105 protein-coding genes (1 of these 105 only partly in view) are annotated in these 115,343 nt (G+C 37.7%); 10 read left to right on the forward strand and 95 right to left on the reverse strand.

Annotation, left to right across the window (positions count from 1 at the left end; genetic code table 11):
- The 7 genes from ACIQX2_RS03320 to ACIQX2_RS03350 all read right to left on the reverse strand — a co-directional run.
- Window positions 1-2,167: S8 family serine peptidase (locus ACIQX2_RS03320; protein ID WP_402846934.1), on the reverse strand; the 2,167-nt coding region annotated here is incomplete at its 3' end.
- A 560-nt stretch (window positions 2,168-2,727) separates the two neighbouring features.
- Window positions 2,728-2,988, reverse strand: coding sequence for a hypothetical protein (locus ACIQX2_RS03325; RefSeq protein WP_402846936.1), 261 nt, complete (start codon window positions 2,986-2,988; stop codon window positions 2,728-2,730).
- 413 nt (window positions 2,989-3,401) lie between these two features.
- Window positions 3,402-4,313, reverse strand: a complete 912-nt coding sequence (locus ACIQX2_RS03330) for an endonuclease NucS domain-containing protein (protein ID WP_402846938.1) — start codon at window positions 4,311-4,313, stop codon at window positions 3,402-3,404.
- Window positions 4,314-4,467: 154 nt separating this feature from the next.
- Window positions 4,468-5,064, reverse strand: a complete 597-nt coding sequence (locus ACIQX2_RS03335; RefSeq protein ID WP_402846940.1) for a hypothetical protein — start codon at window positions 5,062-5,064, stop codon at window positions 4,468-4,470.
- 1,865 nt (window positions 5,065-6,929) lie between these two features.
- Window positions 6,930-9,599 carry an S-layer homology domain-containing protein gene (locus ACIQX2_RS03340; protein ID WP_402846942.1) on the reverse strand — a complete coding sequence of 890 codons (2,670 nt, stop codon included), beginning with the start codon at window positions 9,597-9,599 and terminating at the stop codon, window positions 6,930-6,932.
- A 250-nt stretch (window positions 9,600-9,849) separates the two neighbouring features.
- Window positions 9,850-11,124, reverse strand: coding sequence for a nucleotide sugar dehydrogenase (locus ACIQX2_RS03345; RefSeq protein WP_402846944.1), 1,275 nt, complete (start codon window positions 11,122-11,124; stop codon window positions 9,850-9,852).
- A gap of 33 nt (window positions 11,125-11,157) precedes the next feature.
- On the reverse strand, window positions 11,158-11,880 hold the full coding sequence (locus tag ACIQX2_RS03350; RefSeq protein WP_402846946.1) for a WecB/TagA/CpsF family glycosyltransferase: 723 nt from the start codon (window positions 11,878-11,880) through the stop codon (window positions 11,158-11,160).
- Between the two features lie 152 nt (window positions 11,881-12,032).
- Here ACIQX2_RS03350 and csaB point away from each other — a divergent pair, with 152 nt between their 5' ends.
- The 3 genes from csaB to murJ are packed head-to-tail and all read left to right on the forward strand — an operon-like array spanning window position 12,033 to window position 15,895.
- Window positions 12,033-13,151 (forward strand): polysaccharide pyruvyl transferase CsaB, encoded by a 1,119-nt coding sequence (csaB, locus tag ACIQX2_RS03355; protein ID WP_402846948.1) that lies wholly within the window; start codon window positions 12,033-12,035, stop codon window positions 13,149-13,151.
- Window positions 13,151-14,323, forward strand: a complete 1,173-nt coding sequence (locus tag ACIQX2_RS03360) for a glycosyltransferase family 4 protein (RefSeq protein WP_402846950.1) — start codon at window positions 13,151-13,153, stop codon at window positions 14,321-14,323. Before csaB ends, ACIQX2_RS03360 begins: the two co-directional genes overlap by 1 nt.
- Window positions 14,324-14,380: 57 nt before the next feature.
- Entirely contained in the window at window positions 14,381-15,895 is a 1,515-nt protein-coding gene (gene murJ / locus ACIQX2_RS03365) for a murein biosynthesis integral membrane protein MurJ (protein WP_402846952.1), read from the forward strand.
- Window positions 15,896-16,129: 234 nt separating this feature from the next.
- On the opposite strand, the gene ACIQX2_RS03370 is transcribed toward murJ, so the two are convergent.
- The 7 genes from ACIQX2_RS03370 to ACIQX2_RS03400 form a co-directional block, all read right to left on the reverse strand.
- Entirely contained in the window at window positions 16,130-18,154 is a 2,025-nt protein-coding gene (locus ACIQX2_RS03370) for an S-layer homology domain-containing protein (protein ID WP_402846954.1), read from the reverse strand.
- Between the two features lie 66 nt (window positions 18,155-18,220).
- Complete coding sequence (locus ACIQX2_RS03375; RefSeq protein ID WP_402846956.1) at window positions 18,221-20,116, reverse strand: S8 family peptidase; 1,896 nt, start codon at window positions 20,114-20,116, stop codon at window positions 18,221-18,223.
- 66 nt (window positions 20,117-20,182) lie between these two features.
- Entirely contained in the window at window positions 20,183-21,640 is a 1,458-nt protein-coding gene (locus tag ACIQX2_RS03380; RefSeq protein ID WP_402846958.1) for an N-acetylmuramoyl-L-alanine amidase, read from the reverse strand.
- Window positions 21,641-21,875: 235 nt separating this feature from the next.
- Window positions 21,876-24,017: a 5'-nucleotidase C-terminal domain-containing protein gene (locus ACIQX2_RS03385; RefSeq protein WP_402846960.1), complete on the reverse strand. Its 2,142-nt coding sequence runs from the start codon at window positions 24,015-24,017 to the stop codon at window positions 21,876-21,878.
- Between the two features lie 147 nt (window positions 24,018-24,164).
- Entirely contained in the window at window positions 24,165-24,893 is a 729-nt protein-coding gene (locus tag ACIQX2_RS03390; RefSeq protein WP_402846962.1) for an amino acid ABC transporter ATP-binding protein, read from the reverse strand.
- A gap of 21 nt (window positions 24,894-24,914) precedes the next feature.
- Window positions 24,915-25,571, reverse strand: coding sequence for an amino acid ABC transporter permease (locus ACIQX2_RS03395; protein WP_402846964.1), 657 nt, complete (start codon window positions 25,569-25,571; stop codon window positions 24,915-24,917).
- 31 nt (window positions 25,572-25,602) lie between these two features.
- Complete coding sequence (locus ACIQX2_RS03400) at window positions 25,603-26,424, reverse strand: transporter substrate-binding domain-containing protein (RefSeq protein WP_402846966.1); 822 nt, start codon at window positions 26,422-26,424, stop codon at window positions 25,603-25,605.
- Window positions 26,425-26,687: 263 nt separating this feature from the next.
- Between ACIQX2_RS03400 and ACIQX2_RS03405 the strand changes: the two genes are divergently transcribed.
- On the forward strand, window positions 26,688-27,251 hold the full coding sequence (locus tag ACIQX2_RS03405; protein WP_402846968.1) for a helix-turn-helix domain-containing protein: 564 nt from the start codon (window positions 26,688-26,690) through the stop codon (window positions 27,249-27,251).
- A 402-nt stretch (window positions 27,252-27,653) separates the two neighbouring features.
- Here ACIQX2_RS03405 and ACIQX2_RS03410 read toward each other — a convergent pair whose 3' ends face one another.
- From ACIQX2_RS03410 to ACIQX2_RS03550, 29 genes are all read right to left on the reverse strand, one after another.
- Window positions 27,654-27,935 (reverse strand): hypothetical protein, encoded by a 282-nt coding sequence (locus ACIQX2_RS03410; protein ID WP_402846970.1) that lies wholly within the window; start codon window positions 27,933-27,935, stop codon window positions 27,654-27,656.
- Entirely contained in the window at window positions 27,896-28,111 is a 216-nt protein-coding gene (locus ACIQX2_RS03415; protein WP_402846972.1) for a hypothetical protein, read from the reverse strand. The genes ACIQX2_RS03410 and ACIQX2_RS03415 overlap by 40 nt, the downstream gene beginning before the upstream one ends.
- A gap of 127 nt (window positions 28,112-28,238) precedes the next feature.
- Complete coding sequence (locus ACIQX2_RS03420) at window positions 28,239-28,454, reverse strand: hypothetical protein (RefSeq protein ID WP_402847485.1); 216 nt, start codon at window positions 28,452-28,454, stop codon at window positions 28,239-28,241.
- A gap of 146 nt (window positions 28,455-28,600) precedes the next feature.
- Window positions 28,601-28,975, reverse strand: coding sequence for an immunity 22 family protein (locus ACIQX2_RS03425; protein ID WP_402847486.1), 375 nt, complete (start codon window positions 28,973-28,975; stop codon window positions 28,601-28,603).
- A 269-nt stretch (window positions 28,976-29,244) separates the two neighbouring features.
- Window positions 29,245-29,940 carry an SMI1/KNR4 family protein gene (locus ACIQX2_RS03430; RefSeq protein ID WP_402847488.1) on the reverse strand — a complete coding sequence of 232 codons (696 nt, stop codon included), beginning with the start codon at window positions 29,938-29,940 and terminating at the stop codon, window positions 29,245-29,247.
- A 25-nt stretch (window positions 29,941-29,965) separates the two neighbouring features.
- Window positions 29,966-31,588, reverse strand: coding sequence for a T7SS effector LXG polymorphic toxin (locus ACIQX2_RS03435; RefSeq protein WP_402846974.1), 1,623 nt, complete (start codon window positions 31,586-31,588; stop codon window positions 29,966-29,968).
- A 430-nt stretch (window positions 31,589-32,018) separates the two neighbouring features.
- Window positions 32,019-32,972 (reverse strand): nuclease-related domain-containing protein, encoded by a 954-nt coding sequence (locus ACIQX2_RS03440; protein WP_402846976.1) that lies wholly within the window; start codon window positions 32,970-32,972, stop codon window positions 32,019-32,021.
- A 977-nt stretch (window positions 32,973-33,949) separates the two neighbouring features.
- Window positions 33,950-35,077, reverse strand: a complete 1,128-nt coding sequence (locus ACIQX2_RS03445; protein ID WP_402846978.1) for an acetylornithine transaminase — start codon at window positions 35,075-35,077, stop codon at window positions 33,950-33,952.
- Complete coding sequence (gene argB / locus ACIQX2_RS03450; protein WP_402846979.1) at window positions 35,074-35,853, reverse strand: acetylglutamate kinase; 780 nt, start codon at window positions 35,851-35,853, stop codon at window positions 35,074-35,076. Before argB ends, ACIQX2_RS03445 begins: the two co-directional genes overlap by 4 nt.
- Window positions 35,816-37,042 carry a bifunctional ornithine acetyltransferase/N-acetylglutamate synthase gene (argJ, locus tag ACIQX2_RS03455; RefSeq protein WP_402846981.1) on the reverse strand — a complete coding sequence of 409 codons (1,227 nt, stop codon included), beginning with the start codon at window positions 37,040-37,042 and terminating at the stop codon, window positions 35,816-35,818. Before argJ ends, argB begins: the two co-directional genes overlap by 38 nt.
- A gap of 18 nt (window positions 37,043-37,060) precedes the next feature.
- On the reverse strand, window positions 37,061-38,095 hold the full coding sequence (gene argC / locus ACIQX2_RS03460; RefSeq protein ID WP_402846983.1) for an N-acetyl-gamma-glutamyl-phosphate reductase: 1,035 nt from the start codon (window positions 38,093-38,095) through the stop codon (window positions 37,061-37,063).
- A gap of 134 nt (window positions 38,096-38,229) precedes the next feature.
- Entirely contained in the window at window positions 38,230-38,910 is a 681-nt protein-coding gene (locus ACIQX2_RS03465) for a DUF4956 domain-containing protein (protein WP_402846985.1), read from the reverse strand.
- 19 nt (window positions 38,911-38,929) lie between these two features.
- The gene (locus ACIQX2_RS03470; RefSeq protein ID WP_402846987.1) at window positions 38,930-39,640 is read right to left on the reverse strand and encodes a polyphosphate polymerase domain-containing protein; all 711 of its coding nucleotides are present in this window, start codon (window positions 39,638-39,640) and stop codon (window positions 38,930-38,932) included.
- 1 nt (window position 39,641) lies between these two features.
- A complete protein-coding gene (gene pelG / locus ACIQX2_RS03475) occupies window positions 39,642-42,731 on the reverse strand; it encodes an exopolysaccharide Pel transporter PelG (RefSeq protein ID WP_402846989.1) in 3,090 nt (1,029 codons plus the stop codon).
- On the reverse strand, window positions 42,703-44,148 hold the full coding sequence (gene pelF, locus ACIQX2_RS03480) for a GT4 family glycosyltransferase PelF (RefSeq protein ID WP_402846991.1): 1,446 nt from the start codon (window positions 44,146-44,148) through the stop codon (window positions 42,703-42,705). Before pelF ends, pelG begins: the two co-directional genes overlap by 29 nt.
- A 5-nt stretch (window positions 44,149-44,153) precedes the next feature.
- On the reverse strand, window positions 44,154-45,983 hold the full coding sequence (locus ACIQX2_RS03485; protein WP_402846994.1) for a DUF2194 domain-containing protein: 1,830 nt from the start codon (window positions 45,981-45,983) through the stop codon (window positions 44,154-44,156).
- Window positions 45,958-46,875: a hypothetical protein gene (locus ACIQX2_RS03490; RefSeq protein WP_402846997.1), complete on the reverse strand. Its 918-nt coding sequence runs from the start codon at window positions 46,873-46,875 to the stop codon at window positions 45,958-45,960. Before ACIQX2_RS03490 ends, ACIQX2_RS03485 begins: the two co-directional genes overlap by 26 nt.
- Window positions 46,872-49,055: an NAD-dependent epimerase/dehydratase family protein gene (locus ACIQX2_RS03495; protein WP_402847000.1), complete on the reverse strand. Its 2,184-nt coding sequence runs from the start codon at window positions 49,053-49,055 to the stop codon at window positions 46,872-46,874. Before ACIQX2_RS03495 ends, ACIQX2_RS03490 begins: the two co-directional genes overlap by 4 nt.
- Before the next feature lie 39 nt (window positions 49,056-49,094).
- On the reverse strand, window positions 49,095-50,318 hold the full coding sequence (locus ACIQX2_RS03500) for a right-handed parallel beta-helix repeat-containing protein (RefSeq protein ID WP_402847004.1): 1,224 nt from the start codon (window positions 50,316-50,318) through the stop codon (window positions 49,095-49,097).
- 296 nt (window positions 50,319-50,614) lie between these two features.
- On the reverse strand, window positions 50,615-51,517 hold the full coding sequence (locus tag ACIQX2_RS03505) for an anti-sigma factor domain-containing protein (RefSeq protein ID WP_402847007.1): 903 nt from the start codon (window positions 51,515-51,517) through the stop codon (window positions 50,615-50,617).
- Complete coding sequence (gene sigI / locus ACIQX2_RS03510; protein WP_402847010.1) at window positions 51,517-52,266, reverse strand: RNA polymerase sigma-I factor; 750 nt, start codon at window positions 52,264-52,266, stop codon at window positions 51,517-51,519. The genes ACIQX2_RS03505 and sigI overlap by 1 nt, the downstream gene beginning before the upstream one ends.
- A gap of 172 nt (window positions 52,267-52,438) precedes the next feature.
- On the reverse strand, window positions 52,439-53,116 hold the full coding sequence (locus ACIQX2_RS03515) for a hypothetical protein (protein ID WP_402847012.1): 678 nt from the start codon (window positions 53,114-53,116) through the stop codon (window positions 52,439-52,441).
- Window positions 53,117-53,332: 216 nt separating this feature from the next.
- Window positions 53,333-54,253, reverse strand: a complete 921-nt coding sequence (locus ACIQX2_RS03520; protein WP_402847014.1) for a DMT family transporter — start codon at window positions 54,251-54,253, stop codon at window positions 53,333-53,335.
- Between the two features lie 15 nt (window positions 54,254-54,268).
- Window positions 54,269-55,717: a sodium/pantothenate symporter gene (gene panF, locus ACIQX2_RS03525; protein ID WP_402847016.1), complete on the reverse strand. Its 1,449-nt coding sequence runs from the start codon at window positions 55,715-55,717 to the stop codon at window positions 54,269-54,271.
- Window positions 55,714-55,974, reverse strand: a complete 261-nt coding sequence (locus tag ACIQX2_RS03530; protein WP_402847018.1) for a YhdT family protein — start codon at window positions 55,972-55,974, stop codon at window positions 55,714-55,716. The genes panF and ACIQX2_RS03530 overlap by 4 nt, the downstream gene beginning before the upstream one ends.
- 317 nt (window positions 55,975-56,291) lie before the next feature.
- Window positions 56,292-57,551 (reverse strand): efflux RND transporter periplasmic adaptor subunit, encoded by a 1,260-nt coding sequence (locus tag ACIQX2_RS03535; RefSeq protein ID WP_402847020.1) that lies wholly within the window; start codon window positions 57,549-57,551, stop codon window positions 56,292-56,294.
- Entirely contained in the window at window positions 57,544-58,227 is a 684-nt protein-coding gene (locus ACIQX2_RS03540; RefSeq protein WP_402847021.1) for a hypothetical protein, read from the reverse strand. Before ACIQX2_RS03540 ends, ACIQX2_RS03535 begins: the two co-directional genes overlap by 8 nt.
- A 654-nt stretch (window positions 58,228-58,881) precedes the next feature.
- On the reverse strand, window positions 58,882-59,322 hold the full coding sequence (locus ACIQX2_RS03545; protein ID WP_402847024.1) for a transcriptional regulator: 441 nt from the start codon (window positions 59,320-59,322) through the stop codon (window positions 58,882-58,884).
- A gap of 157 nt (window positions 59,323-59,479) precedes the next feature.
- Window positions 59,480-59,755: a hypothetical protein gene (locus tag ACIQX2_RS03550; protein WP_402847026.1), complete on the reverse strand. Its 276-nt coding sequence runs from the start codon at window positions 59,753-59,755 to the stop codon at window positions 59,480-59,482.
- 262 nt (window positions 59,756-60,017) lie between these two features.
- Here ACIQX2_RS03550 and ACIQX2_RS03555 point away from each other — a divergent pair, with 262 nt between their 5' ends.
- The 3 genes from ACIQX2_RS03555 to ACIQX2_RS03565 all read left to right on the forward strand — a co-directional run bounded on the left by ACIQX2_RS03555 (window position 60,018) and on the right by ACIQX2_RS03565 (window position 64,844).
- Window positions 60,018-60,416, forward strand: a complete 399-nt coding sequence (locus tag ACIQX2_RS03555; RefSeq protein ID WP_402847028.1) for a helix-turn-helix domain-containing protein — start codon at window positions 60,018-60,020, stop codon at window positions 60,414-60,416.
- 139 nt (window positions 60,417-60,555) lie between these two features.
- Window positions 60,556-62,136: a hypothetical protein gene (locus tag ACIQX2_RS03560; protein WP_402847030.1), complete on the forward strand. Its 1,581-nt coding sequence runs from the start codon at window positions 60,556-60,558 to the stop codon at window positions 62,134-62,136.
- Window positions 62,133-64,844, forward strand: coding sequence for a DEAD/DEAH box helicase (locus tag ACIQX2_RS03565; RefSeq protein WP_402847032.1), 2,712 nt, complete (start codon window positions 62,133-62,135; stop codon window positions 64,842-64,844). The genes ACIQX2_RS03560 and ACIQX2_RS03565 overlap by 4 nt, the downstream gene beginning before the upstream one ends.
- 91 nt (window positions 64,845-64,935) lie before the next feature.
- On the opposite strand, the gene ACIQX2_RS03570 is transcribed toward ACIQX2_RS03565, so the two are convergent.
- On the reverse strand, window positions 64,936-65,331 hold the full coding sequence (locus tag ACIQX2_RS03570) for a single-stranded DNA-binding protein (RefSeq protein WP_402847034.1): 396 nt from the start codon (window positions 65,329-65,331) through the stop codon (window positions 64,936-64,938).
- 257 nt (window positions 65,332-65,588) lie between these two features.
- Here ACIQX2_RS03570 and ACIQX2_RS03575 point away from each other — a divergent pair, with 257 nt between their 5' ends.
- Window positions 65,589-66,017, forward strand: coding sequence for a YwpF family protein (locus ACIQX2_RS03575; protein ID WP_402847036.1), 429 nt, complete (start codon window positions 65,589-65,591; stop codon window positions 66,015-66,017).
- A 270-nt stretch (window positions 66,018-66,287) separates the two neighbouring features.
- On the opposite strand, the gene ACIQX2_RS03580 is transcribed toward ACIQX2_RS03575, so the two are convergent.
- The 41 genes from ACIQX2_RS03580 to ACIQX2_RS03780 all read right to left on the reverse strand — a co-directional run bounded on the left by ACIQX2_RS03580 (window position 66,288) and on the right by ACIQX2_RS03780 (window position 101,518).
- Window positions 66,288-66,638 carry a hypothetical protein gene (locus ACIQX2_RS03580; protein WP_402847038.1) on the reverse strand — a complete coding sequence of 117 codons (351 nt, stop codon included), beginning with the start codon at window positions 66,636-66,638 and terminating at the stop codon, window positions 66,288-66,290.
- Between the two features lie 88 nt (window positions 66,639-66,726).
- Window positions 66,727-67,116 carry a hypothetical protein gene (locus tag ACIQX2_RS03585; RefSeq protein WP_402847040.1) on the reverse strand — a complete coding sequence of 130 codons (390 nt, stop codon included), beginning with the start codon at window positions 67,114-67,116 and terminating at the stop codon, window positions 66,727-66,729.
- An 87-nt stretch (window positions 67,117-67,203) separates the two neighbouring features.
- Window positions 67,204-67,644 (reverse strand): 3-hydroxyacyl-ACP dehydratase FabZ, encoded by a 441-nt coding sequence (gene fabZ / locus ACIQX2_RS03590; protein WP_402847041.1) that lies wholly within the window; start codon window positions 67,642-67,644, stop codon window positions 67,204-67,206.
- A gap of 24 nt (window positions 67,645-67,668) precedes the next feature.
- Complete coding sequence (locus ACIQX2_RS03595; protein WP_402847043.1) at window positions 67,669-67,947, reverse strand: DNA-directed RNA polymerase subunit beta; 279 nt, start codon at window positions 67,945-67,947, stop codon at window positions 67,669-67,671.
- 24 nt (window positions 67,948-67,971) lie between these two features.
- Window positions 67,972-68,811, reverse strand: coding sequence for a flagellar hook-basal body protein (locus ACIQX2_RS03600; protein ID WP_402847045.1), 840 nt, complete (start codon window positions 68,809-68,811; stop codon window positions 67,972-67,974).
- Between the two features lie 44 nt (window positions 68,812-68,855).
- The gene (locus tag ACIQX2_RS03605; protein ID WP_402847047.1) at window positions 68,856-69,695 is read right to left on the reverse strand and encodes a flagellar hook-basal body protein; all 840 of its coding nucleotides are present in this window, start codon (window positions 69,693-69,695) and stop codon (window positions 68,856-68,858) included.
- Between the two features lie 64 nt (window positions 69,696-69,759).
- Window positions 69,760-70,752 carry a rod shape-determining protein gene (gene mreB / locus ACIQX2_RS03610; protein WP_402847049.1) on the reverse strand — a complete coding sequence of 331 codons (993 nt, stop codon included), beginning with the start codon at window positions 70,750-70,752 and terminating at the stop codon, window positions 69,760-69,762.
- 211 nt (window positions 70,753-70,963) lie between these two features.
- Complete coding sequence (locus tag ACIQX2_RS03615) at window positions 70,964-71,239, reverse strand: sporulation transcriptional regulator SpoIIID (RefSeq protein WP_402847052.1); 276 nt, start codon at window positions 71,237-71,239, stop codon at window positions 70,964-70,966.
- Between the two features lie 68 nt (window positions 71,240-71,307).
- A complete protein-coding gene (locus tag ACIQX2_RS03620) occupies window positions 71,308-71,970 on the reverse strand; it encodes a peptidoglycan DD-metalloendopeptidase family protein (RefSeq protein WP_402847055.1) in 663 nt (220 codons plus the stop codon).
- Window positions 71,971-72,001: 31 nt separating this feature from the next.
- Window positions 72,002-72,943: a stage II sporulation protein D gene (spoIID, locus tag ACIQX2_RS03625; RefSeq protein ID WP_402847057.1), complete on the reverse strand. Its 942-nt coding sequence runs from the start codon at window positions 72,941-72,943 to the stop codon at window positions 72,002-72,004.
- A gap of 203 nt (window positions 72,944-73,146) precedes the next feature.
- Complete coding sequence (gene murA / locus ACIQX2_RS03630; protein WP_402847059.1) at window positions 73,147-74,442, reverse strand: UDP-N-acetylglucosamine 1-carboxyvinyltransferase; 1,296 nt, start codon at window positions 74,440-74,442, stop codon at window positions 73,147-73,149.
- A gap of 322 nt (window positions 74,443-74,764) precedes the next feature.
- Complete coding sequence (locus ACIQX2_RS03635; protein ID WP_402847061.1) at window positions 74,765-75,001, reverse strand: DUF1146 family protein; 237 nt, start codon at window positions 74,999-75,001, stop codon at window positions 74,765-74,767.
- A gap of 221 nt (window positions 75,002-75,222) precedes the next feature.
- Window positions 75,223-75,627: a F0F1 ATP synthase subunit epsilon gene (locus tag ACIQX2_RS03640; protein ID WP_402847063.1), complete on the reverse strand. Its 405-nt coding sequence runs from the start codon at window positions 75,625-75,627 to the stop codon at window positions 75,223-75,225.
- 24 nt (window positions 75,628-75,651) lie between these two features.
- Window positions 75,652-77,067 (reverse strand): F0F1 ATP synthase subunit beta, encoded by a 1,416-nt coding sequence (atpD, locus tag ACIQX2_RS03645; RefSeq protein ID WP_402847066.1) that lies wholly within the window; start codon window positions 77,065-77,067, stop codon window positions 75,652-75,654.
- A gap of 34 nt (window positions 77,068-77,101) precedes the next feature.
- Entirely contained in the window at window positions 77,102-77,962 is an 861-nt protein-coding gene (locus tag ACIQX2_RS03650) for a F0F1 ATP synthase subunit gamma (protein WP_402847070.1), read from the reverse strand.
- A gap of 44 nt (window positions 77,963-78,006) precedes the next feature.
- Window positions 78,007-79,515, reverse strand: a complete 1,509-nt coding sequence (gene atpA, locus ACIQX2_RS03655) for a F0F1 ATP synthase subunit alpha (RefSeq protein ID WP_402847075.1) — start codon at window positions 79,513-79,515, stop codon at window positions 78,007-78,009.
- A 27-nt stretch (window positions 79,516-79,542) separates the two neighbouring features.
- A complete protein-coding gene (locus ACIQX2_RS03660) occupies window positions 79,543-80,079 on the reverse strand; it encodes a F0F1 ATP synthase subunit delta (protein ID WP_402847078.1) in 537 nt (178 codons plus the stop codon).
- Window positions 80,076-80,600 carry a F0F1 ATP synthase subunit B gene (gene atpF / locus ACIQX2_RS03665; protein ID WP_402847083.1) on the reverse strand — a complete coding sequence of 175 codons (525 nt, stop codon included), beginning with the start codon at window positions 80,598-80,600 and terminating at the stop codon, window positions 80,076-80,078. The genes ACIQX2_RS03660 and atpF overlap by 4 nt, the downstream gene beginning before the upstream one ends.
- Before the next feature lie 143 nt (window positions 80,601-80,743).
- Window positions 80,744-80,968, reverse strand: a complete 225-nt coding sequence (gene atpE, locus ACIQX2_RS03670; protein WP_053590520.1) for a F0F1 ATP synthase subunit C — start codon at window positions 80,966-80,968, stop codon at window positions 80,744-80,746.
- Between the two features lie 63 nt (window positions 80,969-81,031).
- Window positions 81,032-81,745 (reverse strand): F0F1 ATP synthase subunit A, encoded by a 714-nt coding sequence (gene atpB / locus ACIQX2_RS03675; protein WP_402847087.1) that lies wholly within the window; start codon window positions 81,743-81,745, stop codon window positions 81,032-81,034.
- A gap of 26 nt (window positions 81,746-81,771) precedes the next feature.
- Entirely contained in the window at window positions 81,772-82,146 is a 375-nt protein-coding gene (locus ACIQX2_RS03680; RefSeq protein ID WP_402847089.1) for an ATP synthase subunit I, read from the reverse strand.
- Window positions 82,147-82,553: 407 nt separating this feature from the next.
- Window positions 82,554-83,675: a non-hydrolyzing UDP-N-acetylglucosamine 2-epimerase gene (wecB, locus tag ACIQX2_RS03685; protein ID WP_402847092.1), complete on the reverse strand. Its 1,122-nt coding sequence runs from the start codon at window positions 83,673-83,675 to the stop codon at window positions 82,554-82,556.
- 18 nt (window positions 83,676-83,693) lie between these two features.
- Window positions 83,694-84,323 (reverse strand): uracil phosphoribosyltransferase, encoded by a 630-nt coding sequence (gene upp, locus ACIQX2_RS03690; RefSeq protein WP_402847096.1) that lies wholly within the window; start codon window positions 84,321-84,323, stop codon window positions 83,694-83,696.
- Between the two features lie 532 nt (window positions 84,324-84,855).
- Window positions 84,856-86,091 carry a serine hydroxymethyltransferase gene (glyA, locus tag ACIQX2_RS03695; protein WP_402847099.1) on the reverse strand — a complete coding sequence of 412 codons (1,236 nt, stop codon included), beginning with the start codon at window positions 86,089-86,091 and terminating at the stop codon, window positions 84,856-84,858.
- 19 nt (window positions 86,092-86,110) lie between these two features.
- Window positions 86,111-86,656 carry a TIGR01440 family protein gene (locus ACIQX2_RS03700; RefSeq protein WP_402847101.1) on the reverse strand — a complete coding sequence of 182 codons (546 nt, stop codon included), beginning with the start codon at window positions 86,654-86,656 and terminating at the stop codon, window positions 86,111-86,113.
- Window positions 86,657-86,671: 15 nt separating this feature from the next.
- Window positions 86,672-87,112, reverse strand: a complete 441-nt coding sequence (rpiB, locus tag ACIQX2_RS03705) for a ribose 5-phosphate isomerase B (RefSeq protein ID WP_093061318.1) — start codon at window positions 87,110-87,112, stop codon at window positions 86,672-86,674.
- Between the two features lie 181 nt (window positions 87,113-87,293).
- Complete coding sequence (locus tag ACIQX2_RS03710; RefSeq protein ID WP_402847104.1) at window positions 87,294-88,607, reverse strand: methyl-accepting chemotaxis protein; 1,314 nt, start codon at window positions 88,605-88,607, stop codon at window positions 87,294-87,296.
- Complete coding sequence (locus ACIQX2_RS03715) at window positions 88,604-89,050, reverse strand: low molecular weight protein arginine phosphatase (RefSeq protein ID WP_402847106.1); 447 nt, start codon at window positions 89,048-89,050, stop codon at window positions 88,604-88,606. Before ACIQX2_RS03715 ends, ACIQX2_RS03710 begins: the two co-directional genes overlap by 4 nt.
- Before the next feature lie 59 nt (window positions 89,051-89,109).
- Complete coding sequence (locus ACIQX2_RS03720) at window positions 89,110-89,613, reverse strand: manganese efflux pump (protein ID WP_402847109.1); 504 nt, start codon at window positions 89,611-89,613, stop codon at window positions 89,110-89,112.
- A 63-nt stretch (window positions 89,614-89,676) separates the two neighbouring features.
- The gene (locus tag ACIQX2_RS03725) at window positions 89,677-90,705 is read right to left on the reverse strand and encodes an L-threonylcarbamoyladenylate synthase (protein WP_402847111.1); all 1,029 of its coding nucleotides are present in this window, start codon (window positions 90,703-90,705) and stop codon (window positions 89,677-89,679) included.
- 68 nt (window positions 90,706-90,773) lie between these two features.
- Window positions 90,774-91,304, reverse strand: coding sequence for a stage II sporulation protein R (locus ACIQX2_RS03730; protein ID WP_402847114.1), 531 nt, complete (start codon window positions 91,302-91,304; stop codon window positions 90,774-90,776).
- A gap of 44 nt (window positions 91,305-91,348) precedes the next feature.
- Complete coding sequence (prmC, locus tag ACIQX2_RS03735) at window positions 91,349-92,215, reverse strand: peptide chain release factor N(5)-glutamine methyltransferase (RefSeq protein WP_402847116.1); 867 nt, start codon at window positions 92,213-92,215, stop codon at window positions 91,349-91,351.
- Window positions 92,199-93,278, reverse strand: a complete 1,080-nt coding sequence (gene prfA, locus ACIQX2_RS03740) for a peptide chain release factor 1 (RefSeq protein WP_402847118.1) — start codon at window positions 93,276-93,278, stop codon at window positions 92,199-92,201. The genes prmC and prfA overlap by 17 nt, the downstream gene beginning before the upstream one ends.
- Window positions 93,279-94,116: 838 nt before the next feature.
- On the reverse strand, window positions 94,117-94,689 hold the full coding sequence (locus ACIQX2_RS03745; protein WP_402847120.1) for a thymidine kinase: 573 nt from the start codon (window positions 94,687-94,689) through the stop codon (window positions 94,117-94,119).
- 128 nt (window positions 94,690-94,817) lie between these two features.
- Window positions 94,818-95,036 carry a 50S ribosomal protein L31 gene (gene rpmE, locus ACIQX2_RS03750; RefSeq protein WP_402847122.1) on the reverse strand — a complete coding sequence of 73 codons (219 nt, stop codon included), beginning with the start codon at window positions 95,034-95,036 and terminating at the stop codon, window positions 94,818-94,820.
- Window positions 95,037-95,474: 438 nt separating this feature from the next.
- Window positions 95,475-96,758 carry a transcription termination factor Rho gene (rho, locus tag ACIQX2_RS03755; RefSeq protein WP_402847124.1) on the reverse strand — a complete coding sequence of 428 codons (1,284 nt, stop codon included), beginning with the start codon at window positions 96,756-96,758 and terminating at the stop codon, window positions 95,475-95,477.
- 284 nt (window positions 96,759-97,042) lie between these two features.
- Complete coding sequence (gene glpX, locus ACIQX2_RS03760) at window positions 97,043-98,005, reverse strand: class II fructose-bisphosphatase (RefSeq protein WP_093061329.1); 963 nt, start codon at window positions 98,003-98,005, stop codon at window positions 97,043-97,045.
- Window positions 98,006-98,144: 139 nt separating this feature from the next.
- Window positions 98,145-99,422 (reverse strand): UDP-N-acetylglucosamine 1-carboxyvinyltransferase, encoded by a 1,278-nt coding sequence (locus ACIQX2_RS03765; RefSeq protein WP_402847128.1) that lies wholly within the window; start codon window positions 99,420-99,422, stop codon window positions 98,145-98,147.
- Between the two features lie 19 nt (window positions 99,423-99,441).
- Window positions 99,442-100,089, reverse strand: coding sequence for a fructose-6-phosphate aldolase (gene fsa, locus ACIQX2_RS03770; protein ID WP_093061331.1), 648 nt, complete (start codon window positions 100,087-100,089; stop codon window positions 99,442-99,444).
- Between the two features lie 85 nt (window positions 100,090-100,174).
- A complete protein-coding gene (locus ACIQX2_RS03775) occupies window positions 100,175-101,032 on the reverse strand; it encodes a class II fructose-bisphosphate aldolase (RefSeq protein ID WP_402847132.1) in 858 nt (285 codons plus the stop codon).
- Between the two features lie 129 nt (window positions 101,033-101,161).
- The gene (locus ACIQX2_RS03780) at window positions 101,162-101,518 is read right to left on the reverse strand and encodes a response regulator (protein WP_402847134.1); all 357 of its coding nucleotides are present in this window, start codon (window positions 101,516-101,518) and stop codon (window positions 101,162-101,164) included.
- A gap of 168 nt (window positions 101,519-101,686) precedes the next feature.
- Between ACIQX2_RS03780 and ACIQX2_RS03785 the strand changes: the two genes are divergently transcribed.
- Together ACIQX2_RS03785 and ACIQX2_RS03790 are read left to right on the forward strand one after the other, a co-directional pair.
- A complete protein-coding gene (locus tag ACIQX2_RS03785) occupies window positions 101,687-102,202 on the forward strand; it encodes a DUF2529 family protein (protein ID WP_402847137.1) in 516 nt (171 codons plus the stop codon).
- Between the two features lie 515 nt (window positions 102,203-102,717).
- Window positions 102,718-102,945, forward strand: a complete 228-nt coding sequence (locus tag ACIQX2_RS03790) for a hypothetical protein (protein ID WP_402847140.1) — start codon at window positions 102,718-102,720, stop codon at window positions 102,943-102,945.
- A 265-nt stretch (window positions 102,946-103,210) separates the two neighbouring features.
- Here ACIQX2_RS03790 and ACIQX2_RS03795 read toward each other — a convergent pair whose 3' ends face one another.
- The 10 genes from ACIQX2_RS03795 to ACIQX2_RS03840 form a co-directional block, all read right to left on the reverse strand.
- Window positions 103,211-104,809 carry a CTP synthase gene (locus ACIQX2_RS03795; RefSeq protein ID WP_402847144.1) on the reverse strand — a complete coding sequence of 533 codons (1,599 nt, stop codon included), beginning with the start codon at window positions 104,807-104,809 and terminating at the stop codon, window positions 103,211-103,213.
- 225 nt (window positions 104,810-105,034) lie between these two features.
- Window positions 105,035-105,568, reverse strand: coding sequence for a DNA-directed RNA polymerase subunit delta (gene rpoE, locus ACIQX2_RS03800; protein ID WP_175454021.1), 534 nt, complete (start codon window positions 105,566-105,568; stop codon window positions 105,035-105,037).
- Window positions 105,569-105,640: 72 nt separating this feature from the next.
- Window positions 105,641-105,799 (reverse strand): hypothetical protein, encoded by a 159-nt coding sequence (locus ACIQX2_RS03805; RefSeq protein ID WP_175454022.1) that lies wholly within the window; start codon window positions 105,797-105,799, stop codon window positions 105,641-105,643.
- Between the two features lie 107 nt (window positions 105,800-105,906).
- Window positions 105,907-109,164 carry a fused isobutyryl-CoA mutase/GTPase IcmF gene (gene icmF / locus ACIQX2_RS03810; protein WP_402847151.1) on the reverse strand — a complete coding sequence of 1,086 codons (3,258 nt, stop codon included), beginning with the start codon at window positions 109,162-109,164 and terminating at the stop codon, window positions 105,907-105,909.
- A gap of 39 nt (window positions 109,165-109,203) precedes the next feature.
- Window positions 109,204-109,821, reverse strand: coding sequence for a TetR/AcrR family transcriptional regulator (locus tag ACIQX2_RS03815; RefSeq protein ID WP_402847489.1), 618 nt, complete (start codon window positions 109,819-109,821; stop codon window positions 109,204-109,206).
- A 9-nt stretch (window positions 109,822-109,830) separates the two neighbouring features.
- Window positions 109,831-110,970 carry an acyl-CoA dehydrogenase gene (locus ACIQX2_RS03820; RefSeq protein WP_402847153.1) on the reverse strand — a complete coding sequence of 380 codons (1,140 nt, stop codon included), beginning with the start codon at window positions 110,968-110,970 and terminating at the stop codon, window positions 109,831-109,833.
- Between the two features lie 69 nt (window positions 110,971-111,039).
- On the reverse strand, window positions 111,040-112,176 hold the full coding sequence (locus tag ACIQX2_RS03825) for an acyl-CoA dehydrogenase (protein ID WP_402847155.1): 1,137 nt from the start codon (window positions 112,174-112,176) through the stop codon (window positions 111,040-111,042).
- A 14-nt stretch (window positions 112,177-112,190) separates the two neighbouring features.
- On the reverse strand, window positions 112,191-113,042 hold the full coding sequence (locus tag ACIQX2_RS03830) for a 3-hydroxybutyryl-CoA dehydrogenase (protein ID WP_402847156.1): 852 nt from the start codon (window positions 113,040-113,042) through the stop codon (window positions 112,191-112,193).
- Window positions 113,039-114,247, reverse strand: coding sequence for an acetyl-CoA C-acetyltransferase (locus ACIQX2_RS03835; RefSeq protein WP_402847158.1), 1,209 nt, complete (start codon window positions 114,245-114,247; stop codon window positions 113,039-113,041). Before ACIQX2_RS03835 ends, ACIQX2_RS03830 begins: the two co-directional genes overlap by 4 nt.
- Window positions 114,248-114,404: 157 nt before the next feature.
- On the reverse strand, window positions 114,405-115,343 hold the 3' portion of the coding sequence (locus tag ACIQX2_RS03840) for a (Fe-S)-binding protein (protein ID WP_402847161.1). The gene runs 1,218 nt beyond the window's last position; only the last 939 of its 2,157 coding nucleotides appear in the window; the start codon falls outside the window, past its right edge; the stop codon is at window positions 114,405-114,407.

A 115,343-nucleotide genomic window follows, 5' to 3' on the forward strand; every position in this document is an offset into this window, starting at 1 on the left:
GAGTATAATTCCCTTTTGTAGCAGTTGTTAATGCTCGTAGAGTACCGCCACTTGCAGTAATTCCTTTTACAACATTCCCTTCATTATCAACAATGATTGCTGTTGCTAATGTTGTAATGTTTTTTGTACTACCATCTTCATACAATACCGTTACCGTGTAACGTGATGTTTTCCCAATTTCTACTGATAATGAATTCTCTTGGATTTCAACGCCTGTTACCACTTTTTCCACTGTAACTGGAATGCTTAGTGTTTTGGTGCCGTATTTCACTGTAATAACTACGGATCCTGTTTTCGTCTTATCCAATACTGTAATTTTTCCTGTTTCATCTACAGTTGCTAGTTTTGCATTACTACTTGTATAGGTTGCTGCCTGTGTTACATCTTCGCTACTATTGTCATTGTAGTGAGCAGTAATTGCTAGCTGTGTGGGACTTGCTGTTGTCATAATAAAAGACGATTGGTTTGCTTCAATTTTTTCTAAAACAGGAACAACTGTTAAATCTACAGATATTTCTTTTTCGTTATAAAAAAAGTTAATAGTATAATTACCTTTAGCTGCAGTTATAGCTTTTAAATATCCCTTAGTAAATGTAAATTGACCTGTTACTAATTTATCCTGAGCATCAAGAATTTCGTAATTTGCTAAATTCGTAATATCTTTACTAGTACCATCAGTATATTTAGCGAATACTTTAAGTAAGGAAGTTTTTCCGAGTTCTAAAACGAACGGATTTTGATTAGTTTCTACTTCTATAGAAGTAAAGATTTTTGTAAATTCTCCTATTCTTTTCAAGTCAATTCTTGGTTTAACAATATTATTCTTAAAATCTTTTACTGGTTTACCAGTATTTCGAAGGAAAGTTAAAATTTCGTTTACTGATGCATTTGGTTTCATTTCTTTTAATACTGCCCAAGCTCCTGCAACGTGTGGAGTTGCCATGGATGTACCAGCCCAAGTATCATAACTTCCACCTGGAACAGAAGAAGTAATAGTATTCCCAGGTGCTAATAAATCAACCATATTAGCACTATTAGAAAAGTAAGTTACCGTATCTGAATCTGTGGTAGCTCCCACTGTAACAGCAGATTCAATACAAGCTGGAGCAGAAACACTATTATTGTAACCTTCATTTCCTGATGCAACTACAATAGCAATACCAGAAGCTGTCAAATTGTTAAAAATTGTACTTCTTATATCCATAGTACAATAATTATTATATTGTCCCCCACCTAAACTCATATTGATGGAAGAAATATTATATTTATCTTTTATACTATAAATATATTCAAGTGCTTTTAACTGGTCTGTGTTATAGGATGCTATATAATACTCATCATACCGATAATCATATAGTTTAGTAAAAACTTGTATTGAAATAAGATTTGCTTCTTTGGCAACACCGGATAATATTTTCCCATTAACCGCTACTTCCTTACCTGCCACTGTTCCAGCAACGTGTGTTCCATGATCACATCCAAGTGCTATATCACTACAATGAATACCTGATCCTGTTGCGTGAGACTCTGCAACTTTGTTTGGACAAAGAGATTGCGCATCGTAAAACTCATTTTGTGTAGAATAACATGCTTCTTCTATAACTTTTCCTTCTAAAAACGGATGATTTTTATCTACACCCGTATCTAAAATAACAACGTTTTGTCCTTTACCTGTGAACCCTAAATCCCATGTAGTATTTGTACCAATAATTTCATGGCTCTCTGCCATTGTCATTCGGGCAGGAATATCTTCTTCAATACTTGCAACATTAGAGTTTTGTAACAAATGTTCAAAAGTTTCTATTGTAACAAAAACTGATACGTATGGCATCGTATCAAAATTAACAATTTCGTCTTTAGATAAATTGTTTACAGAACTTATATCATTGTAAAAATTGTTTTGTAAACGCTCTATCGTTTGGGGACTTGAAATCTCATTAGGTAACAGAATACCATTCTTAAGACCTACTATGACTCTTACAGTTTCTTTTATTTCTAATTTCTTTCTAATTTTTTCAATTGCATCATTAGTGCTTGTCGAATACTCAGTAATAACTGATTTATCAACAACAACTTCAGAATTTGCGAATGCTGACAGAAATCCAGATGAGTAATACATACTAAAAATACCTACAATAAATACCATTACTAATAATCTTTTTAACACAGATTAGCCTCCTTTTAGTTTTAGTGCCATAATGTTGAATGGTACTTAAATCCCTCTCTATTTAAAGAAAATAGGAATATTTTAATAATTTATAACAATGCCATTCTTACTACTAATTTTACAGTATTATATATTTTTAAACAATAATATTTTTGGATATTTTTGGTGAATATATTACTCTATTAATAATACATTCTATTACTTATAGAAATACAATTTTGATTCATTGAGGAATGAAACAACAATTTCTTTCTTAGAATTGATTCGATACTCAAAATATATATAAGAAGTTTCAGGAATTTAAACAAGAATCACTGAATGAATTTTTGTTAAGGAAGGTTTAGCAAAATTAGTAAAGTGATTGAATAAAAAAATATAAAAGTTTTTTAGATATGACTTTTTTTGAGATTTTACTTTTTGAAGGGGACAGTAGTAGAAACAAAAGAAAAGCCCTTCAACCGATTGCTCGGTCGAAGGGCTATATTCTTAGGTGTTGTACTCAGTTATCAGAATTGTATCTGAATTGCATGAGTGACTGGCACCGGTAAATTATTCAGATATTACTTAACTTTAACATTTAATACAGTTGAAGAAACTGTATTTAGATTTACATAAGCACCAGCTGCATTCGGAGCAATAACTCGGAATAAGATAGAACCAGCATCTGTTAAAGCAGTTGTATAAGTACCAGGAGCAATATCAAGTGATCCAACAGTCATAGTACCTTTAGCACCTGAAAGAACTTCAGCAGTTACAGCACCTAAGATAATGTCATTAGCGTCTAGTCCACCAACCGTTGTATTATCAACATCAATATACAAGACAGGTGCATCAGCATTAGCTACATCTAAATAAACTTTAGCAACTGTATCAACATTATGTTCAATACCGTAGACAATGCTATCAGCTGTACCAATTGCTGGGCGAACATCTAGTACGTCAGTGATATCAATTGACTCTCCTTGATAATCAATTACTTTACCAGTGTTTTTGAAGTTATCCTTTGTAATAACAGTTTCTGGGGTATAAAGAATAAATAAAAGTACATATTCTACATAAGGGAAAAGTAATCACCAAGCTACCTATAGGCTTAAAGATTTCTTTTCCCTTTCTGCATACTTTCTCAAGATATAAAATTGCTTAACTCAAATTAAAAATATTAACTAAAATGCTCTTGAAAAAGCTCATACGAATGAATACCAGATATAAGAGGCCAAACTGTGTAAATATATATTTAATCCTTACTCTCAAGTTCCTTTAACGAAAACTTCCAAGCAAAAGTAAAAATCTTAATCCTTTCATTTGTAATCATAATTTTTTCTATTTCTTCAACAAAGTAAGGCAATATTCCTTTGCAGACTAATACTCCATTGATACCTTTGTCACCTGTAAATGAACCCAGTTCTTTCATGTATCCTTTGAGTTGCTCTACGTCTTTCCTGCCAATATCTCCTTGTTTAATTTCAACAACACTCTTTACTCCATTAATGTTATTTTGTAATAAGATATCAATCCGTTTTCCACTCGGGAGATGATATTCGGGTTTGATTAAGTCCAGTTCATTGCCTAGTTTTTTGGGGTGCTGTACAAGAAACTTTTGAATATCAGATTCTTTAATATGTTGCACTTCTTCTGTTAAAAGGAGCGTATCTGTTAATTTACTTAAGGATTGACAATTAATCACTTCCTTTTTCAACATTTCCACATCCGTTATATTTAATGCTTTCATAGTCCTTAGAGCGGATGTCATAGCATCTTGATATTCTTGCTTATTATTCAAATTCGGTTTGTTAGATAGTTTATTCAGTAAATCATGTGTAAGTTCAAGGGGATTATCAAGAACTTTAGAAAATACAGTATTACCAAAGACAATTGCTTCATTAGGTTCACTACTATCTGTTAATAAATGAGGATTATTATAAAATCCTTTGATAATAGAATCATTTTTTGCATCATTAGCTTTTAATACCATATCAACAACATAAAAAGCAGTTATAAAACGCTTTTTATATATTTTTGTATGAAAAAATAATACGTCGCCCTTTGTTAAAGTGAGCAGGCGTTTTCCTTCATGACGACTCCCATAAGAAAACTCCATAAAGTTCGGGTCATCACTATCTTTGTAACTAATTAAAAATCCTGCCATAAATATCTCCTCCTTGTACAGTGTTTATCAATATTTATACTAAATAGTAATTGAAACTGGATTGTTAACAGTAAAACATCGCAATGAACGAAATCGTACATCGCTTATTTGCTCACTTAAAAATGACATGTAACGACGATTCCTTTCAATCCCACTATTTTTTATCCCTGCTGAATATTGGTTTGCCAAATACATCATCAAATGCTTCCTCTGCCATTTCACGAATCGTTCTATTACTTTTCCGCATTCCGTGATATGCAACATACCAACTCGCCTCAGTAACTCTGCTTGGAGAATCTAAATTTACATTTTCATTTTCCGAAAGCTTTATACAAACTTTATAATTGTCATTTCTATTTACAGCAGATTTTAAATTACGATGGTATGTATCGTTAAAAAGATGACTTTCTAATCTAGTACGTGCATTGTACGATTCTCCACGATAGATGACTCTTGCATTAGGATTATTATTTAATATTGCTGTGCAACTATTTATATCTTTAAAGCCATTCTTATAGTCTGTAAAAATTAAGTAAAACCCCGGTTGATTTGGAATTTTATTTAAATCTACAATTGTATGAATTTGTTTCACAATAATAGTTGGTTTGGAACTCTTAGCTAAATCGATTGAATATTGTCCTTTCAAACTATTAAAGAGTGGAAAGAAGTGTTTATTTTTAATTTTTTCATGCATCACATCCGTTTCTTTCTTGATTTGTTCTACTGAAATTGAAACAATCTCATTTTTCATTGTTATACACTCTTTTCATTATTACTGGAATTCATTCTCTTTACATATAATCATATAATTCTTATATCCCTTTCATTATATATGAAAATTTGACTACATACATAATTAGTCATATATATCCATGAACTAATAAACAATTAATAAGCTGATGAATTATATTTTGACAGTTAACTTTCATTCTAAAATAGTAGTGAATTAAACCAAGATTATTAGAAGAAAAATTATTCGAAATCATGATGAAGAACTTTGGAAGTTATTTATTTCAAGCTCGTATACTGAAAAACTGAGAAGTTAGATAAGTAGCCACCGGGACTTTGTAGACAGTTAATCAAGAGATGAGAAAAAGAAGAGTTCACAACGAAACTAGTATGTCATTGTACGAACTCTCTTATTAATTATTTTTTAATTAGTAATAAGCAACCTCACTCACTTTTCCACGTTTGGTCGTATCACAATTTAGAGAGCGATAGCCTTAAATAGGATTCATTTGGTGGAAATCCCCATAAAAATAACCACCATATGCTCTAGGCATGAAAGGTAGTTATTTTTATACACTCATCAACTTGGTCAACCATTTTAGCAAATATTGCGTAAAGACTAGGTGTTAGCGCACCTACTCTACGTATATTTTAAGATAACAAAATGAAAATTACAAGTAATCAAACAATTCATTTTCACCTATCTTGTAACTACTTATTTATTAACTAAAGAATGTATATTAGATGAGATATTTAATAGGTTTTGAAAGAAAGGTAGATTGGGTCGGAGGGAACGGAGAAGCTATTCTGCCCTGCAAAGAGGACAAGGAATAGTTTGATATGCATGATATGTACATCTTGGTTCTTTCGGTCACGTATGAATAATAATAGTTTGCTGGAATCATAGACGTATCTATTTTTCCATTTGCCCAAGTCCAGCTTTAACAATAACTCCACCACGGAGTAACACTCTATCCTGCCTAGCTTTCGATACTGGGACGGTAACATCTGGGAATGTTTAACAACACCCTTCTGACGTGCTACACAAATGTCGGTAAGACATAGCCGGAGCAGACGAGATACTCAGCGGGATTTTTTTCGTCGTTTTACAACCATGCATGTGCCTTTCAAATACATGGAGGAGCGCTTCGCTACATGTTCACTTATTCGTTCTATTTAGTTTCTAATTGTTTCTGTGTAATCCTGGTTCAATCTTAAAAAAGTTTTTCCATTCGCTCAATTTTTATTTTGAAGGTTAGAGCATGTATAACCATTGTCATTTCATGTATATACAATAATTAAAATTCTTAACGATGAACATATGGATTAAACTTTGAAACTATCTAGTAAGTTTGAAAGAACAACGTTATTAAAGGGACAGTTAATTATTTTCTGCCTTCACGCAATTGATTGTTCATCATAAAGGAGCGCTAACCATACATCTCTGCCATTTAGTCTAATACATACATTTCTCCTAAATTAGAAATAGCACTAACTCTACAAAGGAATTAGTGCTTTAATTAGTAATTCAGGATTATAATATCTATTTGAAAAAGTAGTTGAAACAGAATAATGAATCGTTTTAAATGGTTAATTAAACTGTCTAACTTAGGATATTCTGAAAAATAAATATCTGAGTATTTTTTTTATTAATTCGAGATAACTCAAATACTTCATCAACCTTTCATTATCTAACAATTGATGTAATATGCGTTTACTACCATTGTGAAAGGTTATAATAAGAGTATCTAAGGGAATATATATCTTTAGAAAAAAAAAGAATACCATGCAGAGATTATTCTCCACATGGTATTTCTATTACTCTTCAACTAAAATCAAATCAAATATCTATTGAAGTTTGAATTTTGTTAAGCTAAAAACTTAAAATTACTTAACGTCAACAGATACTGAAGTAGCAGCGATTGAAGTAGTTACATCTACACCAGATACATCAGTTAATACTTTGAACAATAATGTTCCTTTTTCTCCAGCAGCAACTGTTGTATAACCTGCAACAGAATCTGTAGTAATAGGAGCAAAAGTACTTGATGCTGTTGCAGTTAATGTCAGAAGACCTAAATCAGTATCAGTTCCACTAGTATAAGTACCATCTGCATCTACGTCTAAGTAAAGAACTCCTTCAGTACCAGCAGTTTCAGAAATACGTACTTTGTGAAGAGAATTTTGAGTTAAAGCAACTCCATTCACGATATCATCTGCATTACTTGAAGTAATATTTAACACATCTTCATAGTTAGTTAATGCGCCAACATAGTTAACAGTTGGAGTAGCAAGGAAGTTAACAGATTTAATTTCAATAGGGTTATTTACCACTGTAATTGTAAATTTATCAACTTTACCACTTGCAGTGTCTTTCAATAGAATATCAGTTTTACCTGCTTTTAGACCTTTAATATCAATACTTACATCACCAGCAGTACCTGAAGCAGTTTCATTTTTAGCAAGACCAGCTGTTGCGTTACCAGTTCCACCAACAAATGTAGCTGTTGCAACAGTTCCATCAACAACCTCAACTGTGTATGTTGCTAAATCAACTGCTTCAACGTAAGTACCTTGTGTATTATATCTTGCTAGCTCATAAGAAACTGTATCATCAGCTAAAATATCTAAAGTATTGTCAGTAGAGTCAGGAGCAGCTGAAATAATCTCTAATTTTTTACTACCTGTATTATCAACAGCAGAAACATCAAGTATGAATGAACCAATAACAGTTCCAGCAGGGTTCTTGAAGGATACAGTACCTTTACCAGCAACTGCGCCAGTAAGAGTAATAGTTTGAGAACCAATTGAACCAGGAGCATCAGTTACCACTTCAAAATCCGATACGATTTCAACTCCACCAACTTTAGGAATTACTTCTTCGATATAAACGCCTGGAGTAGCATCTCCTGTAACAACTGCAAATGGGTCACCATATTGGTCTAAAGTTTTAACGCCAATAGTAGTATTGTAACCAACCACTGCTTTTACAGATGAAGTAGCAGGTGTAACTTTAGTAAGTTTACGAGTTGTATTAGTTACAGTAAAGTTCACTGTTTTAGTCACATTGCCAACTTTTAAAGTAATTGTTGCAGTACCAGCTGATTCTGCAGTTAAGACACCGTTTGCATCAACGGATACAACGGCTTCGTTTGAAGACTTAACATCTACATTAGTTTCAGGTAAAGTTACTTTTTCGCCAGCAACAGTTCCAGTAACTTTAAGAAGTTTAGCTTTTTCACCAGCAACTAAAGTTGTGCTGTTCATTTTATAGTCGTCTCCAAGTAATGCTGCATCATATGCTGCTGATGAATCATCTGTAGCAGTATCAGCAAAGTTATAGAAAGATACTGTATCTAATGCAGTTGTTTCAGCATCAATATTTACAATCTTAACAGCAGCAGAATCTGTTACAAGAGCTTCACCAGATTTTGTTACTTGGACTTCGACTGTGTATGAACCTTTAGCTAGAGCAGGATTAGAAATAATTCCAGTTGAAGAAGTATTAACTCCTACAGCATTATCAAAGAATCCGTTTGCAGCTGCTCCAGTACTTGTTTTAGCTACATATGTTACTGTATATCCAGCAAGTGCCAAATAATCTACATCAGCTGGCTGTCCATTAACACTGAAAGAAACTTTTTGTCCAGCACGCTCATCGTCAAATTGTTGAGCAGCAATATCAACTGAAGTTACTTTAAATTCAAATTTAGCAGTGAAATCTTTTTTAACATCATCAACTGTTACAGAAAGTGCAACCTCTGAGTTAGGGGCTAATTTCCCTTCTAAAGTTAATGTTGCAGTTTTGCCATCTTTAGATGCAGTTAATGCAGTAACTTTATTTCCAACCACAGATACTTGTTCTGCTTTAAGATTTTGAAGACCTTCACCAGTTAAAGTTAAAGTTGACGGGTTAGTCGCACTTACTGATACAACTGAAGGAGTTGCAGGGACAATGTGCTCAGCACGGTGGATGAATAAAGCGAATTCTCCACGTTTTACTGTGTCAGTTGCAGCGAAAGTTTTTTCAGTTTTACCTAAAGTTACTCCGTTTTCAACTAAAGCATCTACGTATGCATCCCAGTTTGAGTTTACATCTGTAAATGAGTTTTTAGTATCCCCTGCTTCTAATTTATAAGCATTTACAAGGATTTTAGCCATTTCTTGACGAGTAATGTAGTCGTCTGGAGCAAATTTGCTTTCTGTTTTACCAGAAGCAATTTTAGCGTTAACGATTGCATTAACTGCACCTTCAACACGGCTGTTTACATCTGTGAAATCTTGGTCTGGAGCGCTTTTAGTATCAAGACCTAGAGCTTTTGCGATAAAGATCGCTGCGTCTCCACGTTTGATAGGAGCATCCGTACCGAATTTAGTATCGCTGATACCTTCAGTGATGTTTTTAGAGATTAAGTAATCAACAGCTGTTTTGTATGTGCTGCTAACGTCCTCAAATTTTACTGCTGCAGAAGCACCAGGTACTACTGCTGTAGCTACTAAAGTAGCAGTCGCTGCTGTTGCAACGAACTTTTTGTACGACTTTGGTTGGTAAGCCATGTGTAGAATTCCTCCTTGATTTGTCAATCATTTATAATTCTATGAGATATTTCATAGATACAGTTTAAATTATATCAGTTAAAACTTAGTTGCGCTACTAAATTTATGAAATTTAATTAAATGTTACTAATTTCATAGTTTATTTTAGCGAAAATTGGGTTCAACTAATATTTTTATATAAACTCTCTACCTATTTTACCAAAAGTATCCTATATTTCAACTACTTTCTGAAAATTAGTTGAAATTTTTTTTAATTCTTTGAATCTCCTAGGACAAAGACCTCGTATCCAGCTTTTTCCCATGTTCTTCTATTAATACAGTTTTTAGTATCTATAATGATTGAATGGTTCATTTGGTCCTTTAAAATTGTTGGATCTAAGTCTTTAAATGCTTGGTGATCCGTTAAGATTAATATGGCATCCGCCTTATCTAGTGCAACTTCAAGTTGTTGTGTTTGTTTTTCTAAATTGTTTTCTTTAATATGTGGGTCAAATGCAATATAATCGATATTTCTTTCATGCAATTGCTCGATTACTTCTATTGAAGGACTTTCTCGCATGTCGTCGATATTTCCTTTGAAGGCAAGACCTAGCACTGCAATTTTCGGTTGATCGATTCCTTTTGCTTTCAGAATATCTTTGGTCAACTGAGCAGTATATGCTGGCATGCCATCATTTGTGCTTCTCGCTAAGTGAATAATTTGCGAATTTTTTTGGTCAAGCTCTACTAGGAACCATGGATCTACAGCGATACAATGTCCCCCAACACCTGGTCCTGGTGTGTGGATATTCACACGTGGGTGATAGTTCGCCAGTTTGATGGCCTCCCAAATGTTCACACCGATTGTTCCTGCAATTTTTGCAAGTTCGTTTGCGAAAGCAATATTAACGTCACGGTATGTGTTTTCCATTACTTTTACAAGCTCTGCAGTTGTTGCATCAGTTTCATGCATCTTCCCTTTTACAAAAGAGCTATAAAGTTCTGTCGTCATTGTTGCTGATTTTGGGTTGATTCCTCCGATAATACGGTCGTTTGAAACTAGTTCCTCAAAAACACGGCCTGGTATTACTCGTTCTGGAGAATGAGATACAAATAGTTCATCTCCGATTGCTAGTCCCGATTTTACTAATTCAGGTAGCATTACATGTTCAACTGTTTTTGGTGGCACTGTAGATTCTAAAATTACTAGGTTGCCAGCTTCCACAAATGGAACGATAGAAGCTGTTGCCGTACGAACGTATTCTAGATCAGCTGTTTTGTCCTGTTTAATAGGGGATGGTACTGCAATGATAAATACATCTGCTTTTTGAGGTGTTGTAGATACAGTAAGATTTCCGGAGTCAATCGCTTTGTTTAAACGTTCTTGTAATCCTTCCTCTTCTATATGTAATTGCTTGTTTTGTAATTTTTCTACAGCTTTAGCATTTACATCGACACCATGTACTATATGCCCATGATTAGAAAACATGACTGCGGTCGGTAAACCAATATACCCTAATCCCACTACACAAATTGTTTTTTTCATTATTTATTCAATCTCCTTCTATTTAAATACTAGTTATTTGGTCTTCTTTTCCTTTAATACTCTAAATAAAAAAATCGGCAAGTTTAGCTGCCTTTTTAATCTTGATGGACTAGCTATTAAGCGGTACAGCCATTCTAGTCCAAGTTTACGGAAAATAGCTGGTGCTCTTTTTACTGTTCCAGAGAACACGTCGAAACTGCCCCCTACTCCTTGAAATACTTTGACGTTTGAAAGCTTGGCCATGTTTCGTTCAATCCACAATTCTTGTTTTGGACTTCCTAAGGCAACAAATAATATTTTAGCTCCACTAGCTTGAATTTTTTCTACAAGTGTTGCTTCATCTTTATCATACCCATTTGTATATCCAGCTACTTGTATGGATGGATGCTCTTGTTGGATATTGTTAATTGCGAGCTTTACTGTTTCTTCTTTCGCTCCGTAAAAGTACACGGAATGCTGTTTGTTAGCTGCGAATGCTAGTAGAGTTGCCATCATGTCTACTCCAGTGACGCGACTTTTTAAGTTTCCGCCTTTTAGTTTAGATGCCAAAAGAACTCCAACACCATCCGCTATTTGATAGGTTGCGTTATTTATAAGTTTTTTAACCGTCGCGTCTTTTTGCGCTGTAATAATTTTTTCTGGGTTTACAGCGATGATTGTCGACTGTTCTTCCCTTTGTATTCTATTTTCAAGATCATTTATGATTCCTTCATATGTAAGTAGAGATACATCTACTCCTAAGTAGGTTTCTTTCATGTGTATGTCCTCAATTCTTTTTCACTTTGAACTTAATAATTATAGCAGATTCTTTGTATAGTTGCATAACTTCCATCACAAGTGATAGAATTTGGTCATATCATGCTTTCACAGCCTCGTGAAAGCTTTTGTTATGAGGAGGATTAATTATTTTGAAAATTGTACTTTCCGGCTTTTATGGATTAGGAAATACTGGCGATGAGGCCATTTTAAAAGCAATCGTTGATAACTTACGGAGTGAATTAGATAACCCAGATATAACGGTTTTCTCTCTATCACCCGAGAAAACGTCCAAAGAACATCAAGTTAAATCGGTATATCGTGGATGGAGACATGAAAACAAACAAAAAGTGAAGGCTCTTCGTGAAGCAGATTTGCTAATCTCTGGTGGAGGTGGCTTACTACAGGATACGTATCCTACTAAGTTCTTGTTCGGGCCGCTCCCTTATTATTTGTTAATTGTATTTTTAGCTAAGCTATGTGGGGCGAAGGTTATGTTCTTCTCACAAGGTATCGGTCCTGTTACTTCTACGTGGGGTAAAATTCTTATGAAATTTTTTGCTAATATGGCAAATTTCGTAACAGTTCGCGATCAGTATTCAAAGGACTATCTTCATTCATTAGGCGTTAAGAGACCTGAAACGGTTGTTACTGCTGATATTGTTTTTGCGTTCCAAGGAACCGAGGATAATTCTGCTTATGATTCACTAGGCTTAGATGGTTCTGAGAGAATCGTTGCTGTTGCACCTAGACCATGGTTTGAACAGGAAGAAGAGTATATAGAAAAACTAGCATGGACACTAGATAGATTAATCGAACAGCGTAGCGTTACGCCAGTGTTCGTACCAATGGAGCCTCCGTATGATACGAACGTTTCTAAACGCATAATAGAAAAGATGGAACATGGGGACAAAACGAAATTACTAGGTGATCATTTTACTCCTAACCAATTCTATCAATTTATCGGTAAAGCAGATGTAACAATCGCACTTCGTTTGCATGCGCTAATTTTCTCCGCACTAAGCAATGTACCGCATATTGGGCTTAGTTATGATCGCAAGGTGGAAAGCTTCTTAAAACGTTCGGGTATGTGGAAGCATTCATTCACATTGGAAGAGTTTAATAGAGAAGAGTTACTTGGGTCAGCTCTTTATTCATTAGATAATTCTGTTGAAGTGAAGCAGATGATGGAACCTAATGTAGAGGCACTTCGTCAAGAAGCAAAGCGAAACGTTTATTTATTAAAAGAGAAATTTGGAGGACTTAAATAATGAAAATACTACTAGCTACATCCTATGACTACCCTCATTTAGGCGGACTTTCTACACATATGGCTACTCTTCAAAAGGGTTTGGAGGAACGTGGTCACACAGTAGATATCATATCGTTTAGTGATACTCCTAAATGGAAGCGCGATTTCATCGCTCGTGGTCCTTCCTTTTTATTGAATAAAGTGAAAAAAGGCTCTGGATACGTATGGACATTAAAACGCAGAAAAGATTTTTTAGAACAGCTTGTAAAAGAACGTATTTCCAAAAATTACGATATTATTAATGCACAAGATGTGTTTGCGACCGAAGCAGCTCTAACTTCTAATATTCCTACTGTTAGTACTGTTCACGGTTATTTAACATTTGAAAGTATTTCGAAGGGCTCTGTCGATAAGGATTCCACTCAGGCAGAAGCACTAATGACTGCTGAACGTGAAATGTATAAAGCAACTCGTGCTATTATTACGGTAGATACTCGTATTAAGGATTATGTGAAAAAAGAAACTGGTGTTGAAGGTACAATGATCAAAAACTTCATCGACGTGGAATCCTTCAAGCCTGAGGTAGAACGTCGAGCAGAGTTCCGTACAAAGCATAATTTAAGTCAGGACGAGCTATTATTCTTTGTTCCAAGACGTTTAACGAAAAAAAATGGCGTGATTTACCCTGTTCTATCTTTCCCACCAGTATTAGAGAAGTTTCCTAATGCACGTATTGTTTTTGCAGGTACTGGAGAGATGTTCGAGGAAATCAAATCGAAGGCAAAAGAATTAGGCGTTGAAAATAACATCACTATGCTAGGTGCTATTGACCATAAAGAAATGATTGAGTATTATGCATTAAGTGACGTTGTTCTAGTCCCTTCTATTTATAGTGCTGGTGTGGAGGAAGCAACTTCTATTTCCGCATTAGAGGCTATGGGTTCAGGAGTTCCTCTGATCGCATGTGCAGTCGGCGGCTTGAAAGAAATCGTTGACCATGAAAAGGACGGGCTATTAGTTGCAGAACGAAATGTGGAAGAATTATCGGATGCAATGATTTACTTACTAGAAAATAAAGAGGTAGGTCAAAAGCTTGCAGATGCTGCTCGCAATAAAATTATCGGAGAGTACTCTCACTACGCAGCTGCCGAGAAATATGAAGCTGTTTATAAACAAGCGTTAAATAAATAATGTAAGAGCTCCTTGCAGACTATGTAGGGAGCTTTTCTAGATATAGGAGATAAAGGTATGAGCAGTTTAAAAAAGGCAGCGATTTGGACTACCGCAATCGCATTGCTTCTGAAGGTTTCGGGGTTTATAAGAGAAGCGATTGTCGCGAAGGAATTTGGTGTATCAAATGAAACAGATGGCTACTTTTTAGCATTTAGTTTCATCACGCTTGTAATTGCGATGATATCCACTGGTTTTAATAATGTATTTTTGCCGATGTATATTAAACGGAAAAAAGCTGGGACGGATACTAGTGATGGTAATGCAAATGCATTGCTGAACTGGACTATGGTTGGGTTTGGTGTTGTCAGTATTTTAGGATGGTTTTTCTCCCCTAAGTTTGTTCCGTTTATTTATTTTAATATGAAGCCAGAAATTGAGCCATTTGCTGTTGAGATGACACAAATATTCTTTGCTTTTATGACGATTATTGCTTTAAGTGGACTATTGGATTCTTATTTACAATCTCGTCGTATTTTCGTGCCTTCACAGCTGGCGAAGTTATTAGGTACATTGATGGCTGCGATATTTGCGATTTTATTCAGCTCTAGTATGGGTATCTACTCGTTAGTGTATGGATTTATAGCTGGTACGGGCCTTGGTGTTGTGATACAAATCTATTATTTAGGTAGATCTGATTATAAATGGCGACCAAACTTCTCGATGGAAAAGGATTTTAAGAAAGCTTTTGCTATTTTAATCGTGCCATCGCTATTGAACTCGGTTGTCGGACAGGTGAATTTATTCGTCAATAAGGCATTTGCATCTGGTGAAGGATTAGAAACAGGTGCAGTTACGTATTTGAATAATGCATCGTTATTAGTTAGTATCCCGAATGCTATCTATGCTACGACACTTGCTGCCATTATTTTTACAATAATGAGCGAGCAAATTGACGACGTGGCGAAATTTAAGCAGACTTTTTTCAAGGGAATGGAAATTTCTTTGATCACATTGTTGCCAATTTCTATCGGATTATTGGTCGTCGGGGAAGCGGCTTTGTCGTTTATTTATGAGCGCGGAAAGTTCACTTCTGTGGATACACATAATACGTATTTAGCGTTGTTATATTATTTACCCATTATTGTGTTCCAGGGCATGCAGCTGATTTTGAGTAAATCGATGTATGCGCGAGGTAAAACGGCGGTCGTATTCCGAATAAGTGTGACGACGATTGCGGTGAACTTTTTGTTGAACTGGTTACTTGTTGATAAGTATGGATATCCAGCGCTTGCGATTGCCGCGTCTGTAGTTAGTGTATATTATTTCACTGCTTCTATGATTGTTGTCTTTCGTGATTTAGGAATGGATGAGTTTAAACGTTTTGCGCGGATGTCCATTCGAGTTGTGGTTCCATCTGTTTTGATGGGGGTTATCGTATGGGGAGTTAAGATGTTGATCCCTATGGAGGATTGGTATTCTCTTATTCAGTTAGCTATTTTGGTCCCTGTTGGGATTGTTGCTTATGCGGTTTTGCTGCGAGTGACGTATCGCAGTGGGTTTACGAGATTGCTACAGATGGTGAAGAGATAGTATTTGGTTAGAAGAGTTTGTTAACTAGATTGGGTTTACTCGCGGGCGATGGTTGTTTACTCGCTTTGGCTGACTGGTTACTCTCGGTTGTCTTGGAATTACTTGCCAAGGATTTTTATTTAATATCGGACGAGCGGGAAATACTCTCGGAACGGGATATTTCCAAAACTACACTATATTAAAAAAACGCAAGGATGCTGTCAGATGACAGTGTCCTTGCGTTTTTGTTTAGTATTATTCTATTATTCTTAGTAAATCTCCACGAATCCAGCCATATTCTGGTGATGGAGATGGAGTATCAGTTAATACTTTGTACCAGTAGTAACCATCCGCACCTATTTCTTTGCTAATTATTACCACCGGATAACCAAATATATTATTAACCCCTAATTCTTTTCTCTTATATGTGTATAAAAGATTACTAGAATTAACTTCTGGAGTAGAGCGAACATTCAAAGTGCTGTTAGGTGTTGTTATCCCTAGTTTTGCTTGCCCAAAATCACGCCCTCCGAGTGCCGAGTCTATTCGATACATATGTCCAGCTATTTTAGAGCCCCACTGTGGATCCGATGCGTACTTCACATTAAATCCAGTGGTTTTGTTACCAGGAACTGCTCCGTTTGCATATGAACCTGTTGGAAGACCATAGGTTCCATTAATATATCTAGTTACAAACGCATACACGCTGTTTTCTGGTTTGGCATATACTTTCGCATTCGGGTCAGAGTCATAAACACCAATACCAAATAAATTATTAATAGTTTGTGCATAACTACTTAATCCAAAATCACTTTCATGCATTGCGGCTGCAAGTATAAACATTGCGTTTACTTCATAAGTGGATTCTACTTCTTTTAAATACGTTCCTAAATTTACAAGTTTAGATTTTTGTACTGCATTAGCATATCGTGCAATTTTAGTAGCTTCTTTTTCCGTTAATACCGTTAATATATATTGGTCTAGCTCTTCTGCTGTGTAATTTGTCGGTTGTCTTACTGATTGGAATTGGAAGTAAGGAAAGAAAGTTCCTTTAAGGGTTCCTTTATTATCGTAAAATTGTACACCGTCATAGCTATAGTATTTATCTGATGTATTCATAAAATCCGGAGCAGGACCCACTTGATAAAAGCTTTCAAGTTTTTTGGTTACATGGTTATATAGGTAATGGTTTAACATTCCTGAACCATTTTTGGAATAGTAATCTTGTCCAATTACCACCTTAGAAGGAATAAGATCTACTTCGGAATGCTTCGCATATCCTATAGTCCCACCGGCTTGAACAATTACATAATCTGGACCACTTCCAATGTATTTCATCTCACGGCCTTTTTGAATATAAGTAATTTCTGTTTTCAAACTTGTATCGCTATAAATCGATGCATAGTTTTTAGGATTAGTAGTTGAATAAGCAAGTCCAGATTTGATCTTAATCATATCATCACCTTTTAAAATCGCATCGACTGATGAAGACGAGAAAGCTTTAGAAGCTTCTTCAAATGTTTTATATGAAGTTGTAGATTTTACAATCTCTCCATCCTTAACAGAAGCAACATAGAATGTGTTTACTTCAACAGGGGGTGGAGTTGGAACTGGTTCTGGTGTTGGAATCGGCTCAGGCATTGGCTCCGGTGTTTCTACTGTTTTCATCAGTTCGATGAAACGGTAGATTACCGCGGACACTTGGTCACGTTTAGAAAGATCTTTTGGCTTGAACAGTACTGCTGATGAAGTTTTATCTTCTGTAGCGAATCCATTAATAATTTTCGCGGCAATAGTTTTTTTAGCAGCTATTATACTATCTGATGACCCGAATTTATTTTGGTCAGCCACTATAATACTATCTACGGAAACAGTGATATTTTTTTGATCCAATACACGTGCCATAGTAATTGCCATTTCTTCACGCGTTATTTTTTTCGTAGGATTGAACTTATTATCTAATGTGCCTTTCATAATGCCCGTACTTTGCAGAGCACCTATTGCAGAGGCCAGTGCAGAGGATGGATTTACATCTGTGTAGTTCGGAGCTGCTGCTGGTAATTTTAATGCACGTACAATAAATGCAGCGAATTGCTCTCTTGTCACGTCATCCTTTGGTCTTACTGTTCCATCGTTATAGCCCTGAATTATCCCTAGTTCGATCATTGCTCGCATTTCTTTTTCTAGTGTTAACCCTGTTAATTCATCTGCAGCTTGCACAGGAATATATGCAGTAATGACTAAGGAAAGTGCAATGATTATTGCTACTAATTTTTTCATGTTAAACTCCTTCCAAATCTAGCTTTTACTTTATTAATCTATCATTTTTCTTCTTTATTTTCATAACTATTTTTGTATTCTCGCAAGAAATGCTGCGAATTCTGAACGTGTTATTTTATTGTACGGCTTGAAAGTGTTATCTCCATAGCCTACCGTTACTTTTGCATCAATAATTGGCAATATATAAGGATACGCAGCCATTGATGGGGAAATATCTACAAATTTGCTCTTATTGGAGGTCGTTGGTGAAAGTTTAAAGGCTTTAGCCAATAATATTGCCATCTCGCCTCTTGTCACTTTATCATCCGGCTTGAAAGTACCGTCTTTGTAACCAGAAATTATTCCAGCGTCCAAAGCACTTTGAATATAACCTGCTGCGAACGACTTTTCGGAAACATCTGAGAAGGTCGTTTTTCTTAATGCACCGTCTAATGATTTGGCTCTCCCGATTAATACTGCCGCTTCCGCTCTAGTAATCTCTTGATAAGGTTTAAAGCTACCGTCGTCATAGCCATTTATTTGCTCTTTATTTGCTAAATTGCCTATGTGCTCACTAAACCACTGCGTTCGTTTAACGTCTGAGTAAATTGGATTTGTTATTTGTAGATTCAATCGCTCTTTCATTTTGATGCCTTTTGCTGTTTGGTACGATACTTCTATCGGATAATCTCCTTGAACCCCATAGATTGTCCATTTATTGTTTTGCTTGTTTAGAATTTTATTGTTTAGAGTTAGTTGAAGCCCTGTAACTGAATTTGCTAATGAAATTTCTACCTTACCTTTTTCCACTTTTGTTTCTAACTGCGGCGAACCTTCTATATCTTTTTCGTATTGGACTAATCCAAATCCAAAGCTAGAATCTCTCCCAGGGGTTCCAAGGTCCTTTGCTAAGGATGTTAATAAAGCACGTAATTGTACATTTGTCATGCTTGGAAACCTTTCACGATATAGCGCTAAAACTCCTGTTACATGAGGTGCTGCCATAGAAGTTCCCGATAAATGTGTATAGCCATCCTGTTTGCCGTCTGAAAAATCCCATTCGTTTGGATATGTGCTAAATATTGCATATCCCGGCGCTGCAATTTCAAGTTCTGCGCCAATAGATGATTCTGGTAACTTTGCAAGTTCATCTGTAACTGCTCCAACTGCTATCACACTACTAAACTTTGCAGGATATGTTACGGAGTTACCTTTAGGCTGTACAAGAGCTTCATTACCAGCAGCTCCGACTAATAGCATTCCTTTTTCATACGCAACTTTCAAGGTATTTTCCATTACAGCGTCGTATGTTGTTGATGTAATACTTAAATTTAGGATATCTAGGTCATTTTCGATCGCCCATTCGATACCGCGAATGATGCTGCCAGTTGTTCCCTTGCCAAATTCATTTAACACTTTAATACTGTAGATTTGTGCGTTTGGAGCAATTCCAACTGTTCCTGTATCGTTTGCTTTAGCAGCTATTACTCCTGCGACATGTGTGCCATGCCCATGATTATCATCGTACGGAATACCAGTTGCGCATTGATTGGAAAGTGCACAATAGCCGCCTGCTACTTTAAGATCTCGATGTTCTGTATCTATTCCCGAATCCAGTATACCTATTTTCACATTTTTACCGGTATAAGGTGTTGTATTGGATGGGGCTGCTTTAACAGTTGTAATGGAAGGAATGACTTTGTCGCTCGTTATGTTGTAATTACGTTCTTTTTGGAGCACTGCAGTTGAATCGAACTGTTTAATAGCTTTTATTTCATCCTCATTCAAGGTAACCTCGAATGTAGAAAAACGACCGAAGTAATCATTTACTTGTATGTCTTGTTCTTGCATAAATTTATTTAATTCGTCTGCATTTTCTGAGATTATGTAGTAATTCATGTCGCTTTCTGCGTTTGTTTGTAGTGGCAGCAGAAGGAGTGTTAAGAAAAGAGATGATATGATGAATATTTGATTTGCTTTCATAGGTAATCCCTCACTTTCTATGTATGAAAAAGCAGTCCTAATGAAAATTCATCAGGACTGTATGGATTAATAATGTTTTTTTGATGGTGTTGCACTGAATTTAGAATAGTAGCCTGCTGCTTCCGAAAAATTTTCATAGTGATAATAGTAATCTAGTGTTCCTAAGAAAATTGCTCGAGCCATTTGCTCTCTTCTTGTAGATGAAGCAATGTACGCATTATCTGTTTTGTTATCTATAAACCCAATTTCCGCTAATGCTGCGGGAACCGAATTTTCTCTTAAAACCGCATAGTTTCCAGGTTTTACACCTCGATTTTTTAGGCCCCATGCTTCTTGCATACGTTTATGAATGTAAGTTGCAAGTGCTTTAGATTGATCGACGTTTTTATTTGTAGATGCATAATAGAATGTCTCTTGTCCTAGAGCTGAACCGTTAAGTGCATTGGCATGTACGCTCACAAATGAATCTGCATTATTTTTATAGGCAAACTGTGCACGCTGTGAAAGCGTCGGGAATGTATCTGTCTCACGAGTTAGCATTGGTTTTATAGGTGTTTGTAGAAAATACTTTTTCATACGTAGACTTATATCTAATACAACATCTTTTTCCTTCAGACCGAATCCAGTAGCTCCTGGATCCTGCTTACCATGTCCTGGATCAATTACTACAACTAAATCATTAAATGATTTTTTAGTGTCTACTGGAATTGGTTCAATTGGTAAAGAACCGGTTGACGGAGCATCTGTTGTTAAATAGGCTGTCGAGAAAAATCCTGTTTTACTACCTGATTTTGCATAAACCCAATTTCCAACTTGGTAATAAACATTAACTGGATAGCCTTCTGAGAACTTATAGGTTGTCCCATATCCAACTCCAGGGCCACTTCGGAAGTTCAGCGTTTCTCCTTGTACATCGACGTACATTTTAGTTGGTGTGTCTGTTAAAGTTTTTGTTCTGAAATCTGCATTGATCGCTCTTGTTAAAAATACTGCGAAGTCTCCGCGTTTCATCGTACGAGTAGTACCAAAGTTTCCTTTGCCAATGCCTGCTGCGATTCCTTTGTTCATTAATTCATTTGCAGCATCATTGGTTGTTGAAGACTGATAACCAAATGCACGAGCTATTAATAAGGCCATTTCGCCACGTTTTAAGGTTTGGTTCGGTAAGAATGTCCCATTGTTATATCCCTTAATAATTCCGCGGCTAGCCATATCGTTAATATAACCGATGGCAAAATTTGAACTAGGAACATCTGAGAACTTTTGGTTTTTGTCGGTTCCTGAAATTTGCAATGCTTTTCCTATCATGACAGCAGCATGTGCTCTCGTCATTGGTGCATCAGGTGAAAATAAAGTAGAACTATCTGAAGAAAGAATATCCCCCTTGTTTAGATACATAATTTCTTCATATGCACTTATTGTGTTTTTTACATCTTTATAATTTGTTGCAGCAAGTGTCGGAGAGGCGGATAGTGTCAAGATAGCAATGAAACTAGCAATTAATGTGAGATAAATTTTTTTCACAGATTAATAACTCCTTTTCTTTTTCTACATGCATCTTAACATATTTTTTTCTACTAAAATATCAGACATTGGGGCTAAATTTGGTTTAATTGGAAACTTTTTTGGGTATATAGGTTTCTGTTTGTCAGATATTGTATTTATATGTATTTCGGTACCAATAAAATTAGCCATACGAGATTTTCCCGTATGGCTATATTTAAGAGCTTCTATTGATAGACGGAGATTAAACTTGTATTTATTTTTTTGAAATATCTACAATTCGACCTTCTACTTTTGGCTCAACTTTTTCTAACGTTTTAATATAGTCGATAAACATTAAGTAATCTACAAACCCTGGCTCCGATACTCTACCTTCTGCATATACTTTTTTCAATACCTCGTAGTTATCTCCACCACCGGCAGTGAACGTATTTGAAGTTGCTTTGTATAATTTCGTAGGATCGATTGGGACATAGGTATCTCCTTGTTTTACTTCTACTTTCCCTACACGACTACCTGCTGGTTTGGTGCTATCAAATTCAAATTTAAGTCCGGAAATGTGAAGGAATGCACCACTTTGCTCTGGAAGTGTGTCTACTGACCGCTCTAACATTTCATTTATTTCCGAGCCTTTGAGTGTTATTAGTGCTAAAGAGTTACCATACGGCATTACTCCAAGAACATCCCCCACTGTTATATCACCAGCATCAATAGAAGCACGTATTCCACCAGCATTAGTGAATGCAAAAACAGTTTCCGGATCTAGTTCCTTTGCTTTTGCAAGCATGCCATCTGCGATTAAGTTACCTAAGTTTGTTTCTTTCGTACGAACGTCTGCACGTTCCCCATCTAATTTAATTGCAGCATCTACACCAACAGATTCCTTTTTAATAACGTCTATTTTATCTTTATATGGTGCCAAAATTGATGCAATTGTTTCATTTGCAGCGTACTTATCTTTGTTTGTAGGTAAAAGTTCTGCTTTTTGTACAATCACTTCACCCTTAACATTGAATGTTACATCTAACGTCCCAAGATTCGCTCCATTTGAACCAGTCTGTACAATTAGTGTAGGCTCTCCAAAATGATTCTTTACAACTGCTTCTTTTAATTCGGTATGTGTATGTCCACCTACTATGATATCAATACCTTTAACTTGTTTTGCAAGTTCTAAATCATTGTCAAAAGTAACATTATCATTATATCCTAGATGCGAAAGTGCAATAATTTTTGTGATTCCCTTGTCTTCAAATGCCTTCACAGCAGCTTTAGCACTGGCTATGTAATCATTGAAAATTACAGCGCCTGTACTTGAAATAGTAGGAGTTTCTTCAGTCGTTAATCCAAATACGCCGACTTGATGACCATTTACATTTAATATAGTACCATTTTGGATATGGCTATCTTTTGGTGTAATTGTATAAGATTTAGTTTGCAATCCTTTGAAATTCAAATCTTTCGAGAAATCTATGTTAGCTGATAGCAGTGGAAAGTTTGCAGCTTTTACAAATTCCGAAAGCTTTTTGTGACCTTCTGCTGAACTACCTAAGTCAAATTCATGGTTTCCAAAAGTCATTGCATCATAATTTAAGGAATTCATAATTTTAACGTCAGCTTCACCTTTAAATTCAGTGGAGTATAAATCACCAGAGAATACATCTCCTGCATCTAGAAGTAAGTTGTTCTTATTTGCCACTCTCAATCCTTCAATTGCAGTTGCACGATAAAGTGTATTATCTAAATAGGCATGTGTATCATTAGTATGCATAACGAATAGATCAAACTGACTTACCTCTTTTTCTCCTCTGTGTAGGAACAAAGCTAATTCCCCACGTTTTACTGCATCTGTTGCACCGAATGCTGTTGCAGTTTTCCCTTGAGTGATTTTAGATTTTACTAATGCGTCTACATATCTGGCGAAAGCACTGTTTACATCTTTAAATTCTATTTTACTTACAGAGTTATTAACGTCTAGTTGTCCAGCATTCGCTAAAAGTTTAGCAGTTTCATTTCTATTTAATATATCTTCAGATCCAAATGATGTTTTTGTTTTCCCATTCACTACTTTTGCTTCTACTAGTGCATTTACCGCCCATTTAGCACGAGAAGGCACGTCCTTAAATCCTGCATCAGCGTAATTACCTTTTTCACTAAAGCCCATTGCTTTAGCAACTAAGACAGCTGCATCCGCACGTTTAATATTCGAGTCTGTCCCGAATTGAGTAGCTGAAAAACCTTTTGTAAATCCATTACTCACTAGGTAATCAACCGCAGTTTTGTACTGTGGAGCTACGTCTTTGAAGCTTGTTGCATCTTCTGCAGAAACTACTGATCCCATCGATATTGCCACTGCAGCAGCTGTAATACTAGAAGCTAGAAATTTTCTATTCTTGAACATGTTTTTCCTCCTCGTATAGCGAGATTCAATTTGGAATCTCATATAGTTCAACTTTATCAAACTACTATTCAATTGAAAAGATTATTTACAAAATTATTAATATATTTACAATCTCATAATTCCCAAAATAAAAACCACTAGATTGCTCTAGTGGTTTAGTACTTTCGATAGGAAGTCTTGGGCACGCTGGGTATCTGGCGCAGAGAAGAATTTGGTTGGCGCAGCGCGTTCGACTATTTTGCCTTCTGCCATGAAGACGATTTCGTCACAGATTTCTTTGGCAAAGCCCATTTCATGTGTTACGACAACCATAGTCATGCCGTCTTTTGCTAGTTTGCGAATGGCATCGAGCACTTCAGTTACCATTTCTGGATCTAGTGCAGATGTTGGTTCGTCAAATAGCATTACTTGTGGGTCCATCGCAAGTGCTCGTGCAATGGCTACACGTTGTTGTTGACCTCCGGAAAGTCTGTTTGGGTAGGCATCGAATTTGTCGCCAAGTCCAAGAGAAGATAGTAGTTCTTTCCCTCTTTTTTCAGCTGCCTCTTTGCTTAGTCCTTTTACTTTCATCGGTGCCATTGTTACGTTTTCTAGTGCTGTGAGGAACGGAAATAGATTGAAGCTTTGGAATACGAAGCCTATGTTCGTGCGGGCTACGTTGATGTCCGTTTTTTTGTCATGAATGGAAATGCCGTCCACTATTATTTCTCCGTTGTCTATCGGTTCTAATGCGTTGATCGCTCGAATTAGGGTGGATTTCCCTGCTCCACTTGGGCCGATCAATGCGATAACATTCGATTTTGGTACTTCGAGCGAAACGTCGGTTAGGACGTGGTGGTCTCCGAAGCTTTTATTGACATTTTTGATAGTAATCATTTGGGTACACCCTCCTTAACGTTATGTCTCGCTTTTCAGTAATCGTTTTTCGAAATATCGAATGATTAGCGATAGGCTGAATGTCATGATGAAATAAATTAGTGCAACGAATGTCCACACTTCAATCGAGCGGAATGATGTTGCTACTAGGTTTTTGGCGTTTAGCGTTAACTCGGTCGCTGCAATGACTGATACAAGTGATGAGTCTTTTATTAGCATAATAAATTGAGATGCAAGTGGTGGTAAAACTCGTCTAAATGCTTGTGGCAAAATAATATGAGTCATTGCCTTTGCATGAGACATTCCAAGTGATCGCGCAGCTTCCATCTGTCCTTTTGGTACAGCTTGAATACCTGCACGAACGATCTCGGCAATGAATGCACCTGCAAATATCGCCAAGCCCCAAATCGCCCCCCAATAGGAACCGAGCTTTAAGAATTGTCCAAGTACAAAGTAAATCCAAATAAGTAAAACTAGCAGTGGAACACCACGAATGATTTCTACATAGATGGAAGATATCAATCTGAAAAACTTGTTTTTTGAAATACGTCCCATCCCAAATATAATACCTATTGGGATAGCAATCAGAATAGCTAATAAAGAAATTTCTAATGTTTTTAAGGCCCCGTCAATAAAGATGTCCATATTACGGGGGATTACACTCCAGTCGTATATCATTGTTGTACCTCCTCTAGATTGCCAGAGTGTTCTACTCTTCTACTACGTCACCTAACCAGTCAGAAGTTTCAAACCATTTTTCGCGTGATGCAAGTTCTGCTGGACTTCCTAGGTAGCTGTTTAAGAATGAGTTTACCCATTGGATTGTTTCGAAGTCATTTTTCTTCAGTGCGATTCCTAGGTTTTCAGTAGAGATTAACCCTTCTAATTGTCTTACTTTGTCTCCATTTTGTAATTTCCAAACCGCGATTGCCGGCTCATCATATACGATCCCATCCGCTTTTCCTGCCGCTAAAGCTGCTGCTGCATCTGGGAAGTTTTCGAAGTCCATTACTTCTGCATTTTTAAATACATCTTTCGCAAGTAAGGCACCAGTAGTTCCGATACCTACCGCAATTTTCTTGCCTGCTACATCTAGGTCTTGCCATGTTTTTGTAGCTGTATCTGATCCAGGAAGCATAACTGCTTGACCAGTTTGGAAGTATGGGTTAGCAAAGCTTACTGCTAGTGCGCGGTCTCCACGAATTGTCATACCAGCGAATACCATGTCAACTTCCCCTGTTTGTAGCGCTGGAATAAGTCCGTCAAACGTGAATTGTTTGTATTCAATTTCTACCCCTAGTGCCTCTGCAAGTGCTTCTGCAGTATCTGCATCATATCCAACGAAGTCACCGTTAGGATTTTTCATATCAAATGGGAAATACCCTGTTGACATCCCAATAACTAATTTCTTTTCTTTTAATGCTTTTTGAATTGTGGAGTTTTCTGTCGATACTCCCCCACCTGAATCATTGCTACAACCAGCGATGATTAATACGGTAATCATCAGTACTGCCGCTAACCATTTTTTCATTTCTAAATCCCCCATTTTTTTATATTATTCAGTTCCCCTTATGAAACTAGTGAATTATTAGTAGTATAAATTATTATTATTCACCTGTCTACATAAAAAATAATTAGTTATAATATTTTTATTATTGATTCTATTTGCAAAAAGGTGCAAAATAGATTGTAGATAGTTGTATTGTATGATTATTAATATGAATTTATTAATTTTGTATTTTATTGTTTTTCTATGTTTTATTATTCTGTCTAATGAATTATTATGCATAAGGGGTGTTTGTATTGGTATTTCCTAAAAGTGAGGTAGGTAATAGAATTAGGTATTTACGTAGGTCTCAAGGATTGACGTCAGATGAGCTGGCCAAAAAAACGAATGTGAGTCAGAGTATGATTTCGCAAATTGAGCGCGGACAGGTATCTCCTTCTTTGGAAACGTTATGGAAGTTAAGCCATAGCTTGAAGGTTCCAGTTTTTTCGTTCTTCGAGGCGGAAGAAAGTAATGCAGTCACGCTAACACGCAAGGGTGAGGGCAATATGATAAAACGAGTGCGTCCGAATGTGGAATACGAGCTTTTGTCGCCAAGTTCAGGCAAGCAGATGAGTTTTTTTAAAATGATTGTGTCACCGGGAGAGGGTTCCGATGATCCGCTTATGTTCCACGGTGGTGAAGAGTGCGGGCTGATGCTGGTTGGTAGTTTGCGTCTCGAGATAGAGGGCGAGGTTTATGTGATCGACGAAGGGGATAGCATTTACTTTGATAGCTCGTTGCCGCACCGGTTTATGAATGACGGAGATGCGGATGCGGTGGCTGTTTGGACGATGACGCATAGTTTTTAGGTGGTGGGGGTCTTTCGCGTGGGCGGAAGGCTTTTTTTGTTGGGGTTTGGGTGGAGTGCGTTTGGGTTTAGGGGTTACTCTCGGACGGGGTGGGTTTACTTGCGGACGAGGTGGATTTACTCTCGGAACTTGGTTGGGTACTCTCGCTCGTTTACTGGTTACTTTCGTTCGGAGATGATTTACTCTCGGAACGGGATTTGATGGTAGCTTTAATGCAGTTCGGCTTTTCGCAACTCGGAAGCTAGGTAGGTACTCTCGCTCGGTCAATGGTTACTCTCTTTCGGAGGTTGTTTACTCTCGGAACGGGATAACTTGGAAGTTTGCACTTTGGCTTTTCACATTGGCGAAAAGCTTCCTTTTTGGATTTTACTATCGGAGCGGTTGGGGTTAGAGGCAGCTAACCTAATACTTATATATCTCATATAAATCTAAAAGTTGTTTACCAAGTTCGCTACTATACTCCCAAGTATCAACAATAGCTCTTGGATAGGAAGGAATATAATCTAGCGATTCAACCATCAGTTCTATCTCTTTATAGATAACTTCAAGTTGGTTAATCGTCCCATCCCTTCCTTTTCCTGATTTATGGGCATTGATTTCAGTTTCTAGTTTAATTTTGATGTTTTCAGCTTCTGCTTCAAATTTTACGGTTTTATTAAGTCGTCTAGATTCGTTATATACCATTGCTCTACGCCTCCAATATATTGATCACCAATTTGATACTGTGGTCCTGCTTTTCCTTTAATTATAATTGTGTCAGGTTTAACTTGCCATTGTTGAATACCTTTCATTCTGTTTGCATTATCTGCCGGATATGTTTTTATTACAGACCAGTCAGTTACATTTAACTCCCCTATCACTGACCTCTGACCCTTAGTTGTCCCCCTGCACCTCACTAACTTTATATACCATACCGCGAAACAATGTTTGCTAAGTGGTACACAATAAAAGAACCTTTAAAGGTTGTAGCCAATCAAGGTTGTAATTTTACTTTAAGTATTCCAATATTATATTTACACTTTTTTCAAATTTACTTGGATTCTTTTCTTTAATAAAAATTAATTGAGAAATAATGTATTGCTGAACATCTTTATTTAAGATAGGTATAATTTCCTTATAAATATTCAACGATGGCTCATGATTTAAAATCCTCTTGTGTAGTATCTTTAACCATTCCTTAGAATGAGGAAGCATTTTAGGAATAGAGTTCGCTAAAACCTATAGAGATGCTTCAGAATTAACAATCTTATCATAAGATTCAACGGCTTGAATCAATCCAAACATTACTTCATCGTTTTCAGTGTCTAGACCAATTTTTGATGTTCTCTCTTTTTACTTATAATTGTTCTCTACTCATATTTTGTAGAAGTAATAAAATCAAAAGCATCAGTTGAAGTAATTTCATTGGTATACTCAAAGTTATATATCAAAATCACTGCATTATATGATTCTTTTAAGTCTATACGTTTATTAATTTTGGTGATGATAATTTCTTCATACGAACACCCATCTAATAATGCGGAAATATCACTACTACTATTCTTTAAGACCGCTTTTTCAATAGTATCCTCATCTGTTTCATCCATATCAATATTAAAATCGATAAAAAATTTGGAAGGTACAGACTCGCCCTCCTTATCATAGGTTAAATCTACATACTCTTCTATAGAGTCCTCTTCACTAATATTTCCTAACCAAATAGAAACCCATCCTTGTTTTTCCATCATATTATCGTCCTACTTTAATCTAAGACCACCTGGTAAAGATGAATCCCCACCCTCTAGTCTATAATTTGGCCAATCTGCACACCAATATCATCTAAATAGGGAAGTTCTACAATATAACTCACTTGATCCTGTTTCAAATGAAACTAAACAGCCAATCGTCAGTTCGATACCGGCGATTGGCTGCATAATTAGGTGCATTTACTGTCTCAAAAACGTTAGTCAGTGCCTAACGCCTGTCAAGTTGCTATTAATCTCAAGTTTGACCTTTATTCAAATCCTATAACGATCCATTCATCTACTACATCCCAAAAATCAGCATTATATTTGGGTTGTTCATCACTAAACCACATAGTAGCTTTGTCATTGTTACAATTATTATAATCTATCGCTACATAGCCACCCATGCCACTATTAAAAAAACTAAAAGTACTTTTTAAGTTAATTTGTAAGGGTTCTTTTAACTCCTCTATAATGCTCCATTCATCATCATCGAAAAAAGTTACATTTTCTAGTGGAACTAATCCCATAGCTCTACTTGCAAAATAGTAAAATCCATTATGAAGGTTTTCATAAAAGTTTTTTATAGAAGACGGGATTTTAGACCATACTGCTATTAATTCTGGATTGTTAAAATTATGATTGGGTATTCCTCCCTCATAATAGTCAACTTCACCATCTCCTACCCTTACACTATACAAAATTGAATAGTTTCCATTATCTTTTATCAAATCAATATCTAGCAGATTTTCTTCCAGGTAAGATATTGTATTTCTTAAATCAATAGAAACAAATTCCTTCCATATTTCTAACGTTTTTTCTACTTTTGTTCTACTATCTTTTTCTTTTATTACATTCAACCAATTAATTGTTACTTCATCTGTAGTTAAATCGTTTATTTCTTCTGCATAAACTAACTCCACATGTTTTCTATATTTTTCTAAAAACTGAAGTTTATCTTCCATCATGGCTAAATGGCCTCCCCTTAACTTATTCAAATCCATCAATTTGTTTTTGTATATCAATCTCCAATTGTTTTTCCTTTTCAATCATTTTTATTCTAAAAACAGAATCAACCTCTATATTCTCTTTTTTATAGGTAGTCCACTCAGAATAAGATTTTGAACCCTTGGATTTATTTGCAGCTTCACTAAGTCCAACAAAATTATCTTTATAATTCAAAACTTCAATTTGCCGTTCTTTTGTTAATGTATTAAACCCTTCCATTCTCGTTATTTTATCCATTGGAACTATATGATCTGCTTGTAAAGTTCCCGTTATAGTTTTACCGGGTAAAGCTGGGTCAGCTGTACCAATAATCTCGTCGATATTCTCATTCACTTGTTTTTGTATTTTTCTAGAAGGTGTTTTACGTCTCAATATATTATAATCGGCATCTGAAATCCTTCTATCACCATATCTAGCTCCACTTTTGACATTATCCCCAGCTTTACTAGCATCCTGGGCATTTTCAATTACCTTACTTCCTTTAACCGCAAGCTTCCCACCCGTACTTGCCATTCCTACAACGGGAATCATCGCAGAAAAAGAAAGTCCCGCATTTAACATATCTCCTCTTGCCGTATAGATCAGACCATTTGCCCCATCTGCCAATTCACCAACACCAGGTATAAGTCCTACTATATCTAATCCAAGCTGTAAAGAATCTAGGAATTTGTTTTCTTTCGGTTTGTCTACGGTAACGGCTTCTTCTTTGTATTCAACTTTGGAAACAACTTCATAGAAAACAGTTTGATTGAACACATACTCTTTAATGAGTAAACCATTATCATACTGATGATATTTGATATTTTCCGTTACGTTTTCTTCAATAGTTGTAACTTTTTTTGATTCCAACGTTTGAAAAGTAGCTGCAGTAATCATCGTGCCGATCAGTTGTTTTTGTTCCTGTATCCATACGTCATTTGGATTTAAGTATACTTTTGGAAATAGTGCTGTTTTGATGTCACTTCTGTGCGTTAGGACATCCCACTGCCTAGTTGAGAAATTTATATCCTTGACTCCTGCTTGGAACAAGCCTTCCATATCAGTCAGCCACTTGTCCATCGTATGCAAAGCTTGTTCAATTGGATTCAGTGCGTATGTTAGGGTAGCATCGAATTCATAAAGCTGGTTTAAAGTATCATCACGTTTTCTCTTAGAACTGATGACTCCCTCTTGTACTCCGCTATCATCTAAATTAGGCAAGGCTACAATATCACTCACTTGATCCATGATACTGTTTGCTTCATCCGTTAAACTCGCAGTGAGTTCACCAATAAGCATAAGTCCCTGTTCTAACTCTCCATCAAGGAATGTTTCGAGTATGTAACCGGAGGAATCTGGTTCGAGTGAATGAAGTGCTGCCTCCATCTGGTTAAGTACTCGTTTGAACTGTTCGGAAAATAACTGGAAAAAGTGAAGAAACGGTAAATGACATTCCTGGTAAAAGGAACGGATGGCATTACCCCCCGTTCCCTTTAATTGGTCCTCCATCTGAACTAGACCCTCCACTGCTTGGTGGATTGCTTTCATTTCACTGCCTAGCCTGTCTAACATAGTAATGTTGCGCTGCAGTCCTTCTTGAAATAAATCTACATCCAATATTTTCATAGGCTTTGCCTCATCGAACGTTTAGAAATTACTACTTCACAATATTCTTTATTATACAATAATACCTCACAGCTGAACATTCTTCTCCCCCTCTAGCAAACTACCAATAGTTATAATATTCCATTTTTGCACAAGAAGGTAAAGGGAGAGGTTATAACATTCCCAAAAATAAACATTATGTATTAATTTTCAAGAAATTGTTCATGACTCTTTCACTACTACATAAGGGAAATAGTGGTAACATAGTTCGAGTTCCTGTTTTATGTTTACTCTCGGAGAGGTTGGGCTTACTCTCGGGTGAGACGGATTTACTCTCGGATTCTGGGTGGTTACTCTCGTTCGGTCACCGGTTACTGTCGATCGGAGATGGTTTACTCTCGGAACGGAATTTTATTACATATGAAAAGACCTTCTACTTAATAGAAGGTCTTTAGTGTGTAAAGTGCATTTTATAACTGGCATCTTTGTATTTGCCAGTTTTGATAAGGTTTGCGTTTTTAAGGATTCTAGTTGCTTCGTGTATATTGTTTAGCTTTAGAAAGTGTCTACATTCTTTATTGGAAATAGAATTCTTATAAACAAGGAAGTAATCTTTTATTGTTTGGTCATGGGCGTCGTTGCTTACATTTTTGCAGCGAGGACATATCCAGTGGCGGGCGACTTTTTTCATTCCCGCAAAGTTACAAGATGTACATTCAACTCCTATGATTATGTCGTTAGGATGAATTAAATAACGTTGTGTAAGTGGAAATGGGTTGTAAATAATCGTTTTGTTTAGAATAAAATTTTTGAGGTTGTTCAGGTCTTCTAAGGAAAGTGGAGGATTTTGCGTTCCTAGGTTTCTTAAATAGAATCTGATTTCATTGCGAAATAGAATGGTTGTTTTGCCTGGAGGAGTTTTCATATAGCTGCTAGTAAAGGGAAACACAACTGCACCGTATATTGGTATAGAAATTCCAGTTTCTTTAAATATTCCATTTAGCTGATATATATACTCTTGTAGTTGAATCTCGGGACTTTCAAAAGAGTGTCGTTCTCCGGTAGCTAATGTTCTGCTGAGCTGAAATGGATGGGACTTAAATTCGATTTCTCCTTGGATGTTTTTAACTTCCAGAATCACTGCGTAATATTGCGAAATTAAAAGGATATCCATTTGAATTAGGGATTCACCGTAAAGGGAAATGTTGTGGAAGGCATAGAATTTGTATGGAAGATTAACTTTTTCAAGAAAGTTCATAACAGCTTCTTCCCCTATGTTTCCTGCGATATTACGATGCAGTTCTTCTCGCAGAGAGAGATATTTGGGATGGCTTTTGTGCAGGCGCTTGTTCAACGAGATAAGAGCTTCCATATAGAGAGTTTGTGTGTATGGTTTTACAATCATTTTATCACCTCGATGATAGCTTAACATAGTTGGTTACTGTGAAATAGAGCTACTCTTGAAATTGCATTTTGTAGGGTTTTTGGGAGTAAGAATTGCATTTTGGTTATGAATACGAAGTGAGAATTGAATTTTTTCAGATTTCAGATAATATTATTCGGATATTTCGATGGTTTTTTTGTATTATTTTGATGCTATATTTGGATTTGGACATTTCCGCTTTGTTTACTCTCGGAGTGGTTGAGGTTACTCTCGGACGAGGTGGATTTACTCTCGGACGCAGGATGGATAATCTCGCTCGATCATTAGTTACTATCGGTTGGAGGCGCTTAACTCCCGGAACGGCATTTTTTGAATTATTTGATGCACTTTAGCTATTCGCACAAGCGAAAAGCTTCCTTTTTTTATTTTTACCATCGGAGTGGTTGGGGTTACTTGCGGACGAGGTCAATCTACTCTCGGACGCGGATGGGTACTCTCGCTAGGTCATCGGTTACTCTCGTTCGGTGGTGGTTTACTCTCGCAACGAAATTTGTTGGTTATTTAATGAACTTTAGCTTTTCCCGCAGGCGAAAAGCTCCCTTTTTTGATTTTACTCTCGGAGTGGTTGGGGTTACTTGCGGCCGAGGTGGATTTACTCTCGGACGCGGGGTGGGTATTCTCGCTCGGTCATCGGTTACTATCGATTGGACGCGTTTTACTCTCGGAATTGTATTTATTGGAAAATTAAATGCACTTTGGCTTTTCGCACAGGCGAAAAGCTTCCTTTTTTGGTTTTACTCTCGGACGTGGGGTGAGAACTCTCGATCGGCAATCATGTACTCTCGTTCGGAGTCGGTTTACTCTCGAAAGGAGATTTTTTGGAAGGCAATACTATCGACAATACAATAAAGGACCCACCGAAAACGGAGGGTCCTTGGTTTGTGAATAGCGGTTCGCTGAGCGCTTTAATTCAAAGGTGATACTTATTGATAAAGTGTTTATTTACTTAAGATTGATTGTAAGATGTCGACGGCTTGGTCGATTTCTTCGGTTGTTACGGTAAGTGGTGGCAATAGTCGAATGACGTTTGGTCCTGCTGAAACTAATAAAAGACCGGCTTCGTCGGCGGCAGTTATGTATGCTACGACCTCTTCTTTGCAGACGATGCCGAGTAGTAAACCAGAGCCAACAACATTATAAGTTGGTAAAACTTCATTTAATTTTTCAATAAAGTAAGCCGATTTTTTATTTACCTCACCTATAAATTCCGGTGCAAATACGTTATCCAATACAGTCTGTGCGACAGCGACTGCTAGAGGATTCCCTCCGAAGGTCGTGCCGTGTGTGCCTGGACCTAATGAATCGTGTAGAGCTGCTGTTCCGAGCATTGCTCCGATTGGGAAGCCTCCACCTAGACCTTTTGCTAACGTCAAGATGTCAGGTTTCAATACGGTTTGCTCGTAGGCGTAGCGGGTACCTGTGCGACTAATGCCTGTTTGAACTTCGTCTACGATAAGTAAAATTTCTTTGGCATCGCAAATGTCCGAGATGGCTTGAGCGAATTCCGGCGTTACTTGGTTGACGCCGCCTTCTCCTTGGATTACTTCGAGCATGATTGCCCCGACTTCATCGTCGATAACTGCTTCGAGGGCTGCGAGGTCGTTGAATGGGACGGTTTTGAACGTCTCGAGCAATGGACCGAAGCCGTTTCGTATTTTGTCTTGTCCAGTAGCAGACATTGCGCCGAATGTGCGACCGTGAAATGATTTTTCAAAGGTGATGATCGTGTGCTTTCCGGCATGCTTGCGTGCTAGCTTGATAGCTGCTTCGTTTGCCTCTGCTCCACTGTTACAGAAAAAGGCATGAGAGAAGTGTGTATCCTTTACAAGAGTTTCAGCAAGTTTTTCTTGTTCTGGATTTTCGAATAAATTCGAGATATGCCAGAGTTTTTCACTTTGCTCTTGAATCGCTTGGACTATCGCAGGATGCGTGTGTCCCAGACTGAGCACGGCTATACCGCTTGTGAAATCGAGATAGTCTTTTCCCTTGTCGTCTGTGACGATAGTACCCTTCCCTTTGACAAGGTGAATAGGTCGGCGAGTATAGTTTTGGAATAAAGAGCTCATGAGTATACCTCCTGCTGCAAAATGGTTGTGCCGGAAAGCTGATCACCGACGATTTCGACGGATGGAATGCCCGCCGAAAGACAGTCAAGAGCGGCTGTTACTTTTGGTATCATTCCTCCGTAAATATCACCAGACGTGATCCACTCTGTAATTTTTTCAGAAGTAGCGATTTCTTGTACTTCTCCATCTATTTTTACACCTGGTGTGTCGGTAACGAGTTGCAGACTATCTGCTTTAATCGCTAATGCGACTTCGCTAGCTACTGTGTCGGCATTGATGTTCAGTGGATCTCCATCTGCTGTGCAACCAATGCTAGAAATGACAGGAGTAATACCTTTCTTCAGTAATGTTTCAATAAATGAGGTATTCACCTGTTGGATTTCTCCAACAAAACCGTACGTTGCTTCATCTAATATTGTGCACTGCAACAGCTGACTATCGTATCCACTAAGACCGACTGCCTGAATTCCGCTTTTATTCAGCTGATGAACTAGTGCTGGATTTACTTGACCGACTAGTGTTGACTGAACGATTCCGATTGCTTCCGCGGATGTTACTCGTATTCCGTTGATAGAAGTAGTCGAAATTTTATTATTAGCAAGGGCTTTATTGATAGCTGGTCCTCCACCATGAACGATAACGAATTCATTGCCTTCTAACTGAAGTTTTTTGAAATTGATGAAGAAGTTATCGTTTAATCCCTCGAGCATACTACCGCCAAGTTTGATGACGATGCGTTTAGGAGCGGTAAGTTGCGTTGATTTGGACGTAGTCATATGTCAAATCGCACCCCCATGCAGTTCCTTGACCATTACCTTGATGAATATCGACAAAAATTTTCACTTCTGGCTGCTTCAAATAAACAATTAAATCCTCTTCTGAGAAAGGAACTGGCTCGCCGTTTTCTACTACTTTTGTTGTACCGAGAAGAATCGTAATCGCGTTTGGATGGATCGTTGCTCCACTATAGCCTACTGCAGCAATGATTCTTCCCCAGTTCGCATCGTTTCCGAAGATAGCGGTTTTAACGAGTGGTGAACCGACTACGGTTTTGGCAATTTTACGAGCTTCTGAATCCGTGATGGCACCTTTTACTTCCACTTCGATTAACTTTGTTGCGCCTTCTCCGTCTTTAGCAATCATCTTCGCTAAGTCCTGTGACACGGTGTGCAAGGTTTGCACGAAATTTTCCCAATCTGGATGGTCTGGGGTTAATGAATTATTTTGTGCCATTCCATTTGCCATCACGATGACCATATCATTTGTCGATGTGTCACCGTCTACAGTAATTGCATTAAAAGTCACATCGGTGATCGCTTTTAGTGCGTCCTGCAGATGGTTGGATTCGATATTTGCATCCGTAGTAATAAAACCAAGCATCGTCGCCATATTTGGTTCAATCATGCCAGAACCTTTTGCAGTTCCTGCGATAATTACCTCTTTACCGTCAATGATTGTGGAATAAGTTGTGTTTTTCGTAACTGTATCTGTTGTCATGATCGCTAATGAAAAGTCGATTGCACCTTCCAGTTCATCTACTGGCTCTAATGATTGTATTCCTGTTGTTACTGGCTCCATTTTCATAAGCTCACCGATTACTCCAGTGGATGCAACGCCAATTAGGGATGGATCTACTCCTAGTTTTTCCGCTGTTAGTTTTTGCATTGTGTAGGCGTCTGCCATTCCTTGTTTTCCAGTGCAAGCATTGGCATTCCCAGCGTTGACGATGATTGCTTGCATTTTTCCTGTTTCATATACCACATCTTTTGTGATGAGTAATGGTGCCGCTTTGATAGCATTTGTTGTGAAAACTCCCGCTACACTTGCAGGTACGTCGCTAACAAGTAGAGCGAGATCCTTTTTCTTATGCTTTAAACCGCAATGGATTCCAGTTGCTTGGAAGCCCTTTGGGGAAGCGATGTTTTTATAAGAGATACTTTTCATCGCCATTGTTTTTGTCGTCATCGGTTATTCCTCCTTTTTCTAAATGAATAGTGGGACTTGCTGAAGACCAGTCGTTTGGTCGAGATTGAATTGTACATTCATATTTTGAATTGCCTGGCCAGCTGCTCCTTTTACGAGATTGTCGATGACCGAAACGATTGTTGCACGGTTTGTGCGTGGGTCGACTTTTACGTGAATATCACAGAAATTAGAACCGTATACTTGATTGGTACCGAATTTGTTCGTTTCGTCAATGATTCGGACGAAGGGATCATATGCATATGTTTCTTTCAATGCATTTATCAATTGTTGTTCAGTTACGTTCGATTCAAGCGGAGCGTAGCTTGTTGCTAGAATTCCTCTCGTCATTGGTACGAGATGGGTCGTAAAAGTGATCGGTGTTGACTCTCCCGCAAACATTTTAATCGCTTGTTCAATTTCGGGTATATGCTGGTGTTGATGAATTTTATAAATAGCCGTGTTTTCGTTTGTTTCGCTGAAGTGCGTCATTTGAGAAGGTTTGTTACCTGCTCCTGACACACCACTTTTTGCATCTATGATTAAATTTGTTGTGTCTATTAAGTTATCTTTTAAGAGTGGCAATAAAGAAAGCAATACCGCTGTTGGATAGCATCCTGGGTTTGCGATTAGATCGGCTTGCATAATCGCAGCTTCGTTCCACTCTGTTAAACCATACACGCTTTTTTCAATTGCGTCTGATGGGGCGGGTGTTTTTTTATACCATTGCTCGTAATCGATTGGGTTTTTCAAACGGAAGTCACCCGACAAATCAATAAGTTTTGGACCACTTCCTATTAAAGAAGGTAAAATCCCGGTAGATACCCCTGAGGGAGTACTCGTAAAAATGACGTCATATTCTGTTAGTCTATTATGTTCAATCGCTAGAAGCGCTTGATTGTAAATATTCATTAAATGTGTATATTTATTCGAAAATTGCATTCCTTCATCAGAAGAAGTGAATAAATCAATACGCTCGGCTTCGGGATGATTATGCAATAGCCTTATTAACTCCAGACCACCATAACCTGTAGCTCCTATAATTCCTATTTTCATCCTCATCACTCCAAACGTAAGATAATGATTAGTATAATACTGCATAATTATAAAGTCAATTGTATTTTTAATAATTGTTGAATATATTAGCAACCAAAAACCCTTCGATATGAACGAAGGGCTTAAAATTACTACTATTGAGCATAATCTCCCGTATAATTTACAAGAGAACAGGATTCTACTCCATCTGTTTGATCCATTATACGCATGAAGGAGGTATTATCATCCTTTAAGTTTACTTCGACTGTTTGTTCGGTGTAGCCATTACGGATAGTTTTAGATTTTAATGTCGTGTTTAGTTTTCTAAGTTGAACTCTAATTTCATCCGTCGCTTCGTCTGTATGTCGAATAATCAGCAAGTACGTTTGCTGTTTTATTTTCTTTCTAGATAACCATGCCAGTGTGATACCAAATGCTAATGAGCCTATTAGTGCTAACGGGTACATTTTAGCTCCTGTAGCGATGCCAGCTGCAATTGCCCAAAACATATATACAATGTCTAGCGGGTCTTTAACCGCTGTTCGGAAACGCACAATACTCAGTGCTCCTACCATCCCAAGTGATAGAATGATATTCGTACTTATTGTCATGATGATTAATGTTGTAATCATCGTCATTAACACAAATGAAGCATTATAATTATAGCTATATACTACTCCACGAAAGAATTTTTTATACACATAAAATATGATCATTCCAATTGCAAACGAGCAGATAAGTCCTAAAAATATATCAATATATGAAACTGCTCGAAATGCCTCCAGATGCAGCACACTCTTTTTAAATACATCTTGAAAATTTACTGTTTCATCCAAATTGAACTCCCCCAAAGTATTATTGTTTAAAATGCCTGATATTATTCTCTCTACAAATCACGTATTTAGAAATTGCAGAACGAACAAACTGATCTGGGTGGACAATTTGCCTAACGTTGTCTGGTAGGAACTGATCGAATTTCACTTCTAATATCGTTTGTTCTGGAAGTAAAATTTCCTCGTACACTAACTCTTTATTAAACAAGTCTACTCCGTTGATCCCTGCAGCTAATTTTTTATCAAATGTTACACGCACATTGCCAAGTTCATAAATATAGGCCTCTCTCATATAGTCCACAATAACTCTAGGTTGAAATCCGCGGTATTTCAATGCAGCATAGAAATCCTTTAATAAATGATGTTCTTTTTTTACAAGAACGTCAGCATCTCCCTGTAAAATTGCTTCATATTCTGAAAGTGATAGAGGCGCAGATTCTTTACTAATAAAATCTCCGTATTTACTTTTCCGCTCGAGACTAATTTTTTTATCACTCCCGTTATAAATGCGAATACGGTATTTCTCCCTACTAAATACACCGTTATTTTTATCATTAAGTGCATGATCATGGATTCCATCGAAATACAAACTCCGTATGTTGTAGCCTTCCTCATTCTTTGAGTTTATATCTAAAGTAAGGAGAGATGCGACTTTTTGGCGAAGTGCAAAATAGTCTTTTATATTTAAGTAATATTTCATTTCGTTCCGAAATTTTCTTCCTTTAATCGTCATTTCACTCCACCTCAAATTCTCTTATGCCATAGAAATTATTGCCTTCCTCGTCCATGTATATATCAAAGGATGACTGTTCATTTCCTTTGCTATCTGTTACTGTCACTTTCCAAAAGTATTTTCCTGGAGGTAGTTTTCCTATAGTGAAGTAATTCTCTTTAAGTCCCTTTTTCTCAACGACGATATCCGTAAACAATGGATCAGTTGCAACCGACACATTATATAGTAGATTGTCCATTTGAAGATCATAGGATATAACCCATGACAACATAATTTCTTCCTTGTTTACAACGATGTCGTCCATATAGAACGGCTTTGGCTTCTGTAAATCCTCATAAAATCGTTGCTTTGCACGATCAGGTGTATTCCTAATAAGCTGCAAATCATTTTCAAAATTTGTATTTACTCCAGGTAAGTAGTTGCTATCTGGTTGGCGAAACAGAAATGGCTTAACCACTTCTTCATAAGATGCTAGCTGCTTATCAATCGTCTCTCGGTTAATAACTTCTGAGAGTTCCTCCACCTTATCAATTAGATTATGAACATTTTTTTCACTGCGGAAATAACGATTAAATAGTTCATTTCCCCATAAGTTACTAATCCCTGCTTGATAAGGTCTAATCGATTCACTTTTTCTTTGAAGTTCCCATCCACCATCATAATCCCAAGGTAGAATGAACCATTTCTCTGAGTTCAAAGGGGAATATAGATAAAAATTATTTGCGTCTGTATCCATATTATCCATGAGAATATTAATCGCAGCCCACGTCATTAAATTATCAAGATCAAAATGTTTTTCTATTACATCTTCAATTGGTATAGCCTTATTATTCACGTCATCAAGCATAGCGATCAGCTTGTCATGCTCTTCTCGTCCCTTTACCTCGAGAATCGTTTCGAATTGTTTTTTATCATACGTTGGATCTGTATGAGATTTTATGAACTCCGGGTAACGATAAAATTCAAAAAACGATACTTTATATAAGTAGCCGTTTGGGTCTAGCCAATGATTTTTTAAAAACATTTCGTTAGGTTGCTCGATTTGTGTATACAAACCGTAATCTTCATATGTTCCATTATTATTTGTTGTCATATCTTTTACATAAAGATGTATAAATTGCGTCCGAAGACTAGTGATATTCGGTATGTTCTCCATTAAATCAAAGCTTAGTTTGTTTCGAACTCTACTCAAATCAGAAATATGCTTGTTTAAATTTATCGTGCGTTGATCTCGCCAGAGACCTGCACTATCAAATAGCTTGAGCTTGTAAGATTTTTGAGCAGCATAGCGAGCGGTATTTCCTCTTATACTAATTTTAGCGTTAGCCTCCACTGCTCCGTGTCCAAACATTCCTTCAATTGACCCTTTTCCATCATCTAGACCTTCTGACATAATAATATCAAGGGACTCTTCACTATAGCGATCGGTGATTCTATTTAATGCATACCAATCTACATCCTGCTTTTTCTCCGATTTTTTTGGCAATATCGTTATATAAAGTGTTTTTATCGACCCATCCTCGTCTCGTTCATAGAGCCTTTTGTCGTCGAGCAACTTGTCGTCTCCACCAATTTCTATTTGTTCTTCTGCAATTTCCTGTGTTTGCAACGAACTACCTGATTCTTTATCTGAACATCCTACTAAGAAAAGAAAAGAAGATAGCACTATTCCAAAAAGAGAGAGTACTTTCTTTTTCTTCATTGTCTTCATAGATACAGGCTGAGATAGAAACGTATAATAATCGATACGGGAAAGTACATATAATAAACGAGCAATCGTACAAACTAGCATTAAAAAGGAAGAAACAAACATTCCTAACCCGTCAATTCCCATTTGAATCGTTGCGATTGTAAGAAACCCATTTAGAACAAAATATAGCGCACTTATCGCCAGCACACCTTTCCGATCATCAAAATACATAAGTGCATGAATCATTACGAATGCAATAATAAAGAAGAAGTAGCCTAGGCATAATAAGATATATAAATCTAATTGGTTCATCGAAAATCCGATCTTAGGCAGATAAATAATACCAAAAGCAATTGCCAATGCAGTAAATAATAACTGTGCTTCTACTAAGAAACCGACTCGATGTAATAATACACTTTGCATTTTCGTTTTAGCGTTATTCATACTTTTATATGTACCGCCATTTAATACATTCTTATAGTAATTTACGAAGCTTTCATAAAAGTCAGTTTCCACTACTATTACAAACAGTACAAGCGATGGTACTACGGATAAATAAGCATAAAATACCGGTAAATCATAAAATGGTGCTAGTAAGTACCTCTCGGCGACCAACATGCTTTGCCCTGAGAATAGCCAATACATAAAATTATGTACATACACGCTACTATAGAGAAAGAAACCACTAAATAGGATAATCGGATATTTTCTAAATGTAGAGAAGAACGCAAAATAGTTCTTCTTTTTATCTCTTGGAAAGACCTGTTCAAAATGGTACATTCCCATTGCAACAATAACTAAAAATCCAACATCCATCCCTATTATTGCACTAATAACTGGACTCACTAATGCAAGTCTGAATACTAAAAAACTAACAATAAGCGAGATGAAAACTCCGATTGTGAACGCTCTTACAATTCGTTTGTAATCCTTTAGGGCAGACATATATACGTTTTGAATCCAAATTATTATCAATTCGATAAAAAATATATATGCAGTACTTTTGTATCCCAAACTTTCGTCTACACCATATAAAAATACAGCAGTAGTAATACCCGCTACCGGTAAAACTACTATTAATGCACCGTAAAATGAGGATATAATCTGGTCATAATTTTTTTGATACAGCATATCCGCCACATGTCGTGTCAACACCATATTAATCCCACCCGTAAACATGATGGAAAATATAAAGCTGTAGGTCATTGTAGATATGAATAATTGTCTGTCAAAAAAACTCCCCGCATTTGCACTCATCAATTGCTGTTGAACTATTACTAAAAAAATACAAAGAATCATTGGTCCAATAGTGGTCATAGATGAATAAGCATAGGCCTTTAGATTTCCGACAATTCCTTCTTCCTGGTACAACTTACGAAGTTCGAAGCCTATACCCGCCATTCTCTTCCCCCCCTAATGAATGATAGATTTCACGATAGTTTGCGATAAATTCACTTCGTTTGTATTCATTTTTCACACGTTCAAAACCATTTTTTCCATATGTTTCTCTGAGTTTTCTATCCTGGCATAATTTAATAACGTAGCCAGCAATTTCTTCATAGTTCATAACGGATGCTACAAATCCAGCTGCCCCGTAAGTGTCATCTGGTCCTCCATATATCAATTCCTTACACCCTCCTACGTTTGTACAGACAAATGGCTTGGCACTTGCTAATCCCTCTAAGATCGCTAAGGGCTGCCCTTCACTTATACTAGTAAGAATCATTACATCCATTTCCACAATATAGTCCTTGACTTGTACCATACCTGTGAAAATAACATCCTCTACTCCAAGGGATTTGACCATTTGCTTACATTCTTCATCATAAATCTTGTCTTCCTCTGAAGGACCCATAATATATAGCACAGAATTAGGTACTTGTTGTTTCACTAAAGCAAAACTTTGAATCATAGTTTTGATATCCTTGATAGGAACCACTCGTATTACTGCTCCAATTCGAATGATTTCATCGTCTTTTTCAGCAACTACATTGTTAAAACTTTCTATATCCACACCATTAGGGATGATACGTATCTTCTCTGCTTTACAGCCTAGTTCGATCTCTATTTCCTTGTTTCTATTGAAAAGTGTAATGACTTGGTCGGCCGATTCGTAAATTGAACTTGAAAGCGTGTAAAAGTAGTTAATCCATAAGTCTTTAAAATAACCTTTGAGCCAATCCGCTTTAATAATTTCTTCCTCCCGCTCCCGCGAATAAATACCATGTTCTGTTAGTATTACTGGCTTGTTGTATAAATGCTTCGCTAAACTTGCAATAACTCCAGCGTAACCAGTAGAAACGGAATGATAAACATCTGCTTCGGGAATATTATGTCTTATCGTTAAGAAAAGGGGTAAGATCATTGAACTAAGCGTCCAAAATAACTCTGTAAAAGGAACTTCGGAATATGTATTCTTCCCTAGCTCCTCTACCAAGTCAAAATAATCAGTACTAGTTAGAAAATCTCCTACATTCCTAAACTTTTCACTGCGAATCAAGTCAAATAGCGCTCCCCAGTTTAAGGTTTTCTGTCCATTAATCAATGCAGCTAGACAGCCTTTTTCAGCTGCACTAAGGTTATAACGCTTCCCCCATCTTTTGTCCTCATACATATATTCATCTAAGAAAACTTCCTTCACTTCTATTAAGTTAGGGGGAAGTTCATAACGAAATTGTCCCCTTTTTTTTGTATCTGCTCCGATGGCAAAAATGACGAATTCATGCTCCTTCATTTCATTAATAATTGAGTGAATCCAGCTAGAAACACCGCCAGATACATACGGATAGGATCCTTCCACTATTAAACAAATTCTCAAGCTTTTCACTCCAACTCTATTTTAAATTCTGAGTTTTTTGCACTTACTAAATAAACGTCTTCATCAATTTCCATAACCTCGCAATTATGAAGTCTTTTAATTTTTTTATCTGTTCTAAAAATGTATGAAGTCTCTGTTTTATAATTTACGATGGAAGCAGAAACACTATCTTCCTCCATTTTCCAACTAATTTGTGTTTGAAGTGTATTTCCCATATTTAATGCTGCCTCTGTTGCTGTCATAGGTCGTACCCAAGGATATGTTTCATGTACTCTGTCCATATACTGATTAAATTGGAGATATAGATCTTCCCAACCCATATCATTTCCTCTGTCATTACTAATCACATCGTCTGGGTGAACAAAGTGAGAAAATACACCAACACCCGTCATCGTATTAGTTTCAGCCCAATGATTATATATATCATCATAGTAACCAGAAGTAATCCGTGGCATTTCAAGAATGTTATCCTTTGCTATTTCGAATTCCTGAATATATGATATGTTTTCTGCATCCTCTCCATAAAGAGAAGAAATAACTGTTACATCTGGCCAACCTTTTTTTAAAGCTTCTCTACCTTCTGGAGAGAGTACATTTGAAGGAGGGACGTATGCAGTAACGGTATAGGATGGGAATGCAGACTTTGTATACTCCACTAACTCTTCTATGGCTTCCGTCATATCTTCTTCGTTTTTCCACGCTTTGTATCCGAACTTATTAGATACTGCAGGGTTTAAAACTAATGACTGATGATTGTATCCATGAAATGCTAGTTCTCCTCCACTTTTAATAATTTCCCGACCATAGGATATTAGGTTACTACCTTCGATATCATTTGAATTGTTGAATGGGGGACTAATCCGATCATTGTAAGATTCTATCAATGCACCTGTGTATTTCATATTATATTTTCTAGAAACCATTAGCATATTGGGCCACCAAACCTCCCTAAAAAAGGCTGGAGTTCCCAGTTTGTATTCATCATAGATTATGTCATTTTTTCCTTGTGCAATTGGTGCCGGAAAATCATCTATAAAAAATACTTTCGAGTTAAAAATTGTATAAATAAAGTTTGGCTCCAGCAGACTTAAGGCACCTGTGAAAAATCCTCGATTAATCTTCTCCGATAACAACGTACCGTTAAATGACATAAATGCTCCCTGTCCATATTCACTTCTCCAAAGCAAAGGAACTTTCTTATCGCTTTCAGCCAATAATTCTGCTTTTTCATCCAAATCCACCATTACGGATATATTGCTCATAAAATCTTCTTCGATTAAGAGATCCTTTTCTCCAATAAGTACATTGGAAGTTAAATATATTCCTTTAGTTTCTATTGAATTCCCAAAAGAAGTTACGCCGAATAATCTATACAGCATTTGATATTCCGCATCTATTTCCAAATAAGACATGAAAAAAATATAGCCCCCGTTATATACAAATTGTTCAATCTCCTCGGAAGTTCCTATATTTACAATTTCATTGGTAGCCAGAATAACAACGTCACATTTCTCTAGTTCTGGCAGTTCGACATTGATATCTATACTTATCGTTTTTTTCTGCATATAGTCCAAAGACTTTATAGCATTTGCTGAAAGCTTGCTGCTATATTCCTCTTGTTCATTGGAAATAACACAATAATTATTTCCTTCTAATTCAGTTAGCTCTGCTGTCGGTAATGCGGTAAATGCCTGCGCCGTTTGCTGTGCTAAGCTTTCATTTTTTTGAAATTTCAATACAAATTGGGAGCGGGAGAGTTGGAGCATTATACCGATCAGCAAAACTAGAGCAATAATTATATATAACTTTTTAGAGAAATTGTTTTGTACTTCCATAGTCCAATCCCCCTGACCAATAACGGACAATTGTTAACGCGCGATTAGAAAGCCTTACGCGTGATTTCATTAAGTCCTCTAAAACCTCTAACATATTTGTTGTAGCTCGAGTTGTATAATAGAGATTTAACAAATTTAAGTATGGATTTTCTTCATTAGGATATTTATTCAAATACTGTCGACAGGTTTGCTCCGCTTTAATATATTCTTTCATTTCCATTTCGGTTTTAAATTTTTCTTCAAATATATCCATATCTTCTCCGCCATTGACAATAATTTGAGTAAGGATATGAATATACGTATATTTATATTTTCTAAGTGTTTGATTGTCCAAGAATCCGCTCAATAAATATTTATTTATTACTTGTGCATAGGCCTTTGCTACTTGTGTATCTTCTTTATGTTGTTCAAATTTTACGGATAGCTCTTGAAGTGAAATAGATAGTTTCCTTTTTACCTCCATAACCGCTGAAACGGCATAGTGAGAAGTTTCTGTATCCTCGTTTAGCACCGCCATTTTGATCACATCAATATATTGAATCGCGTCTTCCTTTAATACATCAATCATTACTTTTCTTCTCGTCATGTAATTATTAACTAAAAGAGCATCCTCGATTGGTATAACACTGAGTTCTTTTTCTTTATTCATCTTTGAATGTGTTACATGTACCTCTATATCTATATTTTCTTCCTGCTGCTTCATGTACTCACTAAATAATTGTCCTTTGTTCGTAATCCATGCTTTCGGCCATACAACTGGAAATAACCATCCGACAACAGGAAGAAATGATACGATTGTCATCCTCAACAACCATTCCTTCCAACTTTTTTTAGATGAAAATACTATGATAATTGCACTTACGACTAAGTAGAAAAGGTAATAGAGAATCATACTGCCCCCTCCTCTATCCAGTTTAGTCGAATTCCATGTTGTTCAAATCTGTTGAGAACAGCTTCTCCATCCACATAATCGGTATTGGATAACAGGACAAAAAAGTTGTCGTCCTCCAGTTGGCCAATATAATCTGTTTCTCTCAGTAGACCAGATAGTTGGTTCGCATAATCCGATAACGGTTTTTCATTTAAGAGACCTTGTAAAAGTAGGAATGGCGTTTTGTATTTTAACTGCGCCTCTTTCTTATTTTCCAATATTTCAAAGAACACATTTTTTGTTAAAATACGTGTATTCGGTATATAGCGACTCATTTCTGTTGCTTCAATATACGCAAAAGCTTTAGCTAGTGCAGACTCTACAAGTTGGGTCGTTACCATAAAGAGATTTTCGTAATGCAGTGAAAATCTATCAAATTTCAAATCATTTATCGTTATAATGGCAGATAATTTACCTTCAAAGTAAAGTGGAGTGGCCATTAATGGCAATGTAACGTCTAGCTCTTTATTAACAAATACGTTGCCCTTTCTCATCAGGTACTGAACGTATTCAGACTTCTCCACATCCAGTGATTTAACCACTGACATTTTATCGTCATTGGAGTGTGCGACTAATCTTAAGAATGATTGCTCTTTATTCATCACATAAATTGATACGTTTTGGACATTCATAATCATTTGTATAACGTGAATCGTGCGGTTTAAAACTTTTTCTGGCTCTAGCCATTCTAGTTCTTTAATAATCGAATAAACTTTACCAAAGCTATCTCCACTATTGAGCACCCGTAATTGAAGTTCATCCTTCACTTCTTTCATCTCGGAGTAAATGTCATAAAGGAAGGTGTAACGTTCTTCTGTCTCCAATAATTTTTCTTTTTGTTCTTTTAACTTGTTATTTTTACTTTGTGTTGTGTACCCAACTACTAAGCCAATAAATAAAAATAAGGACGTTTGGAAAAAGAAGGATGTATCATAGAGCAGCGATATAATTTCTCTACCAGTTTGAAGTTTTTCCATTGTTAGTAGAAGAACTGATAAAGCTACTGCGATAAAGGATTGACGATTTCCATACACAATGCCAATTAAAACAATGTAGAAAATGCTTACATTAACAGCACTAAGCATACTAAACTGCTCAGTCAGAACGAACAGGCAAACAATTGCATATAAAAACGCATTCTCTAGGTAAGGCTGAATTGGCTTATAAAGCTTGGATGGTTCATATTTAGACTTTGGTTTCTGATGTGCTCTTTTCCTTTGACTAAGCTTTTCCTCCAGTGCCCAGTCATATGTCTGCTTTAATCCTTGCCGTAGACTATACATCGGACTCCAATCCAAGGCATCTTTCACTTTGTCATTACTTAAAACCGAATTGTAAATATCTCCGTTTCTGGATGCTGTGTAACTAAATTCTAAATCTCTATGAAACTCTTCTAGATGAAGAACTAGGTCATTAACACTTTCTTGTGTGTTCGTTGACAAATTATAAACACCTTCTAACAGGTCTGTGTTAGAAGCTCTATACAATGCATCAGCTACATCTTTTACAAATATAAAATCTCTCGTTTGTTTTCCATCTCCATGGATTTCTATTGGTTTTTCGTCTAAGACTTTTCTCAAAAAAGTGGATACTACTCCACCTTCACCTTCACTACTTTGCCTTGGTCCATATACATTAGAAAAACGAAAACATATGCTAGTAAAACCATATAATTCGTCCCATTTCTTACAGTAAGTCTCGCCCATCCATTTACTAATGCCGTAAGGTGATATGGGATTGAGATAAGCATCTTCTTTAATCGGCAACTCCTCGGTAGCTCCATATACAGCGGCAGACGAAGCAAATAGAAATTTTTTCACACCATACTTATTTGATAAATTGAGCATATTCACTAAACCTACAAGATTAATATCCATATCCTCTATTGGATTTTGAATAGATTTTTGTACACTTACCTGTGCAGCAAGATGAATAACTACATCAAATCGGTAGGATTTAAATATTTCTTCACACTTTGGATCTTGCACCGAAAGATGATAATTTTTGTTTTTAATCGTTACATTTTCTTTTTTCCCTGAAGATAGATTATCTATAATGAATACATCATATCCTTCTTTGAAATATCTTTCTGCCACATGAGAACCTATAAAGCCAAAACCACCAGTTATTAATACTCTCATTTGCCTGTCCCCCATTTTTACTCTGGTAATTCATAAAAGTTATTTCTCTATATCTTTAACTAACTTATTTATACGGTTTTCAATACTATTCGGAGTTCTTGTTTGCTTGTTAATCTGGTAAACACGATTGTTTTTGAATACATTATTTATCCCGTTGTGACCTTGCTGAATTGCTATTTGTCCTGGTGAGATGTAAATATAATTGTTTGTAAACTCATTGTTAGAAACATTATTTTGTACAGTGATTTCTCCATAGCCTTCTCTTCTAATGTCATTATGCTTAAAAATATTGTTGAAAATGAAATTTTTATATGCTCCCCCGTTTACTTTGGTAGAACCTCCCATAATTAGTCCTGCGCCGTTATTGTTAACAATCACATTGTTTTTCACAATTATGAACGAAGTGTTTTTAAGAAAATTTTCACTTGCTAACTCGATTCCAAAATCATTTTCGTAAACTAAATTATTTTCGATTGTTATATTAGTTGACCCATCCGCATAAATTCCCCCCGCAGCAAAACTGCCTTCGTAGGCTGGGTTATTTCCAGAACTATTTTGGTATACTCGATTGTGTGCAATAAAACCTTTCCTTGCCTGATCACTACATTTATCCTCGCATGCGTTATAGTAACCAGCGACATCTATTCCAATATTGTTATTGTGGTGAATATCATTTTGTGTAATTGTAAATCCTTCAATATTTCCTGATAGGGTAAGTGCCTCACTCCAACCAAGCGTCAAGTGGTGAATATTATTTTGGTTAATAACTATATTCGCTATTCCCTTTTGATCGTTACCATAGAATAAAATTCCATGAGCATTCCCTTTCTTTGCCCTATTTTCAATATGATGAATATTATTACCCACTAGATGAATATTACTTCCTGTCCCACTGACAAGAATTCCAGCTGGATACTTTTCACTGCTATTAACAATTAAATTTCGTAGCTCAAATCCTATAATTTTTAAGTACTCTATATTTTCCAAATGGAACATCGCCTTATTTCCACTTTTGAAGGATATGCTTTCTCCGTCCAATATAACTTTTTCTTGTGGAAATGCTTGGAAGATGATATATCCTTTTTCTTTGGATCCTGAGTTAGTAATTTTAATTGTCTCTGAGTAAATACCACCTCGAACAAACACTGTTTCACCAGCTTCTAACTCATTTGCAGCCTTCTGAATCGTTCTCCAAGGAGCTCCAATTGATCCATCATTTCCGTCATTTCCGGTTAGCGATACAAAATAAATATCTTTTTCCAAGTTACTAGCAAACACCTCCAATGGAGAACTTAAATATATTGAATAGATAGAAACTACCATAAATAAACTTAAATAAAGTTTATTACAGGTATTATTACTCCTGAAAAAACCCATTTTTTTAAGACACCTCCCAAACAACAGGTTCTTTTTTACTAATTTTCAGTTAGTATAACAGGGTAATTTAAATTAATCTATATTATATTTGACTATTCTGACTATTTACGATAAGATTCGCCCTTTTATTACAAACAAATATAAAAAAAGAGCGTTTCTTGCACGCTCTTTTTTATATTTATTTAATTTTTATTGCTATTATTGGATTTATTTTCTTTGTTAGGATTGTCTTTATTGTTGGAGTCATTGTTTTTATTCGGATTATTTCCATTGTTCGATTTTTCTTGGCCTTTTTTCTTTTCTTGACCAGGAATGTTGTTGGAATTATTGGATGGTTTGTTTTCTTTTGGCTGCTGTTCTTTTTTGACTTTTGGTTCGTTATCTTTTACTGGTGTGTCTTTTTTGGATTTTGGTTCATTTTTACTTTCTTTATTATCAAACTGTTTTTGCGTATTTTTTTGTTCTTTATTTGGCTTTTGTACCTTTTCCTCTTTCTTAATTTGTCCAGGGGGTATAGCTTCAGACTTTGGATTTTTCGGTTTTGGCTCCACTGAATTTTTTTCGGAAGAAGGTTTTCCTTTTTGTACTTTTTGGACTGCTTTTTCAATTTGTTTATTTAACTTTGGTTTATCTTCTTTTTCATAAACGGTTGTGACAGCTAGCTTCTTCTCTTCGGCTCCAACTTGATCGACTGCTTTTGTAAGTACGAGGTCGAGTGACTGACCTTCCCAATCTTTTAGCGAACCTTCAGTTGAGTGAAGGGAAATCACTTTTCCATCCTCATCGATCCCGATTTCAATCTTTGAGTCACCTTCTACATTAATGTAGGCATAGGCTGGAGTTGTTTGGGGAAACCATGATGAGACTAAAATTATGAGAAGCATTGCAGCTATTAAGGCTGGAGCTATGAAAATTGGTTTCATCCGTTTTGGAGCTGTGACGTTAGCAATTAAATAAAATTCCACTTCTTCCCCTATTTGAACAGCTCTATTAAGTGGGGTTCCACGAAGAAACTCGCCATCTTCTGTAAGGAAAACAGAGTAGGACTCTTTCTTTTCGCAAACAATGCCCTTATATTTGCGCATCATATGATTTCTCCTTTCACATAGTCTTTTATATAAACAAAGTCACTGTTTAGTAGAAGTACGACAGCAATTATGTATTTCCGTTGCCGTTCCAAAGTCTTTCTCGATACTTCCACCAGTGCTTCTATTTCTTTCAAAGGTAGTTTTTTGTTTTCTATAAATAGTTCATACAGTTCTTCTGAATGTGCAATAATTTGTGCAGTTTGAAAAGCTGTTTTTCTTGCGTCTTTATGCTTCGGTGCTGCTTTTGTGAGCTCGTCGAAAGATAGGTTGAAGCTCGATAATAATTTGCTATATTTTATTAGTTCTTCTCGTCTTGTTTCATTAACTTGTTCTTCTGAATATGTAGTTACTGCCTGCTCTTTTACTAAAAAATGATCGTCCTCTGACTCATTTTCACCTCTATCAAAGAGAAGTTCCTTTTTGTGTCGAACTGTTTCTTTTCGAATAAAGTCAATGAGGCGCCTTTTAATAATTAAGTGGGCAAAAGTTTGAAAGGAAGTATTTTCGGTTGCGTTGTATGCATGAATTGCTTCATGACATCCATTTAAGGCGATGCTGTATTCTTCGTCCTGTTCATCTATAGGACGTTTGCAGATGAAACTAGCTGTTTTTTTTGAAAATTGGGTATGGGCAAGAAGGAGGTCATTTAAGACCTCCTTATCACCTGCTTGCGCTTTTGTTATAAGCTCTTGCGTATTTTGTTTTGGTTTTGTTTTGAATAGACCTTGCATCATTGACAAGAGCATACATACCCTCCGTTCCCATGTTCGCTTAGCCTATAATTATACGTTAGCTGAGCGAAGAATGAAAAGCGGTTCTATTTTTGTTTGATTATTTTGCTAAATTACTAGACGAAATTAAAAGTATCTACACGATTTATCTCATCTTAATAAAATAGTGTTTTATTTTGTTATGGATTTATTTTTGGTCTTTGTTCTTTTTGTTTTGTTGTTTTTCAGCTTTGTGTTCTTCTTTTAAAGCTTTCTTTTCAGCTTTGTGTTCTTCTTGTAGTGCTTTACGTTCTTCTTTTTGTTCTTGTTGTAGAGCTTTTCTTTCCTCTTTTTCAGCATGTTTTGTTTCTTTTACTGGTTGTTTAACTACAGGAGTTTCTTCTTTTGGTGTCTCTTCTTTTGGTGTCTCTGCAACTGGTTCTTCTACTACAGGAGTTTCTGTAACTGGCTCTTCAGCTTTTGGTTCTTCTTGTTCTGGTGTTTCAGGAACCTCAGCTTGTTCAGCTTCGAATTTTGCGATTGCGCGTTCTGCATTACGTTTGATCGCTGCTTTAGCTGTTTCATTTCCAGCATTTTCATACGCTTTGGAAAGTGCTGCTAAGTTTCCAGCAGTATATCCTTCAGGAATTTCAATGTCCCACGTCACTTTTTCCTCTGTTGCGGGAGGTGTTGTAGTTTCCGGTGTTGTAGTTTCTGGTGTTGTAGTTTTCGGTGCTTCAACAGTTTCAGTTTCTTTTTGATTAAGTACTTTGCTTAAATCTACCGTATCAAACAGATTTTCGTTTGCCCAAGCATAACTTGCTCCCGTTACCGTCATTGTTGCTACTAATAGAGCTGCTCCAGTTTTCTTAAATTTCATCTGCATTGTTTTATCACCTCGTGTTGTATTTGCCCATTTTGTTCGGACACTTAGTTATTCGAAGGGCTTGTCTTTTTTGTGGGGGTCGGATGAAAATATTTTTTTACTAGCGGATTATTGGTGGATACTTGCGGTTGTGAGGAGGTTACTTGCTCTGGGGAAGTTCTTACTCTCGGAGCGAATATTCAAAGACTTCACCCCATAAAAAAGAACGCACAATACTTATGCGTTCGATTTCTGACGTATTTGCTGGCGTTTTTTCCATAGATCTTCGGCTGCCCCTGAGCCTAGCATAACGCCTGCGATGATTAAGATAAGTCCAAGGAAATGGTTGAGGTGCAACACCTCTCCTAAAAATAGAGCAGAAATGATTAATGAAAATACTGGGTTTAAGTTCATGAATATTGCTGCTTTCGTTGCACCAGCTTGGCCCACTGCGTAATTGTACATAAGGTGTCCAACTGCGGTACAGACGATTGCAGACGCTAAAAATATTATCCAAAAGTTTGAAGTTGTCGACGAAAATTGTTTGATGGCACCGGGCTCTTGAATGAGACTGATAACAATTAGAATGATTGCACCAATTATTAGCATATAGGCTGTAAGTAAACGCGGATCCAATGTTTTTGCGGCCTTGCTCACGACCATAAAGCTTAATACCTGTACAAGTATCGATAGGAATACATAGAAATCCCCTAGATTTGCACCCATCGTCTCACTACCTACTAGGATGGATACCGCAACCCCCGCTAGACCAAGTACTACTCCTAGCCACTGCACTTTTGAAGGGAAATATTTCAATATAATCGCTGCTGAAATTGCCGTTAGCATTGGTCCAGTTCCTAGTATTAATCCCCCGTGAGTTGCACTTGTGATGGACAATCCCATGTTTAGAAAGTAGTGATGGATCACTACGTTGGTCAGCGTTCCGAGTAAAATGTACTTCCATTCACTGGGCGTTGGTTTACGCAGTAGCTTCATTTTCCATAAAATTAATACTACGACTAAGCCTGCTACAAGTATTCGAAATGCGGTAAGTGTTACGGGCGCGACTTCCTCGACCATATATTTGAGTAGTGATACGTTAGCTCCCCAAGCGAACATGACAAATACGAGCATCGCATATATTTTCCATTGATTCATCTGAGGATCTCCTTATTAAAATATATATTTTGTTTTATTTATTAATAAACTGAATGACACGTAGGCAATTAACGATAGGATAACAGGGATTACCACCGTATGTATATCAAATAGATTGCCGTATGCTTCGTTATAAAAATGTAGTGCTATATATGAAACAATTCCTGTGATCATGGAAGCTATCGCCCCATATTTGTTGCCATACGACCAGTATAAGCCTAGCACTATTGGCCATATAAAGGCTGCTTCGAGTCCTCCAAACGCAAATAAGTTTAAGAAGATGAGTAGTTCTGGCGGATTCAATGCTAATAAAAAGACGATCGTTCCTAAAAGGGTTGTTACCCCAAAACTCAAGTTTTTTACTCTCTTCTCCGTGGCATTTGGGTTTATATAGTTAATATAAACATCTTTAACAATAGAAGAACTCACTAAAATAAGTAGAGAATCTACTGTTGACATAATTGCTGCAAGTGGCGCAGCAAGTACGATCCCTGCAAGCCATGCAGGGAGAATCTTCAGTGCAACAAGTGGAATTACTGTATCTGCCACTTCAATTCCTGGCATTACTGGTCGAGCAAATATGCCGATAAGATGCATATTCAGCATAATAAAACCTGTTACAAGCGTTCCAATTACTAGTGCACGATGCATGGAGCGTGTGTTTTTGTAGGACATTGCACGCACTGCCATTTGTGGAAGCCCAACAACTCCTACACCTACAAGTATCCAAAAAGATGATACATAGGCGGCAGAAAGATTGCCTTCATTGCCATATGGAGTTACCAGTTTTGGATTTTCGTTCAAAAGGTCCTGCATAATATTTGGCACACCACCACCAGCGATGATAACTGCGATTAGTAACACGAGCGTACCAATTACCATGACACCGCCTTGTACGGCATCTGTCACCGCCACTGCTCTGAAGCCTCCAATGACTACGTATACAAGAACCGATACAGCGAAAATAAATAATGCTGTCGTATATTGCAAGCCGGTGAGCGACTCGATTAAACGACTGCCACCAACCCACTGCGCTGTCATTGCGGAAAACAAAAAGATTATAATACTGGCTGCTGCAAGTAGTACAACTACTTTACTATTGCCATAACGGACTTTTAGAAAATCTATTAGCGTGATTGCGTTATATTTTCGAGCTAATATTGCAAACTTTTTTCCAAGAACAAGCAGAACAAAATAGCCTGTCACTACTTGTGTCATCGCAAGCAATACCCAACCAAAGCCCATCGTGTATGCAGTTCCAGGACCGCCTAGGAAACTCGAGGCACTACCATACGTAGCAACCATCGTCATTGCCAAAACAAATCCTCCAAGCTCACGTCCACCTAAAAAGTACTCCTGTAAAAAACCGCCTGTCGAGGATTCTAATTTCTTACTAGACCAAAAACCAATGAAAAATATAATGGCAAGAAAAACAATCATCGGGATGATTACTTGTATATTCACTGTTCATCCCCCTCTTCCTCTAACGAAACATCCTTTAAGACGTATTTTGCAAGAATAATAACTGTAATTGCCACAAGGACAAAACCGATAATGCAGCTATAAAAAAACCAATCCGGAAATCCGAGAATATAGGAATACTCCTCTACCGGCTTTGAACCAAGCCCATATGCAAATCCAAACCACCATATAAAATGCACGATCGCGAGCACTACACCAATTAATGCCTCCCGATGTGCAATCTTAAATCTAGGATCCATCTAATCCACCCCTACCGTTCATAATGTTTCACTTTAGTATAACGAAGTTGAATGCAGTTGTTAATAGTTGGCTGTGAAAAAGGTTTTGAAGAGGAGATTATGTTGGAGGCGGGGCTTACGTATAAAGTTAATTTACTCTCGCTCTTGACCTACTTACTCTCGCTTAACTTTTTTTACTCTCGTTTCTGGCCGATTACTCTCGTTCGCCACCTTTTTACTCTTACATGGATGCAATTTACTCTCGTACAGCGTTTTTCTCCATATTTCCTACATAACAAAACCGAAAAGCTGGATGCTTTCCGGTTTGTAATCTGTATTTATTTGTAGGTTAAGTATTTTACGTAGTCTTTCCAGTGGACAGATTTGATGCTATTCCAAGTTGGAAGGTCTAGCGGGAATGGCAAGAATGCTTCAGCGCCGTCTGTTTTTAGGTCTGCGTTGAGGACGACGTTACCAGTACTTAGTCCTTCTGAAATAATCGCATACTGCTTCAAATCGAATGGTACGGTAACAGGTGTACGAGCAATTCTGCCGTCACTTGTGAGTGTGTATACCTCCGCAGTATTTGCGGAGCGGTTTAGTAGCCATTTCGAATTTATTTGTACAGCGTTTTCTGCTTGGTTTGTAATGATTACTGAGTTTATATTTGCCGCAAAAGGCAAGGCTTCTAGTTGTTCAGCTAATTGAATCCGTATTTCATAGACAGGTTCGTCCATTTTATGTTCAAATTGTTCATATGCTGTTAGCCATTTAGATGCATTCGCAGGCACTTGAGTTTTGGTAGAAATGCTTCCTTCTACTACTCCTTCACGGTGGGTTGAGTAATTTTTCACGAATTGTCCTTCTGCGATATCGTGCCATTCAGACTCTTTAGCGTAAGTGATGACAAATTTTTCATCTGCAAATAAGTGTATGAAATACTTTCCATTCCGTTCTTCGATAGTCGAAACCGTACCATTTATGGGGCTCAATAAAGAAAGTTCTCCTGAATTTTGTGCAAGCTGCGCATCGACTATTTGAAGTTTACGATCTACCTCTGCTAGTTTTTGCTTCGCTTCCGCTATTCCTTGGGCAAAATTTCCATCTTGGGATACATTGACATCGACTTGAACATTTACATCCACAATCTCATCAGTCGTTCCACCAGTTGCCTGGCCATTGCTTGATGAACTCGAATCTGCTCCATAACGGTCGGATTCAAGATCACTAATAATGTCTTCTAACTCTGACTGCTCCTGTATATAAGCTTGTTGCTCTGTTTCCCATAATAATCGCTGATCTTCTGCAGAATCGGTTTTGAGTGTTGCAAGGTCCACACCTTCATTCACATAATCTCCCTCTGAGACTACGATATCATTAACAGCTTCTACATCCATCGCAACGGTCGTCTCATTTGCAGGAACTACGATAGACTCTTTTTCCAGTTCTTCGGCATATGTATTTTCAGACACACGTTCATATTCACTTAGGTAAAATGTTCGGCTAATTTGACTTTTATCCGAATAGATGAGGATTGCATTCGCCCCGATAAAAGTAGCGACAACTATGGATATCCCAATAGTTAACCATTTATTCATTTGGTTTGCCCCCTTCGACCCATGATTGAATTGGGAGTACTTCAAAGCCTGCTGTGATCAAGGCTAATATTAGTTGAATTGCTAGTAATAGTAGGAAAAGATTTCGAACTGAAATCGTTGTAAAAGCTCGTAGAAAATGTAACTGAATTGCGATTATCAATCCGCTAATTAGAGATAATTCATTAAAGAAATAGTTTACATATGAATGCTCGATAAATGTTGCCGCTAGTGGACCAAATGAGAGAACTGAATAATCCGTTGCGTAGCCAACTACTGCATATAAGAAATAGTTAAATGCTTTTTCCATTAATAAAAGAGCTACGACGAATAATTGTAGTATCGCTACTTTAGATAAATCTACTTTCGTAATTTTATGTAAGATAAACCCAATGACAAAGAAATGAAAACCCATATATAATAAGGACCAAAAAATTGTTCCTATTAAAGATACGATTCTAGCAATCGTAAAAGTATCCTCGAAGCCGTTGACAAAAATAGCGGTTAGTTCTTCCGTATGTAATCCCCAAATATCTCTCAGGGCGTATAGTAGGACTCCTAATATTGCAACGAACCAGACGCGACTTTGAAAGTCTCGCATCGTTGCATCATTCTTTAACGATGCAATGAGATCATTTCTATTGAAAAGATATTTCCAAAATCGAAATTCAAAAAACATTCAAGTGTTCCCCCTCTTATGGTTGAACAGTTACTTCCACAAAATAGTGGTGCTGTTGGTGTTACAACGAACTGTTTCGATGATTTTAGTTCAGCTGTTGCTGGAACTATAAACCCCTTCAACTCATTTCCCTCTTTTTAATATCTATAAACCTATCATAACTGAAATTTAATGGAACTGCAGAGATTTCTATACTTTTTGTCATTAAAAATAAAACAATCGTCAGAAATAGCGGTTGACTTATTTGACGATTGGAAAGATGGCCAGAAAACCTTTCAACTTACAAGCAGCATTCCTTTTACGATTATATCAAAGCAGTTGCAACTTGTTTCAACCTTTAATTATTTTAATGATTAATTCCTGTCGATTTAGGAGATTCTATATGTAACCTTTCAGATTAATAAACGACAAATTGAATAATCGAGTTATTTCCCGGGAAATTGACAGCAAAGGAGTTTATGTAAATGAAAATCGACAAGTTTGGATTTAATTGGAGGGATATTTTGTTTGGAGTAATCGGATCAAGCGGATTTGTGTTATTCCTATACTTTTTTACATCCAATTAAATAGCTAACACATAAAAACACCTATCGAAATATTCTACTCGGTAGGTGTTTTTTTATTTTATATAATTATTCAATGTTAATGCCTCCGTCAAATTTCTTTATATTGAAGTAGGGTATTGAATAAGGACTCATCCTTTGTTATCAATGCAAAGTCGATCATGCGTTCCAGGTTTTGTTGTTCAAGTAATTTGATGACTTCATCCGTCCCTTCAATAGAGACTCCTTGCTTATCCACTTGGTTTGCTTCTTCTAAAATAGACTGTAAATGTACGTGAATATCTGACACAAGCAATAATTGATAGAGCGGCAGTCGAATAAACCTATTCCCTTTTTGAAAAACAAATACTTCTGATAAATTTTCTACCTGTAATGTCTTCGCATTTAGAATAATTTCTTTTCCCTCTACTGGTATAAAATGAAATAACTCATCATCTTTCCTTATAGAGAAATACTGATAGGCAAACACCATCTTAATACTTTCACCCTCATATTTTGTATAGAACGGTTTCATTAATTGTACAAGTATCATATTTTCAGCTCCTTTCTTTTAATAGAATTTTCTGATTACTGTTAGTTTATCATATTTTAAATATTTCGTGTAGTTAATGTTATCCACACTTAGCTTATAATTCTCTAAAAAACAAAAAAAAAGCGAATGCACGATGCATCTGCTCTAAACTAAAACCTTATTTTCTACTGGTGCTTGGTCTATTTCTACCTTTTACCATCGTTAAATATCCGAATGATTGAGGATTGTATTCAACAATAAACGTTTCGAATACCTTTTCCAAGATTTTCATTTGGTTAAGCTCCACTTCATGCTCCAAATAAAATGATATTAGATTATCTTTATAATTTAGTTTTAAATCATAGATGGTGAAATCCTCAGCAACAATTTGATTAATATGAGTCTTCTCTTTTTCACGACTTCCGCTAAAATACACTATAGACTTTTTCTTCACACCAACCACCTTTATTTCATCTTCACTCTTTAAAGGACTACCATCGAACTCAAATAAGGAGGGTATGAAAAACTGTATTCTTTTAATAGCTATCACTTCCTTTTTTGTTGTATTTATTCCTATATTTCACATTCCTGTTAGGTGATGTATATTCCTTATACTATATTTATTCATCTTCTATTCGAATATCGCCAATTTAGCGATTTTTGTTCATTATTATCCTTATTTCGCTATTGTTGCATTGTATACGGGAGGGATGAATATGGCCATTGGGGATCATTTGCGTGAGTATCGTGAAAAATTAGACATTACACAAATAGAAGCTGCTAAACTTTTAGGTATTGATCATTCCGCTTTATCAAAATATGAAAAAGGCGACCTTGGAATTTCCATAGAGCTACTTTTGAAAATAAAAGAAAAATATAAGATTCCAGATGACCAATTTTTATTTATGCTTCAGGATAAGCGCTACAAAAGTGAAGATCCAATAATAGAGGCAAGGGAAAGCAAAGCAAGATACATAGAAACCTTTCAGGATGAATACGTGAACGAGGTTATCCATTTGAAAGAATATCGAGATTTTACGATGGATATCGTTAATTTTGCAAAGACTGACAAAGAACGAAGAAAATATATAATAAATCGTTTGAAAACAGACTAAAGCCTTTACTTACATTGATAAGTAAGGCTTTTTCTGTTGTAACTAAGCCTTTTAGTCAATTTGTTTTAGGTTCGGCTTTTAATAAGCAGTTTTTATAAGTATAATGGAAGGAAAGCCTTTTTTCTTAGGAGAGATCCGTTTGAACCTTACTTCTTATCAAAAACTCGCAACCCATTACAATAAACATATTCACCAATCTATGGATACGATTGCTAAAAAGCTACATCCTGCTTTACTGGAGGACGAGGAGCTTGTTCGTCGTGCCACTTTTTTTGTGCGTAACGGTGCAGTTTCTATTACGAATTATTACCCTCAGGAGCATCGAGTCGATTTTACGATTCGCGATGTGACGAATATTGAAGTGAACTATCACATTACAAAAGATAATTTCCACTGCCCTTGTCCAATTCATAAGCCATGCAGACATATTGTGGCTGCTGTTTTTTATTTGTACCAACAAAATGAGTCCTTGTCTTCGTGGATCTCTGAATGGCGCTCACAAGCTGACCAGATCCAGCTAACTTTGTTAAAAGATGAACGTAGTCCGAGAAGCTGGGATATTTTAGTCGAAAATTTTTTCCGTAAATTTATTGCTAATTACCCACCTACCAGTTTTTATTTACTTGAATTTGCTATTCACGATTTGAAATCGCAAATTCGAAAGTCTCGTCCTTTTGAACGCGAGTGGCAGCCTATTTTTGATGTGTATGTGGAGCTTTCTATACTGATCAAGTCTTGGCCATATATTGAACCGCTAGCCCAGTCAAATATGCAAAATCGTGTGCTTCATTTTTTAAATGATTACCTTGATGAGCTAAATGACCATTTAAACCAGTTATCCTCGAAACCGCGTATGTTTGCAGCTGATCCATTTTACGATGAAATAATGGAGCGCATTCACCATTTTTACTTTGATATGGAAAACCTAGTACATTATCGAAAGCAAGTATATCTGTCCTTTTGGGATGCACTCGTAACAGATAAAAATAAAAGAATGCAGGAAGTAAAATTTTTAGAGTCACTGGATACTGTAGAAGACGAAGTACCATTAAACATGGTGCTGCCATACTTTTACCTGACATTGTCTATGACCGATGAATTACTTTTAGCGGCCGAACAAATGGAGGGAAACCAGTTACTTGCATGGATCGAAGTGTGTGAAAAGGCGCTTCAGACTGGCAAAAAAGAATTAGGTTCAAACTTGGCTCGAAAGCTACTACCTCATGTTTCCTATTACTTAAATGAAGTAGTACAGAATCCATCTCGCGTTATACTTATCCGAAGATTAGAGCTTTTGTTTGAAACTGTTCAGCTGCATCCTACGGAGTTAGAAAATGTATATCAATCCTTTGGACTGTATGGCTTACAGTCATATTCGAACTTACTGATTAAGGAAAAGCGTTACTATGATTGGATGGCTCTCCATCAATCAGCTAACTCCTCCTTGGAGTATGCAGAGGCATGTGGACTTTCGGTTGTAAAGGAAGAAGCACCAGAAATTTTACTTCCACTTTATCATCACTATGCAATGCGTTTCATCCAAGAGAAAAATCGCTATAGTTATAAGCAGGCTGTTCGAATTTGGAAAAAAATGAAACAGGTTGCTAAAAAATCAAACGACACTGATTACTGGAATGCTTACGTAGAAAATGTTCGTGAAAAGTATCGCCGCCTTCGTGCACTGCAACAAGAAATAGAGAAAGGAAACCTACCACTATGACTCAACCTTTATCTATTACGAAAGAATTTTCTTTAAACATTCAACCTTTAGAAAACGGTCAGTTCCGCTTAGTTTCGATAAATATACCTGCTGAAAAGTGGGTACCATCTCTATATTTGAATCATCGAGAAAGCTTTTTTGGCCTCAATGCTCAAGTTGAAGACAATGCACTAACTGCCACTCCCGTTGAATTAGTTGAACTTTTTTCTAGAAAAATGAATCCCTTCACCCTGTTTAACGGTGTCAATGAAGACTCTAATAAATGGTTAGATACATTTAAGGAGACAGCTAAAGTTTGGTCAACTCCCGACTTATGGAATTTGATAATTGTAGAAGGAAATGAACTTAAAGTTACTGCTCCAATAGAGGAAAGTGGTCAAATACTCCTTGTGAATGCTGTTAAACAAAAGCTATTCCAAGCAGGGCTATCGATGGAAGACATAGAACCTCTTATACCATTTTTCCAACAAGGTGGCTGGCCAATTAAGTCTCAAGCAGCTCATCCAAGCTTATTGGTTGCACTAAGATTGTCAGAACCAGAGGCAATGGAGGATACATGGCAGCTTGAAACAGTGGTACGTGGGAAGAAAAGCAGTGTTTATTGGACACCTGCATTCCGCAAGAAATCGTTGCCCATCAGTCAAGCATTACCTGATAAGTGGGTTGAATTTAGTGATTTTATAAAGGAAACACAGTCGAAAATGTTTTCACTTATTTCCTCCATCGATCAAACAAATAATGAAGCATTCTATTCTTCTACATTAACTGATGAAGAAGTTCGGATGTTTCTTCGTGATGATTTAGTCAAACTACAAGCACTCGGCTTTGAGATTGTACTACCAGCATGGCTAAAGGCAGTAAAAGACACAAAAATGCGTGTTAAAACAATCGCGAAGACTGCCAATTCATATAAAACTGCTGCCGGTCTAAATGAAATATTGCAATTTAACTGGAGTTTTTCCTTGAACGGCCAAGAAATTTCAGCCGATGAGTTTCAACAGATGGTAAATGAAAATCGTTCCTTTATACAAGCTGGTAATGAATGGTTCCGAATCGACTCAGCTTGGATGCATGAAGTTCGTGAGCTTATAAGAAAATCAGAGGATGAGAATTGGACTGTGAAAGAGTTGCTGTTCCGTGAAATTCCTGAAGAGCTTGCATTAGCACTAGACGACGAAGAGGAAGACGATGTGGATCCATTATTTGAATTTGAGATGCAAAAATCATTGCAAACTCTTATGACACAGCTGTCTGAGAAAAAAGGGTTCCCTTCCGTGGAAGTTTCACCTAATTTATTGACGACTTTACGCCCTTATCAGCAACAAGGACTAGAATGGCTTGTCTTTATGCGTAATGAAAAATTTGGTGCCTGCCTCGCAGATGATATGGGTCTCGGAAAAACGGTTCAATTAATATCATACTTACTGCATGTACATGAAAATACTGAGCAACCAACACCTTCGCTCATTATTTGCCCTACTTCCGTGTTAGGAAACTGGCAAAAAGAAATTGCGAAGTTTGCTCCTTCTCTTAAAGTGCAGACACATTATGGATCATCTCGTACAAAAGAAATTGATATGACAAGTGATGTCGTCCTCACTACATTTGGAACTGCAATGCAGGATATTGATTCGCTTTCTGAAATTATGTGGACCAGCATTACTTTGGATGAGGCACAGAACATTAAAAATATGCATACTAAGCAATCACGTGCTATACGTAAGTTAACTGGTGGTCATCACATTGCGCTTACTGGTACACCTGTGGAAAATAGATTATCGGAGCTATGGTCTATTTTTGACTTTATCCATAAAGGTTATTTAGGTTCGTTCCGTAAATTCCAAGAAAACTATATAGCACTGATTGAACGAGATAATTCCGAAGCAACTAAACATAAATTACGAGTGAAAATTCAACCTTTCCTATTAAGAAGAACGAAACAGGATCCCGAACTTCAGCTTAACTTGCCAGAAAAGTTGGAGCAACGAGAGTACTGTGCACTTACTACAGAGCAGGCAGCTTTATATGAATCACTAATACAAGAAACCGTTAGTAAGCTCGATACACTTACAGGTTTTGAGAAAAAAGGTCTCATTCTCAAAATGTTAAGCAAGCTTAAACAGCTTTGTAATCACCCTGCACTCTATTTAAAAGAGCCCTTTGATGATGCTGAGGATATGCTAGAGCGTTCAGAGAAGCTCGCTCAAATTGTTTCGCTTGCTGGTGAAATTGCAGCTCGCGGTGAGCAATGTCTCATCTTCACTCAATATATTGGGATGGGTCATTTACTGCAGCATTGTTTAACAGAGCTTTATGAAATTGATGCGCCATTTTTGACTGGAAGTATGCCTAAAAATCAGCGTGATCATTTGGTGGAAGCTTTCCAAGCAAAAGAATTTCCTGTATTCCTCTTGTCGCTAAAAGCTGGTGGTACTGGATTAAACTTAACGGCAGCAAGCCATGTGCTTCACGCCGATCGTTGGTGGAATCCTGCTGTTGAGAACCAAGCAACTGATCGTGCATATCGTATCGGACAGACTAACTTTGTTCATGTCCATAAGTTCATCACAATTGGAACGATTGAAGAAAAAATTGATAAGCTCCTAGTTGAAAAACAGTCGCTATCTGAGGAATTGATCCATTCAAGTCAGTGGATCACAGAAATGTCGGATAATGACATAAAAGATTTACTAACACTTTCTATTTAATAATGTTTTTTTTAAACCCTGACCAAGAAAATTTTTGGTCAGGGTTTTCTCTTTTGATAATCATTGAAGAAGATTGCGGTCTTTTCAATCATTAAACTGGTAGTTGGTTTGATGGTATTACTGGAAATTCAAAATCACTCTCATTATTTTTATTTTGCTGTTGTTCCGCTTCCTCGCCTCGCTTCTTTGTTGCTAAAAATCGTATGTCCTCCACAACTATTTCCGTCACGAAAACCCTCGCTCCTGCTTCTTTTTCATACGATCTTGTATTAAGTCTACCTGTTATCCCGACAAGAGACCCTTTACCACAATATTTGACGGTTGTTTCAGCGAGCTTCCCCCAAATGGTGCATAACACAAAGTCCGCTTCGTCATTTTTATAGCTTTTATTCACCGCGACTACGAAATTCGTTTGCATTCTCCCCTCAGAAAAATGCTTTAATTGTGGAGATTTCGTCATACGTCCAATTATCGAAACAGTGTTCAATCTGTCACCTCCTTTAGGTTCATTAGCCCTATCATACTGATGGAACAAATTGTTGGCAAAAGCTCACAATTCTATTTCGAAGTCATTTTCCCACACAAAATTAAATTTCTGAAACCCAATTTCTTTTAACCTCCCTCTATTACAGCCTTTTAAATTTTCAATAATGCTATTTTTGTAGTTTGTACTAATATTTTTTCCACTGTACTTGCTATGCTATAATGGATACTAATTAATGCTTTTCCAAAGGGGATTTGTGCATGAAAACGTTCAAAATGATTTCAGTTAGTATTGTTTCGGACCAAGAAGAAATGCCAATTAACATTGAAGATGGTATTGTAATTAACCAAGAAAATTCAAGTCGTTCTTGGATTTTAGAACTTTTTACCGATCAAAAATACGAAACTTATTTTAATGAATTAAAGAAATCCAATGATGTATATGATGTAAAAGTTATTATCTCTTACCCAGAAAACGAGCCCGCTCATTTTGAAGTGGTAACCTATTCGGTGAAACAAATTGGCGACCATCTTTCCGTCCTGCTCAAGGGTACATTGAAGCGAGCAAGAAGAAAATATGCAGAGTCCTTGCTTGCAGAGTTGATCGAGGATGGTTTAACTGGCGAGGAATTGCTTGCTAAATTTGAAAGTGATATGAAAATACGCCCTGCTTTGCGGAAGGATCAATAGTTATTTGGCTGAAAATCCCTGTAATTTATTTAACAGGGATTTTTTTGTTGAGGGTATCATTCTATACAAGTCGAAAACTGATTAACAGCGGTAGTATGACGGTTACTCTCGTTCAGGAATAGATTACTCGCTCTACTCCAGTCGTTACGCTTGCTCCACCGATATTTACTTGCTTTCAAGAGCCTTTTACTCGTGAAGAACCAGGATTTTTATCAATAAAAAAATGCTGACCCTAAATTTTAGGAGTCAGCATTTTCTTTTGTTCAACAATTATTTAATATTGTTTTTATTATTTATTAATTCGTCATTGTTATTAGTAACTCCTGGTTCTTTAATCCATTTACCGTCATTTGGTACGTTGCCATTGCCATTATTAATGGTTCCGTTATCGTTAATTCCATTGTTCAATGTTCCATCGTTGATTGTTCCATCGTTTAATGTTCCATTGCCATGGCCGTTGTCATTCATCCCGTTGTTTGTATTCGGGGATGGTGTGTTTATATCGTTACGTACATCCTCCATCGGGGTCTCATTGTTGTTAGGAATCGCATTGTCACGATTATTACACCCTACCAATAATAACGAACTTAGAGCTACAGCGGGAATGACTTTTTTCCACATAAAATAATTCCTCCTTTCTTGATATCGTCGTCACTTTTTTGTGACTTACGATAGGTTATCCAAGAAAAAAGGAACTATCCTATGGCAACTATGCCTGTTTTTGCATTTCTTTTAGAAGCGATTCAACGTATAATGCTTCTGCTTTACAGCCATATTTATATTGGGTACCTAATTTGTCTTGCATTATTTCAATTGATGCAATCAAGTCTTCGTTCACGGGCTCTGATAAAATCTTCTCGATGGAAGCGTTTATTTTTAGCGCTATTTCTTCATGGAACTCTGGACTTTCTTTTATCACTTTTGGTACTTTTTCAAACCAAGTGGCAGATTCGACAATATATAATTGCCAACTCTTTACAAAGTCTTCAATATTAAAAAGTTCTTCATCCCAACTAATATTTGTCATATATATTTCAAATGCCTTAGTTATGGATCTGGTAATACTACTTTTAATACCTGACGATAACTCATTATACATGAAGTATAAAACCTCCTACATTAATACAACGCCTAACTATTTCTAAATAATTAACTTATTTTATAAGATATAACTACATATTGCAAATTATTGCTTTTCCACAACAGGTCCAAGTGCAAACAGTATATCTGCTTCACATACTAATTCTCCATCTACTGTTGCTATTCCGTGACCTTTTCCCATTGCTCCACGAAGCTTTGTCAATTCAACCTCTAGTTTCAATTGGTCTCCTGGCTTCACTTGTCGTTTAAATCGACAATTATCAATTCCAGTAAAGAATGCGAGTCTTCCTTTGTTTTCTGGAATTTGAAGAACAGCGACAGCTCCGATTTGAGCAAGAGCCTCTACGATAAGTACGCCGGGCATTACTGGATATCCTGGAAAATGACCATTGAAGAATTCTTCGTTAATCGTTACATTTTTTAATCCTACCGCACGCTTTCCTTCTTCAACTTCTAGAATTTTATCTATCATAAGAAACGGATAACGATGCGGTAAAATTGCTTGAATTTGCTCTGTTGTTAACATGGAATCATCCTCCAAAAATCTTTATTACTTGCCATCTTTAATATCAATTATATGCTGGTATGTATCCCATTTTAAGGCGTCCTTTGGTTCACCATCACCAAGTACGCCATAACCAAACATTAGTCCTGTTATTGCTGCTCCAGCTAAGATTAGAATTACGAGTAGTATGCGCAACCATATAGGAAACATGCGGATTTGAACCCACTTTGTTGTTCCAGTCTGTTGCGCTTGTTCGTGTGCCTTTTCTTGTTCTTTTTCTAATCTTCGCTGTTGTCTAGCAGAAATTTTACTTTCTTCTGTCATAAACACAACTCCTTACACGCATAATTATCGAATGCCATTAATAAGTCCCAGCATTTGGTCCGCAATAGTGATGGAACGAGCATTGAACTGATAAGAACGTTGCGCTGTCATAAGATCAGTCATTTCTTTCGATGTATCTACGTTAGATAACTCTAACATACCATTTGCTATTGCTATTTCACCACGGTCTGCACCTTGTAAATCTGTCATAATATCCTCTGCGTTTAAACCTAACTGTTCTAGGTTATTTGGCATTGCAATATAAGTTGCAGATAAATGAACCATCGCATTCGGCTTTTGTAGCACTGAAACCGCTAATTCACGTTGCTGTGTAGTACCGTTTGGATATGTAGCCGTTAAAATCCCTGTTTCATTTACACTAAAGTCCGTAACACCATCAGGGATAGTAATTGCTAGTCCATCAGCATCAGCCACAGGATAACCATCCCCATTCACTAGCATAAGCTGGCCATTTTCCATCGGAGAAACATAAAAGGCTCCTTGACGGGTATATGCTGTTTGCTGTCCATCTTCACCATTTGGCATAAGCACATTAAAATATTGCTTTGGCTCTTGAAAAGCAAAGTCTAAATTACGATCTGTCGATTGGAGACTACCTTGCTTCCAGTTCATTTGCGTTTGTGCAAGTGCTGCACCAACGCCATAGCGAATCCCAGTAGGAGAATCTCGTTCTACACGATCTAATTTATCGTTATTATATTGTTGATATAATAATTCTTGGAATTTTGCATCCTTCGCTTTGTAGCCATGGGTACTTGTATTTGAAAGGTTGTTTCCAATAATATCTATTTGACTTTGCAGTTGCGACATCGTATTCGTCGCTGTAATCATCGTGCGTAGCATTTCAGCCTACCTCTTTTCGTTGTTAAAGCTTTTTTAAAGCTCTTTTAATTCACACGGCCTACTTCGTTAACAGCTTTGTCCATACTTCTATCGTATGCTTGAAGTACCTTTTGGTTTGCTTCAAATGCGCGATAAGCAGTTAACATATCTGTCATTGTTCTAGCTGTGTCCACATTTGAACCTTCCATATACCCCTGTTGCATCGAGAAAGAAATATTATCTATATTATAGGCTGATGGTAGTTCAGTTCCGTCGACTGTTCTGTATAAACCGTTATCCTGCTTGATAAGAGTGTTAGGCTGTGCAGAGAATGATACACCAATTCGTGCTACTGCCGCATCGTCTACTAAGATCTGACCACTTGAATCTACTTTAAAATCATCATTTTGTAGCTGAATCGGTTGCCCTTCCGAATCGAGTACATATAAACCTTGTGGGTTTGTTAAAAATCCGGAACCATCTAATGTAAAATTCGAATTTCGAGTGTAAGCTTCTCCTTCAGTTGGATGCTGTAAACGATAGAATACTGCTCCCGTTTGTCCTGTTTCTTCATCAACTGGAAGTGAGCCATCGATTAATGCTATATCTGTATTTAAATCTGTTTGGATGATTTGTCCCTGTGTCATTAATGCCATTGTTTCTTGCATGTAAACACCTGTACTAATTGCTCCAACTTCAGAAGTATACTTGCCGCTAATCGGATCCTTTGTAGGAATTTGAGTAGGTCCTAGTCTAGACATTAGCATGTCTGGAAAAGAACGAATCGTCGATTGATCTGCTTTGAATCCAGGTGTATTGGCATTGGCCATATTATTTGTTAGTAGTTCTGTTCTACGCTGTTGTGCAATCATTCCGGATGCAACTGTAGTAAATCCGCGAAACATAAGAAAGCCTCCACTCTGCAAACGAAGTATACGAGCAATTTAGTGCTCCGCAGCCAGTTTGCATTTATCTTCGTGATATTTTGTCAATATTGTCTAACATTATCCCTGTTCCAATTGCGACACAATTCATCGGGTGTTCAGCTACTAATACCGGAACTTTTAACTCTTCCATTAACAAATGGTCCATTCCGTGTAAAAGTGCTCCGCCTCCTGTTATAATAACTCCGCGATCAATAATATCTGCAGATAACTCAGGTGGTGTTTTTTCTAACACATTCTTTGCAGCTTGTACAATACCCAAAACGGATTCTTTCAATGCTTTTTCTATTTCTTCCGATTTAATCGTTATTGTTCTAGGAAGTCCTGTGACCATGTCCCGCCCACGAATATCCATCTCCTCGTGACGACTATCTGGAAAAACAGTACCAACAGATATTTTGATATTTTCAGCAGTACGTTCACCGATTAGAAGTTTGTACTCTTTTTTAATGTACTGAAGAATGTCATTGTCAAATACATCTCCTGCAATTTTAATCGATTCACTCGTTACTATATCGCCCATGGAAAGTACTGCAACATCTGTTGTACCTCCACCTATATCTACAACCATGTTACCACTCGGTTGGAAAATATCCATTCCTGCGCCGATTGCTGCTACTTTTGGCTCTTCCTCCAAATAAACCTTCTTCCCGCCAGACTTCTCCGCAGCTTCGCGTATTGCCTTTTGTTCAACACTAGTAATATTTGTAGGACAGCAGATTAAGATACGTGGCTTTGATAGAAATCCTTTGACATTTAATTTATTGATAAAATGTCTCAGCATTGCTTCTGTCACATCAAAATCAGCAATTACGCCATCTTTAAGTGGGCGAATCGCTATAATATTCCCTGGAGTTCTACCGACCATTTGTCTTGCTTCTTCTCCAACAGCCAGTACTTTTTTTGTGTTTCTATCTATAGCAACGACAGAGGGTTCGTTTAAAACAATCCCTTTTCCTTTTACATGTATTAATACATTGGCTGTACCTAAATCAATTCCAATATCCTTTGCAAACATTACTAATGTTTCTCCTTCCCAACTAAACCCATTATGTATATTAATCAATACGTCTCTAACTTTAAATTTTATCATAGTTTTACTAGAATTACACTTTATTTAACAATATTATTTGTGAAAAAATGGCATAATATTCACGTCTAAATAACTACCAGTTGAAATGGGGGATAAGACTTTGGGTCATTTAACCATAAGAAAAAGCCGTGATCAATTACTCATCACGACCTCTTCTATCTTCTTTTTTCGTTTTCCACTTTCTTTTTGTCGCTTCTCCACCTCGTAAATGCCTGACCGATTTATGATACGCTAAAATTTCTTTTACCTCTTTTGCCAGCTGTGGATCTACTAAGTGGAGTCTTTCCGTCAAATCCTTATGCACAGTGCTTTTGGAATGACCGGTTGTGCTTGCGATCGCACGGACAGTTTTTTTGGTCTCAATGACCATTTCACCTAAACGTATGCATCTATGACGAATCGTTTCGTGCACTAACTCTTCCTTTCGTTAGTAAAGGAACACTTTCCATCAATTTATGCATACGTCTTAGCTATTATGAATTAAAATGCTAGTAAAGTCTCTGGATTTACTAAAACACCATCTTGCAGTACTTCAAACTGAAGATGTACACCCGCTGTTGGGTTCCATTCATTTTCAGCTGCTGTAGCAAGTGAATCCCCTTGTTCTACAACGTCTCCAGCTTTTACTAGAATACCAGTGACAGAGCGATATTTGGTTACCATACCATTTGCATGTGACAAGACGATTTCATCTCCAACAAATGGGTCTAAATTGACTTCTTCTACTTTTCCACTCATTGCTGCAACTACTTCAAACGGCTCACTCTTCATAGATAGAGATACTCCTGTATTCATCACATAAGTTTGATTGAATACTACTAACGACTGTTCACGAGTCGCCTCAGGTGCTTCCATATCGTAATAGTGCTGTACGATTTCCACGCTGTCTAGCAGAGTCTCTTTAAAAGGATATTTCATCGATTCTGCTTGTGCATTTGTTTCAATCGTTACTGAGTCGGGATCTTTGTTTGCATCTGTCCATTCTGAATCCTTTACAGAATCATCCGTGACATACACATTGTACCCCCAAATCATTCCTACAAAAGCTACCGAAAAACCTGCATAAACTAGTGGCCAAAACCACGGCTTTTTCGGGTTATTTTTCTTCTTCTGAGAAGTATTGTTCTTTTGTTCTTCTCTCATTTTCATCACCTCTAATTGCATTGTTTGCAAATCAAGGAGATTTTAAACATGGTGAAAATTTTTTTATTTCAGTACCCTTATAGTAGTGGAGTAAAATGTCTTGCGCCAATACAGAATCGTTGGCGAGTACCTCTGCGCCGTACTGACTCATTCCTACTCCGTGTCCGTATCCAACAGTATCTACTACTACTTTATCAGATTGAAACGTTATGGTGAAATCAGTAGACGGTAGACCTAATAGTGTTCGAACTTCCCGGCCTGTCCACGACTTTCCATTCATATGGATCGATTCAACTCGGTCCGTATCAGTCTTTGTTACTTGAAAAGTTTTAGGTATGTTTGCAGTCCATTTCATTTTAAAAGCTTTTGACCATTCTTCGTGTGTGAATTCAAACTGTTTGGTCCTATTAGGAGCATACAGTTCCTCTGATTCACTTGGAACAGATACTAAATAGGGAATAACATTTCCACTATAATTTTCTGCACTTTCTGTCTGACCGTTACTGGAGGAAAAGAACATCGCTGTGATTAGTTGATCTTTGTAGACAATAATATTTCCTTCTGTCTCATCGATGATCTTTTTCAGCTTGTCTTCATATTGAAGAAAGGAAGCCCCCCATTTTTTCTTCCGATCTTCTTCACTCGCATACACCTGTTTCAATACAGTAGGATCAATTGGTTTTTGTCCATAATTCGTATCTCTAAGCACATATGTCCTGGACGCTATGGATTGCGCTTTTAATGCCTCTTCATGAAACGTAGCTGGCATTTCTGCTGCCACAACTCCAAGTATATAGCTTTCTAGCGGAATTTTTTCCTTAACCCCTTTCACTTCAATAAGTATTGGACATGCAATTTCGAGTTCGGAAGTTGGTGGTAGTACTGTTTTTTCATGCGATTTTTCTTTTATTAATAAAAAGGGCAAAAACAATAGGGCTAGGCATAAGATTATAAAGAGTATGTTTTGTTTCATAGAAATACTATATGCTCGTTTTTAGAGAGTGATGATTCTATTTTAATATATTTGAACTTTGATAAATTACAAATAATTAGAGACTCAAATATTAAAACAGTGCAGCTTTACGTTCTATTCGAGAGAGATTGTTGGTTCAATCTATTAAATATACACAAAAAAGCACTACACGATCATACATGTGTAGTGCTTTACATATGGTATTATACCAATTGAATTTCTTTTTCAGCTGATTCGCTACCGATACGTTCGATATCTGCGCCAAGTGCTGCAAGTTTTTTGTCGAAATCAACATATCCTCTATCCAAGTGATAGAGCTCTGTAACGCGTGTGATCCCTTCTGCGACTAATCCTGCGATGATAAGTGCCGCCGCCGCTCTTAGGTCAGTTGCTGCAACTTCTGCACCTTGTAGGTCAGATGGTGACTCCATAATAACAGATCGGCCTTCGATTTTCATGTTACCATTCATTCTGCGGAATTCTTCCACGTGCATGAAACGATTTTCGAATACTGTTTCTGTTATGATGCCAGTTCCGTGAGCAGTCATCATTAATGCCATCATTTGAGATTGCATATCTGTTGGGAAACCTGGGTGTGGCATCGTTTTGATATCGATAGATTTTAAATTACCTTCAGAGCGTACACGAAGACCCTGTTCTTCTTCGGTAATTTCAATGCCCATTTCTTGCATTTTAGATATAAGTGCTGTCATATGTTCAGGTACTGCATTTTCAATTAGGACATTGCCTTTTGTAATTGCTGCAGCTACCATGAATGTTCCAGCTTCAATACGATCTGGTATGATATGGTGTTCAGTGCCGTGTAATTCTTCTACACCTTCAATGCGAATAGTGTCGGTTCCTGCACCTTTGACTTTACCACCCATTTCGTTGATGAAGTTAGCTAAATCGACAATTTCTGGTTCTTTCGCAGCATTTTCGATAATAGTTGTACCTTCCGCCAATGCAGCAGCTGTCATAATATTTTCAGTTGCTCCTACGCTTGGAACATCCAAATAAATTTTAGCACCTTTTAGACGACCATTTGTCTTTGCTTCAACAAATCCATGTCCAAAGGAAATTTCTGCACCCATTGCTTCAAAACCTTTTAAATGCTGATCGATAGGACGTGATCCTATTGCACAGCCTCCTGGTAGAGCTACGCGAGCAAAACCATTACGCGCTAAGATTGGACCCATAACAAGAATTGATGCACGCATTTTACGCACATACTCGAATTGAGCTTCGCTAGATAATTTTTTTTGCGAATCAATGATTACTTCATTCTCTTTTGGGCTATAACTAACTTCTGTATTTAAACTTTTCAATACTTCATTTATTGTCAAAACATCTGCAAGTGTCGGTACATCTTTGATAACGTTTTTGCCTTTAGTCGCAAGTAGAGCTGCAGCTAATACTGGTAATACCGCATTTTTTGCACCTTCTACTCGTACTGTCCCGTTTAACGTTTGGCCACCTTTAACAACTATTTTGTCCACTACTTTCCCTCCGCGTTCATTATCCATTTGCTTTATATAAAAGAATACGTATGATGTCAATTTTAGGTATTCAAAACAATATTCATCATACAACGTAATTCGACTATATACAAGCATCTAAAACACTATTTTTGAAGACTTTTCATAAAATTTTCTTGTTTCTATTATACGTATTACCTAGTCTTTTCGTGTAGATAATTTTAAAATACCCACAGTACAATTAGGTAAACCTCTTTAGCAAAAAATTTCCCAGGAAATACGTGAAGATTCTACATGCTCATACAAACTTTTCTATAATTTGCATGAGCATATAGGATCCTATTTACTCGAATAAAAAAGGAAGCTGGTTTGACCAACTTGTTAAATTCAAGAAAAAATTTGCGACTATGGAGCCTATCATAATACTCGTTAAAATATAAAATAGTTGAGCTTGAAATACACGATTTTTCTTTATTATTTTATCCAACATTAATGACTGTAACGCATAGAAAGAAATACCGATAAAAAAGATATTTGCAAGTATTGCTATTAGTGCTTGTTCACTACTTAATAATCCCATTTATAGTCCTCCTATTCGAGACAATAATAAAAAGCAGACAGAATTTATCCTGCCCGCTTCAATTAAATTAACTTCGCCTAGGCATTAAGCTCAAAATTATGTAGGTAGGTTAACCTATTAAATTTTCAATTTGATAGGCAACTTTCTTCATCAAGCCATTACTAAGCATGATAAAATACCTTACATAATTTCTTGCTTCACCAGAGGCTTTAAGTATAAGCTTAAATATTACCCTCATGAACGTTGATACGATTCATCGCACGTTTCAATGCAAGTTCAGCACGATTAAAATCAACCGAGTCTTGTTTACTTTGAATACGTTCTTCTGCACGTTTCATCGCTTCTTTAGCACGAGCTAAATCGATACCGGAAGCAACTTCAGCTGATGTTGCAAGAATCGATACCTTTTCAGGTCGAACTTCCACAAATCCACTGCTTACTGCTACGTACTCTGTTTTTGCCTCTTTTTTCAATTTTATTGCACCTGTTACAAGTGGCGCAACCATTGGAATATGGCCAGGTAAAATACCGATTTCACCAGATGCTGTTTTTGCGATAATCATGTCTACTTCAGAATCGTATACCGGGCCGTCGGGAGTGACAATATTGACTGTAAGTGTCTTCATATTTTTACCTCCTGGTCCGATTTATTATACTTCTACGCCCATGCTTTTCGCTTTTTCTACAACTTCTTCAATGCGTCCAACTAAACGGAATGCATCTTCTGGTAAATGGTCATATTTTCCTTCAAGAATTTGTTTGAATCCTTCAACAGTTTCTTTAACTGGAACGTATGAACCTTTTTGACCTGTAAATTGTTCTGCAACATGGAAGTTTTGAGATAGGTAGAACTGAATACGACGAGCACGGTTAACCGTCAGCTTGTCTTCGTCTCCTAATTCGTCCATACCTAAGATTGCGATAATATCTTGAAGCTCTCTGTAACGTTGTAAAGTATATTGCACTTGACGTGCTACTTCATAATGCTCCGGACCTACGATTTCAGGAGAAAGCGCACGTGAAGAAGAAGCTAAAGGATCAACCGCTGGGTAAATACCCATCTCAGATAATTTACGTTCTAAGTTTGTAGTCGCATCTAAGTGAGCGAAAGTTGTTGCAGGAGCTGGATCCGTATAGTCATCGGCTGGTACATAAATCGCTTGGATAGATGTAACTGAACCAGTGTTTGTTGACGTGATACGCTCTTGTAATTGACCCATTTCAGTTGCAAGTGTTGGTTGGTAACCAGCTGCAGAAGGCATACGACCTAATAGTGCTGAAACCTCAGAACCTGCTTGCGTGAAACGGAAGATATTATCGATGAATAGAAGTACGTCTGCACCTTGTTCATCACGGAAATATTCTGCCATTGTAAGACCAGTTAAAGCAACACGCATACGTGCGCCAGGTGGCTCATTCATTTGACCAAATACCATTGCTGTTTTCTTAATAACGCCTGAATCGCTCATCTCGTGGAATAAGTCATTTCCTTCACGCGTACGCTCACCAACACCAGCGAATACAGAGATACCGCCGTGCTCTTGAGCAATGTTATTGATAAGTTCTTGGATTAGAACTGTTTTCCCTACTCCGGCACCACCGAATAGACCAATTTTACCACCTTTAATATAAGGTGCTAATAGATCTACTACTTTGATACCTGTTTCAAGAATTTCAACTTCTGTTGAAAGGTTTTCAAATGTTGGAGCTTGACGGTGGATTGGATCACGACGATCTGCCACTGAAATTTCTTCTCCTAAGTCAATAACCTCACCAAGTACGTTGAATACACGTCCTAATGTTACATCACCAACTGGAACAGAAATTGCTGCACCAGCATCGATTACCTCTGTACCACGCTTAAGGCCGTCCGTAGATGACATTGCAATAGTACGAACAGAGTCATCTCCTAAGTGTAAAGCTACTTCTAACGTTAACGTTGTCGGTGCTTCGTTTGGACGTTCAATCGCTACAGTTAGTGCATTATAGATAGCTGGTAAATGGCCGTTGTCAAACTTTACGTCTACAACTGGACCCATTACTTGTAGTACTTGTCCTTTGTTCACTACTGTTCCCTCCTGTCTTACTTTCTATCTTAAACTATTCTAAAGCCGCTGCACCGCCGACGATTTCCGTAATTTCTTGCGTAATCGCTGCTTGACGTGCTCGGTTGTATACTAATGTTAAATTGCTGATCATATCAGCTGCATTGTCTGTTGCGGATTTCATCGCAGACATACGAGAAGCATGCTCACTGGCTTTACCATCGAGTAGTGCACCGAAAATCAGGCTTTCCGCATATTGTGGAAGTAATACTTCTAGAATTGCTTCAGGTGAAGGCTCAAATTCATAGGAAGCAGCTGTGCCTGTTTCTACTGCAATATCCGTAAGTGGCAGTACCTTTTTCTCCGTTACTTCACTAGAGATGGCACTGACAAAGTGGTTATAGTACATATAAAGTTCATCATATGTACCATCCGTGAACATACCAACAGCTTTGCGAGCAACTTCTTTTATATCAGCAAAAGCAGGTTGGTCTGGTAAGCCGACTACTTCCCCAATTACGTTTGAACCACGTTTTAGGAAGAAATCACGTCCCATACGACCGATTGCTAAGATTACATACTCTTCTTTTGAAGAATGTCTTTCAGCTATCGCGTTAACTACTGCACGAATAACATTACTGTTATAAGCTCCAGCTAAACCACGATCAGCAGTGATGACAAGATATGCAGTCTTTTTAACAGGACGGTGAGTTAACATCGGATGTCCACTATCACTAGTACCTGATGCAATTGCACCAACTACTTCTTGAATCTTAGACATGTAGGGAACGTATGCTTTTGCATTTTCCTCTGCACGGTTCAATTTAGAAGCAGAAACCATTTGCATAGCTTTTGTTATCTGACTTGTTTTCTTTGTTGACGTAATTTTACTTTTTATGTCGCGTAATGATGCCACTGGTATTTCACCACCTTTTTGTTTTTTTCACTTAGACAAAGGAATTATTCAGATTTAGCGAAAGTCTTTTTGAATGCAGAAATTGCATTGCTCATATCTTCATCTGATGGAAGGTCTTTTGTCGTGCGAATATGATCTAAAACATTTGTGTGGTTTGAATCTAACCAGCTTCCAAGTTCTGCTTCAAAACGAGTAATATCTTTCACTGGAATATCATCTAAATGGCCACGTGTTAGAGCATATAAAATCATTACTTGTTTTTCTACTTTAATAGGAGAGTTCAAGTCTTGTTTTAATACTTCTACTGTACGCACACCACGGTTAAGTTTAGCTTGTGTTGCAGCGTCAAGATCTGATCCAAATTGAGAGAATGCTTCTAGTTCACGGAATGCTGCTAAGTCAAGACGTAGAGTACCCGCAACTTTTTTCATTGCCTTAATTTGTGCTGATCCACCTACACGAGATACAGATAATCCGGCATTTATCGCTGGACGTACTCCCGAGAAGAATAAATCAGATTGTAAGAAGATTTGACCATCTGTAATAGAGATTACGTTTGTTGGAATATAAGCGGAGATATCCCCAGCTTGTGTTTCAACGAATGGTAATGCAGTGATTGAACCTGCACCAAGTGTTTCATTTAACTTAGCAGCGCGCTCTAATAAACGACTGTGTAAGTAGAATACATCCCCTGGATACGCTTCACGGCCTGGAGGACGACGAAGAAGTAATGAAAGCTCACGGTATGCAGCAGCTTGTTTAGATAGATCATCATAAACGATTAATACATGCTTACCTTCGAACATAAATTCTTCTGCCATTGTTACACCAGCATATGGTGCTAAGTATAATAATGGAGCAGGTTGTGATGCAGATGCAGTTACAACGATTGTGTAATCTAAAGCACCTTTTTTACGAAGTGTTTCTACTACGTTACGTACAGTAGATTCCTTTTGACCAATTGCAACGTAGATACAAATCATATCTTGGTCTGCTTGGTTAAGGATTGCATCAATTGCAACAGATGTTTTACCTGTTTGACGGTCACCGATGATTAACTCACGTTGACCACGACCGATTGGTACAAGTGCATCAATTGCTTTAATACCTGTTTGAAGTGGTTCATGTACAGACTTACGTGCCATAACCCCTTGTGCAGGACTTTCGATTGGACGAGTTTTTGTTGTTGCAATAGGACCTTGTCCGTCAACTGGTTGGCCAAGCGGATTGACAACGCGGCCAATCAATTCTTTACCAACTGGAACTTCCATAATACGGCCTGTTCGACGTACTTCATCGCCTTCTTTGATGTCCGAGTATGGTCCAAGGATAACGATACCAACGTTATTCGCTTCCAAGTTTTGCGCCATACCTAATACACCAGTTGAGAATTCTAAAAGCTCTCCAGCCATGACATTGTCGAGGCCATGAGCACGCGCGATACCGTCACCAATCGTGATTACCGTACCAACGTCGCTAACTTTCATCTCAGATTCATAATTCTCAATCTGCTGCTTAATCAAGACACTGATTTCTTCAGCTTTGATGCTCATGTATGTCACCTCTCATAATTCATAATATTAACCGATCAAGTTACGTTTTAAGCGATCTAATTTAGTAATTAGAGTGCTATCGTAAATGCGGTTTCCGATTTGTACACGCATACCACCAATAATAGATGGATCTACAATGTTTTGAATATTTAAAGCTTGTTTACCAACGTTTTTAGCAAATGCAGTAGAGACGCTTGCACGTTCTTCTTCTGTAAGTGCACGTGTAGTATATACTTTCGCTTCTGCAACACCTTGTGCTTCATTCGAAAGGATCATAAATTCAGAAATAATGTCGGATACTTCTGCTAATCTCTTCTTATCAATTAGCACTAAAAGTGTATTGATAACAATTGGATTCGCATTTGCAAAGATTTGACGTATTAACTCTTTTTTCTTGTCTAGAGATAGCTTTGGAGAAGTGAATAAAGTTTTCACATCTTTGTTGCCATTCCATACAACTTTAAGCTCACGTAAATCATTTTCGACAGCTTGTACTTCGTTTTTTTGTGTTGCTAGCTCGAATAACGAGATTGCGTAACGCTTAGCTACAGTTGAATTACTCACTTAACCTCGCCTGCCTTCGCAATCGTTGCCTCGATTAGCGCACGATTATCTTCTTCCGAAACTTCTTTTTCAAGAACTTTCGACGCTGCAAGTACTGAAAGTGAAACGACTTCTTCACGTACTGCTGCAATCGCTCTTTCTTTTTCTGTATCAATTTCACGGATAGCAGATTCTTTCAAACGGATTGCTTCAGAACGAGCAGTTGTGATAATTTCCTCACGAGATGCATCGCCTTGCTTTTTCGCATTTTCTACAATCGCTAAAGCTTCCGTACGTGCTTCTTTAAGTAAGTCACGTTGTTCTTCAAGTAAACGCTGTGATTCTTGGCGGCTATTTTCAGCTGCTGCGATTTCACTTGCGATTAACTCTTCACGCTGAGTCATGATCCCCATAAGTGGACCCCAAGCTACTTTCTTCAATAGAACCATAAGTAAGATGAAGAAGAATAATGTAGCTAAAATATCCAAAACATTTAACCCATCATGGCCACTAGCACCAAGTACAAGGTAATCAAAAGACACGATTGTTTCACTCCTTTCAAACGCTAATAAGAGATCTTGCTTCTATTATTTAAATAGTGATCATTGTTTTCTAATTCAATTGTTGTGTAATTCATAAAGAGAATGGCGGATTAGGACCCGCCATTTAGACTTGATTGTAATTATTATTTGTTTAATACGATGAAAGCGATAACTGCTGCGATAATTGGAATCGCCTCAACTAATGCTACCCCGATGAACATAACTGTTTGTAAAGCTCCACGTGCTTCTGGTTGACGAGCGATACCTTCTACTGTTTTTGAAACGATTAAACCGTTACCAATACCTGCACCAAGTGCGCCTAAACCGATTGCTATAGCTGCTGCTAAAAGACCAACTGAACCTACCATTGTGTAATTTCCTCCTTGGAATGTTGTTTTTATTTTTTCTGTTTAAGAATCTAAACAGTTATATTAATGGTCTGCCGACACTTTGTGCGACATATAAACCATTGTTAACATAACGAAAATGAATGCTTGGATACCACCGATAAATAGTGAGAATCCTTGCCAAGCCATTGCTGGAATGATTGCTCCAACAAAGCCGAATACTCCGGTTGTTGCTAAACCTGCGATAAGTCCTAAAAGAACCTCACCCGCATAGATGTTACCGTAAAGACGAAGACCGAGTGTCAACGTATTTGCGAATTCCTCGATAATTTTTAATGGGAATAAGAACGGCATTGGCTTTAAGTATGTATCTACTGCGTAGCCCTTCATACCCTTCATCTTTATTCCATAATAGTGCGTTAAAATGATAACCATAACTGCTAATGTCATTGTAACTGTTGGATCTGCTGTCGGAGATTTCCACCATAGAACACCATCATAAGATATGGAGAATGGAAGACCTAACACGTTCGCTACTGCGATAAACATAAGTAGTGTTATTCCAAGAACATGGTATCGACCGCCAGTTTTCCAGTCAAAGTTACTTTTAATGATTCCTTTCACGAAGTCCATTATCCACTCCATGAAGTTTTGCATACCAGTTGGCTTCATCTTTAAGTTTCTAGTCGAGATAAAGGCGATCAAAAATACGACCAGTGTAGTCACAGCTAACATTAAAATATTGGACCAGTTCCCTGTCATCCCTAGAAACTCAAATGTGGGATTTGCATGTTCCACGATTAATTCACCTCTCTTTCACATTCTCATTGCTGATTTTTTACATGAAACATAATACGTTCTACAACAAGTAGAACATAGGGAATCATTAATCCGATAACGGTACTGATCATATGGAAATACTCTGGAAGGGCAAGTGCAATTGCAACAGCTGCAACACCCGAAGCAAAACGGAATGTTGTACCTAAACCTGCTCGTCCTTTTCCACTTTCAAGTACACGATCAAATTTCTCCATTCTACGGACTAGAATCCAGAAATTATACAGACCAAATAAAGAACCGAGTGCCAAGCCCGCAAAAATTGTCGAATAGGGTGTTAAACCCCAGCCTAGTGCACAAACAGCAAGCAAAAAAAATATGTACTTCTTTTGCTTCGTAAATATACGTCGCATTTCTAGCATTGATCTTTAATCTCCTGAATCATATTTTCGAATGGTAGCAATTACCGCCAGCATGTAACTGTAAAGTTAGCATGAAGACATATTACTAGTAATACTGGAGTGGTTCTACTATGTTCATACACATCTTTTGTGAATGATATAGAACCGGTAAGCTGTGAGAGAATCGCAGTATACAATGCTTTCCCTTTAATTGGACGTCTAATATGACGTAAAAAAGAATCCTCACATTTTTTCCTTATTAAGTAAAAACTGTGAATCTAGTAGAAAGTTAATCTGACTAGTGTTTCAAGCATGAAACCCCTATCATGATTATCCTTTGTAAGCATACAATAGGGGCAAATTGATGTCAATTGCTTATAGAGAAAAACTTAGGAAAGTCAAACTTTCCGACATTTTATGGACAAATTTTATTTTTCTTCTTTTTGAAGGAAATTAATTAAAATTTCAACGATTCTTTGAGATGCCTTACCATCTCCATAAGGATTACTTGCTTGGGACATTGTTTTATAGGCTGTTTCATCAGATAGTAATTCATTTGTTAATTTGTAGATTGTTTCTTCTTCTGTACCAGCCAGTTTTAATGTTCCCGCTTCAATTCCTTCTGGTCGTTCGGTAGTATCTCGAAGCACAATAACAGGTTTGCCAAGTGACGGAGCTTCTTCCTGCACACCACCTGAATCAGTCAGTATTATATGAGAGCGTGCAGCGAAGTTATGGAAATCTAGAACTTCTAACGGTTCTATTAAATGAATTCGATCATTCTCTCCTAAAATCTCATTGGCAATTTCTCTTACAGCTGGATTCATGTGAACTGGATAAATGACTTGTACATCTTTATGTTCTATAAGCAATCTGTTAATGGCACGGAACATATTACGCATAGGTTCACCTAAATTTTCGCGTCGATGAGCGGTTAATAGAATAATTCTACTCCCTTTAAGTTGCTCTAAAATAGGGTGAGTGTAATCTTCTTTTACTGTCGTTTTCAGCGCATCGATAGCAGTATTACCAGTTACAAAAATTGAGTCTTTATGCTTGTTCTCTTCTATTAGATTCCTTTCAGATTTCACCGTTGGAGCAAAGTGGATATCTGCCATTACCCCAGTTAACTGACGGTTCATTTCTTCTGGAAATGGTGAAAACTTGTTCCATGTGCGTAATCCTGCTTCCACATGGCCAATAGCTATTTGGTTATAAAACGCTGCTAAGCTTGCTACAAATGTAGTAGAAGTATCTCCATGAACAAGTACGATATCAGGTTTCGCTTCCTTCATCACTTTGTCCAAGCCTTCAAGAGCTCTAGTAGTTATATCTACTAATGTTTGACGATCTTTCATCATATTTAAGTCGTAATCTGGTTTGATGTTAAATGTATCCAATACTTGATCAAGCATTTGACGATGTTGGGCAGTCACCGTCACCAGTGATTCAATCTCTTCAGGATGTTTTTGAAGTTCTAGAACTAGTGGAGCCATTTTAATTGCCTCTGGTCTCGTACCAAAAATCGTCATTACTTTATATTTACGCATGAAATACAAACACTCCTTTTATTTTGTACCAAACAATCTGTCACCAGCATCGCCTAATCCAGGGACGATATATCCATGATCATTTAGCTTTTCATCAAGAGCAGCGATATAAATATCTACGTCTGGATGCGCTTGTTGAAGAGCTTCTACTCCTTCAGGTGCTGCTATTAAACACATAAATTTGATGCTAGTAGCACCACGAGTCTTTAAAGAGTTTACAGCTTCAATTGCTGAACCACCTGTAGCTAGCATTGGATCTACTAATATGAAATCACGTTCCGCTACATCTGCTGGAAGTTTTACGTAATATTCTACTGGTTTTAATGTTTTGGGATCGCGATAAAGTCCGATATGCCCTACCTTTGCAGCTGGGATTAGCTTAAGAATTCCATCAACCATCCCTATTCCCGCACGTAATATAGGAACTATCCCTATTTTTTTCCCTGCAAGCACTTTAGATTTTGTAAGTTGCACTGGAGTTTCTACTTCTGTTTCCTCCAATGGCATTTCTCGCGTAATCTCAAACGCCATGAGTGTAGCAACTTCATCCACTAACTCACGAAATTCCTTCGTGCCTGTATTCACATCGCGAATATATGTAAGTTTGTGTTGAATTAGGGGGTGATCAAATACAAATACTTTCGGCATATTAAGATGCTCCTTTGTGTTTTATTTAAATTCTACTAATTATAACAAAAAACGCAGGATACATACAGTAATCCTACGTTTTTAATATTGCGTCTATTTAAGCTGGTATCTTGAGATAAGTGAGACTTTCTGCTTGAATGTGCACTACAGCATTATCATAAGGTAGGAATTTGGTAAACATTCCCTTTTCGAGAGTAAATCTTCCTAAAAAGCTATTAAATGGTGTTGGAAAGTAAGTAACTATCTGTAATCTGCTAGTAAACTCTTGCGAACGAGAGTAAACAATACTATCTCTCCATTTTCCAACTTCTCTCATACCTTATTTTCTATTCCGGTGGTCTTTCTTTACTTTCCAGTGATTCCGTTAAACATTCAGGTGATTTTTCTTCACTTTCCAGTGATTCCGTTAAACATTCAGGTGATTCTCGTAAACATTCATTGCCGTGTTTCTCTCTTAAAGCTGTCGGATGAAACCCGATAAAGAAAAAGCCAGCTACTCGTTGAGAAGTAGCTGGCTTAGATATATGTTCGCTTATTCGTATAATGGGAAGTTGCTTGTTAAAGTAGCGACTCTCTCTTTTGCTTCTTTTAGTACTTCTGCATCCTCGTTGTTTTTTAATAGTTTAGCAATGATAGATGCAATCTCTTTCATCTCTGCTTCTTTAAATCCACGAGATGTAACTGCTGGTGTACCAATGCGGACACCTGAAGTGATGAACGGGCTTGCTGTATCAAATGGGATTGTGTTTTTATTTACAGTAATCCCTACCTCATCCAGGACATGCTCTGCTACTTTTCCTGTTAAGCCTAGAGCAGATACGTCTAATAGCATAACGTGGTTGTCGGATCCACCAGAAACGATACGGATACCTTCTGCAGTAAGAGCTTCAGCTAAAGCTTTCGAATTGGCAATTACTTGTTTTTGGTACTCTTTAAATTCTGGTTTTAGCGCTTCACCAAATGCAACTGCTTTAGCTGCGATTACGTGCATTAATGGACCACCTTGAATTCCTGGGAAGATTGTTTTATCAATTTTCTTTGCGAACTCTTCAGTCGTTAAGATTAATCCACCACGTGGTCCACGTAATGTTTTATGTGTAGTAGATGTTACGAAATGAGCATGAGGTACTGGATTCGGATGAAGACCAGCTGCTACTAAACCTGCGATATGCGCCATATCTACAAATAGGTATGCGCCAATTTCGTCTGCAATTTCACGGAATTTAGCGAAGTCGATTGTGCGTGAATATGCACTTGCTCCAGCTACGATCATTTTCGGCTTGTGCTCTAATGCTATTCTACGAACTTCTTCATAGTCAATTAGTTCCGTTTCTTTGTTAACACCGTACTCAATAAAGTTATATTGAATACCACTAAAATTAACTGGAGAACCGTGTGTTAAATGCCCACCATGGGATAAATTCATCCCTAGAATTGTATCTCCTTGTTGTAGAGCAGTCATGTAAACCGCCATATTCGCTTGGGAACCTGAATGTGGTTGGACATTGGCGTGTTCAGCACCAAAAATTTCTTTCAGACGATCACGTGCAATATTTTCTACTACATCTACATGCTCACAGCCACCATAGTAACGTTTACCAGGGTAACCTTCTGCATATTTATTGGTAAGTACAGAGCCTTGTGCTTCCATAACGGCCTCTGATACAAAGTTTTCTGATGCGATTAACTCGATATTCGCTTGTTGACGCTTTTTCTCTGCTAACATTGCCTCATATACTGCTGGATCTTGTGATAAAATTTTCTCCACTATTCGTTCCTCCTCGAATTCATCCGTAAAATGCACGTTCTCCGCCGATTAGCTTTGGACGTGTTTTCGCAATCGATACGATTGCTTCCCCAATTTTCTTTATGGACAAGCGGATTGGTACAGCAACTGGTTGAAGCTGCATACCGATCAAGGTTTGTCCTATATCAATGCCTGCATGTGCACTTACATGCTCGACTACAACAGGGTCATTAAAATGTGAGTACGCATATGCGGACATAGAACCGCCTGCACGAACTACTGGAATAACAGTAACTTCGGGTAATCTATATAATTCTTGTGTTTTTCTTTCCATCGTAATGGCGCGGTTAATATGCTCGCAGCCTTGGAAAGCTAGATGGATTTTATTACGTGTTGCAAATGCTTGTAAAGGGGCGAATAAAACCTCGGCAACTTCTAATCCGCCTGCAGTTCCAATTTTTTCACCAATAATTTCTGAGGTCGAACATCCAACGACAAATAAATCATTTTCATGAAACTCGATTTGCTGCTCCACTTCTAAGAGAAGTTGTTCGATTTGTTCTTCCCACAAACTTTTTGCTTCCATAAGGAATCCCTTCTTCTATGCGTTTTCTATTTCAGTAATTTTTTCAACTCGGCGTACATGACGTCCACCTTCAAAATCCTGTTCAAGCCAAGTGGAAACTATTTCTCTTGCATGTCCTGCTCCAATCACACGTTCACCCATTGCAAGTACATTGGAATCATTGTGATTTCTAGTAGCCTTCGCTGAAAATACATCATGCACTAATGCACATCGGATACCTTTTACTTTGTTGGCAGCAATAGACATACCAATACCAGTACCACAGATTAAAATACCACGATCGAAATCGCCATTTGCCACACCCTCTGCTACAGGTTTAGCAAAGTCAGGGTAATCTACAGAATCGTTACTTTTTGGTCCAAAATCTTCATACGATAATCCTAATTCTTCTAGTAGTTGCATTATTTCCTGGCGAAGATTATTTCCGCCATGATCGGAAGAAATCGCAATTTTCAAGTCGTTCCCTCTTTTCTGTTTAATACTCTCCAACATCATACCATTTTTCTATAGAAAAAAACACAACTCACGCAAAGTGAGTTGCATTAATTTTAATTTATTTGAATAATTTCTGAAAATCCGAAAGGAAAATGACCTTTTTCAGAAATTTTTTCATTAAAACACGAACATTAAACGACATTTATGTTATATTGGTCGTTTTTCGATCAAATTGACATATTACTTTATATAACTCTTCGGATTGTTGCTTTAACCCAATTGATACCGATTCAATTTGCTCGATAGAACGAGCTTGTTCGTCCGTAGCGCTGCGAACCTCTTGTGCTCCTGCTGATGTTTGCTCGGCAATGGCCGCTACTTCCTGTGACTGACGCGCTGTGCTTTCAATATTTGTTAATTGTTTTTCTACTAATGAAGAAATTTCCACAACGGATTCTGCCATCTCATGAATTTTTGTAGACATTCCTTCTATTGCTTCATTAGTTTCTGAAACGCGTTTAGCCTCGCCCACTGCAAAGCTTACTTGATCCGTCATTTGGCGGACAACTGTTTGTACGTCTGTTTGTATAGCTAAAATCAGCTCTGAAATACCTTGTACAGCTTTCGCACTTTCATCAGCGAGTTTACGAACTTCTTCCGCTACGACAGCAAATCCTTTTCCATGCTCTCCAGCACGCGCTGCTTCGATCGATGCATTTAGTGCTAATAAATTCGTTTGTGCTGCAATATCTCCCACTAATTGAATAATGCTTTCTACTTTTCCTGCATTCTCTTCTAATTGATGAACATTCCCAAGGGCTGCCTCACTTCCAGAAGCAATTTTTTGAATCCCATTTACTAGTGAATGAATAACTTCTGTAGTTTGAGATAAACCAGTAATCATTTCGTTGGATTGTTCCGAAGATTTTACAGCACGGTAATTTACTTCTGATGCTAGTACTCGTACATCTTCTACTGATTCTGCCGTTTCTTGAACTGCTACTGCTGAGTGTTCTGCACCTTCAGAAATTTGCGCTATCGTATGGGCAATCGCTTCCGCCTGCTCTGAGGCAATAGAGGATTCCACTGAAAGCTGTTGTACGGTTTTGTTAGTTTTCTCGAAGTTATCTTCAATACCTTTTACCACATCTCTTAAGTTCTCGAGCATTGCCTGAAATGCGATCGACACTGATTGTATCTCGTCTTTCGATTTCGGCACCTCTACATCAACACCAATTTTCCCCTCTGACGCCAAAATCGCAACTTTTTCTAAGTTGAATAAAGGCTTGATAATTAGTCCAATGAAAAAATACGCTAGTAGTCCAGACCAAAAAATTCCAAGTGCGTAGGTAATAACCTCAAACTTCCAAGAACTTGTCGCATCATCAAAAATAAGTGGTTGTACAAAGTTTATAAATAGAGCGCTTGTTGTATACGTTATCAATGCTAAAATCGTCACAAATAGCACAATCTTCTTTTGAAGTCCAAAAGTGTGCTTTTTCTTTTTTCCGTTCATCCAATTTCCCCCTGTAGTTTGTTCACTAGTTCATTTGTTAATACTTGCAGCTCTCTAAAGGTACCTTCATATGTATTTAAATCTCCTCCATACGGATCCGATACATCCTTTATATCGTTAGGGGTGACAAATTCTTTATACATATAAACTTTCGAAATTGCGTGAGGGAAACCTAAAATAATTGCGTGCTTGTGAGAGGCAGTCATCGTTAAAATCAGATCAGCCCAGTCAACTAATGATTCATTTATTGCAGATGATGAACGCGTAAATGGAATCATCTCTTGCTCTAATACTAATTGACTATTTTGAGATATTGGTCCACCGTCCTTAGCGTAGATGCCAGCTGAGCGAACCTCCAGACCATCTATCTTTTGAGACTTTAATAACGCTTCAGCAATCGGACTCCGACATGTGTTACCAGTGCAAACAAACAGAATATTCATAGATCCATTTCCTCATCTCTAGTATATATTAATTAGTCCTATAATTGTTTTATAATTTGTTAAATATTTCGTAACGTGAGAATACCCATTAACAAAATAAGCATACCTGCTAACCTTAAAATAAGCGCTCGGTTCATAAAAGCATATTTGAATATAACCTTTTGCGCTATAAATACAGCGACATAAGAAAAGAATCCAGCACTTAATATGAACGCAAACTTTTCTAGTTTAAGCATACCAAACGAAACACTTACTGAAAAGGTATCTAGACTTGCAAATACTGCAAGTAAATATGGAGATAGAAGTGGCACCTGTTTTGGAGATTGAGCTAAAATCATTTGTAATCCTACAAGCGACAAAAGAATACCCGACAAATAGGGACTTGCATATGCCAAATAATTTTGTACTACCACACCCGCATAATACCCGATTAACGGAAAAAGCATATGTAAGGATGCCACCCATGCAGCCAATGTAAAAATTTGCTTTCGATATACGACTAATGAAAATAAAATAAGTACATCCACAGACATTAAGGCGCCTGCTAAAATTTCACGCCACAAAAAAATCTCCCCCGTCTATTTGCATACTTAAATGTATGCAAATAGTCGAGCGAGAATACGATATTAGTTATGAAACCAATTCCCATTTGATGCTTTTTCTAGACGGTTCATTATTGCCTTGCCGACCCCTTTTTTAGAAAGCACGGGTACAAGAATGATCTCGACGTCTGTTTCGTCACAATCTCTTAGTGCTTGGTACAGTAAATGTGCGGCATCATCTAGTTGATTTTCATCGCCTAATGAAAAGAAGTAATCTACTTGAACCTGGTTAAATGAATCACTTGCTATTATTGCTACTTTTTTCTGTTCATTATGTATTTTTTCTACTGCTTCTTGAACTTTTTGTATAGAAGCTTCTATGAGAAAAACTGGAGAATCAGGTGCATAATGTGCATATTTCATCCCGGGTGCACGTGGTGCTTCTTCATGATCTGTCGGTTTTGCTTCCCCTACAGGACCAATAACTTTTTCTAACATTTCTTTTGTTATACCACCTGGACGAAGAATAGTAGGAATTTCACCTACAAAATCGATCACTGTAGATTCTAAGCCGATGCCTGTTGTACCACCATCTAATATTAGTGGGATTTTCCCTTTCAAATCATGATACACATGTGCAGCCTTCGTGGGACTTGGCTTGCCGCTTTTATTTGCACTAGGAGCAGCAACGGGTTGCTTTAGTTGTTTTAATAGCTCTAATGCTACTGGATGTTCTGGCATTCTTACACCTACTGTTGGAAGACCAGCACTCACATTTTTAGCCAATGTATCTGTTTTTAGTGGCAAAATAAGTGTTAATGGACCTGGCCAAAACGTATTCATACACACTTCCGCAAGATTTGGTATATCGTGAGTAAATGCCTTTATCTCCTTTTTAGAGCCAACGTGGACTATAAGTGGATTATCCTGCGGTCTGCCTTTTGCTTCGAATATTTTAGCTACAGCTGCTTCACTTGTAGCAATGGCACCTAATCCATATACTGTTTCTGTTGGAAAAGCTACCACTTCCCCATTTGTTAACAAATCCACAGCCTGTGTATAACTGAGCTTATCTGCGGATAAATTATCCACAATCGAGATTATTGTTTTCATCTGACTTTTTCTCCTTCCACTAGGACTTGTCCACAAATTGTTGATAACTTCCATGTTATTGTTAGTAACTATGTGGAAAACTTCTTTTTTAACCATTCCCATACCCAAAATTTAGGCTTTTCTTTCTCAACCTCTTCTTTATAGCACACTTTCGGGAAAAGCGCGCACCACCAGTTATCCCCTCTTGCGTTACCAATGGAAATAACAATGGATTCAGTACTCATTTGCGAGGAGATTCCTTCATTCAAAACTTTCGGCGGAAAGATAGCATCGCCTCTGGTAATTGTAATAGTTGTATCCAGTTTATTTGAAAGCTTATCAACAACCTGTTCTAATTCGTTGTACGTTTCTTGTGGATTATTTTCATAGCTTAGTAAAATCGGCTCTATATGATGCTTCACATTATTTTTCACTTGTTGATCTTCGATTGTATTGCTATTTGCTATTAAACGGAAACGAATACCCTCTACTTCCTCTCCTTGTGGAAAGAGTAAAAATAAACAAAACTGAATTAATAACAGCATCCAAACAAAGAAAATGACTGCGTCTATTTGTTTATCTATGCTCGGTGCTTTTTTAATCTCGTAATCTGGTAACATATAACATTCCCCCTTAGGAACATTGTTACCAGTAGATTCATATTTTATTCAGTGATTGTACAAAAAACAAAGCGATTTTTTTGGTTAATATCCTGAACGACCTCTACCAGTGCGAGTGGGAAGGCATGTTGGAGCATTTTTTGGACTTCTTGACCTTGTTCGTAGCCAATTTCAAAGCCTATGAAGCTTGGTGTATTCATCATACCGGGAAGCTGCTCGGCCATCTTTCTATATAGTTGCAAACCATCCTCTTCTGCGAATAGAGCTAGATGTGGTTCATAATCTATCACTGTGTCTGATAGATTATCTGCTTCATGTGCACCAATATAAGGTGGATTCGATAAAATAATATCCCATTTTTGTTCGGCAATTGGTGCTAGTAAATCTCCTTGCTTAAATTCTACCTCTGCTTCTAAGCGCTTGGAATTTTTTTTAGCAACGATTAATGCATCAGTGGATATATCTGTGGCAGTCACATTTGCCCTTGGAATTTCTTTTTTTATGGTCAAAGCTATTGCACCACTGCCGGTTCCAATATCAGCAATTTTTATCGGTTGGCTTACTTCAAAAAGTTTAGCCGTCCGTTTTTTGACCTCTTCTATCAATTCTTCTGTTTCTGGTCTTGGTATCAAGACATGTTCGGCCACTAAAAAATCACGACCGTAAAAACTCTCCTGGCCAATAATGTATTGGAAAGGGCGCCCAGTAGCGTGTTCTTCAACATAGCTCCAAAAGGTTTTGAATGCTTCTGGAGTTATTTCATCGTATATCGTCATCATTAAATCAGAGTAATTTTTTTGTAAGACATGCTGCAATAAGTAGCGAGCAACTTCTTTTTCTCGGTTATTTTCCTCTAAAAAAGAAGAAGCCCGTTTTAGGGCCTCAAAATTTGTTTTACACATTCGTATCATTCATTCTCTCTAATTTTTCTGCTTGATCTTCCATGATTAATGCGTCAATCACTTCATCCATCTTACCTTCTAGAATTTGATCAAGTTTTTGCAAAGTCAATCCGATTCGATGATCTGTCACACGATTTTGCGGGTAGTTATACGTGCGAATTCGTTCGGAACGGTCACCCGTACCTACTGCCGATTTACGAACTGCATCGTATTCTGCTTGTGCTTCTTGGCGGAATTTATCCGCTACACGTGCACGAAGAATTTTCATCGCTTTTTCTCTATTTTTGATTTGCGATTTTTCGTCTTGCATCGAAACAGTAATTCCTGTAGGTAAATGTGTCATACGAACTGCTGACATCGTTGTATTTACCGATTGTCCCCCAGCACCAGATGATGCGAATGTATCAACGCGAACATCCTTTTCATGGATATCCACATCTACTTCTTCTGCTTCTGGAAGTACGGCAACCGTAGCAGTAGAAGTATGAATACGACCACCAGATTCTGTTTCAGGAACACGTTGTACTCTGTGTGCACCGTTTTCATATTTCATTTTTGAAAATGCACTTTTTCCGTTAATCATAAAGATGATTTCTTTGAAGCCGCCTAGTCCCGTTGGATTCGACTCCATCACATCAATTTTCCACCCTTGAGTTTCTGCGTATCTGCTATACATGCGGAACAGATTTCCCGCAAACAAAGCAGCTTCGTCTCCACCCGCAGCTCCACGAATTTCCATAATAACGTTTTTATCATCATTTGGATCTTTTGGAATCAATAACACTCTTAGTCTTTCTTCCAATACTTCGATTTGCTTTTCTAGATCATTGACTTCTTCTTTCACCATTTCACGCATATCTGCATCTAGCTTTTCCTCAAGCATTTGCTTTGAATCTTTGTATTGGCTTTTAACCTCTTTGTATTCACGGTATGCATCTACAGTTGCTTGCAAATCCGATTGTTCTTTTGAGTATTCTCTTAGCTTATTTAAATCATTAACCACATCAGGGTCACTAAGCAATTCATTTAAATTATTGTAACGATCTTCTACCGATTGTAATCGATCAAACATCGAGCTCACCTCGTTCGTTTAAGTCTATATCTTTTCTATTATAAAGAAAAAGATTCATTCTCGCTACTTTTTCTATAAAGGTTTTGGTTGTATAAGAAAAATATTAAGAAAAATGCAATTGCCTTTAAGTTCATTACCTGTTTCTATCTTTTTTGCAGGGCTTTTGACAGATGATTCGCTATATTATTACCGAGTGAATTTTTAGGATGCTGGGTTAGTTGTGACGAACGTCACAACTAACCCAGCATCCCTTTTTTTCGGTAATCTTATGGCGTTTGTCTCTCTGTCGCCCTTCACAACTTTCTGAAACAGGTCAGTGCATTTTTGGAAATTCTAGAAAAGATACTTTGCTATTCGTAAAGGAAGCTCTCGAAGATACAATTTCGTTCGCTTTTTCGGTTCTTTACTTAGTAAACACTTACTATTTGACTGTATTTCCACTAGATAAAAGTAAAACTACTTTCTACATCCTTCATTATAGAATAGTATCCTAATTCAGCAGATAGTTTAATCACTATATTAACTTTGCCTACTCTTATCAGCTAAGCGATTAACTGTGATAAATCTTTTTGTTAAGTACTGCTCACTTAATTGATTGAAGTGAAAGGTGGCGACTCCAGCGGGAAAAGCGTTAGACGAAGACCCCGCAGCGAAGCGAGGAGGCTGAGACAACGCCCGCGGAAAGCGTCCGCCTGAAACGGAAATCAGCAGTATGTTTAATTATTAGATTCTATTTTTCAAAAATATTGCAACACTTTCTAAAGGCACACCAAATTTTATACTTCTTATTCATTAAAAAACCACCTCAAACAAATGAGTGAAGTGGTTTATGTTTGTCTTATAGCGGCGGATTGGCGTGACATTTTCTGCATACCGGATAGTAGGAGTCGTTACCACCTATTTGAATTTGTTCACCTGTGTACACGGGTTTACCATTGTCATCTACGCGTAAATTCATGATTGCTTTTTTGTGACAGAACCAGCAGATGGTTTTCATCTCTTCAATTTTGTCTGCGTAGATTAGCATGTAGCGGCTACCCTCGAAAAGTTCGTTTTGGAAATCATTTTTTAGTCCGAAGCCCATTACCGGAATATCTAATTCATCTACAATTCTTGTAAGCTGTAGGACATGTTCCTTTGATAAGAACTGTACTTCGTCGATTAGGACACAGTATGGTTTTGGGGATTCTGCTTGAACTAATTCAAATAAGTTAGTTTCATTATAGATAGCAGTTGCCTTTCTTCTCAATCCGATTCTACTAGAAACATGACCTACTTCGTCACGTGTATCTATGCCTGGAGTGAATATTAAAACAGGTTTGTTTTGTTCCTCGTAATTATGAGCAACTTTTAAGATTTCGATTGATTTTCCACTATTCATTGCTCCGTGTTTATAAAATAATTGTGCCATAATTTGTCTCCTTGTGTACTATGTATTTCTTCTATCTATTTATATCATACGTGTACGATTATCGGAAATCCTATTTTCCTTAAAACAAAAATACCTGCAAAGCATAAGGCTCTACAGGTATTTCGGTATTAGTTTTCTTTGTTTTCTTCTTTAATGCCGTATTTTTTGTTGAAGCGATCAACACGGCCATCAGCTGCTGCGAATTTTTGACGCCCAGTGTAAAATGGGTGACATTCGTTACAGAACTCGACTTTAATGTCAGATTTTACAGAACCAGTTGTGAATGTGTTACCACATGAACATGATACTGTAGCTTCTTTGTAATCGGGATGAATTCCTGCTTTCATCTCTATCTCTCCTCTCGCCCTGAACCATCTGGAACAGAGTTGGTTATGAAACTGATACCTTACACGATCCGATTGATGTCAACCGCATATGTAGCAGAAATGTATGATGTTACGTTAAATATAATATCATCTTTGATAGTCGAATGCAAATGTTTAGTTTATATGATTAAATCAAATCATAGTATAGTAATTAGAAATACGGATAAAGTTGATTTCCACTCCAGACGGACGCTTTCCGCGGGCACGGCTTCAATCTCCTCGTCACTTCGTTCCTGCGGGGCTTTCAGCTCGCGCTGTTCCCGCTGGAGTCGCCGCCTTACGCTTCAATCAACAAAGTCCACTTTCAATATAAAGATAATCGAATAAAACATCTCAAAATTATTAGGCTTTTATACAGAAATAATCCATTGAATCTAAAGATTAATATTAATTCATTTTTTATAAGGTTACTTTTCCGCTTCGGTGTGCTTTCATTTCTACAGCTAGTTGTTCAAAAAATCCTTCGTTTGTTTTTGATTGGCGAAGTTTTTTTAGGAAACGCTCTGCGAAATCAGATGAATCGGAGAATGTTTTACGAATTGCCCAAAGTTTATCCAACTGTTCTTTTGGAATAAGTAGCTCTTCTTTTCTCGTCCCAGAACGACGAATATCAATAGCAGGGAAAATACGACGCTCAGCAAGGCTTCTATCCAAGTGAAGCTCTAAGTTACCTGTTCCTTTGAATTCTTCATAAATCACTTCGTCCATACGAGATCCAGTATCGACTAACGCAGTAGCAAGAATGGTTAAGCTACCACCTTCCTCAATATTACGCGCCGCTCCGAAAAATCGTTTTGGGCGATGGAAAGCTGCTGGGTCAATACCACCTGATAGTGTACGTCCACTTGGCGGAATAACTAAGTTGTAGGCACGAGCTAAACGTGTAATGGAGTCCATCAAGATGATCACGTCACGTTTATGTTCAACCAAACGCATCGCTCTTTCCAATACGAGTTCAGCCACTTTTACGTGGTTTTCTGGAACCTCGTCGAATGTAGAGCTTACTACGTCCGCTTTGACGGAACGCTCAATATCAGTTACTTCCTCAGGACGCTCATCTATTAATAAAACAATAAGCTCTGCATTTGGATGATTCGTAGTTATTGCATTGGCAATTTCTTTAATAAGTAATGTTTTACCAGCTTTCGGTGGTGCCACAATCAATCCACGTTGACCATAACCAACAGGTGCTACCAGATCCATGATGCGAGTTGATAGCTTATCAGGAACCGTTTCCAATTTAATATGGCGATCCGGATATAAAGGTGTTAGACCTGGAAAATGCACTCTTTCCTTCGCTACTTCTGGGTCTTCTCCATTTACTAACTCGACATGCAGTAGTCCATAATAGCGTTCACTTTCTTTTGGCGGGCGTACTTTTCCTGTTACTTTGTCGCCATTTCGAAGGTCAAATCTTCTAATTTGAGACGCAGATATATAAATATCCTCTGAGCTAGGCGAATAGTTAATCGGACGTAAAAAACCGAAACCCTCTTGTTGAATAATTTCTAGTACGCCTTCCATGAAGAAAAATCCTTCTTGTTCCGCACGAGATTTTAAGATTGCAAAAATAAGTTCTTTTTTTGAAAGTTTACTATATGCAGCTACTTTAAATTTACGAGCAAGTGTATAAAGTTCTTTCAGAGTCATGTTTTCTAACTCATTAATTGTTGTTTGTGTCATATGGGGATGCACCACTCTTTAATATATTTTATTGTTTTACTAATTTTTGAATTGTAATAGAAAGAAGTTTTATAAGAGGTTACCCGACGCCTTGTGATAGGTCGTCGGGTAAAACATAAGGAAAGTTTCTTATTTTATCCTGGTTTAACAGGCTGTAATACACCCACCTCAAATTTTGAGTAAGAAAATCGAGAAAAATTGGTGGGGATTAACAGCCTGTAAATCCCCGATTGGTTCAACTAACCATCAGTGGATGAAGACCCCCCACTGATGGAAGTTTCACTTTATAGTACTAAGTTAGGTTTTTTGTTTAGACTGTGACGACCTTCCACAAATCGAACTGTACCTGATTTAGCGCGCATTACAATGGAATGCGTTGAACTGAAGGCACCTTTAAATTGAACTCCACGAAGAAGTTCCCCGTCCGTAACACCTGTTGCTGCAAAAATGGCGTCGTCGCCTTTCACTAAGTCTTCCATACGTAGAACTTTGTTTACGTCTAGACCCATCTTGATGCAACGTGCGAGCTCTGCTTCATCTTGAGGTATAAGCTTCCCTTGAATTTCTCCACCTAAACATTTTAATCCTACAGCAGAAATTACTCCCTCTGGAGCTCCACCCATTCCGAATAAAATATCTACACCTGTATCATCAAACGCTGTATTAATAGCTCCTGCAACGTCACCATCTGTAATTAACTTTATACGTGCTCCTGCTGATCTGATTTCGTCGATGATTTTTTGGTGACGAGGGCGCCCTAAAATAGTAGCCACGACATCTTCAATGTTTTTATTTTTTGCACGAGCAACTGCTTTTAGATTATCTAAAACGGAAGCATTAATATCCACTTGTCCTACAGATTCAGGCCCTACGGCAAGTTTATCCATATACATATCTGGAGCATGAAGTAAGTTTCCACGATCGGCAACTGCAAGTACAGCAAGTGCATTCCAACCACCTGAGGCTACAATATTTGTACCTTCCAAAGGATCTACTGCGATGTCTACGTGAGGACCGTCTGTGCCTAGACCTAGTTTTTCACCGATATATAACATCGGTGCCTCGTCCATCTCCCCTTCTCCGATTACAACGACGCCTTCCATAGGAATCGTATCAAAAACGGTACGCATTGCAGTTGTTGCTGCATCATCCGCTTCGTTTTTTAAACCTCTCCCCATCCAACGTGCAGATGCGATTGCTGCTGCTTCTGTTACTCGAACCAATTCCATTGATAAACTACGTTCCATTATTATATAAGCCTCCAGTTTTGCATTATCCGAATTCCGAACTATATTTCTTCCTGTCTCATTGTAGCATATTTGTCAAACTTGATAAGTGACAATTATCCATAAAAACTTTTACAAAATAATCACAATAAGTTGAATATTAATCATTATTTACTTCCACTTCTTTTACTTCTACTCGTCTTATATCCGCACCAAGTCCTTGAAGCTTATCTACTAAAGAGCTATACCCACGTTCTATATGGAATATATCTTGAATTTCTGTTTCTCCATCAGCAAGTAACCCTGCAATTACAAGCGCAGCACCCGCACGAAGATCGCTTGCACGCACAGTAGCAGCCTCTAAGCTTGCTGGACCTGTAATGACGGCAGTTCTGCCATCCACACGCCCATTTGCATTCATCCGACGCAATTCATCGATTTGTTTAAAACGAGCGGAGTATATAGTATCCGTGATTACAGATGTGCCTTTTGCTTGGGTCATCAATACTGAAAATGGTTGCTGAAGATCCGTTGGAAAACCTGGATATACGAGTGTTTTCACATCTACAGGTAATAATTCTTCTACTTTAGGAATGACAATCTTTTCTTCATATTCTTCTACTCTCACTCCCATTTCACGAAGCTTGGCAGTTAATGCCTCCACGTGAAAAGGAATCACATTGTCAATCGTAATGCCATCCCCAGCTACCGCTGCCATAATCATAAATGTACCAGCTTCAATACGGTCTGGAATAATCGTGTGCTTTGTACCGTGTAATTCTTCTACACCATCAATTCGAATAACATTTGTTCCAGCACCTTTAATATTCGCGCCCATATTAGATAGTAATGTTGCTACGTCAATAATTTCGGGTTCTTTTGCTGCGTTTTCAATAATCGTACGACCTTTTGCTTTAACGGCTGCTAGCATAATATTTATAGTAGCTCCTACGCTTACTACATCTAAGTAGATTTTTGCGCCGACTAAGTTTTGTGCACGCAAATAAATGGCACCATGCTCATTTGATACGGATGCACCTAATGCTTCGAAGCCTTTAATATGCTGATCGATAGGTCTTGGGCCTAAGTGACAGCCTCCTGGTAAACCTATTGCCGCTTTGTTAAATCTCCCAAGCATAGCACCCATTAAATAGTATGAAGCACGAAGTTTCTTAATGTTGCCATTTGGTAGGGGCATATCCACAACATTTGTCGGATCAATCGTCATTGTTCCATTTTCAAATGTTACTTTAGCTCCTACTTCCTCTAAAATATCTTTTAACGTCCAAACGTCTAAAATTTCTGGTAAACCTTCGATAGTGACAGGGGAATTTGCCAATAAAGAAGCAGGAATTAGCGCCACTGCACTATTTTTCGCCCCACTTACTTTAATGGTTCCTTGAAGGCGTTGTCCCCCTTTTATTTTATAAACTTCCATACAGTTCTCCCTCGTCTTGTTACTCGCTTTTACGATTGTTCCAATCCGCTAGAAATCCTTCAATCCCTTTGTCTGTCAAAGGATGATTAAATAGTTGTTGAAGTACTTTAAAAGGTGTTGTTGAAATATGTGCGCCGTTTAGAGCTGCATCGGTAATATGTTGAGGATGTCTAATAGATGCCGCAATAATTTCAGTATCAATGTTATGAATATCAAAGATTTGTGCAATCTTAGCAATCAATTCCATACCATCATGTCCGATATCGTCTAAGCGACCTAAAAATGGCGATACGTAGGTTGCCCCAGCGCGTGCTGCTAGCAATGCTTGGTTTGCGCTGAAAATAAGAGTTACATTCGTTTTAATACCTTCTGAACGGAATACAGAACAAGCTTTAAGACCCTCTGGAGTCATTGGTAGTTTTACAGTAATATTCGGTGCAATAGCAGCAAGTTCTCTACCTTCTTTAATCATACCTTCTGCATCTAGCGCAATTACTTCCGCACTTACCGACCCGTCTACTAATGCAGTAATTTCACGCAGGCGATCGTGGAATGAGATATTTTCTTTTGCTACTAGTGATGGATTCGTTGTTACTCCTGACAGAATCCCCCAAGCGTGTGCTTCTTTTATTTCTTCAAAATTGGCAGTATCGATAAAAAATTTCATATGATTAATATCCTCCTCATGATGGAAAAACAGGAGAAGGTTCCTTTGAACACTTCTCCCCTGTAGCTATTTTTCTAACTTATTATTAAGCTTTGTTTGAACTTCCAAACTCACGCATTTTGCCGATTACTGTTGCTTTAATCGCATCGCGTGCAGGTGTCAAATATTTACGTGGATCGTATTGCTCTGCATCTGAAGCTAGGAAATCACGAATCGCTTTTGTTGCAGCAATTTGGTTTTCTGTATTCACATTGATCTTCGCAGTTCCAAGAGAAATTGCGCGTGTAATATCATGTGTTGGAATACCAGTTCCACCATGTAAAACTAGAGGAAGTTCTGCTAATTTAGAGATTTCTTCCATTTCTCTGAAACCTAAATTTGGTTCTCCTTTATATGGTCCATGAACAGAACCTAAAGCAGGAGCTAAACAGTCGATTGCTGTGCGTTTCACTAGCTCTGCGCATTCAGCAGGGTCCGCGTATATAACTCCATCCGCAATAACGTCATCTTCTTGTCCACCAACTGTTCCCAGTTCGGCTTCTACAGATACGTTGTGGGCATGTGCATATTCGACAACTTTAGATGTAATTTCAACGTTTTCTTCAAATGGATGATGAGAAGCATCAATCATGACAGAAGTGAAACCAGCATCAATTGCTTCTTTACATTTTTCAAAGCTAGATCCATGATCTAAATGAATTGCTACTGGTACGGAAATTTTATAAGATTCGATTAATCCTTTTACCATATATACTACTGCTACGAAGCCACCCATATATTTTGCTGCACCTTCGGATACACCTAAAATAACTGGTGATTTTTCTTCTTCAGCTGCTAGTAGGATAGCTTGCGTGAACTCTAAATTATTAATGTTAAATTGTCCTACTGCATATCCTTCTTTTTTCCCTTTTTCCAGCATTTCTTTCATCGAAACTAAAGCCATTGATATGGACCTCCTCTATTTGCTTTTACTCCACAATTATCTTTTCTATTCCACAATAAATGGAACTTCTACTTTTCTTCTTCATCATAACAAAAACAGGCGATGTTTTCCACTGCCTGCTGTTCCAACTCATTTCAGGATATTATTCACAGAATCTCTTAGTTCAAATACATCAAATGGCTTAGTGAAATAAAGTGAGGCTCCTAATTTCTTAGCCTCTTCTATGAAATTTAACTCTCCGTAAGCGGTCATCATCATGACCGGGAGCTCACTCCATTGTTCTTTTATACGCTTTAAAATTTGAATTCCATCCATCCCGGGGATTTTCATATCGAGTAAAACTCCATCGATATTGTGCTCATTGATAAGTTCTAACGCCTCATACCCATTTGCAGCTAAACTGACATTATACCCTTCTTGAGTAAACAACTCTTTTAATAACAACCTTATACCTAATTGATCATCCACTATTAAGATATGTTTCATCACAAGCAAACCCCTTCTTTGTTAATCCCTTATTGTATTATACGATATTTGTTATGGTAATCCCTCTTTTTTAAATATATTTTTCCATTTTAATTGGAGTTATTACCCATAAAGATATATTTTTTAAAAGAAGAACTTTGCTATATAATGAACAGGAGGTGAATTTCGATGAAAATGTTAACTACTCAACTTTCTGGATTATTACAACGAATCTCAAGTGCAGAGGAAGAAAATATTGAGGAAACTGCTCGTTTACTTGCACAAGCCGCTGCTCGAGAAGGAACAGTTTTTTTCGCTACTTTCGGAGAAATGAAAAGTATTTCCATTAATGGACAGTTTGCTGCGGAACCTTTCCCATCTATGCAGGCTTGGTCACCCGAAATCGAACTGACTAGTGCTGATCGTGTTTGGATTCTAACTCGTTCCTGTAACGACGAAGATGCACTGAACTTAGCTAAAAAGTTGAATGACGAGTTTATTCCTTTTGGCGCGTTAGCAGCCGAACCAGGTGGCGATGACAATTTGCTAGCTGACCTTGCTTATACATACATTTCCACAAAACTCACTAAAGGGCTCCTTCCCGCAGAAGATGGAACACGTATTGTGCTCCCCCATGCTTTAGCTGGACTGTTTGTGTATGAAGCAGTAAAGATGAAGTTGAACGAAATGCTTATTGGTGAATAGTTTATAAAAAACCGGGTAAAAAAACGCCCCGACCTTTAAGTCCAAAACCTGTTTCTGTCGTTTTCGAAGTGCTTTGAACAGACGTTTTGCTATATGATTACGGAGTGAATTTTTAGGGATGCTGGTTGGTTGTGACTAGCGTCAAAACCAACCAACATCCCTTTTTTCGGTAATCTTATGGCGTTTTTCTATCCGTCGCCCTCCTACAACTCTTAGAAACAGGTAAGTGCATTTTTGAATAATTAGAGAAAAGATACTTTCCTATTCTTAGTAGAAGCTCACGAAGATACAATTTCGTTCGCTATCTCACTTCTTTATTTAGTAAACACTTACTATTTCTCTTTATTACCATTAGATAAAAGAAAATCTACTTTCTTCATCATTTATTCAATAGACGGTTTTATCACTATATTAACTTTGACTACTCATATCTTCTTAGCGATAAGCTCTGCTGAATCTTCTGTAGGGTACTACTTACTTACTTGATTGGAGTGAAAGGTGGCGACTCCAGCGGGATGAGTGAGACAGATGAGACATCACATCGACGCGGAGCGACGGTGATGGCTCATCGCTCACCCCGCGGAAAGCGTCCACCTGAAACGGAAATCAGTAGTATTATTCATTCTTTCAAGTCCCATGAACCCAGTGTACACGGTACATTTTTATCTACTTTCTTATCTAATAAAAAAGAAGGATTACTCATGCTGAATCTCATGAGCAATCCTTCTTTTATTTTCTTATAAATAGGCGCTTTCGCTTTTCTAGATTGTCCAGCTTCAACGCGTAGCCCCTCGAGTCGTTTCAGAATGACGGATAAAGGCAAAGTACGCCTTTACCGTTATTCTTCCAACACTCGTCGGGGCTAACATACGCGCTTTCGCTTTTCTATGTTGTCCAGTTCCAGACGCCAGACCTTCGAGTCGCTTCAGAGTTGCGAATAAAGGCAAAGAACGCCTTTATTACAACTCTTCCAGCGCTTGTCAGGTCTAACAGGCGTCTTCCACATTTCTAGATTTCACCAACGGATGCTTTGATGAAGTCGCGGAACAACGGTTGTGGACGTTGTGGACGTGACACAAATTCCGGGTGGAACTGTGAAGCTACGAAGAAAGGGTGCTCTGGTAGCTCGATGATTTCGATAAGGCGACCATCTGGGCTTGTACCAGAGAACACAAATCCTGCTGCTTCGAATTGCTCACGGTATTCGTTGTTGAACTCGTAACGGTGACGGTGGCGTTCGTATACAAGTTCTTCTCCGTATGCTTGATGAGCTTTTGAACCTGGTGTTAGCTTACATGGATATAATCCTAAACGAAGTGTTCCGCCAAGGTCCTCTACATCTTTTTGCTCTGGCAATAAATCGATAATAGAATGTGGAGTTGTTGGATCTAACTCTGTAGAATGAGCTCCTTGAAGTTCTAGAATTGAACGAGCAAATTCTACTGTTGCTAATTGCATACCTAAACAAATACCTAAGAATGGTACATTGTTTTCGCGTGCAAATTTAGTAGCAGCGATTTTCCCTTCTACTCCACGGTCTCCAAATCCACCAGGAACAAGGATTCCATCTACATCTCCAAGGATTTCTGCAACGTTAGCATCACTTACTTCCTCTGCATTCACCCATTTCACTTCTACGTCTGCATCAAATTTATAGCCTGCATGTTTCATCGCTTCTACAACAGAAATGTATGCATCTTGAAGCTCTACGTATTTACCAACTAAACCAATACGAACTTTTTTCGATAATGATTTTACTTGATCTACTAAGCTGATCCAGTCTGTCATATCCGCTTCAGGCGCTTGAAGTTTGAAATGATCTATTACAATTTGGTCCAAATGTTGTGCTTGTAAATTCAATGGAATTTCATATAAAGAATCCGCATCAATACATTCAATTACTTCCTCTGGTTTGATATCGCAGAAAAGCCCAATTTTATCTTTCATATCTTGAGGAACTGGCATTTCCGAACGAAGTACAATTACGTTTGGTTGGATACCTAGGCTACGCAATTCTTTAACACTATGTTGCGTTGGTTTTGTTTTCATTTCTCCCGCAGCTTTAATGAATGGTACTAAAGTACAGTGAATATACATTACGTTATCGCTACCAACATCACGTTTCATTTGACGGATCGTTTCTAGGAATGGAAGAGATTCGATATCCCCTACTGTTCCACCGATTTCTGTAATAACGATATCTGCATGTGTTTCTTTTGCAGCTAAAAATAAACGATCTTTAATTTCATTTGTAATATGTGGAATTACTTGAACTGTTCCACCATTATAATCGCCGCGACGCTCTTTTCTAAGTACTGACGAGTAGACTTTACCAGTTGTAATATTCGAGTATTTGTTCAAGTTAATGTCGATAAAACGCTCGTAGTGACCTAAATCTAGATCTGTTTCTGCTCCATCATCTGTTACGAAAACCTCTCCGTGTTGATATGGACTCATTGTTCCAGGGTCTAAGTTGATGTAAGGATCGAATTTTTGGATCGTTACGTTTAGTCCTCTATTTTTCAATAAACGACCAAGTGATGCAGCCGTAATCCCTTTACCAAGTGAAGATACAACCCCACCAGTAACAAATATAAATTTAGTCATCTTGTGTTCCTCCTAATGTAATATCTAGTTCGTTCGCCACCATATCCAGGTGGGAACATTTTCTTATTTTAGTATGCGTTAAAGAATGAAATAAAATAAGAGTAGAGCAAAAACAAAAAAACGCTCCGCCTGCTTCATTGCAGGGGAGCGCATATGCACATGAGTAATGTCTCTTCAAAAAGAGCCCAATAAAATCTTATAGCGTTTAAAAGGATAAGTCAAGAATTATTCTTCGTCTTCCTCATCTAAATCCTCATCCAGTTCAAATTCATCATCGTCTTCATCGATCAAGTCTTCTTCAATCACTTCATCAATCTCTTCTTCGACAAATTCGATTACTGGTTCGTCGTCTTCATCTTCGTCGTCATCGTCATCTTCTACAAACTCATCGAATTCTTCTTCAAAGATGATTTCGTCCTCATCTAAATCTTCTAAATCATCGTCTATTACTTTATCTTTCTTTTTACGAACCTTAACAGTAGGAGCAGATTCTTCTTCAATTTGTTCTACTGGATACCATTCTCTTAGGCCCCATTGGTTTTCTGCAATAGCTAAAAAACGTCCGTCAATATTCATATCTGTATAGAATTGAGGTTTGCGTGAAGCCATTTCCTCATCAGTAAGACCGTTATAATGTTGAATCTCATCAAATAGTTCTTTTAAAGTTAATGAGTTTTTTTTATCTTCTAAAATCGCAAATGCTAAGTCGATTAACGATTCTTCTTGTAGTTGTACTGTTGTCATTTCACGAAATTTCAAATCGTGCACGTCCTTTCTATGTTCGTTTGCATACTTTTCATTATATACACACAAGTATGTTATATGCTACATTCATTTATTCTTTTTGAAAAGAGAAATTTTAGCTCCTACAATGACAAACAAATAAAATGATATTAAAAGTAGTGGAATAGATGCAAGTTGTTTGTTATATAAGAAAATAGTTAGTAGTAAGAGAATTACTATGACCATGAAATGAACAGGTTTTCTCATCCAAATTCTCCTTTACTACATACTAGGTATATTATACAAAAAAACAGGAAAAAAGTGTTCCAATATTCATCAGAACACTAAACTTTATTTTTCCTGTAAACGTTTGTTTACATATTACGTCGGTATTGTCCGCCTACTTCATATAATGCATGGGTAATTTGACCAAGACTTGCTTTTTGTACAGTTGTCATTAACTCTTCAAAAATGTTGCCACCTGTAACAGCGACTTGCTTCAAACGAGCAAGAGCTTCTTCGGTCTCAGCTTCGTTTTTTTGTTGGAAATTTCTTAGATTCGTTATTTGCGTTTCTTTTTCTTCTTTTGTTGCGCGTGCAATTTCCATATTATTAATGTCCTCTTCAGAAGCAGGATTAGGATTTAAATAAGTATTCACCCCAATAATAGGTAGCTCGCCTGTATGTTTTTTCATCTCATAATGCATTGATTCTTCTTGAATTTTACCACGTTGATATTGTGTTTCCATTGCCCCAAGCACGCCCCCACGATCATTAATACGATCGAATTCGGACAGCACAGCTTCTTCTACTAGGTCCGTCATTTCTTCTACGATGAAAGCACCTTGTAACGGATTTTCATTTTTCGATAAGCCATGTTCCTTCGTAATAATCATTTGAATTGCCATTGCGCGGCGCACTGATTCCTCTGTAGGAGTAGTAATAGCCTCATCGTAAGCATTCGTATGCAGCGAGTTACAGTTATCTTGTAAAGCCATTAATGCTTGTAAAGTTGTACGGATATCGTTGAAGTCAATTTCTTGTGCATGTAAGCTTCGACCTGATGTTTGGACATGGTATTTCAGTTTTTGACTGCGTTCATTGGCACCGTATTTATCGCGCATAACAACTGCCCATATACGACGAGCAACTCGACCAATAACTGTATACTCTGGGTCCAATCCATTAGAGAAGAAGAACGATAAATTCGGCGCAAAGTCATCTATATGCATACCGCGGCTTAAATAGTACTCAACATAAGTAAAGCCATTCGCAAGTGTGAATGCTAGCTGCGAAATTGGATTCGCTCCTGCTTCTGCAATATGATAACCCGAAATAGATACTGAATAATAATTACGAACCTTTTGGTCAATAAAATACTGCTGAATATCACCCATCATACGAAGGGCAAATTCTGTAGAGAAAATACATGTATTTTGACCCTGGTCCTCTTTCAATATATCCGCTTGAACAGTTCCTCGAACGACCTGTAAAGTAGTAGCTTTAACTTCTGTAAATTCCTCTACAGTTAGCGTTCGTCCCAGCTCTTCTTCCTTTAGACGCACTTGCTGATCAATCGCCGTATTCATAAACATCGCTAAAATAATTGGAGCAGGTCCATTGATCGTCATCGAAACCGAAGTGGAAGGTGCACATAGGTCAAACCCGTCATATAGCTTCTTCATATCCTCTAATGTACAAATGCTTACACCAGATTCCCCCACTTTTCCGTAAATATCAGGACGATGATCAGGGTCTTCTCCGTATAGCGTCACTGAGTCAAATGCAGTGGATAAGCGTTTTGCATCGTCATCCTTCGATAAATAATGGAAACGGCGATTTGTGCGCTCAGGAGTCCCCTCTCCAGCAAATTGACGTTTCGGATCTTCCCCTTCTCGCTTAAATGGAAAAACACCTGCTGTATACGGGAATGATCCTGGTACATTTTCTTTGTATACCCAGCGTAGAATCTCTCCATAGTCTACGAATTTAGGTAGTACTATTTTAGGTATTTTTATCCCTGATAAACTTTCTGTACGTAGAATGGTGCGAATCTCTTTATCTCGAATCTTTGTGATGAATTCGTCCCCAGCATATGCTTCCTTTAAAGCTGCCCAGTTTTCTAGAATGCGTTTAGATTCTGCAGTCAGTTCATCTCGAACACCTTTAGCTAATGATTCGAGAGATTGAACAAGCACGTCGTCTGAGGCTTTTTCCTTCACCTGTTCGATAGCACCTTCTAGCTGGAATAGTCTTCTAGCAAAGCCTACCTGTTCTTCCGACTTGTGATGGTACCCACGAACAGCATCTGTAATTTCACGTAAGTAGTAGCGGCGATCGTTAGGTATAATGACGTTTTGTTTTTGTGTTTTCACAAATTGATCGTAGGAAGTTTCCCAAGTGGATCCTGTCTTCTCGTTTAATGTAGCAATAAGTGCCGCAAATAATGAATTCGTTCCTTTATCATTAAATTGACTAGCAATTGTTCCATATACAGGCATTGTATCTAAATCATCATGCCATAACTCGCGGCTTCGTTGATACTGCTTCTGCACTTGGCGAAGAGCGTCCTCAGAACCTTTACGTTCGAATTTATTGATAACGATTAAATCTGCATAGTCAATCATGTCAATTTTCTCTAATTGGGAAGGTGCTCCGAACTCGCTGGTCATTACATACATCGATACATCCGATACATTTGTAATTTCTGCGTCACCTTGTCCGATTCCACTTGTTTCTACAATAATCATGTCATATCCAGCAACTCTTACAACGTCTAATACATCCGCAAGTGCTCCCGATAATTCTGTACGTGAACCTCGAGTAGCCAAGCTTCGCATAAATACACGCTTGTTGAATATTGCATTCATACGAATTCGGTCACCTAGAAGTGCTCCACCTGTTTTTTGCTTCGTCGGATCAATAGATAGTACAGCAATCTTTTTATCTGGAAGTTCTTGTAGGAACCGGCGAATTAATTCGTCGGTGAGCGAGCTTTTTCCAGCTCCACCAGTACCTGTTATACCTAACACCGGAGTACCTTTGGATAGTTTCTTTGATTGCTCCAGCATTAGAATTGCTTCGTCATTATGTGTTTGATGCGCTTCCTCTGCTACAGTGATTAAATGAGCAAGCACCTCTGGATTTTCTGTCGTAACGCTTGTAATTTCCTCATTTACACCTTTTGCTTCTGTTGCTACATCACATTCCATTAGTATTTGATTGATCATTCCTTGTAATCCTAGTTTTCGGCCGTCTTCTGGTGAGAAAATGCCGGAAATGCCATACTCCTGTAGTTCTTTTATCTCTTTCGGAATAATTACACCGCCGCCGCCGCCAAAAATACGGATATGTGGCGCGCCACGCTCTACGAGTAAATCTTTCATATATTTAAAATACTCAACATGCCCTCCTTGATAGGAAGATATGGCGATTCCTTGTACATCCTCTTGAATTGCCGCATTTACTACCTCTTCCACTGAACGATTATGCCCTAAATGAATAACCTCTGCTCCGCTTGCTTGTAAGATGCGACGCATAATATTGATGGATGCATCATGCCCATCGAAAAGGCTCGATGCTGTAACGAATCGCACATGATTTTTTGGACGATATACTTCTACCGTAGACATGTTGATATTCCCCCTTGTTTGTTAGCAAACGTGTTTTTTTTATTTCATCCCATCGAGTAATAATTCGATTTGTAACTCTGTAAATTGTTCGATCGTATATTCCTTGCGCAGCGCCCATCTTCGGAACGCCCACATTTGTCCTTGAACGACTAATGTATGTGCGTAAAGTTGTGCCTGGGCCTCCGTAAGTTCAAGTTCCCCCGCTTGAATACAGCCAATAATTATTTTAAGGAAGATATCGACCATTTCCAATTCTTTCGTTAATACATATTCTAATGCACCTTTTGGGAGCGACTTAGATTCTTGATACATAACTACGAACTCGTCTGACATATCATCGATTACCCCATAGTAGTGACGGATAGCCGTTTTTAATTCGCCTATCGTACCATTTTCTGCAGTAATTTGCGACAGTCTGTTGTGCACTTCATTGTAAATACTGTCACAAACCAAATAGAGTACGTCTTCCTTTGAACGAATATATTCATACAAGGTACCAATACTAAAGCCAGCTTCTTTAGCTATTTCTCTAGTAGTTGCGCGATGAAAACCTTTTTCTTTGAATAAAGTAACAGCTGCTCGAATCATTTGATCTCGCCTTTTTTCAATAAGATTCTCATCTTTGACAGATGTCTTTACTTCATGTTTCTTTTCCATATTCATCGATTACTTCGTTAACATACGAGAAATAACTAACCGTTGAATTTCTTGTGTACCTTCGTAAATTTGGGTGATTTTTGCATCGCGCATATAACGTTCTACTGGGTAATCTTTCGTATAACCATATCCGCCAAATACTTGAACAGCTTCAGTTGTTACTTTCATCGCAGTATCACCAGCCATCAACTTTGCCATAGCTGATTCTTTTCCGTATGAAAGTCCATTTGACTCTAACCAAGCAGCTTGATATGTAAGCAAACGAGAAGCTTCTATAGAAGTTGCCATATCTGCAAGTTTGAAGGATACCCCTTGGTTCGCAACGATCGGCTTACCAAATTGTACACGCTCTTTCGCGTAATTTACAGATGCATCCAATGCTCCTTGTGCAATACCTACAGCCTGAGCAGCAATTCCGTTACGTCCACCATCTAATGTTTTCATCGCGATAATGAAACCTTCCCCTTCTTGGCCAAGAAGATTTTCTTTTGGAATGCGGCAATTATCGAAAATAATTTCAGTAGTTGGAGAAGAGCGAATTCCTAATTTTTTCTCTTTTTTACCAACAGAAAAACCTGGGAAATCTGCTTCTACGATGAAAGCACTCGTGCCTTTATGCTTCGATTCAGGATCTGTTACTGCAAAAACTACATAAATATCAGCAATACCACCATTTGTAATAAAGATTTTTGAACCATTTAACACATAATGATCACCATCTAATTTTGCATTAGTTTTCATTCCACCCGCATCTGAACCTGAACCAGCTTCTGTTAAACCATAGCCACCGATTTTTGTACCTTCTGCCATCGGACGAAGATATTTTTGTTTTTGCTCCTCATTGCCGTATTTGAAAATTGGCCAGCCTGCAAGCGATGTATGTGCAGATAAAGTTACGCCTGTCGAAGCACAAACGCGCGAAAGCTCTTCTACTGCGATACAGTACGCTAGATAATCTGAACCAATTCCGCCGTACTCTTCCGGCCAAGGAATTCCTGTTAGCCCAAGCTCCGCCATCTTGTCGAAAATCTCACGGTCAAAGCGTTCCTCTTCATCACGTTCAGCAGCTGTTGGTGCTACTTCGTTTTCTGCAAAGTCTCTTACCATTTTACGAATCATTTCATGTTCTTCTGATAGTTGAAAGTTCATTGTCATTCCCGCCCTTTTTTGTTTTAGTTTGGTTAAGCTAGTGATCTCTTTCTAAGTTTTTCATTTGTTTTAGTTCGTTAGGTGCTTTGCAATCACAATGCGTTGAATTTCACTTGTGCCTTCGTAAATTTCGGTGATTTTCGCATCACGGAAATAACGTTCTACTGGGTAATCCTCTGTATAGCCGTAGCCACCGAATACTTGAACGGCTTCTATCGATACATCTACTGCGGTTTTTGAGGCAAATAATTTTGCCATCGATGCTTCTTTGCCACAAGGAAGACCTTGTTCACGAAGACTTGCAGCACGGTACACTAGTAATCTAGCAGCTTCCACAGCTGTACCCATATCTGCAAGTTTGAATCCGACACCTTGGTTCGCTGCGATCGGTTTTCCAAATTGCACACGCTCTTTTGCGTAACCAACAGCGGCTTCGAAAGCGGCTTCAGCAATACCGAGTGCTTGCGTTGCAATACCAATACGACCAGTGTTCAAGTTGGCCATTGCAATTTTAAAGCCTTCTCCTTCTTCGCCAAGTCTGTTCTCAACTGGTATTTTCATATCTTCAAACGTTAGCTCTACAGTTCTAGAACCGTGAAGCCCCATTTTATGTTCGTCTTTCCCAACGATAAATCCTGGTGTATCCTTCTCGACGATAAATGCCGTAATACCTCTTGAGCCGAGCGAGTGGTCAGTCGATGCAAAAACAATATAAACATCTGCTTCCCCACCATTTGTAATAAATACCTTGGAGCCATTTAATACATAGTGATCGTCTTTTTTGACAGCTTTAGTTTTTAAAGCACCTGCATCAGATCCTGCTGAGGCTTCAGTCAAGCAAAAGGCACCTAAATATTCGCCCGATGCTAACTTCGGAACGTATTTATTTTTTTGCTGCTCTGTACCGAAATATAAAATTGGATTAGTTCCAACTGAAGTGTGAACAGAAAGTATTACTCCTACTACTGCGCTCACTTTGGATAATTCATTAATGGCAATTACATAGCTCGTAAAGTCCATTTCTGAGCCACCATACTGCTCTGGAACGGTGATACCCATTAAGCCGAGCTCTCCCATTTTCTTCAAAATGTCGCGAGGAAACTCCCCTTGCTCCATTTTTTCGATAAATGGTTGTACTTCTGTTTTTGCAAAATCTCTCACCATATTGCGCATCATCAATTGTTCTTCTGTAAATTTCAATTCCATCCTAAGTGCCCCTTTTATTCGTAGATGTAAAAACCTCTACCTGTTTTCTTCCCTAACCAGCCGGCTTTCACATATTTACGTAGCAATGGACATGGGCGATATTTACTGTCGCCAAATCCTTCATGTAAGATTTCCATAATGTAGAGGCAAGTGTCTAAACCGATAAAGTCCGCTAATTGAAGCGGTCCCATTGGATGATTCATCCCCATTTTCATCACATCATCAATCGCTTCTTTGGTCGCAACACCCTCATATAGTGTATAGATTGCTTCGTTGATCATCGGCATTAATATGCGGTTAGATACGAATCCAGGAAAGTCATTCACTTCAACTGGCACTTTGCTTAGTTTCGTCGTCATTTCTTGAATTGCAGTGTAAACTTCATCAGATGTAGCGAGTCCGCGAATGATTTCTACTAACTTCATTACTGGCACCGGATTCATGAAATGCATACCGATTACTTGCTCTGGACGCTTTGTCGCAGCAGCAATTTCAGTTATCGGCAGCGACGAAGTATTTGTCGCAAGTATTGTGTGAGCTGGTGCAATTTCGTCTAGTTGTTTGAAGATAGATTGTTTGATCTCCATATTTTCGACTGCTGCTTCAATCACTAGATCCACATCGCTAGCTTCTTCAATCGAAAGTGACATGGTAATTTTATCTAACACTGACTGTTTTTTATCTTCCGTCATTCGACCTTTTTCTACGTTTCGAGATAGGTTTTTAGTAATTGTTTGGATACCGCGCTCGTAAAATTGTTGTTCTCGATCATTTAGCTTTACGTCAAATCCCGCTTGTGCGCATACTTGAGCAATTCCAGAACCCATCTGCCCTGCGCCGATTACCATAACCTTTTGGATATTCATGCAATGTTACCTCCTGTTTTTGGAACTTCGATCATGATCGCATCTCCCTGACCACCGCCAGAACAGATCGCTGCGATACCGATCCCTCCCCCGCGGCGCTTCAATTCGTATGCAAGCGTTAAAATGATACGCGCACCTGAAGCTCCTATTGGATGACCAAGAGCTACTGCCCCACCATTTACATTTACTTTATCCTCGTCCAGACCTGCTAATTTGCTGCTCACTAATGCAACCGCTGCAAAGGCTTCGTTTATTTCAAATAAATCAATATCTCCTATTGTCTTACCTGTTTTCTCTAGAATTTTGTTAATAACTAGTCCCGGTGTTTGTGGGAAGTTTTCAGGTTCCACTGCTACTTCAGCGTGTCCAATAACGTATGCAAGAGCTTTTTTTCCAAGTGACTTTGCCTTTTCCTCACTTGTTAAAACGATGGCACATGCTCCATCATTAATACCAGGTGCGTTACCTGCTGTAATTGTCCCTTCTTTTCCAAAAGCAGGCTTAAGAGTTGCTAGTGATTCCAATGATGTATTGCGACGTGGAGATTCGTCTTCATTCACAACGATTGGTTCACCTTTCCGTTTGGGTATTTCAATCGGTACAATTTCTTCTCCTAGAATTCCATTATCAATAGCTTTTAAGGAAAGATCATGGCTTCTAAACGACCAGGCATCTTGTTTTTCACGAGATAATTCAAACTTTTCTGCCGTAGAGTTACCATATGTTCCCATATGAACATTTTTTGGATGGAATGAACAAGATAGTCCGTCGTAAACCATACCATCGACCATAGCTGCATCTCCCATGCGCAAGCCAAATCTACCTTTTGGTAAATAGTAAGGTGCATTGGACATCGATTCCATGCCCCCTGCTACAATAATTTCTTCATCACCTAGTCGGATCAATTGATCAGCAAGTGTGACACTGCGCATTCCAGAGGCACATACTTTATTGATCGTTTCCGTTTTTACAGACCAAGGAATTCCTGCTTTGGTAGCCGCTTGACGAGAAGGAATTTGTCCTTGCCCCGCCTGTAGAACTGTCCCCATAATTACTTCGTCTATTTGTTCTGGGTCAATGCCTGTGCGATTAAGCGCTTCTTTAATTGCTACTCCACCAAGATCGGATGCAGTTAAAGTACTTAACGCTCCTCCAAATTTACCAAAAGCTGTTCGTGCTCCATCCAAGATAACTGTTTTCGTCATGTAGACACCCCTTTTGTTGTATGCGCTTTCAAATTATAATAAAAATAAAAGTGACTGAACGCTCGCTCGATTTCATTTGTAAGAAAAAAGGGAGTAAAATTTACTCCCTCACTTGTTAACACTAGTTTACGAAACTATGAGATTATTTGCAATATATTTATTGAGCAATTGGCTTGGCATCTTCTTCTTCAACTGGTGGAAGGAATTCTCCGAACACCGATTTTTCCAGAAGCTCTGCAATATCATATGTGCCAACTGTTTCTTCTACTTCCTTCGCTTTCGTTCCATCTGATAACATCGTTAGGCAGTATGGACATCCAGAAGAAATGATGGTTGGATTTACTTCTAATGCTTGTTCTGTACGAGCTACGTTCACACGATTTCCAACATGCTCTTCCATCCACATTAGACCTCCACCAGCTCCACAGCACATGCCCGTTTCGCGATTGCGATCCATTTCTACTAGCTTCACGCCTGGAATTGCTTTTAACACTTCACGTGGTGCATCGTATACATCATTGTATCTTCCTAAGTAACAGGAATCATGGAATGTAATCGTTTCTTCCACTGCGTATTGCGGTTTCAAGCGACCTTGCTGAACTAAGTCATATAGCATCTCGGTATGGTGGAGCACTTCTCCGTTCCATCCAAAATCACTATATTCATTTTTAAAGATATTATATGCATGTGGGTCGATCGTGACAATCTTCGTTACCCCTGCTTTTTCAAATTCCGAAATATTTGAACCAGCTAACTCTTGGAATAAAAACTCATTTCCTAAGCGACGTGGTGTGTCCCCAGAGTTCTTTTCTTTATTGCCAAGTATCGCAAATTTAACTCCTGCTTCGTTCATCAAATGGGCAAAGGATAAAGCAATTTTTTGCGAACGATTGTCGAAAGAACCCATCGAACCAACCCAGAATAGGTATTCAAACTCTTCTCCAGCTTTTGATACTTCCTTCACTGTAGGAATGTGAATTTCTGGACGAGCATCTCTCCAGTTTTCTTTCTCTTTACGGTTTAGTCCCCATGGATTACCTTGGCGCTCGATATTCGTCATTGCGCGCTGTGCATCCGGGTTAACTTTACCTTCCGT

It is taken from the genome of Psychrobacillus sp. NPDC096623 (genome assembly GCF_044762655.1).
Classification (GTDB): domain Bacteria; phylum Bacillota; class Bacilli; order Bacillales_A; family Planococcaceae; genus Psychrobacillus.

Coding starts and splice junctions, on each gene's coding strand:
- ACIQX2_RS03330 (WP_402846938.1), bottom strand. CDS start 4,313: ATGGCAGGATTTTTAATTAGTTACAAAGATAGTGATGACCCGAACTTT.
- ACIQX2_RS03335 (WP_402846940.1), bottom strand. CDS start 5,064: ATGAAAAATGAGATTGTTTCAATTTCAGTAGAACAAATCAAGAAAGAA.
- ACIQX2_RS03340 (WP_402846942.1), bottom strand. CDS start 9,599: ATGGCTTACCAACCAAAGTCGTACAAAAAGTTCGTTGCAACAGCAGCG.
- ACIQX2_RS03345 (WP_402846944.1), bottom strand. CDS start 11,124: ATGAAAAAAACAATTTGTGTAGTGGGATTAGGGTATATTGGTTTACCG.
- ACIQX2_RS03350 (WP_402846946.1), bottom strand. CDS start 11,880: ATGAAAGAAACCTACTTAGGAGTAGATGTATCTCTACTTACATATGAA.
- ACIQX2_RS03360 (WP_402846950.1), top strand. CDS start 13,151: ATGAAAATACTACTAGCTACATCCTATGACTACCCTCATTTAGGCGGA.
- murJ (WP_402846952.1), top strand. CDS start 14,381: ATGAGCAGTTTAAAAAAGGCAGCGATTTGGACTACCGCAATCGCATTG.
- ACIQX2_RS03370 (WP_402846954.1), bottom strand. CDS start 18,154: ATGAAAAAATTAGTAGCAATAATCATTGCACTTTCCTTAGTCATTACT.
- ACIQX2_RS03375 (WP_402846956.1), bottom strand. CDS start 20,116: ATGAAAGCAAATCAAATATTCATCATATCATCTCTTTTCTTAACACTC.
- ACIQX2_RS03385 (WP_402846960.1), bottom strand. CDS start 24,017: ATGTTCAAGAATAGAAAATTTCTAGCTTCTAGTATTACAGCTGCTGCA.
- ACIQX2_RS03390 (WP_402846962.1), bottom strand. CDS start 24,893: ATGATTACTATCAAAAATGTCAATAAAAGCTTCGGAGACCACCACGTC.
- ACIQX2_RS03395 (WP_402846964.1), bottom strand. CDS start 25,571: ATGATATACGACTGGAGTGTAATCCCCCGTAATATGGACATCTTTATT.
- ACIQX2_RS03400 (WP_402846966.1), bottom strand. CDS start 26,424: ATGAAAAAATGGTTAGCGGCAGTACTGATGATTACCGTATTAATCATC.
- ACIQX2_RS03410 (WP_402846970.1), bottom strand. CDS start 27,935: ATGGTATATAACGAATCTAGACGACTTAATAAAACCGTAAAATTTGAA.
- ACIQX2_RS03425 (WP_402847486.1), bottom strand. CDS start 28,975: ATGGAAAAACAAGGATGGGTTTCTATTTGGTTAGGAAATATTAGTGAA.
- ACIQX2_RS03430 (WP_402847488.1), bottom strand. CDS start 29,940: ATGGAAGATAAACTTCAGTTTTTAGAAAAATATAGAAAACATGTGGAG.
- ACIQX2_RS03435 (WP_402846974.1), bottom strand. CDS start 31,588: ATGAAAATATTGGATGTAGATTTATTTCAAGAAGGACTGCAGCGCAAC.
- ACIQX2_RS03440 (WP_402846976.1), bottom strand. CDS start 32,972: ATGATTGTAAAACCATACACACAAACTCTCTATATGGAAGCTCTTATC.
- ACIQX2_RS03445 (WP_402846978.1), bottom strand. CDS start 35,077: ATGAGCTCTTTATTCCAAAACTATACTCGCCGACCTATTCACCTTGTC.
- argB (WP_402846979.1), bottom strand. CDS start 35,853: ATGACTACGTCCAAATCAACGCAACTTACCGCTCCTAAACGCATCGTC.
- argJ (WP_402846981.1), bottom strand. CDS start 37,042: ATGACGACAAAAACAATGGCGATGAAAAGTATCTCTTATAAAAACATC.
- argC (WP_402846983.1), bottom strand. CDS start 38,095: ATGAAAATAGGAATTATAGGAGCTACAGGTTATGGTGGTCTGGAGTTA.
- ACIQX2_RS03470 (WP_402846987.1), bottom strand. CDS start 39,640: ATGACGATTAAAGGAAGAAAATTTCGGAACGAAATGAAATATTACTTA.
- pelG (WP_402846989.1), bottom strand. CDS start 42,731: ATGGCGGGTATAGGCTTCGAACTTCGTAAGTTGTACCAGGAAGAAGGA.
- ACIQX2_RS03485 (WP_402846994.1), bottom strand. CDS start 45,983: ATGGAAGTACAAAACAATTTCTCTAAAAAGTTATATATAATTATTGCT.
- ACIQX2_RS03490 (WP_402846997.1), bottom strand. CDS start 46,875: ATGATTCTCTATTACCTTTTCTACTTAGTCGTAAGTGCAATTATCATA.
- ACIQX2_RS03495 (WP_402847000.1), bottom strand. CDS start 49,055: ATGAGAGTATTAATAACTGGTGGTTTTGGCTTTATAGGTTCTCATGTG.
- ACIQX2_RS03505 (WP_402847007.1), bottom strand. CDS start 51,517: ATGCGCAAATATAAGGGCATTGTTTGCGAAAAGAAAGAGTCCTACTCT.
- sigI (WP_402847010.1), bottom strand. CDS start 52,266: ATGCTCTTGTCAATGATGCAAGGTCTATTCAAAACAAAACCAAAACAA.
- ACIQX2_RS03515 (WP_402847012.1), bottom strand. CDS start 53,116: ATGCAGATGAAATTTAAGAAAACTGGAGCAGCTCTATTAGTAGCAACA.
- ACIQX2_RS03520 (WP_402847014.1), bottom strand. CDS start 54,253: ATGAATCAATGGAAAATATATGCGATGCTCGTATTTGTCATGTTCGCT.
- ACIQX2_RS03530 (WP_402847018.1), bottom strand. CDS start 55,974: ATGGATCCTAGATTTAAGATTGCACATCGGGAGGCATTAATTGGTGTA.
- ACIQX2_RS03535 (WP_402847020.1), bottom strand. CDS start 57,551: ATGAATAAATGGTTAACTATTGGGATATCCATAGTTGTCGCTACTTTT.
- ACIQX2_RS03540 (WP_402847021.1), bottom strand. CDS start 58,227: ATGTTTTTTGAATTTCGATTTTGGAAATATCTTTTCAATAGAAATGAT.
- ACIQX2_RS03545 (WP_402847024.1), bottom strand. CDS start 59,322: ATGATACTTGTACAATTAATGAAACCGTTCTATACAAAATATGAGGGT.
- ACIQX2_RS03555 (WP_402847028.1), top strand. CDS start 60,018: ATGGCCATTGGGGATCATTTGCGTGAGTATCGTGAAAAATTAGACATT.
- ACIQX2_RS03565 (WP_402847032.1), top strand. CDS start 62,133: ATGACTCAACCTTTATCTATTACGAAAGAATTTTCTTTAAACATTCAA.
- ACIQX2_RS03575 (WP_402847036.1), top strand. CDS start 65,589: ATGAAAACGTTCAAAATGATTTCAGTTAGTATTGTTTCGGACCAAGAA.
- ACIQX2_RS03580 (WP_402847038.1), bottom strand. CDS start 66,638: ATGTGGAAAAAAGTCATTCCCGCTGTAGCTCTAAGTTCGTTATTATTG.
- ACIQX2_RS03585 (WP_402847040.1), bottom strand. CDS start 67,116: ATGTATAATGAGTTATCGTCAGGTATTAAAAGTAGTATTACCAGATCC.
- fabZ (WP_402847041.1), bottom strand. CDS start 67,644: ATGTTAACAACAGAGCAAATTCAAGCAATTTTACCGCATCGTTATCCG.
- ACIQX2_RS03595 (WP_402847043.1), bottom strand. CDS start 67,947: ATGACAGAAGAAAGTAAAATTTCTGCTAGACAACAGCGAAGATTAGAA.
- ACIQX2_RS03600 (WP_402847045.1), bottom strand. CDS start 68,811: ATGCTACGCACGATGATTACAGCGACGAATACGATGTCGCAACTGCAA.
- ACIQX2_RS03605 (WP_402847047.1), bottom strand. CDS start 69,695: ATGTTTCGCGGATTTACTACAGTTGCATCCGGAATGATTGCACAACAG.
- mreB (WP_402847049.1), bottom strand. CDS start 70,752: ATGTTTGCAAAGGATATTGGAATTGATTTAGGTACAGCCAATGTATTA.
- ACIQX2_RS03620 (WP_402847055.1), bottom strand. CDS start 71,970: ATGAGAGAAGAACAAAAGAACAATACTTCTCAGAAGAAGAAAAATAAC.
- spoIID (WP_402847057.1), bottom strand. CDS start 72,943: ATGAAACAAAACATACTCTTTATAATCTTATGCCTAGCCCTATTGTTT.
- ACIQX2_RS03635 (WP_402847061.1), bottom strand. CDS start 75,001: ATGGGATTATTAAGTAGTGAACAAGCACTAATAGCAATACTTGCAAAT.
- ACIQX2_RS03640 (WP_402847063.1), bottom strand. CDS start 75,627: ATGAAGACACTTACAGTCAATATTGTCACTCCCGACGGCCCGGTATAC.
- atpA (WP_402847075.1), bottom strand. CDS start 79,515: ATGAGCATCAAAGCTGAAGAAATCAGTGTCTTGATTAAGCAGCAGATT.
- atpE (WP_053590520.1), bottom strand. CDS start 80,968: ATGGTAGGTTCAGTTGGTCTTTTAGCAGCAGCTATAGCAATCGGTTTA.
- ACIQX2_RS03680 (WP_402847089.1), bottom strand. CDS start 82,146: ATGCTAGAAATGCGACGTATATTTACGAAGCAAAAGAAGTACATATTT.
- wecB (WP_402847092.1), bottom strand. CDS start 83,675: ATGCGTAAATATAAAGTAATGACGATTTTTGGTACGAGACCAGAGGCA.
- upp (WP_402847096.1), bottom strand. CDS start 84,323: ATGCCGAAAGTATTTGTATTTGATCACCCCCTAATTCAACACAAACTT.
- ACIQX2_RS03700 (WP_402847101.1), bottom strand. CDS start 86,656: ATGGAAGCAAAAAGTTTGTGGGAAGAACAAATCGAACAACTTCTCTTA.
- ACIQX2_RS03710 (WP_402847104.1), bottom strand. CDS start 88,607: ATGAACGGAAAAAAGAAAAAGCACACTTTTGGACTTCAAAAGAAGATT.
- ACIQX2_RS03715 (WP_402847106.1), bottom strand. CDS start 89,050: ATGAATATTCTGTTTGTTTGCACTGGTAACACATGTCGGAGTCCGATT.
- ACIQX2_RS03725 (WP_402847111.1), bottom strand. CDS start 90,705: ATGAAAACAATAATCTCGATTGTGGATAATTTATCCGCAGATAAGCTC.
- ACIQX2_RS03730 (WP_402847114.1), bottom strand. CDS start 91,304: ATGTTACCAGATTACGAGATTAAAAAAGCACCGAGCATAGATAAACAA.
- prmC (WP_402847116.1), bottom strand. CDS start 92,215: ATGATACGAATGTGTAAAACAAATTTTGAGGCCCTAAAACGGGCTTCT.
- prfA (WP_402847118.1), bottom strand. CDS start 93,278: ATGTTTGATCGATTACAATCGGTAGAAGATCGTTACAATAATTTAAAT.
- ACIQX2_RS03745 (WP_402847120.1), bottom strand. CDS start 94,689: ATGGCACAATTATTTTATAAACACGGAGCAATGAATAGTGGAAAATCA.
- rpmE (WP_402847122.1), bottom strand. CDS start 95,036: ATGAAAGCAGGAATTCATCCCGATTACAAAGAAGCTACAGTATCATGT.
- rho (WP_402847124.1), bottom strand. CDS start 96,758: ATGACACAAACAACAATTAATGAGTTAGAAAACATGACTCTGAAAGAA.
- glpX (WP_093061329.1), bottom strand. CDS start 98,005: ATGGAACGTAGTTTATCAATGGAATTGGTTCGAGTAACAGAAGCAGCA.
- ACIQX2_RS03765 (WP_402847128.1), bottom strand. CDS start 99,422: ATGGAAGTTTATAAAATAAAAGGGGGACAACGCCTTCAAGGAACCATT.
- fsa (WP_093061331.1), bottom strand. CDS start 100,089: ATGAAATTTTTTATCGATACTGCCAATTTTGAAGAAATAAAAGAAGCA.
- ACIQX2_RS03775 (WP_402847132.1), bottom strand. CDS start 101,032: ATGGCTTTAGTTTCGATGAAAGAAATGCTGGAAAAAGGGAAAAAAGAA.
- ACIQX2_RS03780 (WP_402847134.1), bottom strand. CDS start 101,518: ATGAAACATATCTTAATAGTGGATGATCAATTAGGTATAAGGTTGTTA.
- ACIQX2_RS03785 (WP_402847137.1), top strand. CDS start 101,687: ATGAAAATGTTAACTACTCAACTTTCTGGATTATTACAACGAATCTCA.
- ACIQX2_RS03790 (WP_402847140.1), top strand. CDS start 102,718: ATGAGTGAGACAGATGAGACATCACATCGACGCGGAGCGACGGTGATG.
- ACIQX2_RS03795 (WP_402847144.1), bottom strand. CDS start 104,809: ATGACTAAATTTATATTTGTTACTGGTGGGGTTGTATCTTCACTTGGT.
- ACIQX2_RS03805 (WP_175454022.1), bottom strand. CDS start 105,799: ATGAGAAAACCTGTTCATTTCATGGTCATAGTAATTCTCTTACTACTA.
- icmF (WP_402847151.1), bottom strand. CDS start 109,164: ATGTCTACGGTAGAAGTATATCGTCCAAAAAATCATGTGCGATTCGTT.
- ACIQX2_RS03815 (WP_402847489.1), bottom strand. CDS start 109,821: ATGGAAAAGAAACATGAAGTAAAGACATCTGTCAAAGATGAGAATCTT.
- ACIQX2_RS03820 (WP_402847153.1), bottom strand. CDS start 110,970: ATGAACTTTCAACTATCAGAAGAACATGAAATGATTCGTAAAATGGTA.
- ACIQX2_RS03825 (WP_402847155.1), bottom strand. CDS start 112,176: ATGGAATTGAAATTTACAGAAGAACAATTGATGATGCGCAATATGGTG.
- ACIQX2_RS03830 (WP_402847156.1), bottom strand. CDS start 113,042: ATGAATATCCAAAAGGTTATGGTAATCGGCGCAGGGCAGATGGGTTCT.
- ACIQX2_RS03835 (WP_402847158.1), bottom strand. CDS start 114,247: ATGACGAAAACAGTTATCTTGGATGGAGCACGAACAGCTTTTGGTAAA.